The sequence below is a fragment of the Candidatus Omnitrophota bacterium genome (assembly GCA_028715965.1).
Lineage (GTDB): Bacteria > Omnitrophota > Gorgyraeia > Tantalellales > Tantalellaceae > JAQUQS01.
Genome location: JAQUQS010000002.1, coordinates 1 through 115,343, shown reverse-complemented (window position 1 = coordinate 115,343; position 115,343 = coordinate 1). Strand labels below are relative to the sequence as shown.

General features: G+C 52.6%; 99 protein-coding genes, 2 tRNA genes and 3 rRNA genes (1 of these 104 running past the window's edge). All 104 read left to right on the top strand.

Annotated features, from left to right (window positions below):
- Positions 1-615, top strand: the 3' end of a protein-coding gene (locus PHH49_01715) for a PP2C family protein-serine/threonine phosphatase (GenBank protein ID MDD5487662.1). Its footprint begins 801 nt before the window's first position; the window shows 615 of its 1,416 coding nt (coding positions 802-1,416); its start codon lies off the left edge, out of view; the stop codon is at positions 613-615.
- 94 nt (positions 616-709) lie between these two features.
- Positions 710-934: a hypothetical protein gene (locus tag PHH49_01710; GenBank protein MDD5487661.1), complete on the top strand. Its 225-nt coding sequence runs from the start codon at positions 710-712 to the stop codon at positions 932-934.
- A 159-nt stretch (positions 935-1,093) separates the two neighbouring features.
- Positions 1,094-4,471 (top strand): hypothetical protein, encoded by a 3,378-nt coding sequence (locus PHH49_01705; GenBank protein MDD5487660.1) that lies wholly within the window; start codon positions 1,094-1,096, stop codon positions 4,469-4,471.
- Between the two features lie 219 nt (positions 4,472-4,690).
- Entirely contained in the window at positions 4,691-6,133 is a 1,443-nt protein-coding gene (gene lysS / locus PHH49_01700) for a lysine--tRNA ligase (protein ID MDD5487659.1), read from the top strand.
- A gap of 32 nt (positions 6,134-6,165) precedes the next feature.
- Entirely contained in the window at positions 6,166-7,377 is a 1,212-nt protein-coding gene (locus tag PHH49_01695; protein ID MDD5487658.1) for a lipoprotein-releasing ABC transporter permease subunit, read from the top strand.
- Positions 7,378-7,395: 18 nt separating this feature from the next.
- Complete coding sequence (locus PHH49_01690; protein ID MDD5487657.1) at positions 7,396-8,121, top strand: ABC transporter ATP-binding protein; 726 nt, start codon at positions 7,396-7,398, stop codon at positions 8,119-8,121.
- Between the two features lie 26 nt (positions 8,122-8,147).
- Positions 8,148-9,020, top strand: a complete 873-nt coding sequence (ilvE, locus tag PHH49_01685) for a branched-chain-amino-acid transaminase (GenBank protein MDD5487656.1) — start codon at positions 8,148-8,150, stop codon at positions 9,018-9,020.
- A gap of 26 nt (positions 9,021-9,046) precedes the next feature.
- Positions 9,047-9,559 carry a UvrB/UvrC motif-containing protein gene (locus tag PHH49_01680; protein ID MDD5487655.1) on the top strand — a complete coding sequence of 171 codons (513 nt, stop codon included), beginning with the start codon at positions 9,047-9,049 and terminating at the stop codon, positions 9,557-9,559.
- Positions 9,560-9,566: 7 nt separating this feature from the next.
- Positions 9,567-10,619 carry a protein arginine kinase gene (locus tag PHH49_01675; protein MDD5487654.1) on the top strand — a complete coding sequence of 351 codons (1,053 nt, stop codon included), beginning with the start codon at positions 9,567-9,569 and terminating at the stop codon, positions 10,617-10,619.
- Positions 10,620-10,657: 38 nt separating this feature from the next.
- Positions 10,658-13,138, top strand: a complete 2,481-nt coding sequence (locus tag PHH49_01670; protein ID MDD5487653.1) for an ATP-dependent Clp protease ATP-binding subunit — start codon at positions 10,658-10,660, stop codon at positions 13,136-13,138.
- A 73-nt stretch (positions 13,139-13,211) separates the two neighbouring features.
- Entirely contained in the window at positions 13,212-13,991 is a 780-nt protein-coding gene (locus PHH49_01665) for an ABC transporter permease (protein ID MDD5487652.1), read from the top strand.
- Positions 13,992-14,008: 17 nt separating this feature from the next.
- Positions 14,009-14,767 carry an ABC transporter ATP-binding protein gene (locus tag PHH49_01660; protein ID MDD5487651.1) on the top strand — a complete coding sequence of 253 codons (759 nt, stop codon included), beginning with the start codon at positions 14,009-14,011 and terminating at the stop codon, positions 14,765-14,767.
- Positions 14,768-14,797: 30 nt separating this feature from the next.
- Positions 14,798-15,502, top strand: a complete 705-nt coding sequence (locus PHH49_01655) for an MlaD family protein (GenBank protein MDD5487650.1) — start codon at positions 14,798-14,800, stop codon at positions 15,500-15,502.
- Between the two features lie 90 nt (positions 15,503-15,592).
- On the top strand, positions 15,593-16,666 hold the full coding sequence (locus PHH49_01650; protein MDD5487649.1) for a PIN domain-containing protein: 1,074 nt from the start codon (positions 15,593-15,595) through the stop codon (positions 16,664-16,666).
- Positions 16,663-17,136, top strand: a complete 474-nt coding sequence (ispF, locus tag PHH49_01645; protein MDD5487648.1) for a 2-C-methyl-D-erythritol 2,4-cyclodiphosphate synthase — start codon at positions 16,663-16,665, stop codon at positions 17,134-17,136. The genes PHH49_01650 and ispF overlap by 4 nt, the downstream gene beginning before the upstream one ends.
- Before the next feature lie 22 nt (positions 17,137-17,158).
- Entirely contained in the window at positions 17,159-17,899 is a 741-nt protein-coding gene (gene cysE / locus PHH49_01640; GenBank protein ID MDD5487647.1) for a serine O-acetyltransferase, read from the top strand.
- Complete coding sequence (gene cysS, locus PHH49_01635) at positions 17,896-19,362, top strand: cysteine--tRNA ligase (GenBank protein MDD5487646.1); 1,467 nt, start codon at positions 17,896-17,898, stop codon at positions 19,360-19,362. Before cysE ends, cysS begins: the two co-directional genes overlap by 4 nt.
- Positions 19,359-20,000, top strand: coding sequence for a dTMP kinase (gene tmk / locus PHH49_01630; protein ID MDD5487645.1), 642 nt, complete (start codon positions 19,359-19,361; stop codon positions 19,998-20,000). Before cysS ends, tmk begins: the two co-directional genes overlap by 4 nt.
- The gene (locus tag PHH49_01625) at positions 19,966-20,946 is read left to right on the top strand and encodes a DNA polymerase III subunit (GenBank protein ID MDD5487644.1); all 981 of its coding nucleotides are present in this window, start codon (positions 19,966-19,968) and stop codon (positions 20,944-20,946) included. The genes tmk and PHH49_01625 overlap by 35 nt, the downstream gene beginning before the upstream one ends.
- Before the next feature lie 231 nt (positions 20,947-21,177).
- Positions 21,178-22,116 (top strand): stage 0 sporulation family protein, encoded by a 939-nt coding sequence (locus tag PHH49_01620; GenBank protein MDD5487643.1) that lies wholly within the window; start codon positions 21,178-21,180, stop codon positions 22,114-22,116.
- 1 nt (position 22,117) lies between these two features.
- Entirely contained in the window at positions 22,118-23,686 is a 1,569-nt protein-coding gene (metG, locus tag PHH49_01615) for a methionine--tRNA ligase (protein MDD5487642.1), read from the top strand.
- Positions 23,687-23,691: 5 nt separating this feature from the next.
- Positions 23,692-24,021 carry an MGMT family protein gene (locus PHH49_01610; GenBank protein MDD5487641.1) on the top strand — a complete coding sequence of 110 codons (330 nt, stop codon included), beginning with the start codon at positions 23,692-23,694 and terminating at the stop codon, positions 24,019-24,021.
- A complete protein-coding gene (locus PHH49_01605; protein MDD5487640.1) occupies positions 24,018-25,394 on the top strand; it encodes a YchF/TatD family DNA exonuclease in 1,377 nt (458 codons plus the stop codon). The genes PHH49_01610 and PHH49_01605 overlap by 4 nt, the downstream gene beginning before the upstream one ends.
- A gap of 1 nt (position 25,395) precedes the next feature.
- Positions 25,396-26,493 (top strand): CPBP family intramembrane metalloprotease, encoded by a 1,098-nt coding sequence (locus PHH49_01600; protein MDD5487639.1) that lies wholly within the window; start codon positions 25,396-25,398, stop codon positions 26,491-26,493.
- 27 nt (positions 26,494-26,520) lie between these two features.
- Positions 26,521-27,582, top strand: a complete 1,062-nt coding sequence (mtnA, locus tag PHH49_01595) for an S-methyl-5-thioribose-1-phosphate isomerase (GenBank protein MDD5487638.1) — start codon at positions 26,521-26,523, stop codon at positions 27,580-27,582.
- On the top strand, positions 27,579-28,475 hold the full coding sequence (locus PHH49_01590; GenBank protein MDD5487637.1) for a thiamine-phosphate kinase: 897 nt from the start codon (positions 27,579-27,581) through the stop codon (positions 28,473-28,475). Before mtnA ends, PHH49_01590 begins: the two co-directional genes overlap by 4 nt.
- A 23-nt stretch (positions 28,476-28,498) precedes the next feature.
- Entirely contained in the window at positions 28,499-28,963 is a 465-nt protein-coding gene (tsaE, locus tag PHH49_01585; protein ID MDD5487636.1) for a tRNA (adenosine(37)-N6)-threonylcarbamoyltransferase complex ATPase subunit type 1 TsaE, read from the top strand.
- Complete coding sequence (gene tsaB / locus PHH49_01580; GenBank protein MDD5487635.1) at positions 28,951-29,634, top strand: tRNA (adenosine(37)-N6)-threonylcarbamoyltransferase complex dimerization subunit type 1 TsaB; 684 nt, start codon at positions 28,951-28,953, stop codon at positions 29,632-29,634. Before tsaE ends, tsaB begins: the two co-directional genes overlap by 13 nt.
- Before the next feature lies 1 nt (position 29,635).
- On the top strand, positions 29,636-30,772 hold the full coding sequence (gene alr, locus PHH49_01575; protein ID MDD5487634.1) for an alanine racemase: 1,137 nt from the start codon (positions 29,636-29,638) through the stop codon (positions 30,770-30,772).
- A gap of 223 nt (positions 30,773-30,995) precedes the next feature.
- Positions 30,996-32,693 (top strand): biosynthetic-type acetolactate synthase large subunit, encoded by a 1,698-nt coding sequence (gene ilvB / locus PHH49_01570; protein MDD5487633.1) that lies wholly within the window; start codon positions 30,996-30,998, stop codon positions 32,691-32,693.
- A 21-nt stretch (positions 32,694-32,714) separates the two neighbouring features.
- Positions 32,715-33,206, top strand: a complete 492-nt coding sequence (gene ilvN / locus PHH49_01565) for an acetolactate synthase small subunit (GenBank protein ID MDD5487632.1) — start codon at positions 32,715-32,717, stop codon at positions 33,204-33,206.
- A gap of 83 nt (positions 33,207-33,289) precedes the next feature.
- Complete coding sequence (gene ilvC / locus PHH49_01560; GenBank protein ID MDD5487631.1) at positions 33,290-34,276, top strand: ketol-acid reductoisomerase; 987 nt, start codon at positions 33,290-33,292, stop codon at positions 34,274-34,276.
- Positions 34,277-34,357: 81 nt separating this feature from the next.
- Positions 34,358-35,914, top strand: coding sequence for a 2-isopropylmalate synthase (locus tag PHH49_01555; GenBank protein ID MDD5487630.1), 1,557 nt, complete (start codon positions 34,358-34,360; stop codon positions 35,912-35,914).
- A 107-nt stretch (positions 35,915-36,021) separates the two neighbouring features.
- On the top strand, positions 36,022-36,960 hold the full coding sequence (locus tag PHH49_01550) for a shikimate dehydrogenase (protein MDD5487629.1): 939 nt from the start codon (positions 36,022-36,024) through the stop codon (positions 36,958-36,960).
- Complete coding sequence (locus PHH49_01545; protein ID MDD5487628.1) at positions 36,960-37,727, top strand: prepilin peptidase; 768 nt, start codon at positions 36,960-36,962, stop codon at positions 37,725-37,727. Before PHH49_01550 ends, PHH49_01545 begins: the two co-directional genes overlap by 1 nt.
- A gap of 36 nt (positions 37,728-37,763) precedes the next feature.
- Positions 37,764-38,912 (top strand): chorismate synthase, encoded by a 1,149-nt coding sequence (gene aroC / locus PHH49_01540; GenBank protein MDD5487627.1) that lies wholly within the window; start codon positions 37,764-37,766, stop codon positions 38,910-38,912.
- A 22-nt stretch (positions 38,913-38,934) separates the two neighbouring features.
- Positions 38,935-39,459 carry a shikimate kinase gene (locus PHH49_01535; protein ID MDD5487626.1) on the top strand — a complete coding sequence of 175 codons (525 nt, stop codon included), beginning with the start codon at positions 38,935-38,937 and terminating at the stop codon, positions 39,457-39,459.
- Positions 39,456-40,604: a DNA-processing protein DprA gene (dprA, locus tag PHH49_01530; GenBank protein MDD5487625.1), complete on the top strand. Its 1,149-nt coding sequence runs from the start codon at positions 39,456-39,458 to the stop codon at positions 40,602-40,604. The genes PHH49_01535 and dprA overlap by 4 nt, the downstream gene beginning before the upstream one ends.
- A gap of 21 nt (positions 40,605-40,625) precedes the next feature.
- Positions 40,626-42,713 (top strand): type I DNA topoisomerase, encoded by a 2,088-nt coding sequence (gene topA / locus PHH49_01525; protein MDD5487624.1) that lies wholly within the window; start codon positions 40,626-40,628, stop codon positions 42,711-42,713.
- Between the two features lies 1 nt (position 42,714).
- Positions 42,715-43,587 (top strand): tyrosine recombinase XerC, encoded by an 873-nt coding sequence (xerC, locus tag PHH49_01520; GenBank protein MDD5487623.1) that lies wholly within the window; start codon positions 42,715-42,717, stop codon positions 43,585-43,587.
- A gap of 82 nt (positions 43,588-43,669) precedes the next feature.
- Positions 43,670-44,923 carry a 3-deoxy-D-manno-octulosonic acid transferase gene (locus tag PHH49_01515; protein ID MDD5487622.1) on the top strand — a complete coding sequence of 418 codons (1,254 nt, stop codon included), beginning with the start codon at positions 43,670-43,672 and terminating at the stop codon, positions 44,921-44,923.
- Between the two features lie 21 nt (positions 44,924-44,944).
- Positions 44,945-45,994: a tetraacyldisaccharide 4'-kinase gene (gene lpxK / locus PHH49_01510; GenBank protein ID MDD5487621.1), complete on the top strand. Its 1,050-nt coding sequence runs from the start codon at positions 44,945-44,947 to the stop codon at positions 45,992-45,994.
- Entirely contained in the window at positions 45,954-47,900 is a 1,947-nt protein-coding gene (locus PHH49_01505) for an ELM1/GtrOC1 family putative glycosyltransferase (protein MDD5487620.1), read from the top strand. The genes lpxK and PHH49_01505 overlap by 41 nt, the downstream gene beginning before the upstream one ends.
- Positions 47,901-47,913: 13 nt before the next feature.
- On the top strand, positions 47,914-49,998 hold the full coding sequence (gene waaF / locus PHH49_01500; protein MDD5487619.1) for a lipopolysaccharide heptosyltransferase II: 2,085 nt from the start codon (positions 47,914-47,916) through the stop codon (positions 49,996-49,998).
- Entirely contained in the window at positions 49,995-51,092 is a 1,098-nt protein-coding gene (locus PHH49_01495) for a glycosyltransferase family 4 protein (protein MDD5487618.1), read from the top strand. Before waaF (PHH49_01500) ends, PHH49_01495 begins: the two co-directional genes overlap by 4 nt.
- Entirely contained in the window at positions 51,089-52,147 is a 1,059-nt protein-coding gene (locus PHH49_01490; GenBank protein ID MDD5487617.1) for a glycosyltransferase family 9 protein, read from the top strand. The genes PHH49_01495 and PHH49_01490 overlap by 4 nt, the downstream gene beginning before the upstream one ends.
- Positions 52,129-53,160: a glycosyltransferase family 9 protein gene (locus PHH49_01485; GenBank protein ID MDD5487616.1), complete on the top strand. Its 1,032-nt coding sequence runs from the start codon at positions 52,129-52,131 to the stop codon at positions 53,158-53,160. The genes PHH49_01490 and PHH49_01485 overlap by 19 nt, the downstream gene beginning before the upstream one ends.
- Positions 53,151-53,681 carry an O-acetyl-ADP-ribose deacetylase gene (locus PHH49_01480; protein ID MDD5487615.1) on the top strand — a complete coding sequence of 177 codons (531 nt, stop codon included), beginning with the start codon at positions 53,151-53,153 and terminating at the stop codon, positions 53,679-53,681. Before PHH49_01485 ends, PHH49_01480 begins: the two co-directional genes overlap by 10 nt.
- 19 nt (positions 53,682-53,700) lie before the next feature.
- A complete protein-coding gene (locus PHH49_01475) occupies positions 53,701-54,042 on the top strand; it encodes a hypothetical protein (GenBank protein ID MDD5487614.1) in 342 nt (113 codons plus the stop codon).
- Positions 54,039-54,428 (top strand): DoxX family protein, encoded by a 390-nt coding sequence (locus tag PHH49_01470; protein MDD5487613.1) that lies wholly within the window; start codon positions 54,039-54,041, stop codon positions 54,426-54,428. The genes PHH49_01475 and PHH49_01470 overlap by 4 nt, the downstream gene beginning before the upstream one ends.
- Positions 54,425-55,456: a lipopolysaccharide heptosyltransferase II gene (gene waaF, locus PHH49_01465; protein ID MDD5487612.1), complete on the top strand. Its 1,032-nt coding sequence runs from the start codon at positions 54,425-54,427 to the stop codon at positions 55,454-55,456. Before PHH49_01470 ends, waaF (PHH49_01465) begins: the two co-directional genes overlap by 4 nt.
- Positions 55,457-55,521: 65 nt before the next feature.
- Positions 55,522-55,878, top strand: a complete 357-nt coding sequence (gene trxA, locus PHH49_01460; GenBank protein ID MDD5487611.1) for a thioredoxin — start codon at positions 55,522-55,524, stop codon at positions 55,876-55,878.
- A gap of 196 nt (positions 55,879-56,074) precedes the next feature.
- The gene (rfaE1, locus tag PHH49_01455; GenBank protein MDD5487610.1) at positions 56,075-57,082 is read left to right on the top strand and encodes a D-glycero-beta-D-manno-heptose-7-phosphate kinase; all 1,008 of its coding nucleotides are present in this window, start codon (positions 56,075-56,077) and stop codon (positions 57,080-57,082) included.
- Complete coding sequence (gene kdsB, locus PHH49_01450; GenBank protein MDD5487609.1) at positions 57,079-57,882, top strand: 3-deoxy-manno-octulosonate cytidylyltransferase; 804 nt, start codon at positions 57,079-57,081, stop codon at positions 57,880-57,882. The genes rfaE1 and kdsB overlap by 4 nt, the downstream gene beginning before the upstream one ends.
- 1 nt (position 57,883) lies before the next feature.
- Positions 57,884-58,720 (top strand): 3-deoxy-8-phosphooctulonate synthase, encoded by an 837-nt coding sequence (gene kdsA / locus PHH49_01445; GenBank protein MDD5487608.1) that lies wholly within the window; start codon positions 57,884-57,886, stop codon positions 58,718-58,720.
- A complete protein-coding gene (locus PHH49_01440; protein MDD5487607.1) occupies positions 58,717-59,676 on the top strand; it encodes a KpsF/GutQ family sugar-phosphate isomerase in 960 nt (319 codons plus the stop codon). Before kdsA ends, PHH49_01440 begins: the two co-directional genes overlap by 4 nt.
- 19 nt (positions 59,677-59,695) lie before the next feature.
- Complete coding sequence (locus PHH49_01435) at positions 59,696-60,235, top strand: HAD hydrolase family protein (protein MDD5487606.1); 540 nt, start codon at positions 59,696-59,698, stop codon at positions 60,233-60,235.
- Positions 60,236-60,265: 30 nt separating this feature from the next.
- Positions 60,266-60,637 carry a 6-carboxytetrahydropterin synthase QueD gene (gene queD, locus PHH49_01430; protein MDD5487605.1) on the top strand — a complete coding sequence of 124 codons (372 nt, stop codon included), beginning with the start codon at positions 60,266-60,268 and terminating at the stop codon, positions 60,635-60,637.
- A gap of 2 nt (positions 60,638-60,639) precedes the next feature.
- Positions 60,640-61,317: a 7-cyano-7-deazaguanine synthase QueC gene (gene queC / locus PHH49_01425; GenBank protein MDD5487604.1), complete on the top strand. Its 678-nt coding sequence runs from the start codon at positions 60,640-60,642 to the stop codon at positions 61,315-61,317.
- Between the two features lie 20 nt (positions 61,318-61,337).
- Positions 61,338-62,030 carry a 7-carboxy-7-deazaguanine synthase QueE gene (locus PHH49_01420; protein ID MDD5487603.1) on the top strand — a complete coding sequence of 231 codons (693 nt, stop codon included), beginning with the start codon at positions 61,338-61,340 and terminating at the stop codon, positions 62,028-62,030.
- Positions 62,031-62,037: 7 nt separating this feature from the next.
- Positions 62,038-62,442, top strand: coding sequence for a preQ(1) synthase (gene queF, locus PHH49_01415; GenBank protein MDD5487602.1), 405 nt, complete (start codon positions 62,038-62,040; stop codon positions 62,440-62,442).
- A 30-nt stretch (positions 62,443-62,472) separates the two neighbouring features.
- The gene (locus tag PHH49_01410; GenBank protein MDD5487601.1) at positions 62,473-63,369 is read left to right on the top strand and encodes a lysophospholipid acyltransferase family protein; all 897 of its coding nucleotides are present in this window, start codon (positions 62,473-62,475) and stop codon (positions 63,367-63,369) included.
- A 7-nt stretch (positions 63,370-63,376) separates the two neighbouring features.
- On the top strand, positions 63,377-64,255 hold the full coding sequence (gene lptC, locus PHH49_01405; GenBank protein ID MDD5487600.1) for an LPS export ABC transporter periplasmic protein LptC: 879 nt from the start codon (positions 63,377-63,379) through the stop codon (positions 64,253-64,255).
- Positions 64,256-64,270: 15 nt separating this feature from the next.
- Complete coding sequence (gene lptB, locus PHH49_01400; protein MDD5487599.1) at positions 64,271-64,993, top strand: LPS export ABC transporter ATP-binding protein; 723 nt, start codon at positions 64,271-64,273, stop codon at positions 64,991-64,993.
- A 167-nt stretch (positions 64,994-65,160) separates the two neighbouring features.
- Entirely contained in the window at positions 65,161-65,499 is a 339-nt protein-coding gene (gene raiA / locus PHH49_01395; protein MDD5487598.1) for a ribosome-associated translation inhibitor RaiA, read from the top strand.
- Between the two features lie 58 nt (positions 65,500-65,557).
- Positions 65,558-66,832 (top strand): trigger factor, encoded by a 1,275-nt coding sequence (gene tig, locus PHH49_01390; protein ID MDD5487597.1) that lies wholly within the window; start codon positions 65,558-65,560, stop codon positions 66,830-66,832.
- Positions 66,793-67,437, top strand: a complete 645-nt coding sequence (clpP, locus tag PHH49_01385) for an ATP-dependent Clp endopeptidase proteolytic subunit ClpP (protein ID MDD5487596.1) — start codon at positions 66,793-66,795, stop codon at positions 67,435-67,437. Before tig ends, clpP begins: the two co-directional genes overlap by 40 nt.
- A gap of 129 nt (positions 67,438-67,566) precedes the next feature.
- Positions 67,567-68,697, top strand: a complete 1,131-nt coding sequence (locus tag PHH49_01380) for an alanine--glyoxylate aminotransferase family protein (protein MDD5487595.1) — start codon at positions 67,567-67,569, stop codon at positions 68,695-68,697.
- A gap of 3 nt (positions 68,698-68,700) precedes the next feature.
- Complete coding sequence (serA, locus tag PHH49_01375; protein MDD5487594.1) at positions 68,701-70,350, top strand: phosphoglycerate dehydrogenase; 1,650 nt, start codon at positions 68,701-68,703, stop codon at positions 70,348-70,350.
- 17 nt (positions 70,351-70,367) lie between these two features.
- Complete coding sequence (locus PHH49_01370) at positions 70,368-71,033, top strand: hypothetical protein (GenBank protein MDD5487593.1); 666 nt, start codon at positions 70,368-70,370, stop codon at positions 71,031-71,033.
- Positions 71,034-71,070: 37 nt separating this feature from the next.
- Positions 71,071-72,351, top strand: a complete 1,281-nt coding sequence (locus PHH49_01365; protein MDD5487592.1) for an adenylosuccinate synthase — start codon at positions 71,071-71,073, stop codon at positions 72,349-72,351.
- 57 nt (positions 72,352-72,408) lie between these two features.
- On the top strand, positions 72,409-73,080 hold the full coding sequence (locus PHH49_01360) for a flagellar motor protein MotB (protein ID MDD5487591.1): 672 nt from the start codon (positions 72,409-72,411) through the stop codon (positions 73,078-73,080).
- A gap of 96 nt (positions 73,081-73,176) precedes the next feature.
- Complete coding sequence (locus tag PHH49_01355) at positions 73,177-73,875, top strand: isoprenyl transferase (protein ID MDD5487590.1); 699 nt, start codon at positions 73,177-73,179, stop codon at positions 73,873-73,875.
- Positions 73,868-74,680: a CDP-archaeol synthase gene (locus tag PHH49_01350; protein ID MDD5487589.1), complete on the top strand. Its 813-nt coding sequence runs from the start codon at positions 73,868-73,870 to the stop codon at positions 74,678-74,680. The genes PHH49_01355 and PHH49_01350 overlap by 8 nt, the downstream gene beginning before the upstream one ends.
- A 62-nt stretch (positions 74,681-74,742) precedes the next feature.
- On the top strand, positions 74,743-75,882 hold the full coding sequence (gene dxr / locus PHH49_01345; GenBank protein MDD5487588.1) for a 1-deoxy-D-xylulose-5-phosphate reductoisomerase: 1,140 nt from the start codon (positions 74,743-74,745) through the stop codon (positions 75,880-75,882).
- Positions 75,879-77,021 carry an RIP metalloprotease RseP gene (gene rseP, locus PHH49_01340; GenBank protein MDD5487587.1) on the top strand — a complete coding sequence of 381 codons (1,143 nt, stop codon included), beginning with the start codon at positions 75,879-75,881 and terminating at the stop codon, positions 77,019-77,021. Before dxr ends, rseP begins: the two co-directional genes overlap by 4 nt.
- Positions 77,018-78,124 carry a flavodoxin-dependent (E)-4-hydroxy-3-methylbut-2-enyl-diphosphate synthase gene (gene ispG, locus PHH49_01335; GenBank protein MDD5487586.1) on the top strand — a complete coding sequence of 369 codons (1,107 nt, stop codon included), beginning with the start codon at positions 77,018-77,020 and terminating at the stop codon, positions 78,122-78,124. Before rseP ends, ispG begins: the two co-directional genes overlap by 4 nt.
- A 30-nt stretch (positions 78,125-78,154) precedes the next feature.
- Entirely contained in the window at positions 78,155-79,879 is a 1,725-nt protein-coding gene (locus tag PHH49_01330) for a proline--tRNA ligase (protein ID MDD5487585.1), read from the top strand.
- Between the two features lie 6 nt (positions 79,880-79,885).
- Positions 79,886-80,338, top strand: a complete 453-nt coding sequence (locus tag PHH49_01325) for an arsenate reductase ArsC (protein ID MDD5487584.1) — start codon at positions 79,886-79,888, stop codon at positions 80,336-80,338.
- Positions 80,335-80,694 (top strand): STAS domain-containing protein, encoded by a 360-nt coding sequence (locus PHH49_01320; GenBank protein ID MDD5487583.1) that lies wholly within the window; start codon positions 80,335-80,337, stop codon positions 80,692-80,694. The genes PHH49_01325 and PHH49_01320 overlap by 4 nt, the downstream gene beginning before the upstream one ends.
- Positions 80,695-80,708: 14 nt before the next feature.
- The gene (locus PHH49_01315; GenBank protein ID MDD5487582.1) at positions 80,709-81,422 is read left to right on the top strand and encodes an FAD-dependent oxidoreductase; all 714 of its coding nucleotides are present in this window, start codon (positions 80,709-80,711) and stop codon (positions 81,420-81,422) included.
- 4 nt (positions 81,423-81,426) lie between these two features.
- Entirely contained in the window at positions 81,427-81,969 is a 543-nt protein-coding gene (locus tag PHH49_01310; GenBank protein MDD5487581.1) for a hypothetical protein, read from the top strand.
- A gap of 188 nt (positions 81,970-82,157) precedes the next feature.
- Entirely contained in the window at positions 82,158-82,628 is a 471-nt protein-coding gene (locus PHH49_01305; GenBank protein MDD5487580.1) for a hypothetical protein, read from the top strand.
- Between the two features lie 30 nt (positions 82,629-82,658).
- A complete protein-coding gene (gene nusA, locus PHH49_01300) occupies positions 82,659-84,020 on the top strand; it encodes a transcription termination factor NusA (GenBank protein ID MDD5487579.1) in 1,362 nt (453 codons plus the stop codon).
- A gap of 27 nt (positions 84,021-84,047) precedes the next feature.
- Positions 84,048-86,534 carry a translation initiation factor IF-2 gene (gene infB / locus PHH49_01295; protein ID MDD5487578.1) on the top strand — a complete coding sequence of 829 codons (2,487 nt, stop codon included), beginning with the start codon at positions 84,048-84,050 and terminating at the stop codon, positions 86,532-86,534.
- A 30-nt stretch (positions 86,535-86,564) separates the two neighbouring features.
- On the top strand, positions 86,565-87,572 hold the full coding sequence (trpS, locus tag PHH49_01290; GenBank protein MDD5487577.1) for a tryptophan--tRNA ligase: 1,008 nt from the start codon (positions 86,565-86,567) through the stop codon (positions 87,570-87,572).
- 27 nt (positions 87,573-87,599) lie between these two features.
- Positions 87,600-88,409: a segregation/condensation protein A gene (locus tag PHH49_01285; GenBank protein ID MDD5487576.1), complete on the top strand. Its 810-nt coding sequence runs from the start codon at positions 87,600-87,602 to the stop codon at positions 88,407-88,409.
- A complete protein-coding gene (gene scpB, locus PHH49_01280; protein MDD5487575.1) occupies positions 88,388-89,215 on the top strand; it encodes an SMC-Scp complex subunit ScpB in 828 nt (275 codons plus the stop codon). The genes PHH49_01285 and scpB overlap by 22 nt, the downstream gene beginning before the upstream one ends.
- Complete coding sequence (pheA, locus tag PHH49_01275) at positions 89,193-90,269, top strand: prephenate dehydratase (GenBank protein MDD5487574.1); 1,077 nt, start codon at positions 89,193-89,195, stop codon at positions 90,267-90,269. The genes scpB and pheA overlap by 23 nt, the downstream gene beginning before the upstream one ends.
- 45 nt (positions 90,270-90,314) lie before the next feature.
- Positions 90,315-91,475, top strand: a complete 1,161-nt coding sequence (gene hisC / locus PHH49_01270) for a histidinol-phosphate transaminase (GenBank protein ID MDD5487573.1) — start codon at positions 90,315-90,317, stop codon at positions 91,473-91,475.
- Positions 91,472-92,488 (top strand): 3-deoxy-7-phosphoheptulonate synthase, encoded by a 1,017-nt coding sequence (aroF, locus tag PHH49_01265; GenBank protein ID MDD5487572.1) that lies wholly within the window; start codon positions 91,472-91,474, stop codon positions 92,486-92,488. The genes hisC and aroF overlap by 4 nt, the downstream gene beginning before the upstream one ends.
- Before the next feature lie 19 nt (positions 92,489-92,507).
- Positions 92,508-93,362: a prephenate dehydrogenase gene (locus PHH49_01260; GenBank protein ID MDD5487571.1), complete on the top strand. Its 855-nt coding sequence runs from the start codon at positions 92,508-92,510 to the stop codon at positions 93,360-93,362.
- The gene (gene cmk, locus PHH49_01255) at positions 93,346-94,041 is read left to right on the top strand and encodes a (d)CMP kinase (protein ID MDD5487570.1); all 696 of its coding nucleotides are present in this window, start codon (positions 93,346-93,348) and stop codon (positions 94,039-94,041) included. The genes PHH49_01260 and cmk overlap by 17 nt, the downstream gene beginning before the upstream one ends.
- Before the next feature lie 7 nt (positions 94,042-94,048).
- Positions 94,049-94,681, top strand: coding sequence for a lysophospholipid acyltransferase family protein (locus PHH49_01250; GenBank protein ID MDD5487569.1), 633 nt, complete (start codon positions 94,049-94,051; stop codon positions 94,679-94,681).
- Between the two features lie 131 nt (positions 94,682-94,812).
- Complete coding sequence (rpsA, locus tag PHH49_01245; protein ID MDD5487568.1) at positions 94,813-96,555, top strand: 30S ribosomal protein S1; 1,743 nt, start codon at positions 94,813-94,815, stop codon at positions 96,553-96,555.
- An 81-nt stretch (positions 96,556-96,636) separates the two neighbouring features.
- The gene (locus PHH49_01240; protein MDD5487567.1) at positions 96,637-97,167 is read left to right on the top strand and encodes a nitroreductase family protein; all 531 of its coding nucleotides are present in this window, start codon (positions 96,637-96,639) and stop codon (positions 97,165-97,167) included.
- Positions 97,168-97,329: 162 nt separating this feature from the next.
- Positions 97,330-104,535: an ATP-binding protein gene (locus tag PHH49_01235; protein MDD5487566.1), complete on the top strand. Its 7,206-nt coding sequence runs from the start codon at positions 97,330-97,332 to the stop codon at positions 104,533-104,535.
- 243 nt (positions 104,536-104,778) lie between these two features.
- Positions 104,779-107,013, top strand: coding sequence for a mannose-6-phosphate isomerase, class I (gene manA / locus PHH49_01230; GenBank protein ID MDD5487565.1), 2,235 nt, complete (start codon positions 104,779-104,781; stop codon positions 107,011-107,013).
- Positions 107,014-107,665: 652 nt separating this feature from the next.
- A complete protein-coding gene (gene tyrS / locus PHH49_01225; protein ID MDD5487564.1) occupies positions 107,666-108,856 on the top strand; it encodes a tyrosine--tRNA ligase in 1,191 nt (396 codons plus the stop codon).
- Positions 108,857-109,334: 478 nt separating this feature from the next.
- Positions 109,335-110,896: ribosomal RNA gene (locus PHH49_01220) — 16S ribosomal RNA — on the top strand.
- 159 nt (positions 110,897-111,055) lie between these two features.
- A tRNA-Ile gene (locus tag PHH49_01215) sits at positions 111,056-111,132 on the top strand.
- Between the two features lie 15 nt (positions 111,133-111,147).
- Positions 111,148-111,223, top strand: a tRNA-Ala gene (locus PHH49_01210).
- Between the two features lie 177 nt (positions 111,224-111,400).
- Positions 111,401-114,378, top strand: a 23S ribosomal RNA gene (locus PHH49_01205).
- Between the two features lie 60 nt (positions 114,379-114,438).
- A 5S ribosomal RNA gene (rrf, locus tag PHH49_01200) occupies positions 114,439-114,555 on the top strand.
- Together the 16S, 23S and 5S rRNA genes with 2 tRNA genes alongside form the textbook arrangement of a ribosomal RNA operon.
- The last annotated feature ends 788 nt before the right edge of the window (positions 114,556-115,343 follow it).

The following is a 115,343-nucleotide window of genomic DNA, read 5'->3' as shown; positions in this document are numbered from 1 at the left end:
AGGCTCCTCTTTGTTATAAGCGACATAACAGGCCATGGCGTGCCGGCGGCGCTTCTGGTCAACAGGATACATGCCGAGTTCGAACGCATGGCAAAGGAGGGGAAGGAGCCCGGTGTCCTTATGAGGGACCTCAATGAGTTCATAAAAGAGGATTTCGCCGGTTCGGATATGTACCTTACCGCGTTCTGCGGGCTTCTGGACATGAAAAAAATGGAACTGCAATATTCGAACCATGGACATCCTCCCCAGTATGTTATCGATCCCGCGACGGGTGGGATGAGGGAATTGGCCGCGCAGACGTCACTTCTGGGGTTGCCGTATGTTGACGATGGTATTTACCAGGACTCGGTAAATATAGGGCATTCGGAAAGGATACTTTTATATACCGATGGGGTGACCGAAACGTTCAATGCCAAAGGTGAGCAGTACGGGGAACAAAGATTGCGCGACCTTCTGGCCGCGCATTCGAGGTCCACATCTGAAGAGCTCAACAGCGCTCTTATAGGCGAGCTGGAATCTTTCAAGTCGGGCCCGTTCAAGGATGACATATGCATAATGTGTATAACGCTCAAAGAAGAGAAACATGTTATCGATCGTATCCTGGGAAAGGCATGAGGTGGCAACAAATAAGTTGCAAACAACGGTGTTTTATGTATAATAATTGAACTATTCGTTATCGGTAATTAAGTCCAACAGGGAGGATATACAGATGAAACCCCGTAAAAATTACAGGACCAGGCCCAAAAAGACGGGTGCCAAGAAAAGACAGCGCATAAAAGCGCAGAAGAAGAGATTGGTAGCGTCGGGGATGGAAGAGAAGAAACTCAAGAAGCTGAACGTCGTTGAGATAAGGGACCTTATCAAGAAAACGGCCAAGGCCGCGAAGAAGAAGGCTGTCACCAAGACGAAAAAGGTGTCACCTAAAAAGAAGTAAGGTCTTGCGGAAAACATGTACGAAGGGGAGGGTTTAAAACCCTCCCTTTTTTTTTACGGTCACACAGCTGTCCGTACCGACGATATAGATCTCCATTGACCTAACTAACTTTCTTATGGTATAATTCAAAATTATTATAATTCCGGACCACAATAATATATGGCGCATATAACATTAAGAAAAACCATCATTTCCGTTGTGATGTCCATATCCATCCTGACGGAAACTTCACAGGTCGCACCCGGGATAAGTGTGTCTTATGCCGGGAACATGTCATTGTCGCCTAACATACGTACTGACACCCCGATAGCTGTTGTAACAGACCGGGGCACGCGTCTCGAAGTGGACGGGACCCCGGAAATGACAGATGCCGCCAGACAGGTTTTCAGGGAAAAGTGGGGCGGGGAAAGTGTGGAGTCGCGTATAGCACGTGTACTGGAAAAGCATGGCGTGAGGAGACCGCCATATATCCTCAAGGGAATGATCAATAGAGCTTTTCCCGGAGAACACAGATTCGGTTATAACATCGACGGATTGCGTAAGGAAGGGAAGACGGTGCTTATCCCGTACGACGGAGAGGATGGGGCCGGATGTCTTCTTAGATATTACCTGGCGGAAGATGACCCGGTCGAGGCCCGGGGCAAAATATCGAGGAAGGCTGGCAGCAGTGACCGGGTACGTGTTATCACCGAACCCAAGCTGGCTCCCAGGCCGGCGCGTGTGGCCAGGACCCGGGCGACGGGAAGTACGGAACGCGCTACGGAGCGGGTAAGCATTTATGACGTTGTTCACGGCCCCAGGGGTGAGGGCGGGGTATATGTGCAGCCGTCGCTTGCCGACCTTCCGGAGATGTTATACCTTTTCGCGTATATGTCACTTAAAACGTTCTCGACCGGGGTCAGGATAATGCGGCCGGTAAGCGGCATGTCGAGGATAAACGTGGTTGATATGGGAGAGGCGCCCACAAGCGTGGAGGCTACGGGATACGCGCTGGACGCGGGGACGTACGAGAAACTTGCCTCTAACATAAGACACCGCCTGGCCGGTCGTTCCAGGGGAGTAATACGCGGGGAATATAACATAGTGCTTTATCTCGAAATAGCCGATGACGGGACGATAAGCATCCTGGGTACGGACAAGTTCGACAACAGGAAGATAGAGGAACTCGGCAGGGAAGCGGCGGACATTCCGGATGAGGTGTCTTCCACGGATAGCGGGAACGTTGCCGCGTCCATCATTGATATCATTTCGAAACATACACGGGAAATATATGCCGAACTGGAAAGATACGGTTTTACCGAGACCAACGGCCAGAGGTGCGTGGCCGCGTCGAAATTAATGGCGTTGGCGCTTTCGAATGTATCCGGTCTTCCCATAGGGGGAGAAAAAGGCGCGCGCATAGAAGTGGTGCCGGGCGCCTTTTACGCTCCGGGACGCATCATAACACACCACTGGGTGGCAGTGTATGACGGCACTGGGCAGCACCCCGCGCTCCTGGTGGACGCTTCTTACGGGCAGTTCGATCTGGCTTATGAGGGTCGTGTAGTATGCGGGGATCACGATGAAATGATGCGGACGCTTTCTCTCCGGGACGGGAGGGACCTGTTCCGTGATGCCGTGCGGATACATTTTAAGACCGCTCCTGAGGAGGTTACCCCGGAAAGACTGAGGGAACGCGTACATGAACTGAGGGAACTGGAGGAAAGCAACGGTACGGAACATCCGTTCCTTGTCGCTTATAGAACGTACCTGCATAACGAACATATACGCGAAGGCAGGCTGGTCAACCTTGGCCCGGAATATGAGGACAGGATCAAGACCGCCCTGCCGGCGGTCATCACGGCATTATCTCCTCCCGTGGAAGAGGCACGGTCCAGCGAGGATACGCGCCTGGCCGTTACCGGTTCACAAGAAGTCGTGATAGAGTTCTTCGACACAGCGTCTTCCGCGTTCATGCGAATGGAGTTCCCGGGCCTTTTGAGGGCCCTGGCAACGAAGGACAGCGTGGCCGGACTTTTAGCCCCGCTTTTCGCCGCGCGTAAGCCCGGTATGGGATATTATGAGTACGCGCTGGTACATGACCTCATGGAAACTGCCGAGGACACGCCGCTCACATATTCTGAGAGAAAAGGTCTTTTCAGGGAAATGGCGGGATGCAGGTGGACGTCGTTCACGCAGTCGTTCCGCCGGCACATAGCTACGAACGGTATTTTCAGCCTGGAGCTTAAGATACCCGGTGAGGCCGGGCACCAGAGGCAGAACATACAGTACGCGAATTTCGATATAGCACGGGACCTGTGGCGTTCTTACGGTGAACGGTCAGGGGTGGAAAGGGTTGTGTGCGTGGTCGACCTGCCGCCGGGGACCTATAGGAATTACGCGTGGGAAGGCGATATTGAATACACCGCGGATAAACCTTTCCGGATGATCGTATACGAATATCATGACGGTGTAAGACTCGACAATGTCGGTCCCGAACATCTTAAATATTACGCCGGACGTATGGGGATGGACCCGGCCGCTTTTACCGAAAGAATGGTACGGCAGGTGTTCGAGATATGTGAGAACATGCACGACAGCGGGTATTACGGGCTCAGGAAGGCCGACGACGGAAAATTGCATACGGAGATGCATATAGGGAATTTCAAGCTTTGCGCTGATGGGAACATAAGGCATGTGTCGGATTTCGGGGAGATAAGGCGGGGCAAAAAGGCGTTCAGCACGAGGGAAAGGATCGTGGACCTGGATAAGATCATCAGGGGATGCGCTTTGGTGTTCGGCCAGGATGAAAGGGACGCCGGCAGGGATACCGCAAGATTGCCCCGCAGGCGCATATATGAGATAGCTATAGACGAGGTCCGAAGGAGAACGGGCGAACCCGTCCAGGATAGGGTGTCAGCCGCAGCAGATAAGTCCGCGGAAGCCGTTACCGACGAGCCCGACGCCGATACCGAACGTGTAAGAGGCATGATGATGCGCGTTTTCGCGGCCGCGGAGGACGCGTACGCAAGGACGGAAAAAGGCGAGAACATAGTTATAGGCATAGATACCAGTTGGATACCACCGGCGGAACTTGCCAGTATGGGAAAATTGACGAACCAGTCATGGTGGGAAGGAGTGTGGAGGAAAAAAGGTCTTACCAATGTGGTGACGGTCGTGGATAAAGGCCCGGCATTGGCTGGCACCCTCATCGAAAGGAACCGTAAGGACCGCGCCCGTAATCCTTTGAGGAACATGATAGTCGTGGGAGATGGCAGGGTGCTCAGGGCCGGGGAGTTCACTCCTCTTCGGGAACAGAAAGACGCTCCCGGCGCGTTCTTCGCCGAGCTCGAAGTGCCTGAAAAGATACCTCCGGCCTATTGCATGGATATTGATATCGTCAAGGTAATAGATGAAGCCGTAAAAGAGGCTTTTGGCGGCGAGAACCCGGGGTTCAGGAAGTTCCCCGTGGAGCTTGTGCCGATAGACAGGGATATGATCGAAAAGATGTCCAGAAGGTATGACAGGCATGAGCGTGAGATAGAAATCAAGGCGTAAACGTTCTTCTATACCAGCAGCTTACCGGGAACCAAGCGTAGCCCCCCCCTTCAGGTGAAGCCCGGATAACCCGCGAGAACTACCATAAAGGTCTTAATATGTTTGACATGCGGGAGTATTATAGTTATAATCCAACTACATATATATTATTTTCCGCTCGACTTATTAAAATTATAATTATAAATACATATTAGCGAAAAGAGGGGTAAAGGTGTATCTATGGAAGAACGCATAGAAGAACGTAATGAGCTGATAGAACAGAGGCACATAAACCTTAACAAGATAAAAGAATCCGGTATTGATCCTTTCATGGAGAGCATGAAGGGCATGGAAAGCATATCCGTGGTCAAACAGGCGTTCGAGGAAGGGCGTGAAGTAAGCGTGGCCGGCAGGATAATGGCCCGGCGAGAGCATGGAAAAAGCGCTTTTCTCGATATAAAGGACTTCACTGGCAGGATACAGGCGTATCTACGCAAGGATATAGTGGGAGATGGCGCGTTCGAAGTGTCGAAAAAGTTCGATATAGGGGATATAGTCGGGGTTAAAGGACAGCTTTTCCGTACGCGTACGGGGGAAGACACGGTACAGGTGACCGAGTATAAGCTTCTCTCGAAGTCACTTCTTCCCCTGCCAGAGAAATGGCATGGGCTTAAGGACGTGGAAACGAAGTACCGTCAAAGGTACCTTGACCTTATCGTCAATGACGATACCCGTGAGAAGTTCAAGGCGCGGCTCAGGTTGATACAACACATAAGGGAAGAACTGGCGAAGCGGGGATTCTTTGAGGTCGAGACGCCCATGATGCACCCCATACCGGGCGGGGCCGCGGGAAAACCTTTCAAGACGCATCACGAGGCGCTGGATATGGACCTGTACCTAAGGATAGCCCCGGAGATATACCTGAAAAAACTCCTTGTCGGCGGGTTTGAGAAGATATTCGAGATAAACCGTTGTTTCAGGAACGAAGGCATCTCCGCCAGGCATAATCCCGAATTCACCATGATGGAAGTGTACGAGGCTTATTCCGACTGTGAAGGCATGATGAGATTGACCGAAGAGCTGGTGAGGTCGGCGGCAAGGGCCATAACAGGCGGCGAGAAATTGATGTACCAGGGTAAGGAGATAGATCTTTCGGTCTGGAAAAAAGTGTCTTTCGCGGAACTCATGGAGACCAATTTCGGCATAAAGGTCGAGGACAGCTTGCAGGACTGGGTGAAGAAGCTGAAGGCCAAAGGCATAGCGATAGAGGGCGAAAAGGTAAGTAAGACACAGATCATAAATATAGTGGGAGAGATGGTGGAGCCCCAGGCGGAGAACCACCCGGTATTCGTCGTGGATATGTTCAAAGAGATAAGTCCGCTGGCCAAGGAGAAAAAAGGGTCACCCGGTATTGTGGACAGGTTCGAGCTGTATGTAGGCGGCATGGAGATAGCGAACGCGTATTCCGAGCTCAACGATCCTATGGACCAGAGGCGCAGGTTCGAGGAACAGGCCCAGGCCGACCCTGACGCCATGGTGGATGAGGATTTCATACGCGCCCTTGAGTACGGTATGCCGCCGGCGGGGGGTCTCGGTATCGGCCTGGACCGCCTGGCGATGATATTAACGGATTCGGCGAATATCAGGGAAGTCATCTTCTTCCCTCATATGCGGCCGGAATGACCATGTAACGACACGGAGGACCGGTAGACCATATGTGGCCGCTTTTCATAGCCATCAGGTATTTTTTCTCGAGGAAGAAGGAGGGTATGATCTCTTTCATAGGGATGATATCCGTGCTGGGAGTCGCGCTGGGGGTCGCGGCGCTTATAACCGTTATCTCGGTGATGAACGGATTTGACCTGGAGATACGCGACAAGATAATCGGGACTTACGCGCACGGTATGGTCCTCAAGCAGGGAGGGATCTCTCCGGGTGACGATGTTTTCGAGGTACTGAAGAACAGTAAAGGCGTTCTGGATCACGCTGGGTTCGTCACGGGCCAGGCGGTCCTTCGCAAGGACAAGGCCGTATCCGGGATACTCCTGAAGGGGATAGATCCCGCCGAAGAGGCCCGGGTCACGAAGCTCGTGGAGTTCACCGGCAATTCCACCGGGGCCATGTCGGACGGGGCCATAATCCTGGGTAGGGAGCTTATGCGGGACATGGACATAAACGTCGGCGATACTATCGAGCTCATGGTGCCGTATTCCCCTGTCGATATGGAGAAAGTAAAGCTCGAGGTCAGTGGGGTGTTCTCTTCCGGCAGGTATGACTACGACGCGAATATGGCGATAGTGCCGCTCAGGGAGGCGCAGGAACTTTTTCGCATGGGGGACCGGGTCTCCGGTGTCGGGTTCAGGGTGGAAGACGAGATGAAGGCCAACTACGCGAGGGATTCGCTCCAGGACGCGCTTGGCAGGACCTATGTGATAAAGAGCTGGATGGATATGGATTCCAATCTCGTGAAGGCCGTGGCCCTGGAAAAGAAAATGATGTTCATAATCCTTACGCTCATAATAACAGTGGCGTGTTTCAATATAGCGGGGTCGCTGATGATGATGGTCATGGAAAAAACCCGGGATATAGGGATACTCAGGGCCCTCGGGGCTAACCCGCGCGGTATAGGACTGATATTCCTGGTGGAAGGGGCCATCATCGGTGTATTGGGCGTCATGGTTGGCGGTGTGGCCGGGGTAGCTCTTTCGGATAACATAAACGCCGCCGCGAAGTTCATAGAGGATATCACCGGCTGGACGTTCTTTCCGAGCGATGTATATTACTTTACGGAGATACCGTCCAGGATAAGTATGCCGGATGTTACGGCTATAATAACAGTGGCTCTTGCCCTTACGCTTTGCGCGGGATTATATCCGGCATGGAAAGCCGCCAGGCTGGATCCCGTGGACGCCATAAGATATGAGTGATGATCGAACGGAGACGGAATGTTATCTGTGATAAAAGTCGAGAAACGGTTCGGCCGGGGACGGAACGCCGTGAGGGCCGTGAAAAGCGTCTGTATGGATATCTCCGCCGGGGAAAGGGTATACATCCACGGTCGGTCGGGTGCCGGGAAGTCGACGTTATTGCATATGATGGGCGGACTGATGAGGCCTACGGAAGGCAATGTTGTTTTTCGCGGAGAAGACCTTTATAAGATGGGAGAGGCAAAACGCAGCCGCCAGAGGAACAGATCATTCGGTTTTGTGTTCCAGTTCTACCATCTCCTGCCGGAACTTACGGTGCTCGAGAACGTGATGCTCCCGGCCATCATAAGCAGGGGGATAGGAACGCGGAGGATAAGACAAAGGGCGGAAGGACTTCTCGACGCGGTCGAGATGACGGGCAGGCTCAGGCACAGGCCGTCCGAGATATCCGGCGGGGAAGCCCAGAGAACGGCCATAGCCAGGGCTCTTATAAATTCGCCCGCTATGCTTTTTTGTGATGAACCTACCGGGAACATGGATTCGGTGATGAGCGGCGTGATATATGGAATGCTCCAGGGACTGAGCGAAGAGGAGAACATGAGTGTGGTGATAGTATCGCATCAGGATGTGCCTGATGGGTTCGTGGATAAGGAATATATGATGAAAGATGGTGAACTGGCGCCTGTCGGTGACGTGTGTCCCAAAGAGGGGGATACTAAGGTCCCGGCGGGGCGGTCAGAGTAAAAGTATCGGGAAAAGAAAGGAAATGTATGGGGCTTAAGATTTTTTTGAACGGGGCGTTAGTGGAAAAAGAAAAGGCTGTCGTGTCCGTTTTCGATCATGGGCTTTTGTACGGCGACGGTGTCTTTGAGGGGATAAGATCGTACAACAGGAAGGTGTTCAGACTGGATGAACACCTTGACCGGCTGTACCAGGGGGCTAAGGTCATAAGGCTGGATGTGCCGTATACTAAAGAGGAACTGCGTGACCACATACTTGATACGCTTAAGGCCAACGACCTGAACGACGCGTATATACGTGTTGTCGTTACCCGTGGTGTGGGAGACCTGGGCCTTGACCCGAGAAAATGCAAGAAGGCTACGGTCTTTATCATAACCGACAAGATCACGTTGTACCCAGAATCGTTCTATGAGAACGGGTTGCCGATCATCATAGCGGGAGTAAGAAGGAACCACCCGTCTTCCATAGACCCGCGGGTGAAATCCTTGAACTACCTGAACAACATCCTGGGAAAGATCGACGCGATAGATGCCGGGACCATGGAGGCCCTGATGCTCAGCATTGATGGCTACGTCGTGGAATGTACGGGGGACAATATATTCACGGTAAAGGACGGTGTGCTTTCGACTCCTCCTTCGGAAATGGGGGCGCTCGCGGGAATAACGCAGAAAGCCGTCATGGAACTGGCGTCATCGCTGGGGATATCCACGGGGTTCCGGGAGATGAAGCCCGAGACGCTTTATAACGCCGAGGAATGTTTCCTTACGGGTACGGCCGCCGAGATAATACCGGTCGTGAAGATCGGGGATAAGGTCATCGGTGACGGTAAACCGGGACAGGTCACTAAAGACCTGCGCGCGGCGTACCACGACCTTACCGGCAAGGAAGGGACGATTTACTGATCACGTGAGCGGAAAGAGGAAATGCCATGAAATGTGATAGTTGCGGAGCTCCCAACGCCACGGTACATTTGACCGAGGTCGTTAACGACAAGGTGACGAAGATGCACCTTTGCGACAAGTGCGCCAAGCTCAAAAGCGAGGAGATGCAGTCGCATTTCGGGCTTACGGACCTTTTGTCCGGGCTTATGGATTTCGGTGCTGTACTGCCTGACGGACAGATGTCCGAAGGCATGATGGTGCAATGCCCCAGGTGCAAGATGACGTATTATGATTTCCAGGGGACAGGCAGGCTTGGATGCGGGGAATGTTATACCGCGTTCAGCAAGAACCTGAACGACCTCCTCAGGAAGATCCATGGTTCCGATAACCATGTGGGGAAGCTTCCGTTCAAAGGGGAGGCTATGGTCGGCAAACAGAAGCTCTACCGGCAGTTAAAGACGGAACTCGACCGTTTGGTGCGGGCCGAAGAGTTCGAGAAGGCCGCTCTTGTCCGTGATCAGATAAAAGAGATAGAGAACAAACTCGATTTCAGGGAATGACGGGGATATGAAACTTGACACAATGCTTAAAAGAGGAAGTGAATGGCTGCGGGGCGAAGGCCCGGGGTCGGATATCGCCATATCCACCAGGATAAGGCTCGCGCGTAACGTGAAAGGAGAGGTATATTTCACGAGAGCGGGTGCGGACCAGCGGGAAGCTATTCTGAACAAGATGATGGGGGCGATGAAAAAAAGCGCCTTCTTGAGTAACTCTCTTTTTCTGAAGATGAGGGATATTTCTCCCCTGGAAAGGGATTTCCTTGTCGAAAGGCACCTTATAAGCCGGGAACACGTCATGAACGCCGAGAGCAAGGGCCTTGTCGTGGATGACAAAGAGATAACGAGCATAATGCTGAATGAGGAGGACCATATCAGGATGCAGGTCCTGAAGTCGGGGTTCGATCTCATGGAAGCGTGGAGGATAGCCGACGAAATAGACAATGACCTGGGGAAATACATACCGTTCGATTTCTCCGCCAAGTACGGGTATCTTACTTCATGCCCGACGAATACGGGAACGGGATTGAGAGCGTCGGTAATGCTCCATCTTTCGGGGCTTGTCATGACCGGGCAGATAGAGAACGTGTTCGACGCCATATCCAAGCTGGGCATGACCATACGCGGTTTTTACGGCGAAGGAACGGAAGCGCTGGGGGATTTTTTCCAGATATCCAACCAGGTAGCGCTGGGGTATTCCGAGATGGGGATACTGGGCAACCTTGAGAGGGTCATAAAGAAGATCGTGGAAAAGGAAAGGGAGACCAGAGAGGCGCTCATCAAGAACAAGAAGAACGAGCTTACGGAAAAGATCAACCTATCGTATTCCACGCTCAAGGATGTCAGGATAATAACGTCGCGCGAGGCCATAAAACTTCTTTCCGCGGTGCGGTTGGGAATGGACCTTGGCATCATAAAAGGGATAGGCCCGTCGGAGATAAACGGTATACTGGTGTATGCCCAGCCGGCGCACCTGCAGATGATGAACGATGACAAGATAGAGCCGTTCGAAAGGGATATTAAACGCGCGGATTTCGTGCGTATGAAACTTAGTGAGAAATAACGTGATAATACAACAGTTGTAACCCAAGGAGGAACAACATGCCCGCTTTTAACAGATTTACTGAACGCGCCAGAAAGGTCATACTTCTGGCCAAGGATGAGGCCAAAAGGTTCAACCACGAATATATCGGTACCGAGCATATACTTCTCGGGCTCATAAAAGAAGGGGAAGGTGTCGCGGCCGCGGTGCTCACGAGCCTGGGGCTTGACACTGACAATATTCGGCAGGAAGTTGAAAAGCTCGTGCAGCCCGGGACCGAAGGCGGCGCCGAGAAGGATATCCCCTTCACGCCGCGGGCCAAGAAGGTCATTGAGCTGGCGATGGATGAGGCCAGGACGCTCGGGCACAACTACATAGGGACGGAACACCTGCTCCTGGGGCTCATTCGTGAGGGTGACGGCGTGGCGAGCCAGGTTCTCCTGAACGTGGGGCTTGACCTTAAGACCGTGAGGGATGAGGTGCTTAACCTCCTGGGCTCGTCTGTCCCCGGTTATTCCATGGCGGGGGACGCGAAACGCAAGAAAAAGACAAAGACGCCCGCTCTGGATTCTTTCGGGAGGGACCTCACGGAGATGGCCAGACATGACGAGCTGGACCCTGTAATAGGCCGGGACAAGGAGATAGAGAGGGTCATACAGATACTTGGCCGCAGAAAAAAGAACAACCCCATATTGATAGGTGAAGCCGGGGTAGGCAAGACGGCTATCGTGGAGGGACTGGCCCAGAAGATAAATTCGGGAGATGTGCCGGAAATATTGAAGGACAGGAGGCTCCTTATCCTCGATCTTGCCATGATGATAGCGGGCACCAAATACAGGGGGCAGTTCGAGGAACGCATAAAAGCGATAATGAAGGAGATAAAGGACTCCCCCGACGTCATTGTGTTCATTGACGAGATACACACTCTTGTGGGGGCGGGCGGGGCCGAAGGGGCCATAGACGCGTCCAACATACTGAAACCGTCACTGCAACGCGGGGAGATACAGTGCATAGGCGCCACCACGCTCGACGAATACAGGAAGAACATAGAAAAAGACCCGGCCCTGGAAAGACGGTTCCAGCCGGTAATGGTGGATCCTCCCACGGTGGAGGAGACCATACAGATATTGAGGGGTTTAAGGGATAAATATGAGGCGCACCATAAAGTGAATTTTTCCGACAAGGCGCTGGAGGCGGCGGCCAAACTTTCCGATAAATACATAAGCGGAAGGTTCCTTCCCGATAAAGCCATAGACCTTATCGACGAAGCGGGTTCTAAGGCAAAGCTTTCCAGGATGATCATGCCAAAGGACATGAAGGAGATAGAGAACCAGATCGAAAAATATCGTCTTGAGAAAGAGGCCGCGGTCAAGGCCCAGGACTTTGAAAAAGCCGCGCGTTTCCGTGACTCGGAAAGACTTACGCGCCAGCAGCTGGATGAGCAGCAGCAGAAGTGGAAGAACGGACAGATGCACCAGGAGATCGTTGTGGGGGAAGAAGAGATAGCGAACATAGTGTCCAACTGGACCGGGATACCTCTCGTGAGGGTGGAAGAGACCGAGTCCGACAAATACCTGAAACTGGAAGAGCATCTCACGAAAAGGGTACAGGGGCAGGATGAGGCCATAACAGCTATAGCCCATGCCGTCAGGCGTTCGCGCGCCGGGATCAAGGACCCGAACAGGCCGATAGGCACCTTTATATTCCTGGGCCCGACCGGGGTCGGCAAGACCCTGCTTGGCCGCAAACTTGCCGAAGTGATGTTCGGGGACGAGGACGCCGTCATACAGATAGACATGTCCGAATACATGGAGAAGTTCAACGTGTCGCGTCTTGTGGGAGCGCCTCCCGGGTATGTCGGGTATGACGAAGGCGGACAGCTTACTGAAAGGGTGCGCAGGAAACCTTATTCGGTGGTGCTTCTTGACGAGATAGAGAAGGCCCATCCGGATGTCTTTAACATACTTCTGCAGGTATTGGACGAGGGAAGGCTTACGGATTCCTACGGCAGGAAGGTCAGCTTCAAGAATACGGTACTTATTATGACGTCGAACATAGGAGCGGAACTTTTGAAGAAGACAGGGTCTATCGGGTTCAAGCCGCAGGAAGAGGTCGAGACCTACAAGGACATGAAAAGCAGGCTCTTGGAAGAGGTGAAGAAAACGTTCAAACCGGAGTTCCTGAACAGGGTGGACGACGTGATAGTGTTCCACAGCCTTAACCGGGAAGACCTGAAACATATAGTCGAGATAGAGGTCAGGGAGGTCCAGATCCGGGTGAGGGAGAAACATCTGGAAATAGTGCTGGACAACGCCGCAAAGGACTTCTTGATAGAAAAAGGTTTTGACGTGACCTATGGCGCCCGTCCGCTCAAGCGGACCATACAGCGTTATCTGGAGAACCCGCTTTCTGAAGAGATCCTCGCCGGGACCTTCAAGGACGGTTCGCGGATAAAGGTCACTCTGCCGGAGAATAAACAGGAACTCGAGTTCGTCCTTGAAGGGGTGACGGAATCCGTTCCGGAGAAAAGCGGCAAATGATGATGTGTCATGGATGTTCGCGTAAGGCCTGTCTTGAGGGCAGGTATGTCCGTGGCCGGAGGGGAAAGGTCAGTTGAACGGGGCGTATTCATACATAAAGGGCAGGGTACTGGGATTCTTCGCGTATATGGGCGGGTTATCCGTGCTACTGGCTAAGACGGTGTTCTGGCTGTTCGCGCCCGGATCAAGGAAAAGACAGACGCTTGAGCAGATGAACAAGATAGGTGTGGAAAGTCTGCCCATAGTGCTTCTCATAAGCTTTTTCACGGGTATAGTGCTCGCGCTGCAAAGCGCGTACCAGATGCAGAAAGTGTCCGCTGAGATGTATATCGCTTCTCTTGTTGCGCTTTCCCTTACCCGCGAGTTGGGTCCGGTCCTCACGGCCCTCATAGTGGCCGGGAGGTGTGGTGCCGCGATCACGGCGGAACTCGGGACAATGAAGGTGACCGAGCAGATAGAGGCCCTTGAGACCCTGTCCGCGAACCCGGTGCAGTATCTGGTGGTGCCGCGTTTTATCGCGCTCCTGGTAATGGTGCCGCTTTTGACCATATGCGCTGATTTTTTCGGTATAGCGGGAGGATACCTCATAGGGGTGGGTAAGCTAAATATAACGCACGCGATGTATACGAAAATGACATTCACCCCGCTTGCGCTCAAGGATGTTATTACGGGGCTGATAAAGAGCCTTTCCTTTGCCGTTATCATATGTGTGATAGCGTGTTTCGAGGGGGTCAACGCCGCGGGCGGCGCGGAAGGCGTAGGCAGGTCCACTACATCGAGCGTAGTGAGAAGTTTCATACTTATCATAGTGGCGGATTGTTTTTTCACGGCTCTTTTTTATTTTATGAGATAGGGTGGCGGTAACAGCGGATGATAGAGATCAGGAACGTAAGTAAATCTTTCGGTGGGCGCAAGGTGCTCGACGGCCTGGACCTTACGATAAATACGGGTGAATCCATGGTGATAATCGGACGCTCCGGTTGCGGGAAAAGCGTCCTGTTGAAACACATAATAGGGCTGCTCAAGCCGGATGAGGGACAGATATTGATCGACGGGGTGGATATAGCTGGCCTGGACAGCAGGGAACTCAACGAGATGCGGATGAAGTTCGGCATGCTCTTCCAGGGGGCGGCGCTTTTCGATTCCCTTACTGTGTTCGAGAACGTGGGGTTCCGGCACCTGGAGTATACGTCCTTTCCGGTGGAACATATAGAGAAAAGGGTGAACGAATGCCTGGCCATGGTGGGGCTCCGCGGGATCAACCACGTCAAGCCGGCGGAACTTTCAGGCGGTATGCGTAAGAGGGTGGGCCTGGCCAGGGCCGTGTGTATGCCTCCGGAGATAATGCTTTTTGATGAGCCCACGACGGGGGTGGACCCGATCACGGGGGATATCATAAACGGCCTCATACGCGATCTTCATGAGGGGATGAAGGTCACGTCCGTTACCGTTACGCACGACATGAAGAGCGCGTACAGGGTGGCGGACAGGATAGCCATGTTGTACGGAAAGAGGATAATAGCGGTCGGGACCCCGGATGAGATAAAGAACTCGGATAACGAGCTGGTGCGACAATTCATTAGCGGGAACGCCAAGGGTCCGATAACACAGGATGGCCCTAGTGTCTGATCAAATATGAACGAGCGAGGGGAGAGATAAATGATAAGGGACGACAAGCTGGAACTCAAGGTAGGGCTCTTTATGGGGCTGGGGATATTCCTGATGTTCTTCATAGTCTTTTCGATAGGGGACATATACAAGTTCGAAAAGGGATATACCTTCAATGTCGTGTTCGATTACGTGAACGGGATAAACAAGAACTCTCCTGTAAGGTATGCCGGTGTCGATGTCGGGGAAGTGACCGGTATAGCCATATATTATGACGAGCAAAAGCAGAGGACCCGTGTAAAACTGGACGTGAAGGTCGATGAGGGCACGAACATAGAGGTCGACGCCGTGCCCAGGATAAACTCGCTCGGCCTTCTGGGTGAACAATACCTGGAGATAAGTCCGGGGACCGGGGGGAGTGATCTCATTACGCAGGGGACCGTAATGGATGGCCGTAACCCCGTGAGTGTCGGCCAGCAGATGGAGAACATGACGGAATTTATCAGCCTTTCCAAAGATGTCATGGAACGTGTGGCCGCGGGAGAAGGTACTTTGGGCAAGTTCATATCCGACAGTACCTTCTATGATGATCTTACCGCCATATCCGGGCGGCTCAGGAGGGGTGAAGGTACTATAGGCCGGCTTCTTGTGGAAGAGAAAGTATACGAGGATGTTTCGGGGTTCACTGGGGATATAAAGGCAAATCCATGGAAGCTCCTGCACAAGACCCCGGATAAGAGGAAACGTGATAAATGATAACACGTAACGGGAAAGCGCGCCCCGGCGCTGGTCCCACGGTTATTTCCATATTTTTGTTATTACCATGAAAGTGAAAGGAAGGGAAAGATGACGATAAGGTTAATACGTATTTTTTTCGTAATAATAAGCACGATGTGCGGATATTACCTATGGCCACTGGTCCCGGATTTTACTCCGGAAAAGGCCTATATGGGGGCGGTGCTGGGTTTCGCGTGGAGTATCGTTGTGATCCTTGTGGAAAGCAGCCTGAAAAGGGTATCGCTGCGTAATCTTTCCGTGGCGGCGTTCGGGCTCATGTTCGGTATATTCATGTCATGGATGGTCGGGATAGTGCTCAGGATACTGCCGATGGGGGATGAGTTCCGTTCCGTAGCGCAGATGGTATTCACTCTTATTTTTTGTTACCTGGGAATGGTGATATCTATCAAGGGTAAGGATGAGTTCAACCTGGTCATCCCGTACGTTAGGTTCTCGCGGGAAGACCGCAGGGACCAGATATTCATACTGGATACGAGCGTTATAATCGACGGTCGTATCGCGGGAGTGTGCGAAAGCGGCTTCATGGAGGGCAAGCTTATTGTCCCAAGGTTCGTGTTGCAGGAACTCCAGCAGGTGGCCGACAGCACGGATGACGGTAAACGTTCTCGCGGAAGAAGGGGTCTTGACATCCTTGACGCCCTGAAGAGCGTGAACGGCATTGAGGTGATCATACATGAGGAAAGGTTCCCTGAGATAAAAGAGGTCGACGCTAAGCTGGTAAGGCTGGCGAAGATACTCAACTGCCCGATCTTCACGAACGACCTGAACCTTAACAAGGTGGCCAAGCTTGACGGTGTCAAGGTCCTTAACCTGAACGACCTTGCGGGCGCCATGCGGCCGGTGGTGTTCCCGGGGGAACAAATGACCGTTCATATCAAGAAAGAAGGCAAGGAGAAGAACCAGGGCGTGGCGTTCATGGACGACGGAACGATGATAGTGGTGGACAATGGCCGGAGATTCATGGGCAGGACGGCCAAAGTGGCCGTGTCCAGCGTACTCCAGACATCGGCCGGACGCATGATATTCGCCAACATAATGGAGAAGAACGAACCCAGAAAAAGTAATGGTAACGGCAGGTCCGGGGGGGACGAAGACCGGAGCGAGCAAGGGCCGGCGGCATGAAGATAGGTATAGGTTATGATATCCATCGGCTGGATAAGGGACGGCAAATGGTCATCGGCGGGGTGAAAATACCATGCGACCGAGGTCCGATCGGACATTCCGACGGGGATGTGCTGCTTCATGCCTTATGCGACGCTATCCTGGGAGCCATGGGGGAAGGGGACATCGGGATGAAGTTCCCGGACACGGACCCCAGATATAAGGACGCCTCGAGCATGGGGTTCCTGGACGAGGTCGCGGGGTCCATGCGCGGGAAAGGGTTCAAGCCGGGCAACGTGGATTGTATCGTTATAACGGAAGAACCCAGGCTGGGGCCTTACCGGGACGGGATGAAGAAGAATATATCCGTTGCTTTGGGGATAAGGCAGGATGACGTCAATATCAAGGGTAAAACATCCGAGGCTATGGGGGATATCGGAGAGAAAAAAGCGATGGCCGCGTACGTCGTGGTAACGCTAATTAAAGAGTGACGAGTATAATACGGGGGATGAAATGGATTGCATTTTACAGTTCATGCTGCTCTTGGTAGCGGCGCTTATACTGTTCTATGCCCTTGTCAGGGTCTTTTTCTCGGGAGAGCTGAAGGCCGCCAAGGACAGGGACCCGGCGGCGCGTTCATACGCGGAAATAATATTCACGTATGCTGGACTGCACGCCCTGGTGCTCTACAGGATATCGCACGTGTTGGCAGGCATGAAGGTGCCTTTCCTCCCCAGGTTCATATCCCAGTTCGCCAGGTGGATAACCGGTATAGAGATACATCCCGGAGCGGCTATCGGCAAAGGTTTCTTCATAGACCACGGGATGGGAGTGGTCATAGGTGAAACGACCGTTATAGGTGACAATGTGACGCTTTTTCAGGGGGTCACTTTGGGGGGTACGGGGAAAGAAACGGGAAAAAGGCATCCCACACTGAAAGATAATGTGGTCGTGGGCGCTGGCGCTAAAGTGCTGGGTAACATCACTGTCGGTAACAATGTCATGATAGGAAGTAACGCCGTGGTCCTGCGTGATGTGCCTGATGATTCCACGGTGGTAGGTGTGCCGGGCAGGATAGCCAGACGGAAGGGGAAACGTCTTCCGGGCGGGATAAACCTCGATCATACATCACTGCCCGATCCGCTCCAGCAGGCCCTGGAAAGGCTGCAGCATGAGATAGACCATATTGAGGGGGAACTGGGGGAATACCACCATGGCCCCGATAACGGGGATACGGAAGGCGAGACCGCATGAGGATATATAACACGCTCACAAGGGAAAAAGACGAGTTCCGCCCGATAGATGATGGAAAAGTAAAGATGTATGTGTGCGGTCCGACCGTATATGATGTCCCGCATATCGGGCACGCGAGGAGCGCTTATGTGTTCGACGTGATAAGAAGATACATGGAGTTCGGCGGCCTCGATGTCACTTTTGTGCGTAATGTGACCGACATAGACGATAAGATAATCAGGAAAGCCGTACAGGAAATGACGGAATCCGGGGACGAACCAACGGGTGATGGCCTGGCTGAAAAGGTCAAAGAGGTCGCCCTCAGGTACCTGGAAGTGTACCATGATGAGCTTGATATGCTGGGGATAAAAAAACCCACACTTGAGCCCAGGGCCACGGATAACATAAAGGAAATGATAGGGTTCATCGGGGAGCTTATCAAAAAAGGTAACGCGTATGTTTCCGGCGAGAGCGTTTATTTCAGCGTGGACAGTTTCAAGGACTACGGCAGATTGTCCAACCGAGACAAAGAACAGCTCCTGGCCGGGGCCAGGGTGGAAAAGGACGAGAACAAACGTGATCCGCTGGACTTCGCTTTGTGGAAAGGTGTAAAACCCGGGGAACCGTATTGGGAAAGTCCTTGGGGACGCGGACGCCCGGGATGGCATATAGAGTGTTCCGTGATGAGCACGAAAATGCTCGGGACCGGGTTCGATATACACGGTGGCGGGCTTGACCTTATCTTTCCGCATCATGAGAACGAGATAGCGCAGGCCGAAGCGTATACGGGCAGGAGATTCGCCAATTACTGGATACATAACGGGCTACTTACGGTGAATGGCGAAAAAATGTCGAAATCGCTGGGAAACTATATAACGATAGCGGATTTCCTGGAAGCATATGAGGACCCGGACCTGTTGAAACTGGCTTTTCTGGTGAGTGTGTACCGCAGCCCGATGGATTACAGCGGCGAAAAGATCGAGGAGATGCGGCGCGCCAAGGAGAGGATAACCGTGTTCATGACCAAAGCTTCCGAAATGGCGGACAAGTATCTCTCAGGTGAAGGCACACGCCCGAAGACCATGGTGATGGACGGGTATATTGCTGACGCGGAAAAAAAGATACTTGAGGCCATGGATGATGATTTTAATACGCCGGTGGCCATGTCCGTTATTTTTGAGGCGGTTAAGACCGGGAATGAACGTATGGCCGATGAAGCGATGCCCGCCGAAGCCAGAGCCCACGCGCTGGGACAGATAACAGGGTTCATACGGAAGTATGCCGAAGGGCTTTTCGGCCTTAACATGAAAATAGAGGACCATGATGAAGGGGTTGCCCGCGAGGTGGAAGGTCTGTTGGAGGAAAGAGCGGAGGCCAAGAAAAAGAAGGATTTCGCGGCAGCTGATAGCATAAGGGACAGGTTGAACGGCATGGGTATCGTGGTCGAGGATACGCCCGATGGGCCCGTATGGAGAAAAAAATGAAAAAAGGCGTTTTTATAACATTTGAGGGGCCGGAAGGCAGCGGAAAAAGTACACATTCCTGTCGTCTTGCCGAGGAGCTTGTCTCTGACGGATACGACGTTGTACACACCGCGGAGCCCGGGAGTACCGGCCTGGGTGGAAAGATAAGGGAAATACTCCTTATGAAGGACGAGGTGGCGCTTTCTCCCGAGTCGGAACTCTTTCTTTTTGAGGCCGACCGAGCGCAACATGTTATCGAGGTGATAGGACCGGCGATCAAGGCCGGCAGGATAGTGCTTTGCGACAGGTTCAATACTGCTACCATGGCCTACCAGGGATACGGGTTGGGTATGTCCAGGGACCTTATCAGTACGATAGACCTGGCGGCTACGGGCGGGATGATCCCTGACCTTACGGTCATACTTGATATAGAAGTGGCGACCGGCCTGAGGAGGGCCTCGAACACTAGGTCGGCTGACAGGGTGGAGAAAAGGAGCCTGGAATTCCACGAGAAAGTAAGAACGGGGTATCTTGAAATAGCATCCCGTAACAGGGAAAGGATAAAGGTCGTGGATGCCTCAGGTGATATAGAAGATATTTACCGGAAGGTCAGGGAAGAAGTATATGCTGTCATTCGCGGATATAAAGGGACAGACTAACGCCATAAAATACCTAACCAGATGCCTCGCGGCGGGACGGGTCTCATCAAGCTATCTTTTTACCGGACCGGATGGCGTGGGAAGATCCTCATGCGCAAGGGCTTTTATCAGGGCGATAATGTGCCCGGGAAAGCCTGAAGAGGCTAGAGCTTGTGACGTATGCCCGACATGCAGGCGTGTAGAGGCGCTTGAACATCCGGATGTATTGTGGATCAAGCCGGAAAAAGGTAAAGCCATAAAGATAGAAGAGGTACGCCAGGCGCGGGAAAAGCTCAATCTCAAGCCTTTTGAAGCCGTCTCCAGTGTGTGTGTGATAGAGGACGCCCATCTTTTGACGGTATCCGCGGCTAATGCCCTGCTGAAGATACTGGAGGAACCGCCGGGCGGGTCGATGCTTATCCTGATAACGGATAAGAAGGAACTATTGCCTCGCACGGTAGTATCCAGGTGCAGCGAGGTAAGGTTCTTCTCTCTGCCTATTCCCGTCGCGAAAGAAGTGATATCTTCCAAGCTTGACGGTACAGGGGAAAGTGAATTGTCCTTTCTCGCCGGGTTTTCCCAGGGGTCGCCCGGAAAAGCCCTGGAAATAGCGCGTACGGGAGTGGTCGCGAGGCGGGAAGATGTCATGAGACTGCTTAAGGATATAGCGGCCGGAGAGAACGTCTGGTGCATGAATTGGGATGTCGAGGACAAGCTCCAGATGGCGGAAGACATCGAGCTTGTCCTCATGCTTGTCAGGGATACGGCACTTGTCGTCAGCGGCGCGGAGAGCAGGATGACCGATACAGCTCTTTCAGCCGGGGAACTCATGTCCATGTTCGGGAAAAGTTCGCCCGACAAGCTTTACGCTCTTATGGCACGTCTTGTAAATGTGCGCAGGGCCCTTATGGGGAACGCCAACCCGAAAATAGCGGCACAGGTCTTGCCGGGTATGGTGAAGGGGTAATATCGGCCTTCGGGCCAGTGATGGACAGATCGATAACCGACCGACGGTCTATGGAAAAGGCCGTACGGTGTTTATCCGCCTTCGCGAGACTATTGCTTCGGCGGATCTCGCTATAAGTTGGAACGGCGGATGATCCTCCGTAGCTGGATAGTATACAGAGAGTAGGCGAAAGAGGATAATTTAGGAGCCACGGGTATACACGTGGAGCTTCATCTTCGGGAGGATTTACTGATGCATGATATAGTACAGGTACAGTTAAGGGAAGCCGGTGAGATCAAGGTCTTTATCTCTAACGGTATGAAGTTCGAATCGGGGGACCGGGTGATAGTAGAGGCGGATCGTGGCCTGGATTACGGCGAGATAGTTTGTCCCAATGAGAACGTCGAGGATATCTCGTCGCTCGAGCAACCGTTACGCAAGGTCATACGCAAGGCCAATCCGTGGGATGAGGAACAGATCGCCAAGAACAGGGAAAAGACCAAGGACCTTTTGAACATATGCGAGAACAAGATACGTGAGCATAATCTGCCCATGAAGCTGGTCGGCGCGGAATATTCATTCGACAGGTCCAAGATAATTTTTTATTTCACTTCGGAAAGCAGGGTGGATTTCAGGGAGCTCGTGAAGAACCTGGCGAGTATTTTCCGGGTGCGCATAGAGCTCAAACAGATAGGCGTGAGGGATGAAGCCCGTATGCTGGGTGGGTGCGGGCCGTGTGGACGGGAGTTGTGCTGCAAATCCTTCCTGAAGGATTTTGAGCCGGTGACCATAAGGATGGCGAAAGTACAGAACCTGCCGCTTAACCCGTCCAAGATATCCGGTCTCTGCGGCAGGCTGATGTGTTGCCTGGCGTATGAGCATGAGTGCTATAAGGAGTGCGCCAAGGGGCTGCCCAAGGCGGGAAAAGAAGTAGATACGGAGTTCGGGAGAGGGAAGGTGATAACGGTCAATCCGCTCCAGCGGTCCGTTACCGTATCGCTTGAGAACGGTATCATACGCGATGTCAGGGCTGACCAGGTGAAAAGGGAAAGAGAAAAAGACAGGAACGCCCCCGCAGGAGAGAAAGAGAACAAAGGAAAAAGGGACAGGAACACCACTGCCGGAGAGAAAGAGAACAAAGGAAAAAGGGATAGGAACTCTCGCAGGGAAAGAAAAGGAGAAGGGAAGTAAAATGTCCGGCACTTTTTATGTGACTACACCGATCTATTATGTTAACGCGAAACCGCATATAGGGCACGCTTATACCCAGGTAGTGGCCGATACCCTGGCCCGGTTCCACAGGATACTCGGAGAGGATGTATTCTTCCTGACGGGTACGGATGAGTATGGTGAGAAAATAGAGGAAGTAAGCCTGGCGAAATACGGGGAAAAGGGCCATGAGAAAGAATTCGTGGATTCCATAGTCGTGAAGTTCCGGGAGGCGTGGGGGTCATTGAACGTAAGTAATGACTATTTTATCCGTACCACGGATCCGGGTCACGGGAAACTCGTGCAGGACATGCTCCAGGGATTGTGGGACAAAGGGGAGATAGAGGAAGGCGAGTATGACGGATGGTTCTGTACGCCGTGTGAGACGTTCTGGACCGATACACAGGCCGAGAACGGCGTATGCCCCGAATGCAATAGGCCGCTGGGCAGGATAAAAGAAAAGAATTATTTTTTCAAGATGGGCAAATACCGTGAATGGCTCTTGGAATATATAAATGAGCACCCGACATTCATAATGCCGGAATTCCGCAGGAACGAGGTCCTGGGTTTCCTGAGGGAGGAATTAACGGATCTTTGCATATCCCGTCCCAAGGAACGCATGTCCTGGGGGATAGAACTTCCTTTCGATAAGGGATACGTGGTGTATGTGTGGTTCGATGCCCTGCTCAACTATGTATCGGGGATAGGCGCCTCGGGCAGGGAGCGGGAGAGGTTCTGGCCCGCGAACTTCCATCTGATCGCGAAGGACATAATTCGCCACCATGCTGTGTATTGGCCGATAATGTTGAAGGCTATGGGGCTTGAGCTGCCGAAGACCGTGTTCGCGCATGGATGGTGGAAAATGGGCGCCGACAAAATGTCAAAGTCCAAAGGCAATGTGGTCGATCCGCTCGCGTTCATCGAGAAATACGGTGTGGACCCATTGAGGTATTTCCTGATAAAGGCCGTGAAACTGGGTATGGACGGGTCTTTCAGTGAGGACGCGTTCATTGCCACGTACAACAGTGACCTGGCCAATGACCTGGGGAACCTCCTTAACCGTACTCTTACCATGGTCGAGAAATATTTCGACGGTGTAGTGCCGGCGGCGCCACGGGACCCGGGTGACCCCGCGCAACTCGCGCGCAGCAATGAGCTAAGGTCCGGGATAAAGGGGATATTACCGCTCGTGAAAGGGAAAATGCTGTCGCGTGACCTGCTTCTCCAGGAAGCGCTGGAAACGGTCATGCAGACCGTAGTGGGACGCGCTAATAAATATATCGAGGCGTCCGCGCCGTGGAACTATTCCAAACAGGGAAATATGGAGGCCATAAAACTTATAATGGCGGACCTTGTGGAGGCGCTTCGCGTGACCGCCATAGCTATCGCGCCTTTCATGCCGGCAACCGCGGATAAGATGTGGCGGCAGCTTGGCGCGGGGGACGACATAAAAGCTGATATCTCACCGTCCGTATACGATAAGTGGGAACCGGACAAGCTGGCGGGTGTCAAGGTCGCGAAAGGCGAACCGCTTTTTATGAGGATAAAATAAAACCCATGGCGCACGGTCGTACCGGATATATAGCCAAAATAAAGAATAATAACTACCTTACCGGATTCCAGAAAAAAGTGCTTACGGCTATCATGGACATACCGGCCGGGGAGGTCCGGTCCTATTCGTGGGTGGCTCGCAGGATAGGATCGCCCAAGGCCACGCGGGCCGTAGGGGGGGCGCTTTCGGCGAACCCGTACGCTCCCATGGTACCGTGCCACAGGGTGATAAGGTCCGACGGCTGTATAGGGGGGTACGCGTCCGGCGTGGCCCGAAAGAAAGAACTTTTACTGAAGGAAGGGGTGAAATTCGGCGGTGGCCGCATGATAAGATGAGACTGGTTGATACGCATTGCCATCTTGACCTTCCCGAATACAAGGACGACCTGGAAGCCGTTATCGCGAGAGCGGCTGGATCCGGAGTGGTAAGGATGGTGGTCCCGGGAATAAACCTTGAAAGCTCGAGGAAGGCCGTCAAGCTTGCCTCTGAGCACGACGATATATACTGCGCGGTCGGGATACACCCGCATGACGCGGACAAATATACCGCGAATGATATATCCGGCCTGCGTGAACTCCTGGGCAATAAGGCCAAGATAGTGGCGATAGGAGAGATAGGCCTGGATAACTACAGGCACTATTCGTCGCCGGAAGCCCAGAGGAAGCTTCTGTCAGAGTGTCTTGACCTGGCCAGGGAGTATGAAAGGCCCGTGATACTGCACAGTCGTGCCGCCGGGAGGGAACTGCTGGAGATGGTGAGGTCTGAGGGGATGCCGGCCGCCGGCGGGGTAGTGCATTGCTTTTCGGAGGAGATCGATGTCCTCAGGGGATTTCTTTCCCTCGGGCTACATGTCTCTTTCGCGGGGTATATAACGTTCCCGGGAAATGGAGGGGCACGCGAGGCCATAGAAGTGGTCCCCATGGACAGGCTTTTACTGGAAACGGACGCGCCGTATATCACTCCAGTCCCGCACAGGGGAAAGAGGAACGAACCCGCGAACGTCAGGTATCTTGTCGACGTATATGCCGAAATATACGGACATACCGCCTTTGATATGGCCAGGATAACATCGCATAACGCCAACAGCTTGTTCGGACTTGGCCTGGAGGAGAGTTTTTCCATAGCCTATCCAATAAGAGGATCCCTTTACCTGAACATAACGAACCGGTGTACTAACCGGTGTTCGTTCTGCACCCGGCAGTATTCCGATTATGTAAAAGGGCACAAGCTCGCTCTTCCGTCGGAACCGCCCGCGGAAGAGGTGATAAGCGCCATGGGTGATATTTCCGGGTACGATGAGATAGTTTTTTGCGGGTACGGCGAGCCTACTTTGAGGCTGGATGTGATCAAGGATGTGGCCGCGGAGATAAAGAAAAAAGGCAAGAAGGTAAGGCTGAACACCAACGGGGAGGGAGACCTGATAAATTCAAGGAAGATAGCCCCGGAACTCAAGGGCCTGGTGGACTCGGTGTCCATAAGCCTTAACGCGCCCGATGCCGGAACATACGTGAAGTTGTGCGAACCTGTTTTTGGGGATGGGACATACCGGGCCATTCTGGAATTCGCGGACGAATGCCTGGCCGAAGGCCTGGAAGTGGAGCTTACGTGCGTGGATGTGATAAGTGAGGAAGAGGTGGGCGCCTGCCGGCGTATAGCCGGGGAACATGGCGCGAGATTCAGATTGAGAAGAATGAACGTAGTAGGATGACATGATGCCCCGCATGATCGAGGCCATAAGAAAGAACAGGATCTATGTGCTGCTTGTCCTGTTCATACTTTCCGTCAATATCCTGGTCTTTTTGGGAAAGGACCGGCAGGGCCCGGCCGCGACGGCTGAAGAGGCTTATGCTCCCGCGGAAAGCGAAGGGGCTGATGTGTCGTCCACCCGGCAGAAGGGTATCTTCGACGACGCGGAAGTTGAGGAAAGACAGCGGAAACTGGAAACGCTGGCGGGGGATAACCCGCATCTTTTCCTGTTCATCGCCAGTCTCAACCTCTTAATAATGGTGATAATACTCATAGGTGTTGTTCTTGATGTCTATTTATTGTCCAGGAAGGCCAGGGGCGAGGCGGTCGACATCGAGATCATGGGAAGGCCCCGCGCGAAATGGGCTATATCGGATATCCTGCGGGTAGGTCTTATATTCCTGTCGTCGGGATATGCCATAGTGATCCTTCTGGGCTTTTTGTCGAGATGGCTGCCGGTACTGGCCAACGAGAACTTCCGCATGGTGTTCGATACCTTCGCCATGAACATCATCGGGATAGGTGTCATATATTGTTTTATCCGGAAGAAATACGGCCAGGCGATGGATTCCATCGGGTTATCCCCGGGCCATGGGTTCGTTTCCGTGATGTACGGGCTGGCAGGGTATGTCGCTTTGCTGCCGGTACTTGTTGTCGTGATCATGATAACTTATGTTGTGGTGAAGATCACCGGATACCAGCCGCCGGTACAGCCCATTGTAGAGCTTTTCCTGGAGGAGAAGGCCGATTACATCCTCTGGTTCACGGTGGTCTTCGCGGCTGTGTTCGGCCCGGTGGCGGAAGAGGTGTTCTTCCGGGGGTTCATGTACAGCGCCTTGAGGAACAGGTTCGGTATGTTGCCGTCGATGCTGGTCACGGCGTCGATATTTTCGGTATTACACGCGCACCTCGTGGGGCTGTTGCCCATACTGGCCCTGGGTATGCTATTGTCATACCTGTATGAGAGGACAGGATCCATCATACCGTCGATAACCGTGCATATTACGCATAACCTGGTGATGCTGCTTCTGGTGTTCGTGGTCAGGAGCCTTGGAGTGTGACGAGGGGGGGAAGTGAAGGGGACAGGGATGTGTGTTGAGACCATACGATGGAAGAACGGGAATGTGGAGTTGGTGGACCAGAGGCTTCTGCCCGCTCGATTGCGTTATGTTAGATGCGGAACGCTGAAAGACATATATGAAGCGATAACGAAGATGAAAGTCAGGGGGGCCCCAGCCATAGGTGTGGCGGGAGCTTACGGCGTATACCTTGGCGTTAGGGGAAGTAAGGCGTCAAGCGGGGAGGGTTTCCTTAAAGATGTGAAAAAAGCGGTGGCCGAACTTGCCGGGTCCAGGCCTACGGCCAGGAACCTTTTCTGGGCGCTTGAGCGTATGGAGCGAGTGGCCGTCAGGAACAGCGGCCGCGGGGTCGGGACGATAAAAAAGATGCTGCTGAAAGAGGCGCACGATATATTGCGGGAAGATGACCGGATCTGCCGGGCGTTAGGCAGGAACGGGGCGGTCCTTATACGCCGTGGGTCAACGCTTCTTACGCATTGTAACGCCGGTGGACTTGCCACGGCATCATATGGCACTGCCCTGGGAGTGATGTATTCCTCCAAGGGCAGGATAAAGAAGGTCTACGTCGATGAGACGCGTCCGGTGCTCCAGGGGGCACGGCTTACCGCGTGGGAACTCACGAGTGCCGGTATCCCGGCCGTGCTTATAACGGATAATATGGCTGCGTCCGTCATGGCGACCGGAGAGATAGACGCGGTCATTGTCGGCGCCGACCGGATAGCGGCTAACGGTGATACGGCCAACAAGATAGGGACGTATAATCTTGCGGTACTTTGCGCTTATCATAAAGTGCCGTTCTATGTCGCCGCGCCGGCATCTACTTTCGACCTGTCCACAAGGACCGGCAGGGGGATAAAGATAGAACAGCGGCATCCGGACGAAGTGAGGAAAATATGCGGAAAACATATATCTGTTCCGGGTATAGATGTCCATAATCCGTCGTTCGATGTGACCCCCGCAAAGCTTATAACGGCGATAATAACGGAACTGGGCCTGATAAAGAGACCAGACGCCGAAAAGATAAAAAGAACACTGGCGGCGGGCCGCGAAAAAAAGCCGGGTAAAGCATGAAAGAACTCGCGTTCATAGAGCGTATACGTTCCCGCGCGGGCAGGCCGCCTCGCGGTATCCGCGCCGGCATCGGTGACGATTGCGCCGTGATCGAGGGACATGATGGGAAGTATATCCTATGGGCGGCGGACATGCTCGTCGACGGTACGCACTTCCGTTTGAGGGAGTGCGGTTACGGAAAGGCCGGCAGGAAGGCCGTAGCGGTGAACCTTAGCGATATAGCGGCAATGGGCGGGATCCCTAAATATGTGCTTGTTAGCCTGGGGATACCACGCGGGACCACCGCCCGATCGTTGGACCTTTTATACGACGGTATACTGGATATGTGTAAGGAATATGGAGTGATCGTGCTTGGCGGGGATACTAACCGGGCAGGCAGGCTTGTTATAGATGTGTCGATACTGGGCGAGGTGGAAAAAGAAAGATTGACCTTGCGTTCCGGCGCGCGTAAAGGTGACGTTGTGATGATAACCGGACCGGTCAGGAACGGCAGGAGGACGCATCTTGACTTTATTCCACGGGTCAAAGAAGCCAGGGCCATAACATCCGTTTGCGGGGTGACCGCCATGATAGATACCTCCGACGGAATAGCCATGGATATGGGCAGGATATGCGCGGAAAGCGGCGTGGGGGTGGTCCTGGACGGAAAAGATATACCGTTATCCGCTGGACTGGACCTGGCCGACGCGTTGTATTACGGGGAAAGTTTTGAGCTGCTGTTCACCGTGCCCGAAAATGACGCGGCCAGACTGGAGGCCGGGAAAAAGGGGAAATACGGCAATTGCCGTGTTTTCAGGATAGGGCGCGTGGTCGCGAAAAAAGAAGGTATGCGCGTAAAGGATGATAAGGGCGGTTTCTCGCCTCTTGCCATGGAAGGGTACCGGCATATCTAGAAAGGGCCGTGAAGGCGGGGTTCATGTATACCAGACAGACACAGACGCCGGAAGATACCATAGAACTGGGTTCGCGCATAGGGTCCGTCCTCGAAAAAGGGGACTTCATCGCGCTTACGGGAGAGTTGGGTGCCGGCAAGACCATGTTCGTTAAGGGGCTGGCCAAAGGGCTTGGAGTGGATGGGTATGTTTATGTCAACAGTCCTACGTTCGTCATAATGAAAGAATATTACGGGCGGACGGCGCTTTACCATTTTGACGTGTACAGGCTGGAAGAAGACGCGCTTGTCGATACGCTTGATTATGAAAGTTATTTTTATGGTGACGGCATAACCGTGGTGGAATGGGCGGATAAGATCCCGGGCCTGCTTCCCGAGGACAGGCTGGAGATACTGATAGAACATGCCGGCACGGAAGGACGGCGGTTCACTTTTAAGGTTTCGGGCAAATTCCCCGCTCGCAGGATAGAGGAGATATGCGGCAAATAGCTTTTGACACATCCACCAAGTTCCTTAGTATTGCGCTCATGGAGGGCGCGAAAGTGGTCTCCTCCATGCACGAGGACGTTGGTATTAAACACAGCGAGATACTGGTACCCTGCATAAAGGATATACTGGCCTCGTCCGGATGGAACATAAGGGATGTGGAACTGGTGAGCGTTGGGCTGGGGCCCGGTTCTTTCACCGGGCTTCGCATAGCCATATCAACGGCAAAAGGCCTGGCAGCCGCGATCGGTATAAAGATAGCCGGTGTGTCCAGTATGGACGCTATCGCGATGAACGCTCCGTCCGGCAAGAAGAAAATAATGCCTTTCCTGGACGCCAGGAAAGAAAAGGTGTATACGGCTTTGTATGAAAGGAAAAACACCGCGTCCACCAGGGTGACCGGGTATCTTCTGGCGAAAGCGGAGGATGTTCTCCGTACGGTGGATAAGGATGTATTCATTTACGGTGATGCCGTGGAGAAATACCGGGATATATTGGATAGTAACGGGATAAAGGACGTGTCGCCGGACGCGGACTGGTATCCCAAAGCTATACATATCGGAGAGATGGGGGCGGCAAAGGCGGCTGCTGGCGAGTTCGATCCACCCGAAGATGTGGACCCCATGTATCTGCACGCGAAAGAATGCAATATTACCCTGAAAAAAGGTGAATAGCATGACGATGGAGAGGAAAAGTTACAGACCTACATGGGCGGAGATAGACCTAAGGGCGCTCAGGTGGAACCTCGCGAGTATACGTAAGCTTGTGGACAAGGACACCGCGATAATGGCGGTAGTAAAAGCTAACGCATACGGACACGGGATAGTCGAGACCAGTCGCGCGTTGGTCGATGCCGGGATAAACTATCTTGGCGTGGCCACGGTAGACGAGGGCCTGAGGATAAGGAAGGCCGGGATGACGGTGCCTGTCCTGGTAATGGGGTCGATACTGAGGGAAGAGGCGGTCATAGCGGTAAAGAACGATCTAACGGTCACATTATGCGATCTGGGCGTACTTTCCCTGTTGAAGGATATCGCCGCGGGAACGGGTGTGAGGCCCAAAGTGCATATAGAGGTCGACACCGGGATGGGAAGAATAGGAGTGTGGCACGAGGAAGCCGTGGAGTTCATAAAAAATGTCAGGGAAGAAGGGTCCATAGAGCTCGAAGGCATATATACGCATTTCTCGTCCGCGGCGCGGGATAAGGTGTTCACGACAATGCAGATAGAAAGTTTCGAGAAAGTGCTTTCCGGGATCGAGGCGGCGGGTATCAATGTCAGGTATAAACACGCCGCCAATAGCGTAGCGGTGGTCGACTGGAAGAGATCGCACCTCAATCTGGTGAGGACCGGGATATTGCTTTATGGCGTATATCCTAAAGAAGCTTTCCGGAAAAGTTTCAAGCTGCGTCCGGTGATGAGCCTTAAAACGAAGATCGTATATCTAAAAGACGCGCCCGTTGGTCGTTCCATAAGCTATGGACGTACTTATATAACCCAGAAGGAGACCAAGATAGCGACCATCCCGATAGGTTACGCGGATGGATACGGAAGGATACTTTCCAACAAGGCGGAAGCCCTGATCAAGGGCAAATTCGTGAAAGTTGTCGGTATCGTGACCATGGACCAGACCATGCTGGATGTGGGTGATATAGGGGGAGTGCAGGTCGGGGATGAGGTCGTTCTTATCGGAAGGCAGGGTTTCTCGGAAATACCGATAGAAAAGATCGCCAAACATTCCGGGACCATACCGTATGAGATACTTGCTTCCGTCACCGATCGTGTGCCGCGCATATATATAGATCAAAGTTAAAGATGCTCCGCCGGCTACCGGCGGTTATATCCGGATATCATATGCAGTGGTCCTCCCGGAAAAGTTGTCTATACTGATATGTATGCCGCCCGGGCGCCTTTCCGGGTGCCTATAAGCATAATCTTGACAAAGGTTTTCGTTGTGTTATACTTATTAAACGCATAGCTATGCGTGTTTTTTTATATATATAAATAGGAAATAACTATTAATATTAGGAGAAGAGATGTCTAAGGTGACCGGGGCTGAGATACTTATTAAAAGTCTAGTTGAAGAAGGTGTGAAGCATATTTTCGGTTATCCCGGCGGATCTGTCATCCCGCTTGCGGATAAGATGTTCGGGAATAAGGACATAACCTTCCATCTCACGCGACATGAGCAGGGAGCTGTACATGCCGCTGACGGATACGCTCGCGCTACCGGGGAAGTAGGCGTTTGCGTGGCCACTTCGGGGCCTGGAGCCACTAACCTTGTTACGGGTATAGCTACGGCACATATGGATTCCATACCGATAGTCGCGATAACCGGCCAGGTCAAGTGCGCGCTTATCGGTAATGACGCTTTTCAGGAAGCCGATATGGTCGGCATAACGCGTCCGATAACAAAACATAACTATCTTGTAAAGGATGTCAACGAACTGGCAAAGGTGGTCAAGGAAGCTTTCCATATAGCGCGGACGGGTCGCCCCGGTCCGGTGCTCATAGATCTTCCTGTGGATGTGCAGCTTCAGCAGGCCGAATTCAGGTATCCGAAAACGGTGGACCTGAAAGGATACAAGCCGACGTATAAAGGGCATATCGGCCAGATAAAAAAACTGGCTAAGACCATGACCAGGAGCAAGAAACCGCTGATATATGCGGGTGGCGGCATCGTCCTCTCGGATGGGGCGAATGTAGAGATCACGAAATTGGCCAGGAAGATGGAAATACCGGTCACTACCACGATGATGGGCCTGGGGGCATTCCCCGGGGATGATCCGCTCAGCCTCGGTATGCTGGGTATGCACGGGACGGCTTACGCTAACCTTGCTGTGCAGGAGGCGGACCTTATCATAGCGGTCGGAGCGAGGTTCGATGACCGTGTCACGGGTCGTATAGATACGTTCGCCCCGAACGCGACCATTGCGCACATAGATATAGATCCGTCCAGCGTGAGCAAGAACGTCAGTGTAGATATCCCCATAATCGGCGACGCGCGGCTTGTTCTTAAGGAACTTAACGCGCATGCCAGGAAGGGTGATTATGCCGCGTGGAGAGGCAAGATAGCGGAGTGGAAGAGGGATTTCCCGCTTAAATACAAGAACGATGACAAGCTCCGGCCCCAGTATATCATCGAGCAGATATGTGAGATCACGAAAGATAAGGATGTCATAATCGCTACGGAGGTCGGGCAGAACCAGATGTGGGCGGCGCAACATTATACATACACGAAACCGCGGACCTGGATATCTTCCGGCGGTCTCGGGACGATGGGATTCGGGTTCCCCGCGGCCATAGGCGCGCAGGTAGGGAAACCCGACCATATCGTTTTTGATATAGCCGGTGACGGCAGTATCCAGATGAACATCCAGGAACTCGCTATGGCCGTTATCGAGAAGATACCGGTCAAGATAGCCATATTGAACAACGGATATCTCGGTATGGTCCGGCAGTGGCAGGAACTGTTCTATGACAAAAGATACGCATGGACGGTGCTGTCGGAAAAGGCGGCGACCGTATGCCCCGATTTCGTCAAACTGGCGGAAAGCTATGGCGCTAAAGGTATAAGGATTTCAGAGAAAAAGAACGTGAAAAAAGCGATAAAAGAAGCGCTTAAGGAAAAGGGACCCGTGATAATGGATTTCATTATCGAGCGGGAAGAGAACGTTTTCCCGATGGTCCCGGCCGGGGAGACCATAAGCAATATGTTGCATGGTCTGGCCTAACAAAAAAGCAGGAGAAAAGAAATGCCCAGATTCATTATCTCGGCGCTTGTCGAGAACAAGTTCGGTGTGTTGGCCCGGGTGGCGGGTCTTTTTTCCGCCCGTGGGTTCAACATTGATTCACTGGCGGTAGGGGAGACCGAGGACCCGGACACGTCCCGTATGACCATAGTGGTGGACGCGGATGAAAAGATACTCGAGCAGGTCAAAAAGCAGCTCAATAAGCTCATAGACGTCATAAGGGTACAGGACCTTACCGGCGGGAAATATGTCGATCGCGAGCTCATATTGATAAAAGTAAAAGCGGAGAATACCGGTGTAAGGGAGAAGATAGTGCAGGTGGTCGACTCCACCGGAGCCGAGATCATAGATATAGGCAGGAAGACCCTTACTGTCGAGGAATCAGGCGATGCGCATAAGGTGGGGGCTCTTGTCGAGCTCCTGAGGCCTTACGGGATAGTGGAAATAGTACGTACGGGAAAGATAGCTTTACAGTCGGACATGGAAAATGTGTAAAAATGACCTGCCGCGGGCGTGTATATCAGTGTTGAGCGCGTCCCTGGAAGGTGGAGGCCATAGGGCATAAAAGGAGGAGAGAGATGGCGAAGATGTATTATGACAAAGACGCTGACATGAACAACATCAAGGATCTTAAGGTAGCGATAATAGGGTATGGTATACAGGGGCGAGGTCAGGCCCTGAACCTGAGGGACAGTGGGGTAGAGGTCCTGGTGAGCGAGCTTGAAGGAACGCCTAACCACACGCAGGCGGTAAAGGACGGTTTCACGGTGTATTCGTCCAATGAGGCGGCCAAACAGGCTGATGTGATCCAGGTGCTTACGCAGGACCATGTCCAGGCCATGGTCTATACCACGACCATAGAAAAGAACCTCCAGGAGGGTAATTCCCTGGTGTTCTCGCACGGGTTCAATATACATTTCAAGCAGATAGTGCCGCCCAAGAACGTTGATGTGTACATGGTCGCCCCGAAAGGGCCCGGCGCGCTTGTCCGTGAAATGTATGAGCAGGGTAAGGGTGTTCCATGTCTTATCGCGGTCTATCAGGACCATAGCGGAAAGGCCCGGGACAAAGCCCTCGCGTACGCTAAAGCCATAGGCGGGACCAGGGCCGGTGTAATAGAGACCACGTTCAAAGAAGAGACGGAGACAGATCTTTTCGGAGAACAGGCCGTTCTGTGCGGAGGCGCGTCCGAACTCATAAAAGCCGGTTTTGATACTTTGGTCGAGGCCGGATATCAGCCGGAGATAGCTTATTTCGAGTGCCTTCACGAACTTAAGCTCATAACCGACCTTATTTACCGTGAAGGCATATACGGTATGAGGAAAAGGGTGTCGGATACCGCGGAATATGGTGACATAACAAGAGGCAAAAGGGTCATCAACCAGGAAACACGCAAAGAGATGAAGAAGATACTCAAAGAGGTGCAGAGCGGCCAATTCGCCGAAGAATGGATAAAAGAGAACAAGGACGGGCGTCCTAACTACAATAAGATAACAGAAGAGGAAAAGAACCATATGATAGAGAAGGTGGGCAAAGAGCTGAGAGGCATGATGCCCTGGATGTAGGTCTGTGTGGCGGGCAAGTGTCCCGGACGGATCTATAGCGATCCAACGTTCGATAGCGCATATGGCAATAAAGGTGGGAACATGAAAAAAGACGACAAGGTCATTATCTTCGATACTACTTTAAGGGACGGGGAACAAACCCCCGGCGCGAGCATGAACGCCAATGAAAAACTGAAACTGGCGTATCAACTCGAAGAACTTGGTGTCGATGTGATCGAGGCAGGTTTTCCCAGGACCAGTCCCGGAGACCTTGAGGCGGTAAGAACGGTAGCGCGTCATGTACGCCGTCCCGTAATATGCGGTCTTGCCCGGGCGACCAAGAACGATATAGACGATGCCTATGAGGCCCTGAAAAAGGCCCGCAGGGGACGGGTCCATGTGTTCCTGGCGACATCCAGGATACACAGGCAGTATAAGTTGAACAAGGCAAAGGAAGAGATACTGAAGATCGCGGTCGAGTCCGTGAAATACGCTCGCAGCAGGTTCGACGACGTGGAGTTCTCCCCGGAGGACGCGTCCAGGACGGAACTGGATTTCCTGGCGCAGGTGGTAGGATCCGTGATAAAGGCCGGGGCCAGTACGGTGAACATACCTGATACGGTAGGATACGCCGTGCCTACCGAGTTCGGTGGCGTGATCAAGTACCTGTACGATAACGTCCCGAATATCGGTGACGCGGTCATCAGCGTGCATTGTCACAACGACCTGGGTCTTGGGGTCAGCAATTCACTGGCAGCTGTTCAGAACGGCGCCAGACAGGTGGAGTGTACGGTGAACGGACTCGGGGAGAGGGCCGGGAACGCCGCCCTTGAAGAAATAGTGATGGCCATAAAGATGAAGAAGGGCGCTTTCAAGGGCCTTTCGACCAATATCAAGACCAGGGAACTGTATAAGACCAGCAAACTTGTGAGCAAGCTGACGGGTATCCCGGTGCAGCCCAACAAGGCCATAATCGGAGAGAACGCCTTCAGCCACGAATCCGGCATACACCAGGACGGTGTGCTGAAGAAGCGGATCACGTATGAGATAATACGTCCGCAGGACGTAGGCTTCAAGGGTAGCAGGATCATACTCGGCAAGCTTTCCGGCAGGCACGCTTTCAGCGAGAGGCTTAAAGACCTGGGGTATTCCATGTCGGTGAAAGAACTCGACCAGGCCTTCGCGCGGTTCAAGGAGCTTGCCGACAAGAAGAGCAAGATATACGACGAGGATATCGCGACGATAGTGGAAGATGGGCTCGCCATGGTACCCGAGGCGTATAAACTGATAGACTTCAGGGTCACCAGCGGGAACAACACCGAACCCGAAGCGGCTATTGAACTGGAGAAAGACAAACAAAAGATAAAAGCCGTGGCCAAGGGCGACGGCCCGATAGACGCGTGTTTCAAGACCATAGAAAAAGCTACGGGATTGAAGGGGCGCCTTATCGATTATAAGGTGAACGCCGTAACGAGCGGCAAGGACGCCCTGGGCGAAGCCAGCATCAAGCTTTCCTTTAAAGGGGATATAGTCATAGGCAGAGCTTCCAGTACGGATGTCATAGAGGCGAGCGTTCTCGCGTTCATGAACGCCGTTAATCGGCACTTGCTGAGGGAAAAAAAGTTATCAGTGAAAGAAAAAAGAAAAAAGCACAAATAAAGAACGGGATCGAGAGCGGATGATAAACTATCCAATACCGATTTAAAAGGGGCCGGGGCGAACTAATAAGCCTCAGCCCCTTTGGTTTTTTAACTGGCGGGGGGCGCATGGACAACGACAACGGTAATGGCAACGGTAACGGCAAGATGATATACGGTCTTCTGGGCAGGAAGATAAGTTATTCGCTTTCACCTGTCATGCATAACGCGGCGTTCAGGCACTTTAACATTCCCGCCGAATACAGGATATTCGATGTGGAAAAGAGCGATCTTGAGGTCTTTTACCAGGATGTGATATCGCCTACGGGCAACATAAAAGGGTTCAACGTCACGGTCCCGTATAAAATGGATTTCAAGGAGATGATCCAGATGTTCTCCAAACACCCCGAACCTCTCCACGAATGGGCCGCCGTGACAGGCGCGGTCAACACGGTCAAGGTGGAAGGAGATAAGCTCAGGGGGTTCAACACGGATGTCCAGGGGTTCTATGACGCGATATCTGACATCCCGGATTTCGACCCGGTCTCGGCAAGGAAGATATTCATAGCCGGAACCGGCGGCGCCGGAAGGGCAATATGCCTTTTTCTGGCGCATATGGTACTACCGAGCCGGATATATGTATATGACGTGGTCAAGGAAAGGGTCGAAAGCCTGGCTGAGGATTTTGGCAGGTACCTCGGGCATATGGAACGGATGTCGGAAGTGTTCTCGGGGATAACCTCCGCGGGAGATGTCCCGTCAAGGATAGTCGAATGTGATCTTGTCATAAACGCGACACCACTTGGGACCAAAGAGGGAGATAGATGTCCTCTTCCCGTGGACGACATAAGGGACGGGGCTGTCGTATACGACCTTGTTTATGCCCGTCAGACGGAACTCGTGTCCAGGGCCAGGGCCCGGGGGCTCAGGGCGTACAACGGTGAGAGTATGCTTTCCAACCAGGCGGCCCTATCGTTCAACATATGGACCGATGGAGATGACGATGACCTTATCTTGACGAAGAAAATAATGAAAGACGCTTTAATGAAGGAATTGGGGAGGAGTTGATGGAATATCCGGCTGTTTTCCTTTTCGGGCTTATACTCGGAAGCTTCCTTAACGTATGTATATACCGTATACCGCTCAACAGGTCCATCGTGTGGCCTCCGTCCGCGTGCCCGTTCTGCGAGGAAAAGATAAAGTGGTATGATAACATCCCTGTGTTGAGCTACCTGGCGCTTGGAAGGAAATGCCGCGGGTGCGGCCACCCGATCTCGCCGCGATACGCTATAGTGGAGCTCCTGACCGCGTTTACGGGTATGGGGCTTCTTTCCATCTTTTCCCTCACCCCGGAGTTCTTCGTTTACTGGATATTTTCCGCGATGCTCATAATCGTGGTCTTTGTGGACATAGAATACCAGGAAATACCCGATGTTGTCAGCCTGCCGGGAGTGGTCGTCGGACTTATCCTGATGACCGTCTTGAGACTGGACGGTTCGGCGACGTACGCCGGGTCATTCTTTGATTCCCTCCTTGGAATACTGGCGGGAGGCGGAAGCATGTTCCTTTTGGGGGTCATAGGGGAACTTATATTCAGGAAAGAGGCCCTCGGGGGAGGCGACGTAAAATTAATGGCCATGATAGGCGCTTTTCTCGGATGGAAATTGGTCATAGTAACGTTCTTCATGGCGCCTTTTTTCGGGTCGGTGGCGGGGCTTATAATGAAGTTCAAGTTCAAGAAGGACATAATCCCGTACGGGCCATACCTGGCGCTTGCGGCGATCATTAGCCTTATATTCGGGGAGAGGATAATAGGGTTCTATTTCGGTTTCTGAACCGTATCTTCACAAGGTACGGGATAGGAGGAAAGTATGCTCAGATATATTACCGCCGGGGAATCCCATGGTAAAGGCCTGGTAGCCATAATGGACGGTATGCCGTCGGGCTTGAGGCTGGACGGTGAGGCCGATACGTTCATACGCAATGAGATGAGAAAGCGGATGCATGGATATGGTCGCGGCGGACGGATGAAAATAGAGGATGACGGTTCCCGGATCGAGATACTATCGGGCACGAGGAGAGGTCTTACCATAGGTAGCCCCATAAGCATGATCATCCTTAACCAGGACCATAAGATAGAGGAGCTTGCTGATGTGCTCACCCCGCGTCCGGGGCACGCGGACATGGCCGGTATACAGAAATATTCGCTCAAAGACGCCAGGTCCGTGCTTGAAAGGGCCAGCGCGAGGGAAACAGCCATGCGCGTCGCGGTAGGAGCGGTGTCCAAACTGTTCCTCAGGGAATTCGGGATAGAGATACTAAGCCACGTTACATCCATTGGGGGGGTAATGGCCGTGACGGAAGGCCTGGGTTTCGGGGATATACGCGAGAGGACGGACCCGGCTGTATCCGTGTTAAGGTGTGCCGATGTGTCCGCGGAAAAGAAGATGTGCGCTTTGATCGATGCATGCAAAGAGGCGGGAGATACACTTGGCGGCACTTTTGATGTGCTGGCCACCGGGGTCCCTCCGGGACTAGGGTCCTACGCCGAGTGGGACAGGAGGCTGGATGGCGCTATCGCCAGGGCCATGATCGCCATACCCGCGGTAAAAGCCGTTTCCATCGGAAAAGGCGTGGAGAATGTCTTGAGGAAAGGTTCAGAGGTGCATGACCCGATAAGTTATGATAATTCTTCCGGAAAATTCGTGCGTATGACCAATAACGCCGGAGGTATCGAAGGCGGGATGTCCAACGGAGAAATGGTGGTCGTCACAGGGTTCATGAAACCCATAGCCACATTGTCCTCCCCGCTCGATACCATGGATATTTACAGCAAGAAGAAAGCCAAGGCGTCGACCGAGAGGTCGGATGTATGCGCCGTGTCCGCGTGCGGTGTCGTCGGAGAGGCGGTCATAGCGTTTGAACTTGCGGCGGCTATCATGGATAAATTCGGCGGGGATTCCATGGAAGAGGTCCTCCGGAATTATAAAGCGTATATCGAGGGCATAAAGAACATCTGAACGGTGTACGGAAAGTAATGTCATGAAAAAGAACGTGGTCTTTGTCGGGTTCATGGGCACAGGGAAGACAGCCCTGGCGAAAAAACTGGCGCATATTACCGGTATGCGTTATGTCAGCATTGACGATCTTATTGTTTCCAGCGAAGGACGCCCCATAACGGATATATTCCGTGATGAAGGTGAACCGTATTTCCGCCGCCTGGAAAAGGACATAGTAAGCGATGTGATGGAAAAGAGCGGACAGGTCGTGGACACCGGCGGGGGTGTCGTGCTGGACGAGGATAATATGCGCGTATTGAAAGATGGCGGCGTGGTCCTTTGCCTGTGGGCGGACGCGGATACGATATACGAACGCACGAAAAAGCACGGGCACCGGCCCCTTCTCAATGTCCCTGATCCCGTGGCGAGGATAAAGGAACTTCTCGATGCCCGAAGGCCTTTTTACGAAAAGGCCGATATACATATAAATACGGATGACAGGAGCGTTGACGATATACTGGAAGAGGTAAAGGATTCGCTGGACGCGAGAATGGAGGACGCAGGGTGAATCGCGGACCTGTCCCCGGCATGAGCCGGGTATGCTACGATATCATGGCGCTTTCCATGGCTCCCGGGATCGGCCCTGTCGCGATCTCACGTATACTGGAAGAACTTAAAGACCCGGGAGAGATATTTTCGCTCGGGGACGCGCGTATGCGTTACGTCCTGGGACCACGCTCCGCGGCCGAGCCCGATGACATCCGAAAGGCCCGTGAGAACACGGTTTTTCTTAAAGAACTCGATCGCATGGAGGGTTCAGGGATAAAGGCCCTGTGCGTAAAGGATGCCGAATATCCCGGGCCGCTCAGTAATATCTATGACGCGCCACCTGTGTTGTACTATAAAGGGGAGATACTGGAAGCTGACGATAATTCCGTGGCGATAGTCGGTTCGCGGAATTGCACGATATATGGCATGCAGATGGCCGAAAAGCTCGCCCGCGGGCTTTCGGAGGCAGGCATAACTGTCATAAGCGGTATGGCTAAAGGCATAGATACCGCCGCTCATATGGGCGCGTTAAGGGCTGGGGGAAGGACCATCGCGGTGATGGGGACGGGTTTCGGTTCTTTGTACCCTTCCGGCAGCGAGGCCGTGGTGGATAAAATATCCGCCATGGGCGCGGTGGTCACGGAATACGTGTCGGACGCCCCTGTTCGTAGGGGGAACTTTCCACGCCGGAACAGGATGATAAGCGGGATGGCAAAGGGAGTGGTCGTGGTCGAGGCCGCCGCCAGGAGCGGGGCTTTGATAACAGCTTCACTGGCGCTTGAGGAAGGAAGAGAGGTGTTCGCTGTGCCGGGAAGGGCGGATTCACCCTGTAGTGTCGGGACCAACTCCCTTATCAGGAACGGGGCGAAGCTCGTATCTGACGTGGGCGATGTAATAGAGGAAATATGGCCCGGCCTTCCCTCCGGGAAATGCTTCCGGCCGGTCCCGGTGGATAGAGCTGTCGGACCTTGCGTATCGAGCGCATGTGGAGGGTCTATTATGAAAGCGCTTTCCGGCAAGGGGAGCGTGCACGTGGATGATATAGCCGCGGGCTCTGGTGTGCGGGTCCAGGACCTTTCGGAAACACTTTTGAGAATGGAGATGGAAGGCCTTGTAGAGCAACTGCCAGGCAGGTTCTTCAGGGTTTGTACGGGAACGTTATAAATATACATGGAAGGGGATCTCATGCCGGGAAAAGCAAAAAAAGCTTCGACCAGAAAAAAAGCCAAAGCCGCTCCAAAGGGGGACTCATATCTTGTCGTGGTCGAGTCTCCCGCCAAGTCGAAGACCATAAACAAGATACTTGGAAAGGCATATAAGGTCGTGGCCAGTATGGGTCATATAGTCGATCTTCCGCTTTCAAGGATGGGCGTGGATTTTAAGGATAATTTCAAGCCAGAATATTCCGTGATGAAGGGCCGGGAAAAATACCTTAAGAACATCAAGAAAGAAGCAAAGGGCGTGACCGCCGTATACCTCGCGGCTGACCCTGACCGCGAAGGTGAGGCCATCTGTTGGCACCTTAAGAACCTCTTGGACGCGGATAAGAAGATCACCAAGGATATACATAGGGTAAGCTTCGAAGAGATAACGGCCAAGGCCGTGCAGGGAGCTTTCAATGAGCCCCGGACGATAGACATGAACAAGGTCAACGCACAGCAGGCCAGGAGGGTGTTGGACAGGATAGTCGGATATTCCTTGAGCCCCCTTTTGTGGGAGAAGATAACGAGGGGCCTTAGCGCGGGCAGGGTGCAGTCCGTGGCGGTAAGGCTGGTATGCGAACGCGAAGAGGAGATAAGGCGGTTCAAGCCCCAGGAATACTGGAGCCTGGACGCGGTCCTGAAAAAAAACGGCGAAACGGACGGGAAAGACCCGGTATTCAAGGCCAAGCTTGTCAAATATAAAGGCGAGAAGATATCCGTACACGAAAAACCGCGTATGGACGAAATAACCGCCCAGCTGGAGAACGAGCGTTTTGTCGTAAAAGAAGTGAGCAGGAAAGACAAGAAAAGTTATCCCCGTTCGCCGTTCACCACATCTATCCTGCAGCAGGAGGCTTTTAATAAACTCGGGTTCTCGGCTTCCAAGACCATGAGCGTAGCACAAAGCCTTTATGAAGGGGTGGAGCTCGGGGAGGAAGGAAGCGTCGGGCTTATTACTTATATGAGGACGGATTCCGTACGCATATCGGATGACGCGCAATCCGCGGTGAGAGAGCTTATCCTGTCGAGATACGGCAACGATTATTGCCCGGAGGAACCGCCTAAGTATAAGGCGAAAAAAAGGGCCCAGGAGGCCCACGAGGCCATCCGCCCTACCTTGCCGTTACGGCATCCCGTGGAGGTCAGGAAGTATCTTACGGAAGACGAATATAAGCTTTATAACCTGATCTGGAAAAAATTCCTTTCCAGCCAGATGACCAACGCCGTATATTCGGTGTTAACGGTACATATAGATGCCGGGGAGTACAGGTTCAGGGCCGGCGGAGCCCGTCTTATGTTCGACGGGTTCCTGAAGGTATACATAGAGGACAGGGACTATGCGTCCGAGGCGCCGGAAATACCTGAACTGAATATCGGGGAGGAGACCGAGCTTGTGGAACTTGTCCCGGAACAGCATTTCACTAAACCTCCGGCCAGATATACCGACGCTTCCCTTGTCAAAATGATGGAGGAAAAAGGTATCGGCAGGCCGTCAACGTACGCCCCTATAATCAAGACGATAATAGGGCGCAATTATATCAAGAGGGTCAGTAAGAGCCTCCAGCCCACGGAGCTTGGAGAACTGGTCAACAAACTGCTCCTGGATAATTTCCCGAACATAGTCGATTACGAGTTCACGGCCAACATGGAGAATGAGCTGGATTATATCGAAGAGGGTAGCGAAGAGTGGATAAAGGTAGTACGCGAGTTCTACAGCTCTTTCGAAGGACGTTTGGCCGAGGCCAAAACAAGGATGAAGAACGTTAAGAAACATGTGGTGGAGACCGATGAGGTGTGCGAGAAATGCGGCAAACCCATGGTGGTAAAATGGGGTCGGCGAGGGCGGTTCATGAGCTGTTCGGGTTTCCCCGCGTGTAAACACTCCAAGTCGATAACGACCGGAGTGAAATGCCCGAGTGAAGGATGCGATGGAGAGCTTGTAGAACGTAAATCCGTAAGAGGCGTATTCTACGGGTGCACGAACTATCCGAAGTGCACTTTCACCACCAGAAGGCTTCCGTCCGGGGAGACCGACCAGGACCAGACCCCTGAGTCCCCAGAAGAGGCGTGATATGGACAGGTTCATCGATAAGTTCTCCAAGTATATCGAGGTCGAAAAGAACTATTCCACGCACACATTGCGTAATTACAGGACCGACCTTAAGGAGCTGGCCTCGTTCCTGGAGGGCAAGGACCCCGGCAGCGTTAATCATCTGGACCTTCGGAGTTTCCTGGCGGAACTCAAGGGCAGGGGATGCGCTAAACGCACTATTGTGCGGAAACTGGGGGCAATAAGGTCGTTCTTCCGTTTTTTGTCCAGGGAAAAGTACATAACGTCCAATCCCGCGGAAGGTATATTCACGCCTAAACTGGACAGGCAGCTTCCGGTATTCCTGGACGAGGAGGGCCTGGAGAAACTGATAACCTCGCCGGAGACCGATACTGTGAGGGGGATAAGGGACCGGGCCATACTTGAGGCGCTGTATTCTACCGGCATGCGCGTGAGTGAACTCGTCGGGCTTAATGACGATGACATTGATCTTATAGCGGGACTGGCTAAAGTGAGAGGCAAGGGCAAAAAGGAAAGGATAACGCTTCTGGGCCAGGAAGCGCAGAGGTGGATAAGGAGATACTTACAGGAGAAAAGAACGATCCCGACAGCCGTGTGCAGGGCGGTTTTCCTCAACAAGTCAGGGAAACGGCTCACGGACAGGAGTGTACGACGGATAATAGATAAATACGTCAAGAAATGCAGTATAGAGCAGAAGATATCGCCTCATTCCATAAGGCATTCTTTCGCGACCCATCTTTTGAACAACGGCGCGGATCTCCGGAGCGTGCAGGAACTTCTGGGTCACAAGAACCTGTCGACCACGCAGATATATACCCATCTCGGGACGCAGCGCCTGCGGGAGATGTATTCTAAGGCGCATCCGCGGGCGTGACGGCCTTGCGAATAAGAGATGTGGATATCTTCAAGGGGAGAAAAGACGGACGATAATGCGTATCTTATATGATATATTTTTTATGCTGTTCGGACTGTTCTACCTGCCTTGCCTGGTCTTGAAAGGCAAGGCGCACGGACGTTTCCTGGAACGGTTCGGGGCGTTTGGAAGGTCCATGGACGGGCTCGACGCGCCTGTCTGGATACACGCGGTGAGCGTGGGTGAGGCGAATGTCGCCGCGCGTATAGCAAAGGGCATCAGGAAAAGGTCACCCGGTGTGCCCATCGTGGTCTCGACCACGACGACCACGGGACAAGACATGATGGAAAAGGCGGGCAAGGGTGTGGTCGACAGGGTGTTCTATTATCCCCTGGACATCAGTTTTATAGTCTCGAGGGTGATATCGAAGATAAACCCCAGGCTCTATGTCGTGATCGAAACGGAACTGTGGCCAAACCTGATGACGGCGCTTAAAAGGAAAGGTGTGCCCATAGCCGTAGTGAACGGAAGGATATCCGACAGGTCTTTCAGGAACTATCTTAAGGTAAAGCCTTTCATTTCTGGAATGCTGGGATGTATAGATGTTTTTTCCGTGCAGACGAAGGATGATGCTTCGCGTATCGTTCGTATGGGCGCCGCCACGGAAAGGGTTACGGTCACAGGCAATGTTAAGTTCGACCAGGGTATATCTGAGGGCCTGCCGCTTCCGGTAAGACCCGAGGATATAGGCATGCGGCAGGATGACCTTATAATAGTGGCCGGGAGCACCCATTTCAACGAGGAATCCCAGTTGATCGATGTATATAAGAGACTTTCCGGCAGGATACCCGGGCTCAAGCTCATAATCGCGCCGAGACATGTGGAAAGGGTCGAAGCGGTAAAAGTGTATATCGAGGAAGCCGGGCTGAGGCATATGGCGTATTCAGGGCTGCGCGGGAAAGGGGCGCCAGGCGGCGGGAAGACCGGGACGTACGACGTAATGGTCGTGGACAGCATAGGGCACCTTAAGGATATGTATGCCCTTGCCACTATAGTGTTCGTGGGCGGGAGTCTTGTAAAAAAAGGCGGACAGAACATTATAGAACCGGCAAGTTACGGGAAACCGGTCGTTTTCGGGCCGAACATGTATAATTTCAAGGAAGCTGTCCGGATGTTCCTTTCCAGGGAAGGCGCTATCCAGGTCGCGGACGCTGATGAGCTTGAACAGGTGCTTGAAAGGCTTATAAAGGACGATGGCATGAGGAGGAATATATCAAGGAAGGCCGTAGATGTCATACGGGAGAATTCAGGCGCGGTCGATCGGACAGTAAGCCTGCTTGATAGATTTCTGGGGTGATATCCACCGAGGGGAATGGATATGGGCGATCTGAGACTTTGGATCACGGGGGTCATGAAGGACGAAGGGGCGCGTCCCGCGCTGCTACCTCTGAAGTGGGTGTTGTGGGCGCTGTCACTTCTTTATGGCGCGGGCATATGGTTCGTGGACCTGGCTTACAGGAGGGGATTCAGGAAAACGACCAAAGTGGATGTGCCGGTCATAAGTGTCGGCAACATAACCGCGGGAGGTACCGGCAAAACGCCGTTCTCTCTGTATATCGTGCGCGAACTCGCGGGCAGGGGATGCCGTCCCGCCATCCTGACAAGGGGGTATGGCCGGGACGAGGATAAGATGCTTGCCGGGGAGTTGCCGGAAGTACCTGTAGTGGTAGGCAGGGACAGGGTCAAGTCCGCAGCTTATGCCGTGTCCAAGGGGTGCGATGTCCTGGTCATGGATGACGGGTTCCAGCACCGCGCGCTCGAGAGGGACCTTGATATAGTGCTTGTGGACGCGGATTCTATGGCGGGGAATACGGGCCTTTTGCCACGCGGGCCTTTCAGGGAACGTATAAGCGCGCTTTCGAGGGCGGATATCGTGGTCGTTACGGGAACGTCTGAAATGGGAGAGGCGCAAAGGAACACCGTATTATCCCGGCTGGGTAACGTCATTTCAGGGAAGCTGGTCGCGGAATCCATCCGCCGGCCCGTTTCTCTGTCCGATGTCTCGGGAAAGAACACCTCTCTGGGGAACGCGAAGAACAAGAAGGTCCTGCTCGTGAGCGGTATAGCGTCACCGGGTTCGTTCGAGCTTATCGCCGGGCGATGCGGGATGGAATTGACCGGCCATATGGTATATGATGACCATCACGCGTATACCGCCTCAGATGTCGAGGAGATAGGGGGCCGCTTCGCGGCTTCCGGAGCGGATAATATCGTGGTCACAAAAAAAGACATGGTTAAACTGGCCGAGCTGGAATTGGGCGTATTGCGTGATAAGATACTTGCCCTCAATGTTGATATGGATATTGTCAGGGGAAAGGAGTCGGTCCTTGCTGGACTTGATAGCGTCTTACATAGTCAGGGGTCTTAACGCCGTTTTTCATGTTATGCCGATGGGTTTGAACCTCTGGGCCGGCCGGGCGTTCGGTTATCTCATTTATCTTCTGAGCGGGAAACGCCGTAAGGTAACGTACAGGAATATCCGGGCGGCGTTCGCGTCCGAAAAAAGTCCCCGCGACATCAGGAGATTGACCATAGGCACGTATCGAAACATGGTCCAGACGTTCGTGGAGATATTGGCGCTTACCAAGGTTGACCGGGAATACCTGGAAAAGCATCTGGAGATAATCAACAGCGAGAACCTGGGAAAAGCCGCTTCCAACCCGCGGGGGATGATAATGGTGTCGGCGCATTTCGGTAATTGGGAAATGAGCACCGTGGCCAGTGTTTTCCAGGGGTATCCCCTGTACCTCTTGGCCAGAGACCAGAAAATGCAGAGGCTTAACGAACTTCTTAACCGCCTGCGGGAGTCTAAGGGTAACATTGTGATACGGAAGGGTGCTGATATTAAGAACCTTTTCCGGGTACTCAAGGAAGGTAAGAGCGTGGGTATACTGGCCGATCAGAACGCCGGCCCCAATGGTAAGCTCGTCAACCTCTTCGGGCGACCGGCCTCTACGGCTGTGGGACCATACAGGTTCGCGCAAAAAACAGGTGCCTGGATATTACCGGCCTTTATACACCGCGTGGACGGCCCTTACCATCAGGCCGTCCTGGAGGAACCTATGGTCATCGGCAAGAACGAGGATATAACGCCGTATGTGGAAAAATATAACGAGCTCCTGGAGAAACATGTAAGAAAGTCCCCGGACCAATGGATGTGGATGCATAAGAAGTGGAAGCTGACCCCTGTACGTAAAGTGCTCGTGCTGGACGATGGGAAGAAGGGGCATTTCAAACAGTCCATGGCCGTGGCCGGTACGGCAGGTCGTTACTGGAAAGAAAAAAGGAACATGCCGGAAGGAGCTTTGGAAGTAAAGACGGTGTCCGTGAAGTTCAAGAGCCGCGTGAGGCGTACTATCCTGAACATGTTCTCGCCACTATACGGTGACCTCTTTCAGGGGCGTCCTTTCCTGCTGAAATGGGCGCTTGAACCGGGAAGTTATGACGCTATCATCTCCGTATACGCTGATGTCGTGATAAGTTGCGGCTCGGCGCTTTACGGGGTCAACAGGCTGGTCTCGTCGGAGAATGGCGCCAAGAACCTGACCATAATGGACCCGGGACGGATGAACCGCTGGGGGTTCGACCTTATCGTGCTGCCCCGGCACGACGTGGTAAGGAAGGGGCTGTCGCCCATAGGGGCTAACGTCGTGGTCACCGATATGCCGCCCACGCTGGTCGATATATCGGAACTCGAGGACCTTAGGGGTAAGGAGAGGAACGGTCTTGATGGGATAAAATGTGTCGGCGTGCTTATAGGAGGGGAGAACAGGTTCTACACGTTCAGCGAGGCGACGGCCAGGGATATATCCGAAGCGCTGTCGGGTTCGTGTGGGGATACCGGGACCCGGTTCATGTTGACCACGTCCAGAAGAACGCCTCCGGACGCCGACAAGACGTTCCAGGACATGCTCCGGGAGGATGAGAGATGCCTTAAATTCGTTTCGGGAAAAAGCGACAATGACGCGAAAACGGTGGACAAGATACTGGCCTCGAGCGATATAGTGTTCGTGACGGGGGACAGTATATCAATGGTTTCCGAAGCGGTTTCATCCGGCAGGCCCGTTTTCGTGATAATGCCCGACAAGAAACGCCGGGGAAAGACCAAATACGATGTTTTTGTGGACGAACTGGCCGGACGGGGATACCTTAAGAAGCTTCGCAGGGAGGTCCTTGCGGAGGATATGCGCACGGCCATGACCACCGGGATGGCCGCGCGGCATCTTCCGGAAGATATGGATGAACTATACTCCAAGATAGAAAAGGTTTTTTGATAGAAGGCGGAACATGAACATATTACAACTTGTCCCGAGATTGAACGTAGGCGGGGTGGAGAAAGGCACAGTGGAGGTCGCGCGTGCCCTTGTGGCCAAAGGGCACAAGGCCGTCGTGGTCTCCGGCGGCGGGATATACGAGGGCAATCTGGCGGCCATCGGTGCCAGGCACTACACCGTGCCTGTGGGAAAGAAAAATCCCATCACGATGATATGGTCGTATATATGCCTAAGGCGCATAATACGCAAGGAAAGTATCGATATAGTCCACGCCAGGAGCCGTATCCCGGCCCTAATGGGGTATTTCGCGGCAAAATCCACCGGCAAGGTGTTCTTGACCACCGCTCACGGGCAGTACAAACCGCACCTTATAAGCCGTGTTATGGGATGGGGCAAGATCGTTATCGTGGCAAATGATACTATGGCCAGATATATGAAAGACAAATTCGGCGTGCCGACGAGGAAACTATCCATAATACCGAGGGGGGTAGACCTTGAGCGTTTCGGGTACGTGTCGCCGTTCGATAAGGACCGAAAGAAATTCCGGGTCGGTATGATATGCCGGTACACGCCCCTTAAGGGACACCAGGACTTTTTGAAGGCGATGTCATATGTTTCCAGGCGGATGAACAATCTTGAGATCGTGATAATGGGGGACAGGGCCTCGGCGAAAGAGGATTACCTGAAGAGGGTAGACCTTACCGTGAGGCGGCTGAGACTTGAGAACGTGATCAGGTTCATAGACTCGAGCCATGATGTGGCCGAGGTCCTGAAGGACCTGGACGTGTTCGTTTCCGCGAATCGTAGCCAGGAGGCGTTCGGCAGGTCGATAATAGAGGCCCAGGCCAGGGGGGTGCCGGTAGTCGCCACGAGAGTAGGTGGAGTGGTCGAGAACGTTGAGGACGGAGTGACCGGTCTTTTGTGTGAACCCATGAACCCGTCCGATATCGCCGAAAAGGTCATGAGGTATGCCCAGGACCGTGAGCTGGTAGAAAGGGTCTCCAGGGCCGCCCGGAAGAACGTGGAAGATCATTTTTCCCTTGGCAAGGTAATGGAAAGTACCCTTGAAGTTTATTCCAAAGCGCTTTCCATGAAGAACATACTCATCATGAAGATAAGCTCGCTTGGGGATATTATACTCGCGGTACCTTCAATGAGGGCTGTCAGGAAAGCTTTCCCGGGCGCGGAAATAAAAGTGCTGGCCGACATAAGGTTCCGTGAAGTGCTCAGTGGATGCCCTTATATCGATGATGTGATCACATGTGATTTCAGAACAAGGGACAAGGGTGTCGGGTTCCTTCGTCTGGCCGGGGCGATAAGGTCGGAAGATCTCGACATGTCGATCGACCTGCAGAACAGCCGGAAGAGCCATATGCTGGCGTATTTGGCGGCCATACCGGAGAGATACGGGTTCAATAACGGTAAGCTGAGCGTGCTTCTCAACAGGAAGGCCAAGATGCCTGCACGGCCCATGCCGCCGGTCCGGCAGCAGGGATGTGTGCTGGCCCTTCTGGGCATAGCGCATGTGGACGATAACCTGGAACTATGGCCTACGCCGGAGAACGAGGAATGGGCGGAGAAGTTCTTTGGCGGCAATTGGCTGCAAAAAGACCAGAAGATAGTTGCCATGAGCGTTTCCGCTTCAAGGAAATGGAGGTCCAAGAACGTGGGCGTCCCCACACTTGTTAAGGTAGCTGATATGCTCGCGAAAGAACGGGGAGTAAGGACGGTCCTGATCGGCGCGGAAGAAGATAAACTGGAAGCGTCCGAATTCATGAAGACCACTTTGGCAAAACCGATAGACGCTGTAGGAAAGACCAATATCGGCCAGTTTATCGCGCTTATAAAGAGGTGTGATATCGTTGTTACGGGGGACAGCGCGCCGATGCATGTAGCTTCGGCGGTGAATACCCCTTTTGTGTCGTATTTCGGGCCTACGGACCCGGCAAGGCACCTTCCTCCTTCCGGAAAGAAAAAGGTCCTGCATCGTAAGGTGAAATGCTCACCGTGTTACGACCCGATCTGCCGACGTGACCGGAGATGTATGACGTCCATAAAACCGGCGGATATATACAATGCCGTGATGGAGCTTTTATGAACGTGATGATAATAACAACGCATATGAACATGGGCGGGGTGGGCGTCTATATCACGGACCTGTCCCGATATCTCCATAGGTACGGGCATAAAGTAACAGTGGTCTCGGGTGGAGGCGAACTCGAGGGTAAGCTCGCGGAGTATGGCGTAAAACATCATACGGCGGATATATTGACCAAACAGGAATTTTCCCTGAAGGTATGGAAAGCGGTCGGTGCCATAGGAGAACTGGCCAGGGAAGAGGATACGCAGGTCATACACGCCCAAACACGGGTGACCCAGATAATATCCGAGGTGGTGAGCCGCAGGACGGGCATCCCGTTCGTATCCACGTGCCACGGTTTCTTCAAACACAAACGTATCTCAAGGATGCTTCTGCCCGCGTGGGGGAACAGGGTAATTGCTATAAGTAACAGCGTAAAAGGGCATCTTATCAGGGATTTCGGGGTGCCTGAGAACAAGATATCCATGGTCTATAACGGTATCGAACTTGCCAGGTTCTCGGGTATATCCGGGCGTAAGGACGCGACCATGCTGCGGGAGATGGGGCTACCCCAGGACACGTTCGTCGTGGGCACGATAGGGCGGCTTTCCCCGGTGAAAGGATATAAGTATCTCGTGGAAGCGTTCTCGGCCCTGGCCGCGGAGGAACCTCGAGCGCGCATGGTGATGGTGGGAGACGGGCCGGAAAAAAAATCTTTGGAAAAACAGATAACTTCACTGGGGCTGGCCGGGAAGGTCTCCATGGTCCCCGGCGGACAGCCGCCGGAAGAGTATCTGCCCATGTTCGATATTTTCTGCTCCCCATCAATGCACGAAGGACTGGGGCTTTCGCTCATGGAGGCCATGGCGGCCGAGAGGGCCTGTGTGGCCAGCGATGTAGGCGGTCTTTCGGAGCTCATAACGGACGGTCGGGACGGATTGCTGGCTCCTCCGGGAGACGTCGCCGCGCTTGCTAAAAGATTGATGGAACTGGCAAAAGATGATATCCTGAGGAAAGACCTGGCGAAAGCCGCCAGGAGAAAAGCGTTCGACAACTATGATATCCATACAAGCGTGGAGAAGACCATTGAGGTATACCAGGAGGTCCTGTGACGGACGTCGAGAGCCCTAAGCGCATTATTATTTTTGAACTTAACTGGCTGGGGGACATACTTTTTTCCTTCCCCCTCTTGAGGGCTTTGCGTTTAAGATTCCCGACCGCGTATATCAGCTGCGTCGTGGTCCCCAGATACGCCGACCTGTTGGCCAATGTGCCATGGATCAATTACGTGCATGTGCTTTCGGATGATAACCGTATCTTCTCAGTGGGCGAAAAGCTCGATTTCGTGGATATGGTAAAAAAAGAGAAGTATGGTACCGCGGTATTCCTCAAAGCGTCCAGGACCAAGGTGATCATGTCCATGCTGGCGGGTATCCCGGAACGCGTAGGGTTCGCCGGGAAGAACCTCCCGCTCACCTCGGAAGTCGCGTGCCCGAACGGCGCGGTGCACAGGGCCGACCAGCTTCTTTCCCTGGCAGGTCTGTTCGGCATTGACAAGGCGGACGGGACTTATGAGTACTTCATAAGGGACGATGATAAGGAAAGGATGGAACGCATCCTGTCCGGGATAGGAGTGGGAAGAAATCCTTTCATCGTACTGAACCCCGGTGGGAACTGGGACGCGAAAAGATGGTCGCCGATGAATTTCATATCGCTGGCACGCCAGATACTATGGGCTTTCAGGGACCTTGACATAGTCATAACCGGGGCCCCGGGGGACAGGACGCTGGGGGATACCATCGTGAGTGAGGCTGGGGGGGAACGCGTATATAACACGGCCGGAAGGACATCGCTCAACGAGCTTGCCGCTCTTTTTCTTTCCTCGGAACTTGTGGTAAGCGCGGATTCGGGTCCGCTTCACCTGGCGTCGGCCACGGGCGCCACTACGATAGGCCTTTTCGGCCCTACGTCACCGGAAATAACGGGGCAGCGCGGACGAGGACGGAATATCGTCATTAGGAGCTCGCCCGATTGTGCCGTACCCTGCTATGTGAAAAAATGCAGGAATAACAATGTGTGCATGTATTCGATCGGGGTTGATACGGTTTTTTCCGCGATAAGGGACGCATTAAAGAACAAGGACCGGATATGGACAAGTCCCGCGTAAAAAGCATCCTTCTGATAAGCCTGAGCAACCTGGGCGATATAGTCCTTACCACCCCGGTGCTACGGAAGCTGCATGACGAATTTCCCGATGCCGTTATCGATGTCGTGACGGGTATGCCTGGCAGGGACATATTCCTGGCCCACCCCGCGGTGCGTAAGGTGATAATAAACAAACGGAGGAAAACGTTACGCTCCAGGTTACTCGACGTCCTGCTCACCCGCAGACAGAAATATGACCTTGTGGTCGACCTCAAGAACTCACTTATGCCGTATGTGGCAGGCGCGAGGTACGGAACAAGGTCATTGTCGTCGTTCCTTGGCGGGATAAAGAGGCTATCATCCGGGGTGACGGCGCATAAGAGAACGGAACATCTCGCAAAACTGAGAACGCTTGGTATTGACGCGGAAAGGGATGTTGGGTTCTATGTCCCGGTATCCGAAGAGGACGCGCGTCAGGCGGAAAGCCTTATCGTGGAAGCGGAAAGAACGCTTGGCCCGGGTGTGCAGCGGGACAGGATAGTAGTGATCAACCCGGGGACCAAGAACCACCTGAAAAAATGGAAAGCGTCCAATTACGCGAAACTCTCGGATATGCTTTCCGGGGAGAAAGATTGTATTGTTTTCCTTACCGGAACGGATGAGGACCGCCAGACCGTGAACGATGTTATAGCGGCCACCAAGCGTCCGGTGCTGGATGTCTGTTCTCGTACCACGATAGGCTGTGCCGCCGGGCTTATGGCCAGGGCATGTATGGTGATAACCGGAGACAGCGCGCCGCTCCACATCGCGAGCGCCGTCGGGACGCCCACGGTAGCTATTTTCGGGCCTACCGACGAAAAAAAATACGGTCCTCTTGCGGAAAAGAGCGTTGTGCTTAACCCGCGGATAGGGTGCAGGCCATGCGGTAAGGGGTCGTGCCAGAAACGTCCTCCGGACGGCTGTATAAACGACGTGACCGTTGAGGAGGTATACAGGGCGGCCGAGAAGATATTGGAAGGTACGGAATGGGAATGATCACCATAAAACACGGTGACATAACACAGGAAGAGGTCGACGTTATCGTTAACGCCGCGAATACCGGCCTTAAAGGAGGAGGCGGCGTCGATGGGGCAATACATCGCGCGGCCGGGTCTTCGGTCATGGAAGAATGCCGCCGGATAGGTGGATGCCGTACGGGAGAGGCCGTGATAACGGGCGCGGGCAGGCTGAAGGCTAAAAAAATAATACATACGCCCGGTCCGGTATGGCATGGAGGAAAGAGCGGCGAGGCTGAGCTTCTCAGGAGCTGTTATGCCGCCAGTTTCCGGCTGGCCGCCGAACATTCTCTAAGGTCCATCGCTTTTCCCGCGATAAGCACCGGTGTCTACAGATACCCGGTCGAGGCCGCGGCGAGGATAGCCCTTGAGGAGGGCCTGAAACACAAGGACGATCTTGATGAAATAGTGTACGTGTGTTTTTCATCAGGGGATCTTGATATTTACCGTAAGATATATAGCGAGATAACGTCTGGTAGAGGGATGAACCCGGCTCGATAAGAAGAATGGAGGACAGTATATGGGAAAGATAGCGGTGTTAATATGCTTGTCGGTGTTCCTGTGTCCCTTTTTTGTCCTGGCCCATCCTCCCTCCCGGATAGACGCGGAGTATGACGACGCGGCTAAAGAACTCAAGCTGGATATCATTCATCCTGTCGAGGCCCCGAAGTCGCATTTTATCTATCGTGTGACAGTGGACGTGGACGGGAAAAGGTTGATAGATAAGGAATATGACGAACAGACGGATGATATGGAACAGCAAGTGTTCTTAAATGTTCCCGGGGTGGAGAAGGGGAGCACTATCGATATAGAGGCTTTTTGCAACCGTTACGGGGAAAAGAAGGGGCAGATAAGGATATGAGGGAGCGTATCCCATACCTTATATTGAGGATATCCCTTGGAGTGGTCTTTCTTGTGTTCGGCATAGGCAAGTTCCAGGATGATCACTGGGCCCGGACGATAAGGACCATGGAACCTTTTATCTCGATGCCCTGGGATGTGAGCGTTTCGGTCCTCGTGATAGGGTTCATGGAATTGATCACGGGAGCGGCCCTTATCCTCGGGACCTTGACCAGGTTATTCGCCGTTCTTGCGGGACTTCAGCTCGTGGCTATATTGATACTTCTGGGTTTCCAGGAAACAAGGGACATAGGGCTTTTAGGCGCGGCTTTTTACCTGGCGTTCGGGCCTGCGGGCGGGGAAAAAGGCGAGAGGACAAAAGAGAACAGGTCAGGAATAAGGTTATGACCATGGAACGTATACTTGTCACACGCACGGACAGACTGGGGGATGTGGTGCTTTCCACTCCTGTGGCGCGGCATTTAAGGAAACTTTACCCCGACGCGTATATCGCGTTCATGGTAAAGCCCGGGAACCGGGACATAGTGGAGGATAACCCCGATATCAATGAGGTGATAATATATGACAAGGAAGGAGCCCAGAAAGGGTTCGTGGGCACGGTGCTTTTCGCGTGGGAACTGAGAAAGAAAAGATTTGATACGGCCATAATACTGCACCCGACCAACCGTTCTCATATCGTGGCGTTCCTGGCAGGGATACCGGAACGTGTTGGATATGACAAAAGACTTCCGTTCCTTTTGACAAAGAGGGCGCCACATATCAAGCAGGAAGGCGCCAAACACGAGATAGACTATAATTTCGATCTTTTGGCGCTGGCTGGCGTTGATGTAACGCTTTATGACAGAATGCCTTACATGAGCACATCCGACGCTGACAAAAAAATGGTCGATGCCGTTATCAAAGATAACGGATTGACGGGAGAGCTGGTTGCTATGCATGTCGGGGCGAGTTGCAGGTCTAAAAGATGGCCTACCGGCAGGTTCGCCGAAGTGGCGGACAGGATAAGTAAAGAATTCGGGGCGCGTGTGATATTCGTGGGAGGGAATGAGTCCGAGGGGATGTCGAGTTCAGTGGTGTCCTTGATGAAAGAGGAACCGGTGGACCTTACCGGCGGATTGCTGCTGGGTGAATTCGCGGAATTCCTGTCCAGGTGCCGCCTGCTTATCTCGAACGATTCCGGTCCGGTCCACGTGGCGGTCGCCGTAGGCACTCCGGTCATCGCCGTATTCGGGCGCAAAGACGCGGGATTATCCCCGCGAAGATGGGGGCCGGTCGGGGCCGGGGATACGGTCCTGCATAAAGATGTTGGCTGCGAGCGATGTCTGGCGCATGAGTGCGAACGCGATTTCGCGTGTATAAAAGCTGTTACCGTGGACGAGGTGATGAGCTCCGTCAGCAAGGTTCTGGGCGTTTGACATAAGGCGTCGCGCGGCCGGGTTTGCAAAGCTTCTGTTATCGCGCTATAATGAGATCATATTTTATGGAAAAAGAAAGAAAAGGAGATGCCATGTCCAACACACACGAGATCAATGTGAATGATTCAAATTTCAAGGAAGAGGTGCTTAGCTCGGAGCTTCCGGTACTCGTGGATTTCTGGGCCGAATGGTGCGGGCCGTGCCGTATGATCGCTCCGGTGATCGGAGAGCTCGCGGAGGAATATTCCGGAAAGCTCAAAGTGTGCAAACTGAACGTGGAGGAAGGCGCCCAGACAGCTACGACTTACGGTGTAATGAACATCCCGACCATAATGATATTCAAGGGAGGCAACGTGGTGGACAAAGTGATAGGGTCCGTTCCCAAGAGTTCCCTGGAGTCCAAGATAACCGCCCATTTATGATACATACAGGTTGAAAGCTTCAAAGCCCGTTCTGTGCCGTTCCGTAGGGACACAAGCGCAGGGCGGGCTTTCTCCTGCCGGAGGCCCCCTACCGGACCCGGATATAGGTGAATTGACAGGTCTTACGGGTACATGCTAAAATAACCGCTCATGATATATAATAATCTTATAGTAACTGGTCAGGAGGGACGTATACGTGAAGCATTATAAGTTCTCCGCTTTAGCCAAGATAGTTAACAGGTTCAAGGATAGGAAGATACTGGTCCTTGGGGATCTTCTGCTGGACCAGTTCATATGGGGACAGGTCTCGAGGATATCTCCCGAAGCTCCTGTGCCTGTGGTCTGGGTAAGGAACGAAGGGTTCATGCCCGGAGGGGCCTGTAATGTGGCTAATAATATCGCCAAGCTGGGAGCCAAGGTGTCGGTCGTGGGTGTGGTCGGCGATGACATCAACGGCAAGGTCCTGAAGCAACAACTCGAGGAGAGGAGCATAAACACGGACGGTGTCGTGATAGACCCGGAAAGACCTACTATCCTGAAGACGCGGGTGATAGCGCATCATCAGCAGGTGGTCAGGATAGACCGTGAGAACGTCGATGTTATCTCCCACAAATACATGGAAAAGGTATATGATTACATCAAGCGTAACATAGACCGGTATGACGGTGTGATCATAGAGGATTACGGCAAAGGGCTCATAACCCCGTCCCTCCTGAAGAAAGTCGTTCCCCTGGCGAAAAAAAGCGGGAAAATAGTCACCGTGGATCCCAAGGAAAGCCATTTCGCGTATTATAAAGGCGTCGATGCCATAACCCCGAACCATCATGAGGCGGCTAAGGCGGTAGGGTTCTCCGTTTCCGATGAGAACACGAAAATGAAGGCTGGCGCCAGGATGCTGGAAAAACTCAAGGCCAAGGTGATATTGCTTACCCTCGGGGAGGAAGGCATGATGGTCTTCGAGCAGGGTAGGAAGCCGCACAGGATACCCACGGTCGCGCAGGAGGTCTTTGATGTTTCCGGCGCGGGGGATACCGTGATAGGTGTGTATACCCTGGGAGTAGTGAGTGGTGGCTCGCCCGAGATAGCCGCGCATATCGCCAATTGTGCCGCGGGTATAGTCGTGGGCAAGATAGGCGTAGCCGTTGTTTCCGAAGAGGAGCTGCTTTCGCGTCTTAAATTAGAGATAGAAAGGGTCCGTGTATGAAGGTAGTAGCGGTTGTCCCGGCCAGGTGGCATTCTTCGCGTCTAAAGGGGAAGGTGCTCGCTGATATTGACGGCAAACCTATGTTGCAACATGTGTGGGAAAGGGCTAAGAACGCGGAGCTGGTCGATGAAGTGATAGTTGCCGTGGACAGGGAAAAAGTGTTCAAAGCGGTGGAATCTTTCGGGGGACGGGCCATGTACACGTCGCCGGACCACGCTTCGGGTACGGACCGTATCGCGGAGATAGCTGGAAGTGTTGACGCGGACGTGTATATAAACATCCAGGCGGATGAACCGCTGGTCCACCCCAGCATGATAGATGAGCTTGCCAGGGTGTTCGAATACGAACCCAATGTGCAGATGGCCACGCTTATAAAAAGGATAACGCGGGAAGAAGAGGTGAAAGACCCGAATGTGGTCAAGTGCGTGGTCGACAGGAAAGGTTACGCCCTGTATTTTTCCAGGAGCCCGATACCTTATGTGCGCAGGGACATCGTCCGGCCGGAAGAGGAGCGCGCGCCGGAAACCGTGAACGGGATGTACTTCAAGCATATAGGCATGTATTCCTATACCAGGGAATTCCTTCTCGCGTTCACGAATCTGCCTAAATCCATGCTTGAACAGGATGAAAAACTTGAGCAGCTCAGGGTGCTCGAACACGGATATAAGATAAAGACAGTCGAGACAAGGTATGATACGATAGGCGTGGATACGGAAGAAGATCTTTTAAAAGTAAGGGAACTGGTGGCCGCCGGGACATATGGAACACCGGAAGATACGGGCACACAAGAGGGGTATTAAAATGGCCGGGAGAACATCGAGGACCGTTAAGGTCGGTAAAATAAAAATAGGTGGCGGGAACCCTATCGTCCTGATAGCCGGTCCATGTGTTATCGAGTCCGGTTCCAGCGTAATGAGGCACGCGGAAAAGATAAAACGCATAGCCGACAAGAATGGCATCCCTTTCATCTTTAAGGCAAGTTATGACAAGGCCAACAGGAGCTCCGTGTCGTCCTATCGAGGCCCGGGGATAGAAAAAGGCCTGCGCATGCTCGAGAAAGTAAAAAAGGAAACGGGTGTCCCGGTACTTAGCGATGTGCACAGCGCTGATGAGGCGGTAGCCGCGGCGGAAGTGCTGGACGTGTTGCAGATACCGGCATTCTTGTGCCGACAGACGGATATCCTGGTAAAAGCGGCGGCTACGGGAAGACCCGTGAATGTGAAAAAAGGCCAATTCATGTCGCCGGCCGAAGTATCCAATATAGTGGCAAAAGTGATATCCACCGGGAACAAGGACCTTATCCTGACCGAGAGGGGGACTTCGTTCGGGTATAACATGCTTGTGAATGATTTCAGGTCGCTGGTCATAATGCGCCGGACGGGTTATCCCGTGGCGTATGACGCGACACATTCGGTCCAGATGCCCGGAGGCAAAGGCACATCAAGCGGCGGGGACTCCAGTTACGTGTTCCCTTTGTCAAGAGCCGCTGTAGCCGTAGGGTGTGACGCTTTGTTCGTCGAAGTGCATGAGTCTCCGGCAAAGGCGCTCAGTGACGGTCCCAATATGCTTAACATCGGGGCGTTGGACGGATATTTAAAGGAAATGAAAAAGATCGAAAGGGCGGTAAAAGGTATATGAGCATTTCAACCGCGAAAAAGGTCCTGGACATGGAGAGTAAGGCGATCGCCGCTCTCGTCGGAAGGATAGACGGAAGTTTCGGAAAGGTGATCAAACTTCTTGTCAGCACGAAGGGACGCGTGATAATAACCGGTATGGGCAAGCCCGGGTTCATAGCGCAGAAGATATCGGCTACCATGTCGTCTACCGGTACCCCGTCGTTGTATCTACATCCGGCCGAGGCGCTCCACGGGGATCTCGGGAGGGTCACGCGAGAGGACGTGATAATCGCTTTTTCCAACAGTGGGGAAACGGAAGAGGTGGTAAAGCTCATCCCGATAATCAGGAAGATCGGCGCTAAACTTGTGGCCGTGACCGGAAACAGGAAGTCGACCCTGGCCAGGGAAAGTGACCATGTGCTTGACAGCCGGGTGGATAAGGAGGCCTGTCCTATGGGACTGGCGCCTACGACATCCACTACGGTCATGTTGGCCCTGGGCGACGCGCTGGCGGTGGCGCTCCTTGAAAAAAAGAAATTCCGTCCGGCGGATTTCGCTCTTTTCCACCCAGGCGGGGCTTTGGGCAAGAGGCTGCTTCTCCGTGTGGGGGACATAATGCGACCTAAAAAAGATACGCCCATAGTCCGGAAGAACGTGCCGGTAAAAGAGGTCCTTCTCAAGATCACAAAGCTCCGGGCGGGGTCCGCGAGCATAGTGGATGGAAAAGGCAAATTGATCGGTATATTCACCGATGGTGATCTCCGGCGGCATTTTGAGGAAGGCAAGGAACTTCTTACAAGGACGGTAGGGGAGGTCATGACGGCTTCTCCGATAACCATAGGCCCGGAACACCTCGCCGCGGAAGCTTTTGAGATACTCCGTGACAGGAAGATCGATGAGATCCCGGTCGTAGACGGCAAGGGCCGTCCTGTCGGTGTCCTTGATGTGCAGGATGTGCTCAAAGCCGGTCTTGTTTGAACCTGAAAGGAACGATCGTATGGCATTTGAATATTCACCCGAACTTATAGAGAAGGCCGGGAAGATCAGGCTGCTGGTCCTAGACGTCGATGGCGTGATGACCGACGGCAGGATAATCTTCGGGAGTTTCGGCGTCGAGCTGAAGAACTTCGACGTTAACGACGGACTCGGTATATTCCTGGTAAAGAAGGCGGGCATTAAATGTGTGCTTCTTACGGCTAAAGGGTCCCCGGCTGTCCTGGCAAGGGCGAAACAGCTGAAAGTGGACAAGGTCTACAAGGACATCCATTACAAGATAAACGCTCTCGGGCCGATCCGCGACGATCTTGGCGTGTCCGACGAAGAGATATGTTTCATGGGGGATGACCTGATAGATATCCCCGTGCTCAGGAGGATAGGGCTTTCGGTCTGTCCTGACAACGCCATGGATGACGTGAAAAAATACTGCGATATCGTGACGACGAAAAAAGGCGGGCACGGCGCGGTAAGGGAGCTTTGTGAGTTCCTGCTCAAGGCGCAGGGAAAATGGCGTGAAGTGACGTCCAGGTATTTCGAATGACGATAAGGTTTTTTTGTGTGGAAGGCGGATATGTATTGTGTAAAGGTGAAAGGTCAATTCTCAAGCGCGCATAACCTTAGGGGATATAAGGGGAAATGCGAGGACCTGCACGGCCACAACTGGCACGTTGAGGTGACCGTGTGCAGGGACGGGCTTGATGAGATAGGTATGGTCATGGATTTCAGGGAACTGAAGGACATGGTCGCGGATGTGATCGGCCGCCTGGACCATAAACATCTCAACGAGCTGGAAGGTTTTACCAGGGCCAACCCGACATCGGAGAACATCGCCAGGTATATCCACGACCGTATCGTGGAAAAAACGCCGGGCATCAAGGTGGGCGAGGTCGTGGTATGGGAGACCGATAGCTCTGCCGCTATATACAGGGAAGGAGCGTGTTAGGCATGGGCTCCTCACCGGGCGCCGGGGCTATAGTGCTTATTTCCGGCGGCATGGATTCCGCGGTCGCGTTGTATTCAGCCATGCGGAAGTATGATTGTAAGGCGCTCATATTCGATTACGGGCAGAAATCGCGCAGGGAGATCGCGTTCGCGCGCGAACTCGCGAAAAGAGCCGGGGTAGAATACCATGTGCTCAAGATAGATATGCCGTGGAAAGGCAGTGCCCTCCTGGACGAAGCCGTGGCCGTGCCTGATGACGGCGCTAGTTCGGACGGCAGGATACCGGCGACATATGTGCCGGCGAGGAACATGATATTCCTGAGTTTCGGTGTATCGTTCGCCGAAGCCGCAGGGGCTGAAGCTGTTTTTATAGGCGCGCACCAGATGGATTTTTCCAATTATCCTGATTGCAGGAGCGAATTTCTGGACGCTTTCGGGGAGATGGTGAAAAAAGGCACTAAGGCCGGGGTCGAGCGTGGTTCGGTGAATATCGTCGCGCCACTTATAAATATGACCAAAAAAGAGATCGTGGAAGAAGGCATCAGGTTGGGGGTGCCGTTCGAACTTACATGGTCATGTTATGCCGGAGGGGAACGACCCTGCGGCAGGTGCGAGTCATGTGTGTTCAGGGAGAAAGCGTTCCGGGACATGGGGGTCAAGGACCCCGTAAGCGGGACTTGACCTGAAAAAGGAGCTATGCTGTGAAAGAAGCCAAGATATCCGAAATATTCCTTTCCTATCAGGGAGAGGGTCCGTATACGGGGAGCCGCCAGCTTTTCATCCGGTTCTTCGGATGTGACCTCGGATGCAAGTTCTGTGATACACGGCAGGAGAGCTATAAGACATTCACCCGGGATACGCTGCTATGCAAAGTGCTTGATTTCGACGATGATTACAACGAGCTGTCCCTGACGGGTGGCGAGCCGCTCATGTACGCGTCTTTTCTTTCGGAGTTCCTGCCGGCGTTCCGCAAACACAGGCAGCACAAGGTGTATCTGGAAACGAATGGTATGAGGCCCGAAGAGCTGAAGTCAGTGATAGACCACATCGACATAGTATCGATGGATATGAAGCTTCCTTCATCCACGGGCAGCGGGTCGTCGCCGTGGAAAGCGCATAAGGAGTTCCTTGGTGTCTCTTTGGCGAAAGAGGTCATAGTCAAGGCGGTAATAACTGACACGACCACCATGGATGATATAAAGAAAATGACCGAGGTTCTGAGGTCGGTGCCGTCCGGGTACGAAGTGGTGTTGCAGCCCGTGACCCCATCGGACGCCGGGACACCGGGTCCGGACGACGAGATGATGTTCTTTTTCAAGGAGTATATCAAAAAAGAGACCGGGACACCGGTCCTTATATTGGGACAAGCGCATAAATACGTAGGGATAAAGTGAAGGTGACATGAAAAAGCCGGTACGCAAAGGATATGAAGGTCTGCAGGAGGACGTAAGGGACAAGGTTCTTCCCGGGATAGACGTATGGGAGAACAAATACCCGGACAGGGAGTTCATGGTCAGGGTGGATACCCCGGAGTTCACATGTATATGTCCGAAGACCGGCCTTCCGGATTTCGCGCACATATCTATCGAGTATGTTCCCTCGAAATGGTGCATTGAGCTCAAGTCGTTCAAGGAATACGTGGTCAGCTACAGGGATATGGGCATTTTCCATGAACATGTGGTGAACCGTTTTCTCGATGACCTTGTGAAGAGCTCAAAACCCAGGTATATGAAGGTGAAAGGGGTGTTCAACACCCGCGGCGGGATAACCACAACGGTCGAAGCTGAATACGAACGGAGAAAATAACACGGCCCGGACTGATATACCCTCATTGAGATGAAGATAAAATATAGACGGTATTATATATATTACCTTGCCAAGACATTGTTCTTCCTGCTGGCGTTGTTGCCGCTAAGGGCGGGCATGGCATTGGCGGCCGCGCTGGGGCGCCTGGTCTTTAGGTTGCTGCCGGGATACGCGAAGACCACTGTGGCCAACCTGGACGCCGCGTTCCCGGGGAACGGCGACAGGAACCGTAAGATCGCGGAAAATGTTTTCCGGAACGTGGCTATGAACGGCGTGGAATGGGTCAAGTTGTTGTTCTCCCGGGTGTCGGTGATCGACAGCATGGTCACGGAGGTCTCCGGCAGGGAACATCTGGACAGCGTCCTGGCCGGGGGGCGTGGCGCCCTGATAATAACTTTTCATTTCGGGAACTGGGAGCTCGCGGGGTTATACCTCGCGCATATCGGGTATAACGGTTCACTTGTGGCCAGAAAGGTGTACTTCTACAAGTATAACAAGTTCCTTGAGAAGATGAGGGCCCGGTACAACGCGAAGGTGATATATCGCGACGAATCGCCAAAGAAGATGCTGGGGGCGCTTCACAGGGGAGAGGTGGTCGGGATAGTTCCGGACCAGGACGTGGACAGTGTTAACGGCGTCTTTGTGGATTATTTCGGCAGGAAAGCGTATACCCCGGTGGCCCCGGTCAAGATAGCGATGGCTGTCGGCACCGGGATCGTGCCGGTATTCGTAATAAGGAAAAAAGACAATACCCACAGGGTGGTCATAGAAGAACCGATATATCCGGTAAAAGGTGACGATGTGGACGGGAACATAAGGCGTTATACGGAGGAGTGGACATCGCTTTTGGAAAGATATGTCAGGGAATATCCCGAACAATGGGTCTGGATGCACAAAAGATGGAAGACCAGGCCGGAAGAGGAATAGGAAGCCCATGCGGAAGAAAGTTCTGATCACATTGCTCATCGTGACGGCGGGGGTATTTATCTATTCCCGGGGGAACAATATCGGCCAGGATGTCCTGCGGGACCCAGGTGAAAAGGAAGACGCTGCCCCGGGCCTGGAGCAGAAGGTCGTATCCTTTAAGATAGACGGAAGGAGTCCCAAGGGGGCCAAACAGTGGAACCTGGAAGGTGATTCCGCCGAGATAATAGGGGATGATATACACCTCAAGAGCCTCAGGGCCATGGCTTTTGGCGACACGGCCGCGGTGAGCCTGTCCTCGGAAAAAGGTGTATACAGGAAAGACAAGGGGGAAGTGGAGCTCATAGGTGACGTAGAGGTCATCTCCGATGACGGTGTCGTGCTTACGACCGATAAGGCCAGATGGTCCCAGGAGAAAAGAGAGATAACCACGGATTCTCACGTGGATATAGAAAAAAAAGGTTTTCGGGCCTCCGGCGATGGCGGTATGGCGAACTCCGGGAATAAAACGGCCCTTCTCAGGTCGAACGTTAGCGTAAAGATCGAGCCGTTCACGCTTGTAATGTGCGATGGCCCGCTTGAAATAGACTATGATAAGAAACAGGCTATTTTCCATGATAACGTCGGGGTAGAGGACAAGGACGGTAAACTTTTCGCGGATATGCTCACCGTGTATTTCGATAAGGATACGGAAAAGATCTCGCAAGTCGTGGCAGAAGGCAACGTAAGGGTCAAAAAAGGAAAAAGTTATACGATAAGCGAGAAGGCCATATACACCGATAGTACGAAGAGCGCCAAACTGCTCGGCAGGCCGCGTGTGATAATAGATCCGGAGCAGATCGATCAGCTGGACAGCCTTGACATAAGAAAAACCATGTCGATAGAATAGGAAAGGGGCGGCAAGATGCATCTTCTGGAAACGAATAACCTCAGGAAAGCGTATGCAGGTAGGATCGTCGTCAAGGATGTGAGCATAAATGTGAAGAAGGGCGAGGTGGTGGGGCTCCTGGGACCCAATGGCGCCGGGAAGACCACCACTTTCTACATGGTAACGGGTATAATACGGCCGGATTCCGGCAATGTTATCTTCGACACCAAGAATATCACGAACCTCCCGATCTACAAGAGGGCTCGGTCCGGGATCGGGTACCTGTCCCAGGAGCCTTCCATATTCAGGCAGCTTACCGTTGAAGAGAACATTATGGCCGTCATGGAAACGCTCGGGTTCCCCAGGCGCGAAAGACGGAGGCAGCTGGATAACCTGTTGAACCAGCTGAAAATATCGCATTTAAGGAAAAGCAAGGCATACACGCTCTCCGGTGGTGAACGCAGGCGACTTGAAATAACGCGTACACTTGTTACTAATCCCATGTTCATCCTTCTCGACGAGCCTTTCAGCGGGATAGACCCCATAGCGGTCTTTGATTGCCAGGAAGTAATAAGGGAGCTACGGGAGATGGGACTGGGCATACTCCTTACGGACCATAATGTGAGGGAAACGCTTACCATAACGGATCGTTCCTACATCATGTATGAAGGGCAGGTACTGATATCCGGGACTAAAGAAGAACTGATAAATGACCCAAAAGCGCGGGAGATATACCTGGGCGAACGGTTCAGTATGTAAGTCCGCATATCTGTTAGGATATTTTTGCTTAAAAAGTCATATAAAGCCTTATTTTATATTGAAAAACACGGTACATAATGGTATATTGTTATCCTCCAAAGCCTTGCGCTGGTTCCAGCGGGGTGATTTTACGATAAAAGCACTAAAACGGGAGGACGGGGGAAGATATGAACGTCAGCATTACGGGAAGGAATATAGAGCTCAACGATTCGCTTAAGAAATATATAAACAATAAAATGGCGAAGATAGAGAAGTTCTACAACCGTATAAACGGTTGCGATGTCATACTTGACGCGGAAAAGACGCTCAAGACCATAGAGATCATAGTTTACCTCAAACGGAACCGTATCGTGGCCAGGGAAGCGGCCACGGATATCTACGCTTCGGTAGATAAAGCGGGTGACAATATCAAAAAACAACTTCGCAGGCTCAGGGGGAAGGCGGCGTCACGCAGGAGAAAGGCCGTGATGGGCAAGATAATGGATATGGGTAAATGGGGCAAATGACGGGGACGTCCGTGCCTTATATATTGTTGGACATCTCATTTTAACAAGAAGGAACATCATGAAGGTAAAGATAAAGAAACTTGAAGGGACAGCCAGGCAGCTGGATATAGAGATGCCGAAGGATGTTGTGAGCAAGGCGTTCGAGGAAGTGCTGGAGGATATACGCAAGACGGCTAAGATACCCGGCTTTCGTCCTGGCAAGGCCCCGATAGACATAGTACGCAAGAGATTCATGGATGACGCCAGGGACGAAGTGCAGAGACGGCTTATCCCTATGGGGTACCAGATGGCCCTGAACGACAAGTCCATAACGCCGGTAAGTTACCCGGAGGTGTCCGAGGTATCGCTCGAGCTTTCCGGGGAGTTCAAGTTCACCGCTAAAGTGGATGTGGAGCCCGAGTGCGATATAAAGAAGTACAAAGGACTGAAAGTGGAAAAAGAAAAGGTCGTAGTGGCGGACGAAGAGGTCAAGGAGGCCCTGGAGCGGATAAGGAATATGCACGCGGAATTCGAGAAGATAGACCGTCCTCTGGGAAAGGGCGATTTCGCCATATGCGATGTCGAGACGTACATGGACGGGAAGCCCATATCTTCCAAGCGTAACAACATGTGGATAGAGGTAGACAAGGAGGTTTCCCTGCTTGGCATGGGGGAAGCGCTCGTGGGGATGAAACCGGGCGACAAAAAAGACATAAACGTGAAACTCCCGAAGGATTATCCGGACGAAAAATACGCCGACAAGGACGCGGTCTTCAGCGTGGAAGTGAAGGATACGCGCGAGAAGAAAGTGCCTGAGCTGGACGATGAGTTCGCGAAAAAGATAGGCAAGGAAACGTCCGGCCAGGTAGAGGAAGAGATAAAAGGACAGCTTTCCTTGAGAAAGGAAGCTAACGCCAAAGTGAACATGAAGAACCAGATAATAGAGCAGCTCATCAAGAAACACTCTTTTGATGTCCCCGGTTCCATGGTTGAAAGGCAGATGAAGGTGCTTATGGACAGGGCCGAGAACGAGCTTCTCCAGAAAGGCGTGAGCGCTGAGGCCATCGGTAAGCATAAGGAAGAACTGAACGACAAGCTTTACCGTGAAGCGGAGGACAAGGTCAGGGTATATTTCATCCTGAGCCGTATAGCCGATTGCGAGGATATACAGGTAGAGGAAAAAGAACTGGAAGACTGGTTCGCTTCAATGGCCATGTCATATAACCAGGACGTGGAAAAGGTCCGTGAATATTACGAAAAGAACGATCTTGTGGACGGCCTCAAAGAACAGCTCAGGGAGGACAAAACGCTGGAATTCCTGCTCAGCGAGGCGGCTGTTACCGAAAAAGCGTAAAATACCAAGAGGAGGACCATATGACGATAGTACCTATGGTTATAGAAAAAGAGGGACGTCAGGAAAGGGCATATGATATATACTCGCGCCTTTTGAAGGACCGTATAGTTTTTATCGGCTCGCCCATCGATGATTATGTGGCGAACATCGTGGTCGCCCAACTCCTTTTCCTCCAAATGGAGGACCCGACGAAAGATATCAGCCTTTATATCAATTCACCCGGAGGCAGTGTTACTGCCGGGCTTTCGATATATGACACGATGCAGTTCGTTAAGCCCGATGTCAACACATACTGTATAGGCCAGGCCGCCAGCATGGCGGCGGTCCTCCTCGCCGCTGGTAAGAAGGGGAAGAGATACTCGCTTCCCAATTCCAGGATAATGCTGCACCAGCCATGGGGTGGGGCCCAGGGCGCGGCTGCGGATATACATATCCAGGCGAAAGAGATACTCAGGATAAAAGATATGCTCGAAAGCATATTGGTGCATCATACGGGCCAGTCGGAAGAACGGATAAAAGTGGACACCGACAGGGATTTTTTCATGAGCGCCACGGAAGCCAGGGATTACGGTGTCGTTGACGAGGTCATCAGCGTTATAAACTAGGAGATCATCAAAGCAAGAACGGAAGGTGGATCATGTTATAGCTCTTCCGCCGCATATAAGGGTTTGTCTTTTTAAATTAAAGATACCACTTCGTGTGCCCGCACGAAAAGACCGAAAGGAGAAAACACAATGAGAAAATATAGATTAATGGCTCCCGGCCCGACGCCGGTACCCGAAAAAGTCCTGCTCAGGATGGCGGATACGATAATACACCACAGGACGCCCCAGTTCCAGGCCGTGCTCAAACAGGTCAATATCAAGCTGAAAAAAGCGTTCCATACGGAAAATCCCGTACTTGTGTTCGCGTCAAGCGGCTCAGGGGCGATGGAAGCGTCGGTGGTCAACTTGTTGTCGCGTGGCGATAAGGCGCTTGTTATCAGGGGTGGTAAGTTCGGTGAGAGGTTCGCGGAAATATGTAAAGCCTACGGTGTCGAGACGGTGAATTACGACGTGACATGGGGGGAAGGAGCCGATCCGAAGATAGTGGAGAAGATGCTCAAGGATGATCCGGGGGTGAAGGTCGTCTACAGCACGCTGTGCGAAACATCTACCGGGGTAGTGAACGATATAAAAGGTATAGGTAAGGTCGTCTCCGCCACTAAAGCGGTCCTCGTGGTCGACGCTATAAGCGGACTTTCAGCCGATGAGCTCAGACCTGATGAATGGGGGGTCGACGTTGTGGTGGGAGGCTCACAGAAAGGTCTAATGCTGCCTCCAGGCCTGGCGTTCCTGAGCATAAGCCCCAAGGCCCAGAAGCTGGTAGAGACATCCGACCTGCCGAAATATTATTTCAGCCTTAAAGCGGCGCTGAAATCACACGCCAAGGACGATACTCCGTGGACGCCCGCCGTATCCCTCATAAACGGGTTGGACGCTGTCCTCGATATGATGCTGGCCGAAGGTATGGACAACATACTGGCCAGGCATGCCCGGCTGGCGAACGCTACCCGGGAGGCAATGAAGGCGCTTGGCCTGGAGATATTCGCCAAGAGCCCGTCGAACGCGGTCACTGCCGTGAAAGTGCCGGAAGGCATAGACGGTGGTTCTATTACCAAGAAAATGCGTGACGAACAGTGCGTGACCATAGCCGGCGGGCAGGGAGACCTCAAAGGGAAGATATTCCGTCTGGCGCATTTGGGGTACATGGACGAATTCGATACGATATCAGCCATAGCCGGTGTCGAGATGGTGCTTTCCCAGATAGGGCATAAAGTAGAGCTTGGTAAGGGAGTGGCAAAAGCGCAGGAACTGTTGAAGTAGAATATGATCCGGGGCGTGGACGCGTCCGGTAAAATATCATTGAAAGAGGTGGTTGATATGGCCATTAAGATCCTGGTAAGCGATCCGCTGTCCAAAGAGGGAGTGGATATCCTCAAACAGAACGGTTTCAAGGTCGATGAGGTGTCCAAGCTCACGGAAGAACAGCTTTGCAAGAAGATAAAAGGATATGACGCGTTGATAATACGTAGCGGTACCACGGTGACGGCTAAGATAATAAACGCTTCCGACGCGCTCAAGGTGATAGGCCGGGCCGGTGTGGGAGTGGACAACGTGGATGTCGCGGCGGCTTCCAAGAAAGGCATCATAGTCATGAACGCGCCCGCTGGGAACACTATCTCTACGGCCGAGCACGCGTTCAGCCTGATGCTATCCCTTTCACGCAACATACCGCAGGCTAATGATTCCATAAAGCAGGACAAGTGGGACCGGAAGAAATTCATGGGTGTTGAGCTTTACGGGAAGACGCTGGGTATCATAGGCATGGGACGTATCGGCGCGGAGTTCGCCAAGAGGGCCCTGAGCTTTGGGATGCGGATACTGGCTTTCGACCCATATCTTACCGAAGAAAGGGCCAAGACGCTTAATGTGGAATCGGTGGTCCTGGACAAGTTGCTCGAGGGATCGGATTTCATAACGATCCACACGCCTCTTACCGAAGAGACCAAGCACCTTCTTGACGATAACGCGTTCCAGAAGATGAAAAAAGGCGTACGTATCATAAACGCCGCGCGTGGAGGGATAATCGACGAGAACGCCATGGCGAAGCACCTTAAGTCGGGTAAAGTGGCCGGCGCGGCTCTTGACGTGTTCGAGACCAAGGCAAAACCGCCGCTTGATAGCCCTGTGTACAAGATCGACACGGTGATCGGCACCCCCCATCTGGGCGCGTCCACTTCGGAAGCGCAGGTGAACGTCGCCATAGATATGGCCAAGACCGTATCAGAAGCCCTTTTAGGTAGGGGGTTCCGTAACGCGATAAACGTACCATACATGGAATCCGAGACCATGGAAGCGGTCAAACCGTACATGAACCTGGCGGAACGCCTGGGTGCCATACAGTCGCAGCTTATGGAGGGCCCGGTCAAGAGCGTCGCTATAACGTATGTGGGTGAAGTGGCCGCGCTTGATGTCGAACTTATAACGCGCGCGCTTCTTAAGGGCATATTCAACCCTGTTCTTGAAGAGGATGTGAACTATGTGAACGCGCCGCTGATCGCGAAGGAACGCGGGATAAAGGTGTCGGAGAAAAAGACGCCCGAGATCTCTGATTTCGCTAATCTTATCAATGTCGAGTTCGACACGGGAAAGAAGCGCCACTCTATCATGGGCACGCTGTTCTCGAACAAGGAAGCGAGAATAGTCAAGATGGATAAGTATTATGTTGAGGCCGTTCCTAACGGGTACATGCTGGTCCTCACGAACAAGGACGTTCCCGGTGTGGTCGGTAAGCTGGGCACGGAACTCGCCAAGCATAAGATCAATATAGCGGAAATGAGCTTCGGGAGGGACAAAAAGACACAGGAAGCCATAAGCCTTATAAACGTGGACAGCGAAGTGCCCCAGAAGGTCATATCGGACCTCAAGAAGTTCAAACATATAAAAGACATAAAACAGGTGAGGATATTCGTTTAAAAAAAGGCGGTGATCTTATGCGATCGATAAGGGCGGTATCCTGGTTAGTTGCTGTATCTTTCCTGTGTTCCGGCGCCAATGTCTATGGAGCGGAACAAAAGATGGGGTTCTGGGACAAGGTAAAAGCCAAGTACTCTAAGGGAACGGTATCATCCGATACGGCACAGCCAGCGAAGGTGTCAACTCCGCCGGAAAGTGCCGCCCCCACCGCAAAGAAAAAGCCTGACAGGCAGCAGATGCTTGACACCATAGCCAGAAGACTGAAGGTCTTCACGCAGATCGCGGATGAGATGCCGGGGTTATCGGCGAGGCAGGACGTGGAGACCGGGGAGGTGTCCTACTATTATGCCGAGGCGGGGAATATACCAGAGGAGCTGGAGAAGCTTGAAGAGGAAGACCTTTATAAACTATACGTCCGGATAAACCAGCGCGCGACCATACTTAATTCAGAACGTATACAGAACATGCTCGCGCAACAGGAGAGGGTGAGGACCCTGCAGAACCTGCAGCGGGTGCCTCAGGGTGGCTCCGGGGCCCCGGCCCAGGCACCGCGCCCACCGGTAACGCCGGTCCAGACGCCGCGGGCATATGTGCCGCCATCTGTGCCGACCATCCCGTCGGCTCCGGTGAGGGCTCCAAGTGTCCCTTCGGCGCCTCCATCTCCACCGGCGGTAAGAAGATAGTAAGGTAACTCAAGGAAAGTACAGCAGAAAGGTTAGCATGGCGAAAGTAACGGTGTTGGTGGGAGCCCAGTGGGGCGACGAGGGTAAGGGTAAGGTCATTGACATATTGACCGAGGACGTGCAGTACATCGTCCGGTATCAGGGCGGGAACAACGCGGGTCACACGGTCGTCATAGGGGATAACAAATATATCCTGCATCTGATCCCGTCAGGCATACTGCATGACGGTAAGATATGTGTTATAGGGCACGGAGTGGTTGTTGATCCGAAGGCGTTGCTGGCGGAGATAGAGCTCCTCCACAAACAGGGCATCGATGTGGACGGCAGGCTTAAGGTCAGCGATAAGGCGCATGTGATACTGCCGTACCATATCAAGATAGACGAGCTCAGGGAGAAGAAAAAGAAAAAGGGCAAGATCGGCACCACGAAGAAAGGGATAGGCCCGTGCTACGCTGACAAGGTAACGCGTATAGGGATAAGGATGGGGGACCTGTTCGACGTCAAATATTTCAAGAAGCAGCTCAAGGAGAACCTCGAGGAAAAAAGCGAGACACTGAAGGGGCTAACGGGCTTCAAGGGGTTTTCCGTCGAGGATATATTGGAGGAATATACAGGGTACGCCAAGCGTCTAGCGGAATATGTATGCGACTCGACGACGCTCCTTAATAACGCGTTGGAGGAAGATAACTCGATACTTTTCGAGGGAGCTCAAGGCACTTTCCTTGATGTGGATTACGGTACATATCCCTATGTAACATCGTCGAACGCTACGGCTGGTGGGGCTTGTACGGGCGGCGGGATAGGTCCTTCAAGGATAGACCGTGTCGTCGGGGTGGTAAAAGCCTATACGACCAGGGTGGGAGAAGGCCCGTTCCCGACCGAGTTCGGACCTGAACTTATGCAGAAGATACGGGAGAAAGGCGGAGAGTTCGGGGCTACTACCGGCCGGGCCAGGAGATGTGGTTGGTTCGACAGCGTCCTGGTGCGGAATTCGGTCATGATAAACGGCATAGACGATGTAGTGATAACAAAGCTTGATGTATTGGACGAACTTGATACAATAAATATATGTACCGCGTACCGGTATAAGGGGAAAATATACAAAGAGATACCCGGCATACCGGGTTTCCTGGAGAATTGCGAACCGGTCTATGAAGAGCATCCTGGGTGGAAAAAGGACACGTCGACGCTTACGTCCTGCGACGATCTCCCGGAGAACGCGCGAAAGTACCTGGACAGGATAAAAGAGCTGATAAGGACCAACATAATGCTCGTATCGGTAGGTAAGAGCCGTAAACAGACGCTATCATATAAGTGATATTACCATGGATCTTGTTGCCGGGGAGATATTGGCTAAGGCCAGAAGGAGGATATTATGCGCGGGAAAAGATATTTGACATTACTCACTGTTCTTGTCTTGATGTCGGGGTTCATGGTGTCGGGTTGTGCCGTGAATTTCTACAAGCAGAATCCACGCAGCAAGACGAAGATAACCGAGCTGGAAAGGCAGATAAGCGACCTGGAGGCCGAACGGGCGAAGGAACGCGCTCATTTCGAGGATGTCAAAAGGATGCTGGAAAGCCGTTTAAAAGACCAGATCAAAGATAAAAGCGTTTCTCTCGAGATGGATGAGAGGGGGCTTGTCATCATACTTTCGGACGACATACTTTTTGATTCCGGTAAGTCAGAAATAAAGGACAAGGTCTCCCCGGTCCTGGACAAGGTATCAAGGGTCATCACCGAAGAGGTCCCGGACAAGAACATAGGGGTCTATGGGAATACGGACAACGTTCCGATAAAATACTCGAACTGGAAGTCCAACTGGGAACTATCGACGGCGAGGGCTACCAATGTACTGCATTACCTGGTCTCCCAGGGCGTGTCCCCGAATAAATTGTCCGCTACAGGCTACGGGGAGCACAGGCCGATAGCTTCGAACGATACAGCCGCGGGCAGGTCGATGAACAGGCGCGTGGAAATAGTGATACTTCCGGATTTCGTGGAACAAAGGCAGGACATAGACGCTTTTGACAGCAACATAAAGTAATGTATATATCAAGGTGATGCTTAATGCGCGTTTCACCCTTTTATGGTGACTGGAAGTAGAGGTGCATGCCTCTACTTTCTGTTTTAGAAGGATATCATGAGTAAATTGCCGGAGCATATCGCTGTAATAATGGACGGGAACGGCAGGTGGGCCCGAAGAAGGAACCAGCCGCGCATCATGGGGCATCGCAAAGGTGTCGAAATAGCCAACGTTATCAGCCAGGCTTGTGCTGAACGGGGGATAAAAGCGCTTACTTTGTATACATTTTCATCCGAAAACTGGAACCGGCCAGAGAACGAGGTCAAGGCGCTAATGGGACTTCTTGAACAGGCGATCTCGAATTACAGCAGGATGTTGTCGGAATACGGCATAAGGTTCAAGGCCATAGGCAGGATAGGGGACCTTGGCGCGTCGCTTGAAAAAGCGATAAAGAGGGTCGAGCAGGAAACGTCCGGGAATACCGGGATGGTGCTTTCTCTCGCGCTCAACTATGGGGGCCGGCAGGAGATATGTGACGCGGTATCGAGCATATATGAGGCCGATAGGAGCGGTGAGTTGCGGGTAAGCTCGATAACGCCGGAGCTTTTGTCCGGGTATATGTACACTTCAGGGCTTCCCGATCCCGATCTGATAGTACGTACTTCCGGCGAGCAGAGACTTAGTAATTTCCTGTTATGGCAGTCCGCTTATTCCGAGTTATATTTTACCGAGACATTATGGCCGGACTTTGATGTGAAGGAACTTGATAAGGCTTTGGAGGAATACGGGCGGAGGGACAGGAGGTTCGGTGAGTAAGTTCCTAAGGAGGACCATAGTAAGCGCTGTCCTGATGGCTTTTGTGTTCGCGGCTATCTTCCGCTTGCCTAATTGGGTGTTCTGCGTTGTGATATGCGCTTTTGTTGCCTGCGGTCTTTATGAGTTCTTCCACATGGTCGAACACCGCAAGATATTCGTATATAAGTATTTCGGCACGGCTACGGGCGCGCTCATACCCGTGGTCATATATATGGGGAACAGCCTGCCGGAGATCAAGAACCTGGAGCCTCTTCTTATCGTCGTTGGGAGCCTTCTGGCCCTTACCCTGCAGTTCGCCAGGCGTGACGACGCGGGGGACCATCTCATAAGCGCGGCGCTTACATTGTTCGGTCTATTCTACATAGCGTGGTTCTTTTCTTTTTTCGTTAAGATAAAATTCCTGCCCAACGGGTCGGAACTCGTGATGTTCCTGGTCCTTGTCACGAAGAGCGCCGATATGGGAGCGTATGTTATCGGGAGCCGCTTCGGGAGAAGGGAGCTTATCCCGCGTATAAGCCCGAAAAAAACGGTCGAAGGCACCCTGGGTGGGGTGGCCACAAGTGTTATCATATCAATGATATCAGGTAAGTTCCTGACAGGGTATTCCTACGCCCATCTTATGGTGCTGGGGTTTATGTTGGCATTGATAGGGCAGGTCGGGGATCTCGCGGAAAGTCTTATTAAGAGGAACTGTAATATAAAGGACTCGGGCGCGTATCTGCCGGGCATAGGGGGAGTGCTCGATCTTTTAGACAGTCTTTTGTTCACTGCCCCGATATTTTATTTCTATGTTAAGACCTTCTAGCGCGTTCCAGATGCTGTCACGCGGAATGCCATGGACATAACTACATTTTGGAAGAGCGGTTTATGAAAGATATCGTGATCTTCGGATCGACCGGGTCAGTTGGCAGGAACGTACTGGACATAATACGTTCGTTCCCCGAAAAATTCAGGGTGAAAGCCCTGGTCTCCAGGTCAAACTCGGACCTACTGGTCGCCCAAGCCCTTGAATTCAGGCCCGATATAGTGGCGATATACGATGAGAGCGGTCTTACCGGTCTTAAGAACGCGTTGGAAGGCATAAAGATAACAGGCGGCGCGGAAGCGCTTGAGGATATAGCTGGCGCCGTGAAAGCGGATATCGTGTTCATGTGCATATCCGGGACAGCGGCGCTTAAACCGCTGATAGCCGCGCTTAAAGCCGGGAGAAAGGTCGCTCTGGCCAGCAAGGAACCCGTAGTGTCGGCCGGGATGATACTTCGTGATACCGTAAAAGGTACATCCGCGGAGATAGTGCCGGTGGACAGTGAGCACAGCGCTATCATGCAATGTCTTTACGGCAGGGACAAAGCCCATGTTAAAAGGCTTTTCGTTACGGGAACGGGAGGATCTTTGAGCGGAAGGTCCGGGGAGAACCTCGATAATATGAGTGTATCGGATGTCCTGGCCCACCCAAAATGGAGTATGGGCAGGAAGATAACGGTGGATTCGGCGACCTTGATGAACAAGGGGCTTGAAGTGATAGAGGCCCGATGGCTTTTTGATATACCGCAGGACAGGATAAAGGTGGTAATACATCCCGAAGCTATCATACATTCCATGGTAGAGTTCCTGGACGGGACCATGGCGGCATCCCTTTTCAGCCCGGATATGAGGTTCCCGATACTCACGGCCCTTAGTTTCCCGGATATGTTCGAGAACAGCCTGCCAAGGCTGGACCCCGTGTCCGTGGGGAAACTTACATTTACCGAACCCGATACCGCGAGGTTCCCGGCGCTCGCGCTGGCTTATGAAGCGTTGGACGCGGGTGGCACCATGCCCGCGGTGCTTAACGCGTCGAACGAAAGCGCGGTACATATGTTCCTGGACGGAAAGATCAAGTTCACAAGGATCCCGGAACTCGTGGAGAAGGTCATGGAACAGCATAAAAACATAAAGGTCCCTTCGCTCGATGATGTTATATCGGCCGAGGCATGGGCCCGTGAGGAGGTGTTGAGGTTTTGTTGACCCTAATAGTGGCTCTTGTGGTCTTCAGTATACTGGTCATGGTGCATGAGATCGGGCATCTTGTGGCCGCGAAACGTTTCGGGATAACTGTCGAGGTATTCTCGATCGGCATGGGGAAAAAACTCCTGGGATGGACAGTAGGAGGCACCGAATACAGGCTTTCCCTGATCCCGTTCGGCGGATATTGCAAGATGTCCGGTGAGGAACCGGGCGAAGCCACCGGCAAGGAAGGGGAATATCCTTTAAGCCCCGCGGGACATCGTTTCTGGGTGATCGCGGCGGGGTCTTTAGTGAACTATCTGTTCGCTTTTTTTCTGTTCTGGATCATATTCATGATAGGGGTGCCGACACTTTCCAACAAAGTGGGCCAGGTGCTTGGGGGATATCCGGCCGAGAAAGCCGGCATTGAGGTCGGTGACGAGATATTGTCCATAAACACGCACGATGTGAAGTACTGGGATGATATAGTGGGCGCGATAAAGGAAGATCATGAAACGTCGGAAGAACTGGACCTGCGTGTGGTGAGGAACGGAAATGTCCTGCGTATAAACATAAAGCCGGAGATAAGCACGGTCACCAATATCTTTGGCCAGAGGATATCCCGGCCCATGATAGGGATAGCGCCGGAGAGTGATATATTGTCGGTGTCGTACGGTCCTGGCGGGGCTTTTTATCACGCGGGAAAGCGTCTGCTTACGCTTACCGCGGCCACGTACAAGAGCATATGGCTGCTTATAACCGGCGGATTGCCGGTGAAGGATTCGGTATCAGGGCCGATAGGCATAGCCAGTCTTATGGGGCGGGCGGCCAAGTTAGGCATAGTCCCTCTTCTTATAATAACGGCCCATGTCAGCATGGCGCTCGCCATATTCAATCTTTTGCCGTTCCCGGTGCTTGACGGAGGGCATATAATATTCATCGCGTTGGAAAAGTTCCGGGGAAGGCCGGTGAGCGTGAAAGTGCAGGAGAACGTGACACAGGTGGCGCTTTACCTCCTGATAACGCTTGCTGTGTTCATAAGCTGGCAGGATATATCCAAACTGATACCGAGGGCTAAGAACGCGCCCGATGTCACGGCCGTGGAAAAGACAGGGGCCGATATCACCAGTGGCGGCAATGCCTCGGCCGGAGGGAAGTGAACGACTGGATGAATAACGTAAAAAGACGCATAACCAGGGTCGTGAGCGTGGGCGGGGTTAAACTCGGTGGCGGCCATCCCGTGAGCATACAGTCGATGACGAATACATATACCGCCGATATCGGGGCCACTATCGCCCAGGTGCAATGCCTCAAGGATGCCGGCTGTGAGATCGTGAGGGTGTCGGTCAAGGACAAGGAATCCGCTGCGGCCATAGCCCCCATAAAAGAAGCGGCGGGGCTGCCTGTGGTGGCGGATATACATTTCGACCATAACCTGGCGCTTGCGGCCATAAATGCCGGTGCCGATAAAATTAGGATCAATCCGGGGAACATGAAAGACCCGGAAAAGCTCGCCAGGGTCGTTGACGCGGCCGGTGAGAGACATATACCGATCAGGATAGGGATAAATTCCGGATCGCTCATGGAAATGGCCGGGGGCAAAGGTGACGCGCCCGATGTGATGGTCGAAGCCATGCTCCGTTCCCTCGAGTTCTTTGAGCAAAGAGGTTTCCAGGACCTGGTACTTTCTCTTAAGGCATCCGATGTGTTCACGACGGTCATGTGTTACCGTAAGATGTCGGAGTTATGCGACTATCCGCTCCATGTGGGTGTGACCGCCGCGGGGCCTTTATCTACCGGGATCGTCAAGTCAAGTATGGGGATAGGGGCGCTGCTCATTGACGGCATTGGGGACACTATCAGGGTATCTCTTACCGGGGACCCGGTACAGGAGGTGCACGCCGCCAGGAAGATACTTTCGGCGTCCGGTGTGAGGAAGTTCGGTGACGATATTATTTCCTGTCCTACGTGCGGCAGGTGCGGTGTCGACCTGGCAGCGATAGTCGAAGAGGTCGAGGCGGAACTCGCGAAAGAAAACCCGTCGGGAACGCCGCTTACCATAGCGGTCATGGGCTGTGAGGTCAACGGCCCGGGAGAGGCCGCCTCAGCTGATGTGGGAGTGGCCTTTGGGAACAAAAGGGCCGCGATCTTCAGCGGAGGCAGTATTACAAAGACCGTGGACGCTTCCATGGCTGTCAGGGAGCTTATTGAAGAGATAAAAGAACGAAGGCGCGCAGATGGCCAGGCCGCTCGCGGCCGATGACGAAGCGCCAGGGAGAAAAAAGGAGATACGATGAAGTGGAGTAAGTCTTTCATGCCTACGCTTAAAGAGGACCCGCAGGACGCGGAGGCCATAAGCCATAAACTGATGGTCAGGGCCGGTATTATCCGGAGGCTCACGGCCGGGGCTTATATATACCTGCCTCTGGGATACAAGATACTGAAAAAGGCAGAGGGCATAATACGCGAAGAGATGGCGAAGGCCGGTGCTATAGAGCTTTTGATGCCTGCCCTGCAGCCTGTCGAGCTATGGAAGAAGACCGGGCGCTATGACGTTATCGGTGACGTCATGATAAAGTTCACGGACAGGCATGGAAGGGAAACGGCTCTTGGGCCTACGCATGAAGAGGTCGTTACAAGCCTTGTGGCCAGGGAAGTCAGGTCCTATAAGGACCTTCCTCTGACGTTGTACCAGATACAGACAAAGTTCCGTGATGAGGTAAGGCCGCGTTTCGGTGTCGTCCGCAGCTGTGAGTTCATAATGAAAGATGCATATTCTTTCGATACGGGGGAGGAAGGGCTGGAAGAGAACTACAAAAAGATGTATGCCGCTTATTGCCGCATATTCGAAAGATGCGGGATAGGGTACGTTCCTGTCGAGGCCGATACCGGCATGATGGGAGGCGCGGGGTCGCATGAGTTCATGGTACCGTGCGAGATAGGCGAGGACAGGATAGTGAACTGTCCTTCATGCGGGTATTCCGCGAGTACGGAAGTGGCCGCGGTGGCGGGAACGTTCGTGCCGGGACCTTCCACCGGGGAGGCGTCCCCCGTTATGGAAGAAGTGGACACACCCGGAGTATCCACCGTAGAGGCCGTGAGCGGTCTTTTGAAGGTCGGGCCGGAAGCGGTGATCAAGACCCTGATCTATATGGCGGAAGATGAGCCAGTAGCCGTTCTCGTGAGAGGTGATCATGAGGCTAATGAGGCCAAGATAAAGAAATACCTTGGTGTAGTACGGCTCGAGCTCGCGGACGAACGCAAAATATTCGAGGTCACCGGTGGGCCTGTCGGGTTTTCCGGTCCGGTTGGGAATATCTCCGCCAGGATAATTGGGGACAATTCCGTAAAAAGCCTTACTATGGCGGTGACGGGAGCGAATAAAAAGGACAGGCACCTTACGGGAGTTGTGCCCGGCAGGGATTTCAATGTCGGCGAGTGGGCGGATCTCCGCAATATTACGGAGGAAGATAAATGCCCGAGATGCGGAGCTGATATAAACATAAAGAACGCTATTGAGATAGGTCATACGTTTAAACTGGGCACTAAATATTCCGAACCCCTTGAAGCGCGATATCTCGACTCGGATGGCAAGGAGAACACCATAGTCATGGGTTGTTACGGTATAGGCGTGAACAGGATACTGGCGTCGTTGGTCGAGACGAGCTATGACAAGGACGGGATAATATGGCCTGTCGCCCTGAGCCCCTACGAAGTCGTTGTCATACCGGTCAAAAGGGACGACGAGGAACTGATGCGTGAAGCGGAGGCGATATACGACGCGCTTATTTCGGCTGGAATAGACGCGATACTCGATGACAGGGACAGGTCTCCCGGTATAAAATTCAAGGACGCCGATCTTATAGGGTTCCCATACCAGGTGGTCGTTGGGCGCAAGGCGCTTGATCAGGGTAAGGTAGAGCTTAAGGAGCGCGCCGGCGGGATAAAAACACTTGTGGACAGGGATAAGATAGCAGGCCAGGTGGAGGATGCAGTAAAAGCCGGTAGGGGGAAATGACCGGGGATGAAGGGAATGCAGAAAGTACTTTTCATATGTATACACAATTCCGCTCGCAGCCAGATGGCCGCGACTTTCCTTAATTACCTTGGAGGGGATATCTTCGAGGCGGAAAGCGCCGGGCTGGAGCCCGGGGAACTCAACCCGATAGCGGTGGACGTGATGAAAGAGATAGGTATAGATATTTCCGCGAACCGGACGAGATCCGTCCGGGAGGTACTGGAAAGCGGAAAAGAATTCGACCACGTAATAACCGTTTGCGATGAGAGCGCGGCGGCAAAGTGTCCCGTGTTCCCGGGAAATGGCCGGAAAGAGCACTGGAGTTTTGACGATCCGTCCACTTTTACCGGTACGTATGAGGAAAAACTCGAGAAGACAAGGAAAGTGCGTGATGATATCCGCGAAAGGATAGAGGGATGGATATTCGTCAGGGTCAGCTCAATGGGGGACAAGGCATGATGTCGGGCAAGGGGCGTATGGAGAACGTCGGGGAAAAGAGCGGCGTGCGCATAATGAAGGTAATTGGGGATTTTACCGCGTATACGACCCCCGATTTTCAGCATGTGTGCAGAAAAGTGGATAAGTCCGCGAACCTTAAGGGGCTTGCGATAGACATGAAAGACCTTTCCCGGATAGATACGTCGGCTTTCGCTTGCATGATGAACTTTATAAAAGAGAATATGGCCGATGGCCTGAAGATAGGGATATTCAACGCGGGCGAGAAAGAAAAGAACATGATGGAGCTTCTTGGTATAGGCGACGCGATAAGGATATACGACAGTATGGAAGAAGCCGTTGAAGCGATGTCCGGCTGAGGAAGGAGGCGCACATGACGGAACTTGATACCAGGGTCATAGAGACCATACAGAGAACGGATACGGCGAAAAGTTTTCGGTTCGATCGGACGGGTGCCCCGGATTTTAGGCCCGGACAATATTTTCTCCTGACCATACCGGTCGGCGGCGAGGAAAAGACCAAGGCGTTCTCGTTCTCCAGCTCTCCCACAGAACAAGGATACCTGGAGTTCACTAAACGGCTTACCGGAAGTGATTTTTCAAATGCCCTGATGGAACTTAAGCCCGGTGACCCGGTAAAGATAAAAATGCCTAATGGCAAGTTCACTTTTGAGGGAGAACATAAGAAGATCGCTTTGCTGTCAGGAGGTATCGGGATAACCCCGTTCAGAAGTATCTGTAAATACGCGACCGATAAAGAACTCGAGAGTGATATTGCCCTTTTTTACAGCAACAATGAGGAAAAGGATATCGTGTTCAGGGAAGACCTGGACGGGATGGCGGCCCAGAACCCTCATCTCAAACTGATATATACACTTACGTCGCCGTATGCCGCGGAGAAAGAATGGCGGGGATGCACCGGGGTTATAGACGAGGGGATGATCAAGAGGGAGGTCCCAGACTACGCTGAAAGGATCTTCTATACATGCGGCCCCCCCGGGATGGTAACGTGTCTTACCGGGATGCTCCGGGAAAAACTGCATATTCCTGAAGAGCATACCATAATAGAGAATTTCGCGGGGTATTGATAACATGAATAAGATGATCTCTATGATCCTGGTCCTCATGGGCGCGCTGGTCGCTGTAACATGTTGTGCTTTGTCCTTGAACTCCGGGACGGACAGCACAAAAAAGGAATACTGGGACAATGGCAAAGTACGGGAGATAGAGAAGGACGATCCATCCGGCGGGATGACCGAAAAGGATGATTATTACGAGAACGGGAATCTGGAGCTATACCAAAAGTTCGATATGGACGGCAATAAGCTCGAGGAAGCCAATTACGACGAAGAAGGCAAGCTAAAGGAGAACGCTGACGGATGGGCAGCCGTAAAATTCGTATATACTGATGGCAACATGGTTTCCGAGACTTATTATGGGGCGGATGGGCGCGTAAAAGAGAGAAAAACATACAATATGTCGGGGGACCTGGTAAGTAAGCAATATATAGGGGATGAGGGCATCGACCCAGATGAAGAATACACTCCCCAGCCTACGGTAGCTGGTGAGGTGAACAGCTATTATGATGACAACGGCAGGTTTGAGGGAGAGACCGAAGCTGTCTCCGGGTTCTAGTTCGTATATATTTTTCGCCTGGATGTTATGCCTTCTTTGCCGGGCGATAGACCTTGACAACTCTATATTATTATACTAAAATCACATAGAGTTCAACTTATGAGTAAGTGGGCCGTACCGCCCGCTTATTTTTTTATAAGGGGTAAGTGTGTGAATGTCGGGGAAATATCGAAAAGAGAGGTAGGGACATGTCTTTTATGAAAGTGCCCCGGGAAGTAGCGGAATTTCTCGTGGAACAATGTGGGTCCATGGGGTATGAGCTTGTGGATATAAGGACAAAACCCGGCAGAACGACTCATTTCGAGATTGTTATAGATAAAAAAGGTGGGATTTCCGCTTCAGAATGCGGAGAGCTCAACAAGATTGTTGGCAGATGGTTCGAAAAAGAAGGCATGTATGCCAACGGCTATGTCGTTGACGTGTCCTCTCCGGGGCTTGACCGCGAACTGGATACCGAAAGGTCGTTCGAATGGGCACGGGAGCGGGAGGTCGAGGTCAGGCTGCATGAACCCATGGACGGAAAGAATATGCTCACGGGTAAGTTGATCTCCGGGAACAAGGAGACCGGGCTTGTCTTGGAGGACGGGACCGAGGGTAAAATTACCGTGGACAAGAAGAACCTGGCCAAAGTGAAATTATATTTCAGGAAGAAAAAATAACAAGATATCAGGAAAGAACGGAGATATAACATGAACGGAGCTTTGTTAACTGCACTCGAAAGAATAGAGCGGGAAAAAGGGATAAGCAAGGACGTGCTTTTCGAGGCGATAGAAAGCGCCCTGGCAAGCGCGGCGCGTAAGGTCATAGATGATCCCGAGATCTCCAAAGAAGACATCACGGTGACCGTAGATAAGGAGACCGGGGAGATAGGCGTTTATTCCGAGGGGGAAGAGATCAAGAGCGAACGGTTCGGCAGGATAGCCGCGCAGACCGCCAAACAGGTCATAATACAGAAGATACGCGAGGCGGAACGGGACGTGATATTCGATAAGTACAAGAAAAAAGAAGGCATGATAATAAGCGGGTCCGTGCACAGGTTCGAAAAGGGTAATGTAATAGTCGAGATAGACGACGCGGAGGCTATCCTCCCGAAGAACGAGCAGATACCGCGTGAGAAATTCCATCAGGGCGAGACCATAAGGGCGTACCTGATAAAGGTGGACAAGAATACCGGAGGTCCCGAGCTCGTGTTGTCGCGTACGGACCCGGGGTTCGTAAAAAAACTTTTTGAGCTGGAAGTGCCGGAGATATCTCAGGGTATAGTGGAGATCAAATCGATAGCCAGGGAAGCCGGGGAACGTACGAAGCTCGCGGTTTACTCAAAGGATGATAAGATAGACCCCGTAGGCGCGTGTGTGGGTATGCGTGGTTCCAGGGTAAGGGACATCGTCAAGGAACTTCATGGGGAGAGGATAGACATAATAAAGTGGGACGACGATATAAGGGAATATCTGCCGGCCGCCATAAGCCCCGCGGAAGTGTCCCGCATGGTAATAGACAGGGAGAACAACACGATAACGCTTACTGTGCCCAAGGACCAGCTTTCACTTCTCATCGGGAAGAAGGGGCGTAACATACGCCTTGCTTCCAAGCTCCTGGGTTGGGAACTGGTCGCGGAGTCCGATGAGGACGCGGCGCTTGACCTGCCGCTTTCAGATGTATCGGGCGTAGGGGAAAAGATGATGGGAACGCTTGAAGAGGCGGGCTACTATTCAGCTAAAAGGCTTGCGAAGGCCAGCGTGAATGACCTGTCCAAGTTGAACGGTATCGGAGAGAAGACCGCTGAGAAGATCATCAGCTCGGCCCGCGAAGCCATAGAAAAACTGATACAGATAAAACGTGAGGCCGAAGAAGCCAGCAAAGCGGAAAGAACGGAAGAGAACGCGTCCGCGGATGAGAGTTCCACCGGCGAAGGGAGTAAAGCGGGTGATGTGTTCGCGAACATCGAGAGTCCCGCTGAAGATGAAGAGGACGTCCCGGGGGAAGATAAAGACGCTTCCGCTGATACCGGGGAAGTGGAGAAAGACGAAGAAGTAGCTGATCAATCTTAAACAAGTAATCCGAAAGGTCGAATAAATATGGGTATTAAGGTCTCTGATCTGGCGAAAGAACTTGGCGTAAAGAACGACGAAGTGCTCGACCAACTCAGGCGTCTTTACATGGATGCCGAGGATGGTAACAGCCAGATAGGCGATAAGATAGCAGCCCTGGTACGCATAAAACTGGGCGGGTCTTCCGTGCCTGAAAAACCAAAAAAGGAAAAGAAGCCTAAAAAGGCGGTGGTCAAGAAGAAAACGACCGAACCCGCCGAGGAAGAAAAAAAGCCCGCTAAAAAGACAAAAGGCCGGAAAAAGAAAGAAGAAACACCGGAGAAAGAGCCCGAGGCTGTCGCTCCAGGGAAAGAAGAGGAGAAGGTCGATGAGGCGCCGAAAAAAGATACCATAACCATAGACGTGCCGGGCAAAAGGGCGATAGAGATAGTAGAAAGAGCGCCTGTCAGCGTGCCGGAAGAGGAGAAGGCACCGGAGGTGAGCAACGAGGAAGAAGAGGATAAGGACCTCCTGGGCAAGAAGAAAAAAAAGGTCTCAAAAGAAAAACCCGCTATCGAGATCGTGGAAAAAGCCCATATACCGAAATCCTACACCAAAAAGGGAAAGCAAAAGGGCAAAAAACATAATATCGAGATAATCGAGAAAGCGGCTATCGGACAGCGGCCGCGCAGGCCGGCTTCCCTTGAGGAGGTCAGGCTATCCGCGGGCAAGGCGGAAGAGACCAAGCAGGCCTCCGCCAGGAAAGCGCCGCAGAAGCTTGAGGTGCATTTTCCCGTAAGTGTGCGTACCCTGGCCCCCAGGATAAACATAAAACCCAACCAGGTATTGCAGTACCTGATGGCCAAGGGCGCTTTCACGAATATAAACCAGGACCTTGACGAGGAGACGGTACGGGATATACTGGCGAACTTCGGGTATGACCTGGAGCTTGGCGAAACGGTTGAGTCCATAGAAAAGGACCTTGTGGGAGAGCAGCAGGAGAACCTGAAGGCGAATCTTGTCTCCCGCGCGCCCGTTGTTACGTTCATGGGCCATGTCGATCACGGAAAGACGTCGCTTTTGGATTATATCCGGAAGACGATGGTGGCGAAAGATGAAAAGGGCGGGATAACCCAGCATATAGGAGCGTACAAGGTAGAAACATCCAAAGGGGCGGTAACGTTCCTTGATACTCCCGGCCATGCCGCTTTTACGGCTATGCGCGCGCGGGGTGCCCACGCGACCGACGTAGTTGTCCTTGTCGTGGCCGCGGATGACGGGGTGATGCCCCAGACAAAAGAAGCTATAGACCACGCGAGGGCGGCCAATGTCCCGATAGTCGTGGCTATAAATAAATGCGATCTTCCCGGGGCGCAGCCCGATAAGGTCAAACAGGAACTGCAGAAAGAAGGTCTCGCTCCCGAAGTATGGGGCGGAAGCACGATAATGGTAGAGGTATCCGCGCATACCGGGCAGGGCGTGGACTCCCTGGTGGAGATGCTCATGCTGGAATCCGAGATGTTAGAACTTAAGGCCAACCCCACCCTCAGGGCAAGGGGTGTGGTAATTGAGAGCAGGAAAACACCCGGTCAAGGCGTGGTAGTTACGCTTCTTGTGCAGAACGGTACGCTTAAGCCCGGGGACATAGTGCTCTGCGGATCGAACTATGGCAAGGTCAAGGCGATGCTCAATAACTCGAGTAAGAGGGTGGAAGAAGCCCTTCCGTCCACTCCGGTGGAGGTGCTGGGGCTCCAGGGCCTTCCGGAGGCGGGAGAGGAGTTCTTCGCGGTAAAGGACGAGAAAAAGGCGAAGACCCTTACGGACCTCAAAAAGAGCCAGTCGCATAAAAAGAAGATATTCGGCCGGCACCGCGTCACATTGGAGGACCTGCATACCCAGATAATGGAAGGGGAGGTCAAAGAACTTAAGATCGTGCTGAAAGCCGATGTGCAGGGGTCGATGGAAGCTTTGGAGCATTCCTTCGGGGAACTTGCGACCAGCGAAGTGAAGCTGAATATAATACATTCGGCGGTCGGTAACGTTAATGAGTCGGATGTGATGCTGGCAGTGGTATCGAACGCGATCATCATAGGATTCCATGTCAAGATAGACGGTAAAGCCGAAGAGATGGCTAAAAGCGAGAACATAGACTATCGTATGTATGAGGTCATATATGAGGCGATAGCCGATGTGCGGGCCGGTATGGAAGGCCTGCTGGAACCGGAGGAAAAGGAAGTATACCAGGGCGCGGCGCAGGTCAAACAGATGTTCCAGGCGACCAAGATAGGCAAGGTAGCCGGATGTTCGGTCATCAAAGGCGTTATACACAGGAAAGACATGGTAAGGGTAAAGCGCGCGGACGAGATCATACACACCGGGGAGATAGACGCGCTTAAAAGGTTCAAGGACGATGTGAAGGAAGTGAAGGAAGGCTTTGAGTGCGGTATATCGCTCAAAGGGTTCACCGATATACGGGTGAACGATATCATAGAGGCGTACATAGTGGAAAAAGTGGCCAGAAGGCTCACAAAGTGATCACGGTAGCGATGGTGAGGTGGACACGGGATGGAAAGTGAAAGAACGGCCAGGAAGATCATACTAAGCGGCATGAGGCCCACGGGGAGCCTGCATCTGGGGCATTATGTGGGCGCCATAGAGAATTACGTACGCATGCAGGAGGAGTACGAATGTTTTTTCATGGTCGCTGACTGGCATGCGCTCCTCTCCGAGTATGAAAAACCGTCGGACATAAAGAAGAACAGCTTTGAGATAGTTAAGGACTGGGTGGCGTGCGGGATCGACCCCGAACGGAGCGTTATATTCGTACAGAGCATGGTGCCTGAACACCTGGAACTCGCGATGACGTTCTCGCTGCTTACTCCCCTGGGATGGCTGGAAAGATGCGCGACCTATAAAGAACAGCTTCGCGAGATAAAAGGCAGGATGATCGCTACATACGGTTTTCTCGGGTATCCGGTGCTTCAGGCGGCGGACATAGCGCTTTATAGGGCTAATGCCGTGCCTGTCGGGGTGGACCAGCTGCCGCATCTTGAGCTTGCCAGGGAGATAATTAGGCGTTTCCATTCTCTTTACGATCGTGAGATATTCGCCGAGCCCGAGCCGATACTTACCAAGGTATCAAAACTGGTGGGTCTGGATAACAGGAAGATGTCCAAGAGTTACGGGAACTTCATATCCCTTTCCGACCCGGCGAACGTTGTGAGGAAAAAGGTATTCAGCATGTACACGGACCCCTCCAGGACAAGGGCAGATATCCCGGGAAAGGTCGAGGGGAACCCGGTTTTCATGTATCATGATGTGTTCAATCCGAACAAGGATGAGGTGGAGGATCTCAAGGAACGGTACAGGCAGGGTAACGTGGGCGATGTGGAGGTCAAGGAAAAGTTGGCCACCGCGCTTAACGTTTTTCTGGACCCTATCCGCAAGAAACGGGAAAGCCTGTCGGACGGGGACGTGAAGGCGATCATTGAACAGGGGGCCGTCAGGGCCAGAAGGGCAGCCCAGAAGACGATGACCAAGGTCAAAAAATGCCTGCACCAGGTCATTCTCTGACCGGGGGTCTTGAGCCCGGGAATACCTATGACGTATAAGGTAAAACTTAACATTTTTGAAGGACCACTGGACTTGCTGCTTTTCCTTATCAAAAAGGAAAAGATCGATATTTACGATATCCCCATATCCAGGATAACCGCGCAATATATCGAATATCTTGAGCTCATGAAAATGCTTGATCTCCAGATAGCCGGGGAGTTCCTTGTCATGGCGGCCACACTTATACACATAAAGAGTAAGATGCTGCTTCCCAGGGAAGAACAGGAGCCGGAGGAAGAAGAGCTGGCTGACCCGCGGGAGGAACTCGTGAAACGTCTCCTGGAGTACAAGAAGTATAAGGATGCCGCGGACAAGCTTGCCGAGATGCGTGAACGTCATAAGGATATATTCGTGAGGCGCGGCGCGGGGGAGCCGGAGACCTTCCTGTCGGGGGACGGGGAAGAGTATTTTGAGGCCAGCCTCTTTGACCTTATAACGGCTTTCCAGAAGGTCCTGACGAGCGTACCCAAAGAGACTTTTCACCAGGTGGTACGTAATAAGTTCACGGTAAGCGAAAAGATACATGAGATATACCATATACTCGCGAAAACGCCGCGTATCCTTTTTTCTTCCCTTTTTTCGAACTCCTGTACCAGGGAAGAGGTCATCACCGTCTTCCTGGCGATACTAGAGCTGATGAAAATGAGGGAAGTTGTCGCGGTCCAGAAGAGCGTTTTCGATGACATAGAGGTGATAAGGAACCCCGAGGTGGAAAAAGCTCCGGCCGAAGGAGGCAGGACAGAAGGGGAAGAAAGTATAGAAGCGGAAGACGGGACATGGACAGGATCGGAAAACTAAAAAGCATAATAGAAGCACTTCTCATAGTGTCGGAAGAAGGTATCAAGACCGAGGATCTCAAGGGGGCGATCGAGGAGTTCGACCTCAAGGAGATAAACGAGGCGCTGGAGTCCCTTTCCCGGGATTATGAAGCTCCCGAGCGGGCGTTCAAGATCGCGGAGATCGCCGGCCGACACAGGATAGTGACAAAGCCGGAGTACCAGCCGTGGATAAACAGGCTCTACGAAAAGGAATCTGACAGGCTCACAGGGCCTTCGCTCGAGACCCTCGCGATCATAGCATATAAGCAGCCTGTGACGCGCGCCGAGATAGAAAGTGTGCGTGGGGTCAACGCGGGCGGCGTTATCAAGACGATAATAGATAAAGGGCTCATACAGATAAAAGGCCGTAAGAACGTTATCGGTAAACCCCTGCTTTACGGTACCACCGAAAAGTTCCTTGAGGTGTTCGGTTTGGGCGGGTTGGACGAACTTCCGGCGCTCAGGGAATTCTCTGAAGAGGAACTGGACTACGGCAGGCACGAGGATGTCCTGCCGGTCGGTGACGACAAGAGCGAATATACCGATGTGGAGGAAGACCGGGCGTTCCTGGAATTCGAGGAAAAGGCGAGAGCTTTTACCGGGGAAAATCCTGAACCGGCAGGCGATGGGGATGTAGGGACTGGCGGCAAGGACGATATGCCTGTGCCTGTCGCGGGTCCGGAAACATCCGAGGAAGGGCCGAACGCGGCTGGTGGCATGGATCCGGGGCCGGAGGAAGAACATTCAAACGAGAGGGAAGGTCATGAGCCAGAAAAATCTGAATAAGCTCAGGAAAAAGATCGACGGTATAGACTCTCACATAATAGGGCTTCTCAATGAAAGGGCCGATGTAAGTTGTGCCATAGGCGCGTCGAAGAAGAAACGCGGCCAGGAGATATACAGCCCCGACAGGGAATCCCAGGTGTACGAAAGCGTGTCCAAGAAGAACAAGGGGCCGCTGCCGTCGGCGTCCGTCAGGGCGATATACAGGGAAATAATGTCAGCGTGCCTTTCTCTGGAACACCCGATGAAAATAGCGTTCCTGGGACCGGAACTCACGTTCACGCACCAGGCGGCGATGAAGAAGTTCGGTTCAAGCGTTTCGTACATATCATGTGATACTATCCCGGACGTGTTCCGGGAAGTGGAAAAAGGCAACGCCGATTACGGCGTGGTGCCGATAGAGAACTCGACCGAAGGCGCGGTCAACCATACGCTTGACATGTTCGTTGACTCTCCGCTTTTGATATGTTCGGAAATATATTTTCCGATAAAGGAATGTTTATTGTCGAGAACGGGTAACTTCAAGAACGTCAAGGTGCTGTATTCGCATCCGAACGTTTTCGGCCAGTGCCGGGGATGGATAGAGAAGAACCTGCCGATGGCAAAGCTCCGGGAGGTCGCGTCCACGACCAAGGCCGCGGAACTGGCGTCAAAGAACCCGGGATCGGCGTGCATAGCGAGTGAAGTGGCCGCTAAAAAATATGAGCTCAAAGTAGCCGCGAGGGGGATCGAGGACCTGGCGACCAATGTTACCCGGTTCCTTGTGGTCGGCAAGCATGCCAGCAGGCCTTCCTCGAAGGACAAGACCTCTGTTGTGTTCTCGGTAAAGGATAAGCCCGGGATATTGCACGATATGCTGGCTTCTTTCAAAAGACGAGGGATAAACCTTACGAAGATCGAGTCCCGTCCGTCAAAGAAAGGGCTGTGGAAATATTATTTCTTCGTGGACATGGACGGCCACGAAGTATCGCCTAAGATAGCCCGGACACTGGGTGACCTTGAGAAGAAATGCCAGTTCTTCAAGGTCCTGGGGTCGTATCCCGGCGAGCGTAAATAATTATGTAAAGTCCCTCCCGCGGGAGGATAGATCGGAGAAGGAAAAATGACGTTAAGATACAGAAGATCACTGGAAAAACTGGACCCATATAGACCGGGCAGGCCCGTAAGTGAGATAAAACGGGAGCTTGGCCTGGATAATGTGGTTAAGCTGGCGTCCAACGAGAATTCAATGAGGCCGTCACCAGCGGCGATAAAGGCCATGACCGAAGCGATCGGTGATGTCAACAGGTATCCGGATGGCGGATGTTATTATCTCAGGCAGGCAGTATCCGAAAAGCTCGGGGTGCCGGGAGATACCATTATCTTCGGTAACGGGTCCGACGATGTGATACTTATGGCTATCAGGGCATTCACGGAGCCGGGCGATGAGGTCATAATGGCCGACCCAACGTTCCTTATGTACAGGATAAGCGCGATATCGGAAGGGGCCGAGGTAGTGGCCGTACCGGCGAAGGGGCTCAGGTATGATCTTGCGGGTATGCGTGAAGCGGTCACCGAAAAGACCAGGATAGTCTTTATCGCGAATCCCGACAATCCTATGGGATGTTACGTTACAAAAGAGGAGCTTGACGCTTTCATCGACAGCATGCCGCAGGACGTGCTTATTTTTCTGGACGAGGCTTATTACGAGTTCGCCAGAGGGGAAGATTATCCCGAGACCATTCCGGACGTGTTTTCCAGGGCGGACAGGAACGTGATAGTTGCCCGGACGTTCTCTAAGGTATATGGCCTGGCCGGGCTCAGGCTCGGGTATGGGGTCTCACGTCCCGATATCATACAAGCTCTCAACAAGGTCAGGGACCCGTTCAACATAAATTCCGTGGCGCAGGCCGGCGCGCTTGCCGCGCTGGGGGATGAGGCGTATGTGGAAAAAGCCGTCGGTCTTGTTAGCGCCGAAAAGGAAAGGATGTTCGCGGAGCTGGGTAAAATGGACGTTGATGCCAAACCCTCGCGGACGAATTTCATACTCATAGACACGTTCAGGGATTCCCGGCAGGTCTTCGAATATATCCTGAAAAAGGGCGTGATAGTGAGGGAAATGTCCGGTTGGAGGCTCAATGGGTATATACGTGTGAGTATTGGGTTCAGGGAAGAGAACGATATGTTCCTTGATATGTTGAGAGAAGCGCTGGATGCTGTTCCCAGGGACCGGATGAAGGTCTGCGCTAAGGGCCAGGCTGGCGGAAAAGGAGAAGGAAAGTGATAATAGTACTTAAACCCGGAGCGACAAAAGAAGATATAAAACACGTAATAGATAAGATAGAAAGTCTCGGGCTTAAACCCTGGATATCCGAAGGCGTGGAGAGGTCCATCATAGGTGTGATCGGCCGGGAGGACGTGGTCAGGGAAATGCCTTTCGAAGGTATGGCGGCCGTCGAGCGTGTCATTCCGATATTGAAACCCTATAAGCTGGCGTCGCTTGATTATCGTTCCGAACCCACAGTGATTGATGTGGGAGGCGGAGTGAAGATAGGAGGGAAAAGACTTGTGGTGATGGCCGGCCCCTGTTCCATCGAGGGCCGTGATATGCTCATTGAGACCGCGCTCAAAGTTAAGGAAGCCGGGGCTACCATGCTCCGCGGAGGGGCCTTCAAGCCGCGCACGTCGCCTTACAGTTTCCAGGGCATGGGCGAAGAAGGATTGAAATACATGGCGGAGGCAGGAAAGATCACGGGGCTAAAGGTGGTATCGGAACTGATGGACATAAGGAACATAGATCTTATGCTCAAGTATTGCGATATGATACAGATAGGCGCCAGGAATATGCAGAACTTCGACCTTTTGAAGGAAGTGGGAAAGACAAGGATCCCGGTGCTCCTTAAACGGGGCATGGCTAATACGATAAAAGAATTCCTTATGAGCGCCGAGTATATACTGGCCGGCGGGAATTCCAACGTCATACTATGTGAACGTGGCATCCGCACGTTCGAGACATATACGAGGTTCACGCTGGACCTTAACGCGGTACCGGCGCTTAAGTGTTCCACGCATCTTCCGGTAGTGGTCGATCCGTCGCACGGTACCGGCAGGTGGGGTATGGTCGGGACCATGTCGAGGGCGGCTATCGCGGCCGGGGCCGATGGGCTCATGATAGAGGTACATCCCTCCCCGGAAGACGCGGTATCGGACGGCGACCAGTCGCTCCTGCCTGAGAAGTTCGCGGGTGTAATGGAGGACCTCAAGAAGGTGGCGGAAGCCGTAGGAAGAGAAGTCTGATCCAAACATGGCGGTGTGTATGGAATATAACAAGATCACCATAATAGGCATGGGGCTGATAGGAGGATCTATCGGCAAGGCCTTGATGAAAAAACGTCTGGCCAGGGAAGTGGTAGGCGTGTTTCGCCGGGAAAGTTCGCTGAAAAGGGCCGTTAAGGCAAAAGCCCTTACGACCGGATACGTGAACAACTATGGTGAGGCCGTCAAAGACGCGGATATCATCGTCATATGTACCCCGGTGGGTACGATAAAAAAGAACCTTGATGAGCTGGGGAAGGTGATAAGAAGAGACGGTAATGTGATCGTTACCGACGTGGGAAGCACAAAAGAGGAGATCGTAAAGTACGCCGCGAAATATAAGGACAGGTTCACTTTCATAGGGTCCCATCCATTGGCCGGCAGCGAAAAGGCCGGGGTGGAAAGCGCGACAGCGGATCTTTTCGAGAAAAGCGTGTGTCTCGTTAGTGCCCCCCCGAGCAGGTCCCGGGAAAAAAAGGTGAAGAGATTAACAAGGTTCTGGGAGGCCCTGGGCGCGAAAGTATGGTCCATTGAGCCGGCCCGGCATGACAGGAACCTGGCGTTCTCCAGCCATCTGCCTCATATAGCCGCGTACGCGCTGGTCGGGACGCTTGAGAAGAAGTTCCCCGCTTGCCTGCTCGCTACGGGGTTCAGGGACACCACCCGTGTAGCTTCTTCCGCGGCCGAGGTCTGGGGCGATATCTTCATGTCCAACAAAAAGAACGTCCTTGCCGCCATCAAGAGATACAAGAAAGAGATATCTTCGATAGAGAAGATCATGGTCAAGGGTGACCGTTCGGCTCTCAAGAAAAAGATCGGGAAAATGAAAGAGACCAGGGATGCTTTCTTCAAATAAGATCGAAGCCGTGGCCATTGACGGGCCGGCGGGTAGCGGTAAGAGCACCATAAGCAGGATGGTGGCCGACAAGCTAGGCTACATATATGTGGATACCGGCGCGATGTACCGGGCCCTTACGCTCAAAGTGATGCGCGGGAACGTGGATATGTTCGACGAGGACGCCGTCGCGCTTCTTTCGGACAACATAGACTTCAGGTTCGAAAAGCCCGCGTTGGAGGGGCAAGGCGCGCGAGTCATGCTTGATGGGCGCGATGTTACGGAGGATATACGTCTCATGGATGTTACGCGTAACGTGAAGCATGTGTGCGGGATCCCGCGTGTACGCGAGAACATGGTAAGGCTACAGCGAAAAATGGTCGCTGGCTCCGGCGGTTCGGTGATGGAGGGACGGGACATAACTACGGTCGTATTGCCGGACGCCAGACACAAGTTCTATCTTGATGCCGCGTTCGATGAACGGGTGGACAGGCGTTTCGCCGAGATGCGCGCGAAGGGCGGTGATGTAACCCGTGAAGAGGTAGCAGACGACCTGCGAGAGAGGGACGCGAGCGATATGACCAGGGAAGTGGGGCCGCTCAAAAAAGCCAATGACGCGGTCATCGTGGATACTACCGGGCTTTCCATAGACGAAGTGGTGTTGTTGATCGTCGAACATGTGAAAAGCACCGCCGGGTAAGACGTTTATGGGCAAAAAACTCTTCGAGAACATACCTTTCAGGATATCCAGGGGACTGTTGGCCATGTTCCTGGGAATATTTTTCAGGGTGACCTATCACGGGCGCGAGAACATCCCCGAACCTCCTTACATAATAGTAGCAAATCACGTAAGCCTTCTGGACCCGCCGCTGGTAGGTACGGCGTTCCTGGGCAAGGACGTGGATTTCATGGCCAAAAAGGAACTTTTTGACTCACCTCGGTGGGGATGGTGGGCCAAGTCCGTGAGCTGTATCCCGGTGGACCGCGTTGGTGGCGGGGTATCAAGCCTGAAGGAAGCCCTTGGCAGGCTTAAAAAAGGCCGGGCTGTGGCTATATTCCCCGAAGGTACGAGGTCAGAAGATGGCAGTTTGCGGGAAGCCAAGCGGGGTGTAGGTTTTCTTGTGGCTAAGGCGGAGGTGCCCGTTATCCCTGTGTATATCGAGGGGTCCCTGAACGCCTTACCTAAAGGGGGCAAGCTCAAACCGGGGACCAGGATGACCGTATGGGTGGGTAAACCCGTTTATCCCGGGGAATTGTTCTCTTCGACCGGTGGTGACCGGAAGGATTATGACGGTATATCCAGATATATAATGGATAGGATAGCGTCCCTGGCCACGTGACGGCGTGAAGTTTTATTGCTCGGTAAATAAAGGCGTTACAGCCCTTATTTTTATATAAATCATTTGCATCTTTTTTGGAAAAGCGGTACAATAAGCACTCAAAAATCTATGGAAAAGGAGTTGGTCAAGTGATGAAGATCGAAAGAGAAGAAGCGAATGGCGAGGTTCTTGCAATGGACCAGGAACTGGCGGCCCTGTATGAGCAGAGCATATCTGACATACGGGAAGGAGAGATCCTTAAAGGTACTATCGTCCATATTGGTGAAAAGGAGGTGTTGGTCGATGTAGGCTATAAGTCCGAAGGTATCGTGATGAAATCGGAGATATCCGATCCTGAGGAGCTTAAGGTCGGCGGTCCTATTGATGTCATGCTCGAGTCGAAAGAGAACGAGCTTGGTATGGTCGTACTTTCTCACGAAAAAGCCAAACGTCTCAAGACGTGGGATAATATAGTGCAGAACAAGAAAGAAGGCGATATCGTCACCGGTAAAGTGTCCCGTAAGGTCAGGGGCGGGTTCATGGTCGATATAGGCATGGGGGCGTTCTTGCCCGCTAGTCTTTCTATGATGCAGGAGTTCGGCGGCCCGGATAATATCCTGGGCAAAAAGCTGGAGTTCAAGATAGTCAAGATAAACATACCCAGGAAGAACATAGTGCTTTCGAGGAAGGAGCTTGTCGAGGAAAAGCGCCGCGACGAGAAGATAGCCATACTCGAGGGTCTCAACAAGGGCGACGTCGTGAAGGGTATCGTGCGGAACATAACCGATTTCGGAGCCTTCATCGATATCGGCGGTGGTATAACGGGTCTTTTGCACATAACGGATATGAGCTGGGGCCGTATAAACCATCCGAGTGACGTTGTCTCTATTGGCAGCGACATTGAGGTCAAGGTGCTAGATTTCGACAAAGAAAGCGTGAAGGTATCGCTTGGTCTCAAGCAGAGGACACCGAACCCATGGGAGAGCATAACCGATAAGTACCCGGAAGGCAGTGTTATCAACGGCCGGGTAGTTAACATCATGCCTTACGGGGTTTTCGTCGAGCTGGAAAAAGGTATAGAAGGGCTTATCCATATATCTGAATTTTCCTGGTCGAAGAAGTTCAATCATCCCAGTGAGAAGTTCCAGGTCGGTGACCAGGTGCAGGCCATGATACTCAGTGTCGACAAGGATAACCAGAAACTTTCCCTGGGCATTAAGCAGCTTGAGAAAGACCCGTGGGAAGGGGTCGAGGGACGTTATAACGCCGGAGACAAGGTAAAAGGCACCATAAGCGCGGTAACGGATTATGGCGCGTTCGTGGAAATGGAAAAAGGCGTGGAAGGCCTTGTGCATGTTTCCGACCTTTCATGGACAAAGAGGATAACACATCCGAAAGAGAAGATGAAGAAGGGCGATGAGATAGAAGCTATCATACTCAACGTGGACGAGCAGAACAGGCGTATAGCCCTGGGAGTAAAACAGCTCACGGAAGACCCGTGGGACCAGATAGTCAAGAAGTACAAACCCGATACCGTTTGTGATGGTCGGATAACCAACATAACGAATTTCGGTATATTCGTAGAGCTCGAGGACGAGCTTGAGGGTCTTTTGCATGTGTCAGAGATAGACCTGGGACCCAACCAGCGTATGGAAAGTATCTACAAGGTGGGCGATCCCGTCAACGTGAAGGTCATACACATAGACGGCGTGCAGAAGAAGATAGCCTTGAGTTCAAAGGGGCTTGAACAACAGGCGGCTCCCGTCCAGGAAACAGCGCAAGCGACCGCCGAGCCGGTATCTGAAAAGGCCGAAGAGGCGGTTCCAGCGGAAGAAGTTTCTCCCGAAACAACGGAAGAAGCCGCTCCGCAGGCTGAGGAAAAGACGGAGCAATAGTATACCGTTGATCGTAATATGAAAAGGACGGCCCGGCGGGCCGTCCTTTTTTTTTTGTCGGGTATGGAAAGGGGTAACGATATGGATCTTTTTGACGCGATAAGCTCGAGATATTGTTACCGTGACGGGTTCCGGGACGAGCCGGTCCCCCGCGCGGCTCTTGAGAAAATAGTTAAGGCCGGGCTTGCCGCGCCGTCGGGGAAGAACGCCCAGACCTCGGAGTTCGTCATAGTTGATGACCCGGAGCTTCTGGGGAAAATAGGGGAAATGCACCAGATAAAGGCCATGCATGACGCGAAGGCCATGATAGTATGTATGGTCGACAGGGAACCTCCCGCGGTATATGAAGGTCATTCTTTTCAGGTAGAGGACCTGGCGGCCGCTGTTATGTGCATGTTACTTGCTATTACCTCGCTGGGGTACGCGAGTGTCTGGATCGATGGCTGGCTCAGGCGGGATGAACGGGCGGAAAGGATAGGGGCCCTTTTAGATGTGCCTGAAAGTAAGGTTGTCCGCATCTTGCTTCCCATTGGGGTGCCCGAGACCGAAGGGCCACGCAGTGAGAAAAGACCGTTCGGGGAAAGAGCCTGGTTCAACAGATACGGTACATAATGTAACATCTTTAATATGAACGTTTTATAAAAAGACAGCCTAACGGCTGTTTTTTTATGCCCGAGATAGTTAGATTTATATTGACTTAACGGGAAATATAATGTTATAATCTTCCTCTTTTAGGGTAATAGAAAGTTAACAAGATCCTATTAATATCATATAATGTTTCGCAAAATAACCGCTACATTCCTGACGTTCGTATTTACGCTGACTGGCGTTCTGCCAGGCGGAACGGCCTATGGTATTTCCGTCTGGTCAGGCGCGCAACGTGTATCCGTCAGGCGCGATATGCTTAGTATGGCGCTCGAGCATACGCGTGTGGTATACGCGGATGATGACGAGAAAAGAGCCCTCCTTGAAGCGAACGCTTCCCAGGCCATATTACTTTCACACGGCAAAGTACTTGTTTCCGCGGATCTGGAGGGTGATGAACTGGGACTTTTACGGGCGCTTATCCACGAAGAAATAGAATCCCTGATGCAGGTACTGGCGCGTAAGGACCGGAACAGGTATTCCGGGATAAAGGAACTCGTGTTCAAGTATGTACCACCAACGCCTGCGAACGTCGCTAAATACTTTCCCGCACACCGTGCGGGTTTTTCAAGGGAACGTTATCTGAACCATGTGGTAGCCCGCGTTTTCGAGCTTATACTTCTTGAGCGCGGTGGTGTGATGAAAAGAACGGAAATGAAGCCCACCGAGAAAGAGCTTATCAATTCCCTCGAAAAGGTCATAGACGCGAATAAACACAGCTATTTTACGGGAGTGTTCTGGGACCAATATCTCCGGGAGATAAGGATACGGGCCGAGATCGCCAATGGCATCACGTTCTACCAGGCCGCGGGAGAGCCTGGGGCTGATTGGCCGCAATTGCCGTACTATTTCAGGAGGCTCGATGATGGGGACCTCCTGGAGAAAATAGCCACGATACAAGAGGTCGACCATAACCTTTCATGGGAGCGACTTGGCGGGGCCGGCAACAAGGTCCTGGAAAAGATATTTGATGTATACAGGACATCGGATGAGAAAAGACTTAAGGCGGCCTGTATCGAATTGCTCGCCAAGTGGGACGGTGGTACCAGTGAAGCTGTCAGGGATGAGCTTATAAAAGTGACGGGTGATCCCATGAGCCCATCCATTTGCCGGAGCCGCGCGATATACGGACTGCTACTTTATTACGATAATGGCGGCGTGACTCGGATGGATGACAGGCTGCTCGGGAACATAAAACGCGCCGTCGCCTCAGGGGAAAGGGAAGTGGCTTTTTCCGCGATAAGTTTTATCACGGACCTTGCGTTCAAATACCCGATGGAAAATGGTCCGCAACGGGCTTTTGCGCTAAGCGTTCTTACCGGGGATCCTGTCTTCATCAAGGACCTGAATGCGGCTATGCGTTCGGATAACCTGATCGTACGCGAGCATGCGCGCAAACTGGCGTTCTTCCTCGGCCAGATAAGTATATTCAACCTCACGGACAGGGAATTGGGGATGATAATGTTCATTTATCCCCGGATATCCGAGGCGGTAATAGAAGAGATCCGGCAAAATGCTCCTTGGGAAGAAAGATCGATCGACGAAAAGGTGGAAAGATCGCATGATAGTGTGCAGGCGCAGAGCATGATCGAGACCTTGAGGAACATAGCGGCGTCCCGTGCCAACCAGGGCTCTATGCTGAGTGACGAGGATATGGAACGTATGAACGACCATCTTTCTTCCCGGGGTAAATACATCGCGCCACGGGACCTTCTGGCAAAGTTCTTTGATCACGGTAAAAGAGTAGTGTGCGTAGGGGACCATTCTAACTCGAATGATATGCATAAGCTTGTGGTAGACGTAGTGGGGTTGGTGGAGGTGTCCGGCGTGACGCACGTGGCGGTGCCGCTGCCGCAAGGCGCTGAGGGGACATTGGACGATCTTCTGCGCGGCAGGATAACGGCGCGTGAGTTCGGCCGGCGACTTAACTGGTCGTTCTCTCTCGAAGGTGAGGAGGATGTTGAGGGCGCCGAGGTCATACGGGATATGCTTGCGCCTCTTTTGGGGCTCGTGACGTTCGTTCTTTATGATAATGTGTCGGACAGCGGTATTTTGGAACTGGCCATGGATCGCAAAGTTTCCAGGATAAATAACGTTCTTAGTGAGGATAGAAGGAACAAGATAATACTATTGACCGATAAATTCGAAGTGTCCAAACAACGCTTAAGCTCTTCGGATGGGAATGCCGATTATACCCTTGTCTCAGAGCTTCTGCATGCGCTGGGGGAGGATGTGGTGGCGGCGGTCCTTGAAATGACCGAGGAGTCACTTGGCACGGACCAGGTGTTCAGCGTGAATAACCTGGCAGAATTCTACTCAAGGTTCCTCGCGGGCGTTAGTACCGCTTTTGAGACCACTGATCCCGCTGTCGCGGATATTATGGGCAAAGTAGTGTTCCTGGAGGATTATGATCACAATACGCTCGCTAATTCGCTGGATGGTATCATTATCAGGACGGACCGGGGTGAGGATGATGACGAAAAGGGTGACGATGAGGGTGGCCCGTCCGAGGCGATAACCCCTGACCTGTTCGATGAGACTGGGTCTCCCTACGCCCCCTGGTCATACGATCCCTCGCCGGGAGTATCAGGGCCTTTTGCCATCGCTAAAGGCTCTCCCGCGACGCTTTTACGGGAGCTCGCGGGTGCGGGAGTATTCGCCCCCGATAAGAGAACGCGCAAGGAGATACTGGACGGGGTAACGACGCCGAGAGGCGGGAACAATTCCGAGAGCTCGGTGGATAACGAGTTAAGGGCGCTTAAGACCGCCGGGATATTGCTGGGTAACGGTACCGACGGGTATTATCTCGCGGAACGGTTCCGAGATATCGACGTGGAGGAGTTCCTCGCGAGGAACCCGGGGCTCAATAAGGCATCGCCATCAGAAGACGATATCATGCACGCCTGGGCGGACGCACGTCTGGGCGTATGCTTTGAGGACATGGAAAGAATGAACGCTTCCGACAGGAAGATCATCATGACCGTCAAGACCATGATGTCGGAAGGACGCAGGGTCACGGTGAACGGTGTAGGACGTGAGTCGGGGGTCTCGAAACGCACGGTCTATAACCGTATCGAACGTAATCCGGACATAGCGCTCCTGATAGATGTCTCCCGTGGGCTTGAGCCGGCATCCGGGCAGTATGTAAAGGTCATGGCCGCGCTTGATATTATAAGCGTGGGGGAGGATGGCCTAGATAACAAGCGCATAGCGGAACTTGCCGGCGTGAGTCCGTCATACCTGAGCGAGCTTAAAAGAAGGTACCCCGACCTGGCGACCAGGATAAACGGCATGCTTGAACCGGAATGGATGAAAGGCATGGGTGACGTTGCCGAGGTCACGCGGTTCAAGAAACGCGGACAGTTCTCGGACAAGGAATCGGATTATCTCAGGACGATGTCCGATAAGCTCGTAGAGGAAATGATGGCCCGGGATGCGGACATGCCGCGGGATAAGGCGGTAAAGCTGGCGGGAATAGCTATGTCGGCGCTTATAAGGTACGATACCCGTTCGCTGGAAAGCCTGTCCGCGCGTTCCATAATAACCCCGACTGATGTGGCGGCCATAAGTGGCCTGAAGTCTTTTAACGCCGGCCATTTCGCGGGTACGGTGATGGAGATGCTGGATGGATATGACGGCCTGGGCATAACGAGCGACATGCAGGAAAGGCTCCTGACGCATTTTTATACGGCGGAAGAGGTCTCGGAGCTTATCGGGGAGTTCGACGAGCTCCCTGATTGGGTCGTCATGGCGGCTTGTACCTCGAACCCCTTGAGGCCTCGTACGTTCCTTAAATGGGTCTTGGCCGAGAAAGCCCGTCTGGTCGACGCATTCAGGGATATCCCGGCCGCGGACATATTATTCGCGTGTGTCAGGCACAGCGCTGATCCGAGGGGATTCCTGGGAGCTGTCCGGAGGAAAAGGGAGGAAATGATCTCGTCGGGGAAGTTCAACGATCTCTCTCCCACGGATATACTTTTCGCTTGTTTGCATTTCCCGAAGTTCCCTGAGAACTACCTGGAGGGTAAAAGATTGGACAGGATAGACGCGTTCGTAGCAAAGAACCGCGAGGCGTTTTCCGGTGTCGACGGGGTGATCTCGGATCTCGACGGGGTTGACGCCCATCACGGGGATGGCCTGAGCGATATCATGATATCGACGAAAAATGCCATGCTTGATTCAGGGGTCCGGGGAGTGACGCTAACGGGACGGTCATTCCGTTCCCTTGCGACATATTGCGGGAAAAGTACCCGGATGGGGAAGATGTCCGGGGAAGGTAATCCTTATATTTTCATGACCAATTCCGGCGCCGCCGCGGTCCAGATAGATCGCAGCGGCGATATGCGGGCCCTGGATGGGTATAGGTCCTCGCACATCGGCACAAAAGATGACCAGGAACTTATCAGGGATACTGTCGTGGAAGCCATGTGGAACGTAATAAGGACACATGGTCTTCCCGAAGATGTAGGTACGTCCCTGATCATAGATGCCGGGGAAAAAGGCGTGACGCTCTATACCGGGCGTATGGATGAGCGGCTTAACGGGTTCAGGTATGAGATAGCCGCCCAGGTCAGGGAGAAGATCGGGACGTTGCAGGGGCAGGGCCGGCTTTTAGGAAAGATTGAGGCTTCGGCTTCGGCCCGCGCCGTGGATATCACGGCCATGTCCAAAGGCGCGGCCGCCGTGCGCGCGATAAAGCTCTTGGGGCTTACGAAGGTCGTCCTTGTGGCTGATTCCGTGGGAACGGAGAAAGACCCGGGGAATGACAGGAGCATGTTCTTGATAACACAGGACATGCTGATCGAGGCGGGAATAGATTGGGACGTTGAGCTGGTAAAAGTATATGTAGGTAAAGAAAAGGAAGTGGAACTTCCTGGCGGAGTAATCGTGTCTCCGCGGGGGAATAAGGAGATAGACCCGTCCCTGGCCGTTTATCGGGCCATTACGTATTCCAGGCGGGAAGCGAAAGACCCGGACGAGGACATGGCCAGCGGTGTGGAAAAAATAATGCTTAACGGTAAAGTCTCGAATCGGGCTGAAGCGCGGGAGGCTATAAAGAAAATAATGGAGGACCGGGGCATCTTCAACGCTTTGCTTTATGACGATGTCCTGGAACTGGGCATGGGTGCCGGGAATGGACTCCATGAGAAGATACTTTATCCGCGAAAACGTCCGGGGATCATATGTGCCCGCATGATCGAACCCGGTACATTGCATATGCTTCTCAGGGTAACGGAGGATTTCAGGGAAATAGAGCATTGGGAAAAGAACCGGTACAGGAATAACTATATAAAGCTCGCGAGATTCCTTGTGGAGAACGGGATACCCGCGGACCAGCCGCTTTGCCCGCATACTATCGCTTATCTTGAAGAGGGCCAGGTGTTCATGTCCACGCCCCGGACCGTAGGGGAGCTTGCTGAGAACTATTTTTACGAAGAGGAGGACGAGGATATCCTCACGTTATACCCGGCAGAGGACGATGCCTCCGGGAAAATTCTCTATGAGTGCCCTGAGACACGGTTCTCTCTGGACGATCATTATTACAGCGGCGTTTACAGGAGGGTGTACGATTCGGCCCTGGAAATGATATCCGATCTTCGCGACGCGGGACATATCGGACAAGATACGATGAGGACAGCGTTAAAAGCTTCACCGGGAGATAAGAAGAACGGTGTCCTGGGGCTTTTCCTGGAAGAGGTGATAAGTAACGCCATTATCTCCGTGGCCAAGAGGATGGAGATCTGGTCCGGCCAGGAAGGCGAGATACGTATACGTGCCGTGGAAAGGGACGGGGCGTTATGGATAGAGGTCATGGATAATGGTACCGGGTTCAGCGCCGAGGAGCTGGGTAAGGTAGGCCAGGAACGTTTTTCCATTACGGGTTCGAATGATAGGGGACATGGCCTGCTGGATCTGGCGAGGATATTCCGCGGCATTGGTTGGGAACTGGACGTACGTAATCGTGTTGATGGCCCGGGAGCGATAGTTTCCGTGGTCGTGCGAGAAAGGCCTGCGGGAGCGGGAGATGGAGGCTTCCAGAGCCTGGGGGCGGCACATATCGATGACCCCGTGTTCTCCGGGCCGGAGGACGGGATACAGTCGGATGTGGATAACGGTTCAGGTGCGCCGTACATGGACGATCCAGGCACGTTCGGGCATGCGAGCGGAGGCATGGACCCGGAAGAAATAGAGGCGGGAATACGTATGTTCTTGGAAAACGAGCACATGTTGATAGAAATGCCGGCTGAGATGCTTTATTCCTTTATGCCGAAAGGGCTTAAAGAGACGCTGGATAGAGGCGCGGTAATAAGGATCATTTTTGATGTGCAGGAGAAAGAGGTCCCGTTCTTTCGCGCGCGGCGCGTTCTTATGGAGAAATTTGTTCTTTGCGGAAACTCCATGCTCGAGGCCGCAAGCATGGCCGACACGGTTATTAATGCCGCCGTGTTCCAGGCGGAACATCCGGATCTCGGCCGGAAAGGCGAGAATGCCATAAGGGAACTAAAGAAAGACCTTTTCGCGGGCGTGCCCGACGCGGATAGGATGGTCAGGGAAGCTTTCCGGTCTGTACGCGAGACGCTTGAAAAAGGCGAAGATGAAAATGCTCCTGTCCTGGAGAGGGAAAGCACGGCCATATCTCTGTTCGATAAGTTCGTTTCAAGTGCCGGAGCGCTATTGAATGCCGCGCATGCGGGATATAAGAGCAGAATAGCCGAGGCAGATGGTGTTGTGGCCACTGTGTCGAAAAACCCTAAAAGTATTGTTCTTTACGCGGATGACATATTGCGTCACGTTGCGGTCCCGGACCTTGACGCGACGGTGCGTGAGCTTGTGGTGAAACACGATCTTCTCTCGGGAGGGAGGATCATTCTTTACGTGGAAGAAGACACCTCGAGCGCGGATATACTGCGAAAACTCATATCCCGGGCTGGTTTCCCGGTATTCAGGATAAAAACGGTCACGAAAGACGATCTTGAGCGAAGGAACAAGAACATGGACACAGCAATATCACAGCTTAAATCGCTTAAAGACTACGCAGGTATCCTTGGTGCCGGTGATGTGCTGGCCGTCATAAGAGGGCCCCTAAGCAGTAAGGACGTAGTGGAGAATCTGGCGTCCATCTCATGGGTGCTGAAATCTCCCGTAGTGGTTATCGGCAGTGAGGCCGGTCTGTATTCCATGTCCGAAGCTATTAAGAACGCGATCGCCATGAAAAATAATAAAGATGCCCAGGGATGGCTCATTATACTGGACCCGGTTAGGACCATAGCGGAAGATATCAGGGCAATGTATGATGAATATCTTGGCGAACTTATGGCTCTAAAGGCAGCTTAACTCCTGTTAATTTTCCTTTAATTTTCTAGCTTTTTATAGTATAATCAATTTTACATAACGTATGTTAGTTTAATACAAACTTACATCACATCCGTATTATTTAACCCGGGAGAAGATATGACAAAGAAGACGATCTTTCTTTTGTTAATGGCGATGTTGCTTGTCAGTACACGATCATCGGCTTTGGCTCCGCCGGACACTTCAGGAAGCGATCTTCCCGGACCGACGCACACACGGGGTACCATGCAGGGTGCCGCGGCATATTTTTATCTGGAACGAAATGGAGAGAACCCGATAGCCGGCGCGGTCAGCCGTGTAGAGGATAGGTACGAGTGGGACGCACATCTGGATGCTCGCGAACAGGCCCGTAGCGGGTCGCCGGCAGTAAGATCGTATATTGACCGGCCTGTACCTCTTAAGATACATTGCGAAGTGATGGATTATGCCTGGGGGGACCCGAAGTTCATTCCGGCCCTCATACGCGTGGACAATACCGAAGGGAAACCTTACGCGGAACTCTGGATAGGCGCGCATCCCAAAGCTCCGGCCAGGGCGAACGTGCACGAGATAGAGACCAACCTCTATGAGCTTATTGGCGGCGCCGCGGACGAGATATTGGGTGAAGAGGCCGCTAGGATATTCCACTCGCGCCTGCCGTATCTCTTCAAGGTGCTTACGGCGTCTACCGCGCTTTCCATACAGGCGCATCCCAACAAACAGCAGGCGGAAGAGGGCTGGGCAAGGGAGAACGGCCAGGGCCCGAACTACAAGGACGACAACCATAAGCCCGAGATCATATGCGCGGTGACGAGGTTCTGGGCCCTTAACGGATTCAGGCCGGCCGGTGATATCATGGACGATTTTGAGGCGCTGGGAGTGCCCGCGTTATCCGTTGATCTTGGACGCTTTAAGACGGCGGTCCGTGATGCCGGAAGTAACGAGGATGCCGTAAGGGCCGCGCTCAGGGATTTCTATTCGGCCATAATGGGTAAGGTGGCGGCACTCAAAAAAGCCGAGGCCGGCGATAACGTGGAAGCCGCCGCGGACGCCCAGGGAGAGATAGCCGACGTCGTCAGGCACGTCGTGGGTGTGAGCCGTACGCGGCTTTCCCATGAACTCGGAACACGGGTCGTGGACGATATCGATACCATATTTGCCGCGGCCAGGGAGCAGGGCAAGGAGATAGACCTCCGGCGGGAACTCTGGACGCTCAGGCTCAATGACCTGTACCCGGACGACATGGGGGTACTGTCGACGTACCTATTGAACCTCGTGAGGCTGGAACCGGGCGAGGCCATGTACTTATCGGCGGGAGAGCTTCACGCGTACCTGGGAAAACTCGATCCCGCGTCGGAGGACGAAGGCATGGGTATGGAACTCATGGCCAATTCCGATAACGTGCTTCGCGGAGGGCTTACCCCGAAACATGTGGATGTCCCGGAGCTTCTGAAGACGCTTACTTTCAATTCGGGCGAGCCGCGTATATTGACGCCCCGGGAAAGGGCGAGGGCGGAACGCGTATACGAAACGCCCGCGCCGGAGTTCGAGTTAAGTGTAATAGACGTGAATATGGAAAGGATATTCTCAAGCCGGCTCGAACACTCAGCCGACGCCCTCATAGTGCTTGACGGCAGGGTGGAGGTCCATGACGCGAACGGGTTCATGCTTATAGCTGAACAGGGCGAAACATTCCTGATGCCCGCTTCAAGCGGGCGCTATACAATAAGGCCGGTCACTAATACCGCGAAACTTTACAAGGCGAGCATACCGCAGAGCACGATCACGGAAGCCGGGGATAAAAGGGGGACGGAGGAAAAAGCGCTAAGCGTCGAGGATAAGAGGGCGGTATGGACCGCGGTGGATAATGTAACGTCGGATAAGCTCAGGGTAGTGCTTCCGCAGTCGGTGGTGCTTACGGGCGACGTTAAGAAGACCATAGCGGCGGCCCAGCAAAAACATGACGGCAAGATAGAGGTAGTAAGGGTGAGGGCGGAAGACCTCGTAGCAGAACTTGCGTCCGGGGAAAAAGGAGTGAAACGAATTATCGTGGCGGACACTGAACTTGCGGCCGCGGTAGATTCACTTGTCAATACCGATGAGAACGCGGCCCTTTTGCGGGATGTCAGGCTTGTGCGCATGAACATGCCGTCGACGTTCATCAGTGATGACTACAAGACCACATACCAGTCGCGTATGCTCATGATAGCGCTTATCGCGCGTGTGATAGACGAGGGACAGCAGGACAGTAGGACGCTTAAGGACCTTCTGGGACGCCTGCTGGAAGGCACTTTCACCGGGGTCGATATCGACGTGGAGGATTTCGTGAACGCCCTTGCCGTGACAGAGGACGAGAATACGCCTATCCAGGCGGTACGCGAAAGGGTAGGATATTTCCTTTCGGAGATAAGGGCGATAAGCCTTGTGAACGAACTTGTAAGGGATTTCTCGATGATAAGGGAATTTTGGATCTACGCGTAAAACATAAATGCCTGGAAATTATTTGATGCCGGATGTGCCTATCACTCGGACAAGCCTATCGGCAAACTCGTGTGCGGCACATCCGGTCATCATGTTTTTCTAATTAAGAATCGGCAAGGCATCTTATCTGCGAAGCGTAACCGTCCTCACAATAACCCTGACGGGTTATATCTAGAACTTATGCCAGCAGACCCTTCGGTTGCTTGTACCTGGTACAAACTCCCGCTTAACCTGTCCCCGGAGTTATCTTTTATCTGTCCCCAGCCCGGAACGGTTTTAGAAGTATGGGGACTGACCCCTTCCGGACTTTTTGCTGCTCCTGGGGGTCTGTCCCCTTAAAAACGAGGGACTGGTTTATACCCGGTTTTATACTTCTACAGTAACCTGTCCCGAGCTTTATCAGGCAATGCATAGTGGTTTATAACTCGAAGAGTTATTGTAAGGACGGATAGGCCTCGCAGTTTCGGAAAAATATAAGTATGGGGACTGACCCCTTCCGGACTTTTTGCTGCTCCTGGGGGTCTGTCCCCTTAAAAACGAGGGACTGGTTTATACCCGGTTTTATACTTCTACAGTAACCTGTCCCGAGCTTTATCGGCAGCCCGCCTCCGACCTTGACCCCGGATTTCCCGTATGCTACAATAGCCGCACTATGTTACCCGCACAAGAACAGCTTAATATAATTAAAAGAGGAGCCGACGAGGTCATCGAGCCGGGTGAACTCAAGGAGAAGCTCTCTCGCGGAAAACCGCTCGTAATAAAGGCGGGATTCGATCCTTCGGCGCCCGATCTTCATCTCGGGCACACCGTTCTTCTCCGCAAGCTCAAACATTTCCAGGAACTCGGTCATGACGTGCATTTCCTTATAGGAGATTTTACCGGCCGCATCGGCGACCCTTCAGGCAAGTCCAAGACGCGTAAACAGCTTACCGAGGAAGAGGTAAAAGAGAACGCCAAGACATATAAAAAACAGATATTCAAGATACTCGACAAGGAAAAGACCAAGGTCGTGTTCAACTCCGAATGGTGTTCCAAGCTGGGAGCCGCGGGCATGTTCGACCTGGCCTCGAGGTATACCGTGGCCCGTATGCTGGAGCGGGATGACTTCTCCAAAAGATACGCTGCCCGCGAGCCTATAAGTATCATAGAGTTCCTTTACCCGCTTCTCCAGGGGTATGATTCGGTGCATATGAAGGCAGATGTGGAGCTCGGGGGCACTGACCAGAAGTTCAACCTTCTGGTCGGGAGGGACCTTCAGCGCAACTTTGGGCAGGAACCCCAGGTCATACTTACCATGCCTATACTTGAAGGGCTGTATGGCGGGGACAAGATGTCCAAGTCCCTTAACAATTACGTAGGCATAGACGAGGCGCCGGAAGAGATGTTCGGCAAGCTTATGAGCATATCCGACGAGCTTATGTGGAAATACTACGAACTCCTTACGGATATTGATGTTATGGAAGTAAAAGGCAGGGTGGAAAAGGGCGAGCTCCACCCCAAAAAGGCTAAATCCGACCTGGCGGTAAGCATAATAACGGAGTACTGGGGCCAGGATAAGGCCGAAGGAGCGAGGACGCATTTCGAGACCGTGTTCGCTAAAAAGGAACTACCGGACAACATAGAAGAAACAGTCATAAGTGGTTCTGATATAATAATTTGTGATGCTGTAAGTAACTGTTTCAAGATCTCCAAGAGCGAGGCCAGACGCAAGATAGAGGAAGGTGCCGTCTCCCTGGACGGTGACAAGATAACTGATATCGCATATAACATCAATCTGGACAACAAGATAGGTAAAATACTAAAGCTTGGTAAGCGCAGGTTCATGAAGCTTATCGGCAAGTAAGCGTGTACCCTTTTCTATCCGTCCCGGTCAGCCGAACTCTATCCAGCTTGAAAGCCATATAATATAATAGTATTTTGAAAGGGCACGAAAACGTCCGGGATGTAATGAAAAAGGGCGGAGATATCCCGAAAAAATATATCAGCCGCCGCAACGTGATTTTAAATATGCTCTACAAGCCTTATTTGGCAAGGGTTCTAGGGGATCAAAAAAAACTTAAAAAAAACGTTGACATTTTTTCCTATTCATGTAGAATGTCATCTACGTCGTTAAGACATTCTTTGAAATATACGGTCCTGAGGTAAGAGCTGATACAGGTATTGTAAGTATCAGGGAAATCTGGTATACTTGATACCTAGGCAGACATTAGGTCTGTATATTAATTTGATTCACCTAAAAAGGCATCAGATTCTGGTGCTTTTTTATTTGGATACTGTTCTTTGAAAATCGATAGTCGAAAACATGTGGGTCAACGAAGTTTAAACTGGAGAGTTTGATCCTGGCTCAGAACGAACGCTGGCGGCGTGGTTTAGGCATGCAAGTCGAACGATCCCTCTAGCAATAGGGGGATAGTGGCAAACGGGTGAGTAATGCGTGGGTAATTTTCCTTCGGGTTCGGAATAACCTGCCGAAAGGCAGGCTAATACCGGATGAGACCACGTTCCCAAAGGGAACGAGGTTAAAGGCGGGGATCCTGAAAATGGACCTGTCGCCCTTAGATAAGCCCGCGTCCTATCAGCTTGTTGGTGAGGTAACGGCTCACCAAGGCGAAGACGGGTAGCTGGTCTGAGAGGATGGTCAGCCACACTGGGACTGAGACACTGCCCAGACTCCTACGGGAGGCTGCAGTCGAGAATCTTTTGCAATGCCCGCAAGGGTGACAATGCGACGCCGCGTGAGTGATTAAGGCCTTCGGGTTGTAAAGCTCTGTCGGCTGGGATGAAAGCAGTACAGTTAACACCTGTACTGTCTGACGGTACCAGCAAAGGAAGCCACGGCTAACTCCGTGCCAGCAGCCGCGGTAATACGGAGGTGGCAAGCGTTGTTCGGATTCACTGGGTGTAAAGGTCATGTAGGCGTCCTAATAAGTCGGGTGTGAAATCCCTTGGCTCAACCAAGGAACTGCATTCGATACTGTTAGGATTGAGTACGAGAGAGGTAAGCGGAATTCCAGAAGTAAGGGTGAAATCTGTAGATATCTGGAAGAACACCATTAGCGAAGGCGGCTTACTGGCTCGATACTGACGCTGAAATGAGAAAGCTAGGGGAGCAAACAGGATTAGATACCCTGGTAGTCCTAGCTGTAAACGATGAGCACTAGGTGCAGGCTCGAAAGGGTCTGTGTCGTAGCTAACGCGTTAAGTGCTCCACCTGGGGACTACGGTCGCAAGGCTAAAACTCAAAGGAATTGACGGGGACCCGCACAAGCGGTGGAGCATGTGGTTTAATTCGATGCTACGCGAGGAACCTTACCTAGGCTTGACATGTAGGAAGTAGGAACCTGAAAGGGGGACGACTTGTTTCAATCAAGAACCTATGCAGGTGCTGCATGGCTGTCGTCAGCTCGTGTCGTGAGATGTTGGGTTAAGTCCCGCAACGAGCGCAACCATCGTCCCTTGTTGCAAATTCCGGTTCGCCGGAATGCACTCTAGGGAGACTGCCAGTGTTCAACTGGAGGAAGGAGGAGATGACGTCAAGTCCGTATGGCCCTTACGCCTAGGGCTACACACGTGCTACAATGGTCGGTACAATGAGTTGCTAGACCGCGAGGTGGAGCTAATCTCAAAAAGCCGGCCCCAGTTCGGATCGGAGGCTGCAATTCGCCTCCGTGAAGTTGGAATCGCTAGTAACCGCAGATCAGCCTTGCTGCGGTGAATACGTTCCCGGGTCTTGTACACACCGCCTGTCAAGTCACCTGAATTGAGTGCACCCGAAGCCGTTAGCCTATCCGTAAGGGGGGCGACGTCGAAGGTGTGCTTGGTGAGGAGGACTAAGTCATAACAAGGTAGTCGTACCGGAAGGTGCGTCTGGATCACCTCCTTTCTAAGGAGAAAGGACCCTGACACTACGGTGTCTGGGTAAAATTAAGACAAACACACAGTTAAAAATTGATCCACATGTTTTCGGCTATTTGATTAATATATTTGTTCGTGGAAATGAGGCAGGGACCGAAACAGGTTTCAGCCCTCGGGTTAACTGCCTGGGCCCGTAGCTCAGTTGGTTAGAGCGCCGTGCTGATAACGCGGAGGTCTCTGGTTCGATCCCAGATGGGCCCACCATACCCCACGATGACAGGGGATGTAGCTCAGCTGGAAGAGCGCCTGCTTTGCAAGCAGGATGTCAGGGGTTCGAGTCCCCTCATCTCCACCAGTTTGAGACGGCAGTTTCAAGCTGCCGAACAGCAGATTTTTTAGATCGCTTTTTAGGCCGTAGCCGATAAACACGGCCGCATAAAAACCGATCAAATGTTCTTTGACATATTTAACAGAGGTATCTAAAACCGATAAACAATTAGAGTGCACCACAAAAGTTTATTATACTTTTAGTGGTCAAGCTACTAAGGGCGTACGGTGGATGACTTGGCACGGAGAGGCGATGAAGGACGTGGTAAGCAGCGATATGCTTCGGGGAGCCGCAAACAGGCTTTGATCCGGAGATTTCCGAATGGGGGAACCCGACCAGAGTAATGTCTGGTTATCCCGAAAGGGAGGCGAACTTTGTGAACTGAACCATCTAAGTAGCAAAAGGAAGAGAAACCAATTAAGGGATTCCCTGAGTAGCGGCGAGCGAAACGGGATCAGCCTAAACCCTGCTGATGTAATAGCGGCACGCGTTATCTGCGGGGTGTAGCGGGAAGAGCTCGGACTGGTGTGCCAACCGGTCGGCTTCTGCTCATGATATAGTCGAATGACCTGGAAAGGTCAACCATAGGGGGTGATAGTCCTGTAGGCAAAATATCATGAGTCGGCTGGAGCTTTCTCCCAAGTACCACGGGACACGGGAAACCCTGTGGGAATCTGCCAGGACCACCTGGCAAGGCTAAATACTACTTCGTGACCGATAGTGGACAAGTAATGTGAATGAAAGTTGAAAAGAACCCCGGTGAGGGGAGTGAAATAGTACCTGAAATCGTATGCCTACAAGCGGTAGGAGGACTATGCCCTGATTTAGTCAGGGAATGTCTGACTGCGTGCCTTTTGATTAATGAACCGGCGAGTTACTTCTATTCAGCAAGGTTAACCCCTATACGGGGGAAGCCGTAGCGAGAGCGAGTCTGAACAGGGCGATTAAGTTGAATGGAGTAGACCCGAAACCAAGTGATCTATCCATGGCCAGGATGAAGCTCGGGTAAAACTGAGCGAAGGTCCGAACCAATTTACGTTGAAAAGTGATTGGATGAGCTGTGGATCGGAGTGAAAGGCTAATCAAACTTGGAGATAGCTGGTTCTCCTCGAAATAGCTTTAGGGCTAGCCTTGTAATAGAAGGCGGTGGGGGTAGAGTACTGAATGGGCTAGGGGGCTTACCAGCTTACTGAACCCAATCCAACTCCGAATACCACCGTACCTTGTTACAGGAGTCAGAGTGTGGGGGATAAGCTCCATGCTCAAAAGGGAAACAGCCCAGCCCATCAGCTAAGGTCCCCAAATATATGCTAAGTGGTTAAGGAAGTGGAGTTGCGTAGACAACCAGGATGTTGGCTTAGAAGCAGCCATCATTTAAAGAAAGCGTAACAGCTCACTGGTCAATTGTGACTCTGCGCCGAAAATGATCGGGGCTCAAGCATATTACCGAAGCTATGGAAATCAGTTCTCTTCGGAGAGCTGGTTTGGTAGAGGAGCGTTCCATTGTAGGTTGAAGGATGACCGTAAGGACATCTGGACGAAATGGAAGTGATTATGCCGGTATGAGTAGCGAAAAAATCCGCGAGAAACGGATTCGCCGTGAGTCTAAGGTTTCCTGAGGAAGGTTAATCCACTCAGGGTTAGTCGGGCCTAAGTCGAGGCCGAAAGGCGTAGACGATGGACATCCGGTTAAATATTCCGGAACCACCTAAGAACGTTACGAGTTCAGAATGACGTAAAAAGCTAGGTCAGCGCGTGATTGGTTGTACGCGTCTAAGCAAGCAGCCCTTCGGGGTCAGATGTTAATGGGAGCTCAATCTACGGAGCGAGCGAACTGATCGAGGCTATGTTACCGAGAAAAGCTTCTGGACCAGTATCTTAGGTGCCCGTACCGCAATCCGACACAGGTAGACGGCCAGAATATGGTTAGGCGCTCGAAATAACCCTCGTTAAGGAACTCGGCAAAATGGCCCCGTAACTTCGGAAGAAGGGGTGCCCCATTAGCGTGAAAACATTTACTGTCTAGCGTGAGGGGGTAACATTAAAGAGGCCCAAGCGACTGTTTAGCAAAAACACATCTCTCTGCAAACTCGTAAGAGGACGTATAGGGAGTGACACCTGCCCGGTGCTGGAAGGTTAAAAACTTCGGTGATTAGTCTTCGGACTATGAGCTGCGGTTCCAAGCCCCAGTAAACGGCGGCCGTAACTATAACGGTCCTAAGGTAGCGAAATTCCTTGTCGGGTAAGTTCCGACCCGCACGAATGGTGTAACGATTTGGGCGCTGTCTCAATGAGGGGTTCGGTGAAATTGGAGAATCGGTGAAGATACCGGTTACCCGTGGCGGGACGACAAGACCCCGGAACCTTTACTGTACGCTGGTATTGGGTTTTGAAATTGCATGTGTAGGATAGGTGGGAGACTTTGAAGTGGGAGCGTCAGCTTCTGTGGAGTCAACGGTGAAATACCACCCTTGTTGTTTTAGAATTCTAACCTTACTGTCTGAATCGATAGTGGAGACAGTGCCAGCCGGGCAGTTTGACTGGGGCGGTTTCCTCCCGAAGAGTAACGGAGGAGTTCAAAGGTTTCCTCAGCGCGGTCGGCAATCGCGCATCGAGTGTAAAGGCATAAGGAAGCTTAACTGTGAGACCTACAAGTCGATCAGGTACGAAAGTAGGACTTAGTGATCCGGCGGTTCTGTGTGGAAGGGCCGTCGCTCAACGGATAAAAGGTACTCCGGGGATAACAGGCTTATCTCATCCAAGAGTTCATATCGACGATGAGGTTTGGCACCTCGATGTCGGCTCATCACATCCTGGGGCTGGAGAAGGTCCCAAGGGTCCGGCTGTTCGCCGGTTAAAGTGGTACGTGAGCTGGGTTCAGAACGTCGCGAGACAGTTCGGTCTCTATCTGCCATGGGCGTAGGATATTTGCGGGGATCAATCCCTAGTACGAGAGGACCGGGATTGACGAACCTCTGGTGTTCCAGTTATCGTGCCAACGGTATTAGCTGGGTAGCTACGTTCGGAAAGGATAAGTGCTGAAAGCATCTAAGCGCCAAGCTCCCCCCAAGAATGGATATCCCTATCAGACACCTTGTAGACTACGAGGTTGATAGGCTCCAAGTGTACAGTCCGTAAGGGCTTTAGCTTAGGAGTACTAATCTGTCGATCGGCTTGACCTTAATTTTTCGGTCTTTAGATACTTCTGTTAAATATGTTAATGCTTTGCTCTTTAAGAGTTTTGGAGTGCCCATGCAGAGGGGGTTCCACCCGTTCCCATACCGAATACGGAAGTTAAGCCCCTCGTGGTCGATGGTACTTTACTGGCAACGGTACGGGAGAGTAGAACGGTGCTCCAATTAAATATCAAAAAAGCCCTGGCTTAACAAAAGCTGGGGCTTTTTTGTTAAGACCACGTTTTATGGAACGGAGTGAACATAAATCGTCTGGTCGTATTTACGCAGCTGTTTCGCGCTGACAATAAGCGAAACTGTCGCGGTGAAGTAATTAATAAAAGCCCTGGCTTAACAAAAGCTGGGGCTTTTTTGTTTATGGCGGCAAATGTGTCTGCCGCTCAGACACGTCCCGGACGCTTCGCGTCTGGGACAAACTCGCGCACGACACATCTGTCCGCCATTTTATACATTCACTCCAATATGTAGCACCAAGATATACAGAGTATCGGCAAGGTTGGTTTATCTGACGATGCTTATCCGTCCTCAAAAGGCCACTTCGGGCCATGTAAAGAGCTTATGCCTTAACCCTGGCGGGTATATCTAGAGCTTATGCTGTAGGAGTAGAACGGTGCGATGATAGGTACCCGGTCGCTCGACGGCGCTCGCGACATTTCCCCTAGTCGTCTCTACTCCCAGGATTTCCTCGGGCTCGGTGGCCCTTCGGTCACTCACCATTGCGTTCTCGGTCATCCTCAGAAGGTCGCTCAGAGGACTTCGCGACACTTCCTCAGACATTGCGTCTTCGGTCGCCCTAAAGGGTTATATCTAGAACCTATGCCTTATATGAAGAGCTTAGGTATAAGGTAAAACCGTTTTTGTTTTCAAAGCTAAAGCTGTCACTGATTTTAATCTTAAAACTGTACCCTTCGGGTTATATCTAGAACCTATGCCTGACCCTGGCGGGTATATCT

Coding starts and splice junctions, on each gene's coding strand:
- PHH49_01710 (MDD5487661.1), top strand. CDS start 710: ATGAAACCCCGTAAAAATTACAGGACCAGGCCCAAAAAGACGGGTGCC.
- PHH49_01705 (MDD5487660.1), top strand. CDS start 1,094: ATGGCGCATATAACATTAAGAAAAACCATCATTTCCGTTGTGATGTCC.
- lysS (MDD5487659.1), top strand. CDS start 4,691: ATGGAAGAACGCATAGAAGAACGTAATGAGCTGATAGAACAGAGGCAC.
- PHH49_01695 (MDD5487658.1), top strand. CDS start 6,166: ATGTGGCCGCTTTTCATAGCCATCAGGTATTTTTTCTCGAGGAAGAAG.
- PHH49_01690 (MDD5487657.1), top strand. CDS start 7,396: ATGTTATCTGTGATAAAAGTCGAGAAACGGTTCGGCCGGGGACGGAAC.
- ilvE (MDD5487656.1), top strand. CDS start 8,148: ATGGGGCTTAAGATTTTTTTGAACGGGGCGTTAGTGGAAAAAGAAAAG.
- PHH49_01680 (MDD5487655.1), top strand. CDS start 9,047: ATGAAATGTGATAGTTGCGGAGCTCCCAACGCCACGGTACATTTGACC.
- PHH49_01675 (MDD5487654.1), top strand. CDS start 9,567: ATGAAACTTGACACAATGCTTAAAAGAGGAAGTGAATGGCTGCGGGGC.
- PHH49_01670 (MDD5487653.1), top strand. CDS start 10,658: ATGCCCGCTTTTAACAGATTTACTGAACGCGCCAGAAAGGTCATACTT.
- PHH49_01660 (MDD5487651.1), top strand. CDS start 14,009: ATGATAGAGATCAGGAACGTAAGTAAATCTTTCGGTGGGCGCAAGGTG.
- PHH49_01655 (MDD5487650.1), top strand. CDS start 14,798: ATGATAAGGGACGACAAGCTGGAACTCAAGGTAGGGCTCTTTATGGGG.
- PHH49_01650 (MDD5487649.1), top strand. CDS start 15,593: ATGACGATAAGGTTAATACGTATTTTTTTCGTAATAATAAGCACGATG.
- ispF (MDD5487648.1), top strand. CDS start 16,663: ATGAAGATAGGTATAGGTTATGATATCCATCGGCTGGATAAGGGACGG.
- cysE (MDD5487647.1), top strand. CDS start 17,159: ATGGATTGCATTTTACAGTTCATGCTGCTCTTGGTAGCGGCGCTTATA.
- cysS (MDD5487646.1), top strand. CDS start 17,896: ATGAGGATATATAACACGCTCACAAGGGAAAAAGACGAGTTCCGCCCG.
- tmk (MDD5487645.1), top strand. CDS start 19,359: ATGAAAAAAGGCGTTTTTATAACATTTGAGGGGCCGGAAGGCAGCGGA.
- PHH49_01625 (MDD5487644.1), top strand. CDS start 19,966: ATGCTGTCATTCGCGGATATAAAGGGACAGACTAACGCCATAAAATAC.
- PHH49_01620 (MDD5487643.1), top strand. CDS start 21,178: ATGCATGATATAGTACAGGTACAGTTAAGGGAAGCCGGTGAGATCAAG.
- metG (MDD5487642.1), top strand. CDS start 22,118: ATGTCCGGCACTTTTTATGTGACTACACCGATCTATTATGTTAACGCG.
- PHH49_01610 (MDD5487641.1), top strand. CDS start 23,692: ATGGCGCACGGTCGTACCGGATATATAGCCAAAATAAAGAATAATAAC.
- PHH49_01605 (MDD5487640.1), top strand. CDS start 24,018: ATGAGACTGGTTGATACGCATTGCCATCTTGACCTTCCCGAATACAAG.
- PHH49_01600 (MDD5487639.1), top strand. CDS start 25,396: ATGATGCCCCGCATGATCGAGGCCATAAGAAAGAACAGGATCTATGTG.
- mtnA (MDD5487638.1), top strand. CDS start 26,521: ATGTGTGTTGAGACCATACGATGGAAGAACGGGAATGTGGAGTTGGTG.
- PHH49_01590 (MDD5487637.1), top strand. CDS start 27,579: ATGAAAGAACTCGCGTTCATAGAGCGTATACGTTCCCGCGCGGGCAGG.
- tsaE (MDD5487636.1), top strand. CDS start 28,499: ATGTATACCAGACAGACACAGACGCCGGAAGATACCATAGAACTGGGT.
- tsaB (MDD5487635.1), top strand. CDS start 28,951: ATGCGGCAAATAGCTTTTGACACATCCACCAAGTTCCTTAGTATTGCG.
- alr (MDD5487634.1), top strand. CDS start 29,636: ATGACGATGGAGAGGAAAAGTTACAGACCTACATGGGCGGAGATAGAC.
- ilvB (MDD5487633.1), top strand. CDS start 30,996: ATGTCTAAGGTGACCGGGGCTGAGATACTTATTAAAAGTCTAGTTGAA.
- ilvN (MDD5487632.1), top strand. CDS start 32,715: ATGCCCAGATTCATTATCTCGGCGCTTGTCGAGAACAAGTTCGGTGTG.
- ilvC (MDD5487631.1), top strand. CDS start 33,290: ATGGCGAAGATGTATTATGACAAAGACGCTGACATGAACAACATCAAG.
- PHH49_01555 (MDD5487630.1), top strand. CDS start 34,358: ATGAAAAAAGACGACAAGGTCATTATCTTCGATACTACTTTAAGGGAC.
- PHH49_01550 (MDD5487629.1), top strand. CDS start 36,022: ATGGACAACGACAACGGTAATGGCAACGGTAACGGCAAGATGATATAC.
- PHH49_01545 (MDD5487628.1), top strand. CDS start 36,960: ATGGAATATCCGGCTGTTTTCCTTTTCGGGCTTATACTCGGAAGCTTC.
- aroC (MDD5487627.1), top strand. CDS start 37,764: ATGCTCAGATATATTACCGCCGGGGAATCCCATGGTAAAGGCCTGGTA.
- PHH49_01535 (MDD5487626.1), top strand. CDS start 38,935: ATGAAAAAGAACGTGGTCTTTGTCGGGTTCATGGGCACAGGGAAGACA.
- topA (MDD5487624.1), top strand. CDS start 40,626: ATGCCGGGAAAAGCAAAAAAAGCTTCGACCAGAAAAAAAGCCAAAGCC.
- xerC (MDD5487623.1), top strand. CDS start 42,715: ATGGACAGGTTCATCGATAAGTTCTCCAAGTATATCGAGGTCGAAAAG.
- PHH49_01515 (MDD5487622.1), top strand. CDS start 43,670: ATGCTGTTCGGACTGTTCTACCTGCCTTGCCTGGTCTTGAAAGGCAAG.
- lpxK (MDD5487621.1), top strand. CDS start 44,945: ATGGGCGATCTGAGACTTTGGATCACGGGGGTCATGAAGGACGAAGGG.
- waaF (MDD5487619.1), top strand. CDS start 47,914: ATGAACATATTACAACTTGTCCCGAGATTGAACGTAGGCGGGGTGGAG.
- PHH49_01495 (MDD5487618.1), top strand. CDS start 49,995: ATGAACGTGATGATAATAACAACGCATATGAACATGGGCGGGGTGGGC.
- PHH49_01485 (MDD5487616.1), top strand. CDS start 52,129: ATGGACAAGTCCCGCGTAAAAAGCATCCTTCTGATAAGCCTGAGCAAC.
- PHH49_01480 (MDD5487615.1), top strand. CDS start 53,151: ATGGGAATGATCACCATAAAACACGGTGACATAACACAGGAAGAGGTC.
- PHH49_01475 (MDD5487614.1), top strand. CDS start 53,701: ATGGGAAAGATAGCGGTGTTAATATGCTTGTCGGTGTTCCTGTGTCCC.
- PHH49_01470 (MDD5487613.1), top strand. CDS start 54,039: ATGAGGGAGCGTATCCCATACCTTATATTGAGGATATCCCTTGGAGTG.
- waaF (MDD5487612.1), top strand. CDS start 54,425: ATGACCATGGAACGTATACTTGTCACACGCACGGACAGACTGGGGGAT.
- trxA (MDD5487611.1), top strand. CDS start 55,522: ATGGAAAAAGAAAGAAAAGGAGATGCCATGTCCAACACACACGAGATC.
- kdsB (MDD5487609.1), top strand. CDS start 57,079: ATGAAGGTAGTAGCGGTTGTCCCGGCCAGGTGGCATTCTTCGCGTCTA.
- kdsA (MDD5487608.1), top strand. CDS start 57,884: ATGGCCGGGAGAACATCGAGGACCGTTAAGGTCGGTAAAATAAAAATA.
- PHH49_01440 (MDD5487607.1), top strand. CDS start 58,717: ATGAGCATTTCAACCGCGAAAAAGGTCCTGGACATGGAGAGTAAGGCG.
- PHH49_01435 (MDD5487606.1), top strand. CDS start 59,696: ATGGCATTTGAATATTCACCCGAACTTATAGAGAAGGCCGGGAAGATC.
- queD (MDD5487605.1), top strand. CDS start 60,266: ATGTATTGTGTAAAGGTGAAAGGTCAATTCTCAAGCGCGCATAACCTT.
- queC (MDD5487604.1), top strand. CDS start 60,640: ATGGGCTCCTCACCGGGCGCCGGGGCTATAGTGCTTATTTCCGGCGGC.
- queF (MDD5487602.1), top strand. CDS start 62,038: ATGAAAAAGCCGGTACGCAAAGGATATGAAGGTCTGCAGGAGGACGTA.
- PHH49_01410 (MDD5487601.1), top strand. CDS start 62,473: ATGAAGATAAAATATAGACGGTATTATATATATTACCTTGCCAAGACA.
- lptC (MDD5487600.1), top strand. CDS start 63,377: ATGCGGAAGAAAGTTCTGATCACATTGCTCATCGTGACGGCGGGGGTA.
- lptB (MDD5487599.1), top strand. CDS start 64,271: ATGCATCTTCTGGAAACGAATAACCTCAGGAAAGCGTATGCAGGTAGG.
- raiA (MDD5487598.1), top strand. CDS start 65,161: ATGAACGTCAGCATTACGGGAAGGAATATAGAGCTCAACGATTCGCTT.
- tig (MDD5487597.1), top strand. CDS start 65,558: ATGAAGGTAAAGATAAAGAAACTTGAAGGGACAGCCAGGCAGCTGGAT.
- PHH49_01380 (MDD5487595.1), top strand. CDS start 67,567: ATGAGAAAATATAGATTAATGGCTCCCGGCCCGACGCCGGTACCCGAA.
- serA (MDD5487594.1), top strand. CDS start 68,701: ATGATCCGGGGCGTGGACGCGTCCGGTAAAATATCATTGAAAGAGGTG.
- PHH49_01370 (MDD5487593.1), top strand. CDS start 70,368: ATGCGATCGATAAGGGCGGTATCCTGGTTAGTTGCTGTATCTTTCCTG.
- PHH49_01365 (MDD5487592.1), top strand. CDS start 71,071: ATGGCGAAAGTAACGGTGTTGGTGGGAGCCCAGTGGGGCGACGAGGGT.
- PHH49_01360 (MDD5487591.1), top strand. CDS start 72,409: ATGCGCGGGAAAAGATATTTGACATTACTCACTGTTCTTGTCTTGATG.
- PHH49_01355 (MDD5487590.1), top strand. CDS start 73,177: ATGAGTAAATTGCCGGAGCATATCGCTGTAATAATGGACGGGAACGGC.
- dxr (MDD5487588.1), top strand. CDS start 74,743: ATGAAAGATATCGTGATCTTCGGATCGACCGGGTCAGTTGGCAGGAAC.
- PHH49_01330 (MDD5487585.1), top strand. CDS start 78,155: ATGAAGTGGAGTAAGTCTTTCATGCCTACGCTTAAAGAGGACCCGCAG.
- PHH49_01325 (MDD5487584.1), top strand. CDS start 79,886: ATGAAGGGAATGCAGAAAGTACTTTTCATATGTATACACAATTCCGCT.
- PHH49_01320 (MDD5487583.1), top strand. CDS start 80,335: ATGATGTCGGGCAAGGGGCGTATGGAGAACGTCGGGGAAAAGAGCGGC.
- PHH49_01315 (MDD5487582.1), top strand. CDS start 80,709: ATGACGGAACTTGATACCAGGGTCATAGAGACCATACAGAGAACGGAT.
- PHH49_01310 (MDD5487581.1), top strand. CDS start 81,427: ATGAATAAGATGATCTCTATGATCCTGGTCCTCATGGGCGCGCTGGTC.
- PHH49_01305 (MDD5487580.1), top strand. CDS start 82,158: ATGTCTTTTATGAAAGTGCCCCGGGAAGTAGCGGAATTTCTCGTGGAA.
- nusA (MDD5487579.1), top strand. CDS start 82,659: ATGAACGGAGCTTTGTTAACTGCACTCGAAAGAATAGAGCGGGAAAAA.
- infB (MDD5487578.1), top strand. CDS start 84,048: ATGGGTATTAAGGTCTCTGATCTGGCGAAAGAACTTGGCGTAAAGAAC.
- trpS (MDD5487577.1), top strand. CDS start 86,565: ATGGAAAGTGAAAGAACGGCCAGGAAGATCATACTAAGCGGCATGAGG.
- PHH49_01285 (MDD5487576.1), top strand. CDS start 87,600: ATGACGTATAAGGTAAAACTTAACATTTTTGAAGGACCACTGGACTTG.
- scpB (MDD5487575.1), top strand. CDS start 88,388: ATGGACAGGATCGGAAAACTAAAAAGCATAATAGAAGCACTTCTCATA.
- pheA (MDD5487574.1), top strand. CDS start 89,193: ATGAGCCAGAAAAATCTGAATAAGCTCAGGAAAAAGATCGACGGTATA.
- hisC (MDD5487573.1), top strand. CDS start 90,315: ATGACGTTAAGATACAGAAGATCACTGGAAAAACTGGACCCATATAGA.
- PHH49_01260 (MDD5487571.1), top strand. CDS start 92,508: ATGGAATATAACAAGATCACCATAATAGGCATGGGGCTGATAGGAGGA.
- cmk (MDD5487570.1), top strand. CDS start 93,346: ATGCTTTCTTCAAATAAGATCGAAGCCGTGGCCATTGACGGGCCGGCG.
- PHH49_01250 (MDD5487569.1), top strand. CDS start 94,049: ATGGGCAAAAAACTCTTCGAGAACATACCTTTCAGGATATCCAGGGGA.
- rpsA (MDD5487568.1), top strand. CDS start 94,813: ATGAAGATCGAAAGAGAAGAAGCGAATGGCGAGGTTCTTGCAATGGAC.
- PHH49_01240 (MDD5487567.1), top strand. CDS start 96,637: ATGGATCTTTTTGACGCGATAAGCTCGAGATATTGTTACCGTGACGGG.
- PHH49_01235 (MDD5487566.1), top strand. CDS start 97,330: ATGTTTCGCAAAATAACCGCTACATTCCTGACGTTCGTATTTACGCTG.
- manA (MDD5487565.1), top strand. CDS start 104,779: ATGCAGGGTGCCGCGGCATATTTTTATCTGGAACGAAATGGAGAGAAC.
- tyrS (MDD5487564.1), top strand. CDS start 107,666: ATGTTACCCGCACAAGAACAGCTTAATATAATTAAAAGAGGAGCCGAC.